The organism is Marinobacterium lutimaris (genome assembly GCF_900108065.1).
Classification (GTDB): domain Bacteria; phylum Pseudomonadota; class Gammaproteobacteria; order Pseudomonadales; family Balneatricaceae; genus Marinobacterium_D; species Marinobacterium_D lutimaris.
The window spans coordinates 1,081,923-1,197,265 of sequence record NZ_FNVQ01000001.1; the positions used below are offsets into that span (position 1 = coordinate 1,081,923).

Annotated in this window: 100 protein-coding genes and 1 riboswitch (1 of these 101 only partly in view); of the genes, 33 read left to right on the plus strand and 67 right to left on the minus strand. The window is 56.6% G+C overall.

The genetic code is table 11. From position 1 onward, the window contains the following. Positions 1 to 79: 79 nt before the first annotated feature. Entirely contained in the window at positions 80 to 1,240 is a 1,161-nt protein-coding gene (locus C4S72_RS04820) for an NAD(P)-dependent alcohol dehydrogenase (RefSeq protein WP_104001903.1), read from the minus strand. 498 nt (positions 1,241 to 1,738) lie between these two features. Here C4S72_RS04820 and argE point away from each other — a divergent pair, with 498 nt between their 5' ends. From argE to C4S72_RS04840, 4 genes are all read left to right on the plus strand, one after another. Beyond that, the gene (gene argE / locus C4S72_RS04825) at positions 1,739 to 2,896 is read left to right on the plus strand and encodes an acetylornithine deacetylase (RefSeq protein ID WP_104001904.1); all 1,158 of its coding nucleotides are present in this window, start codon (positions 1,739 to 1,741) and stop codon (positions 2,894 to 2,896) included. Between the two features lie 123 nt (positions 2,897 to 3,019). Then, positions 3,020 to 4,441 carry an APC family permease gene (locus C4S72_RS04830; RefSeq protein WP_104001905.1) on the plus strand — a complete coding sequence of 474 codons (1,422 nt, stop codon included), beginning with the start codon at positions 3,020 to 3,022 and terminating at the stop codon, positions 4,439 to 4,441. Between the two features lie 222 nt (positions 4,442 to 4,663). Next, the gene (locus tag C4S72_RS04835; protein ID WP_104001906.1) at positions 4,664 to 6,058 is read left to right on the plus strand and encodes an aminotransferase; all 1,395 of its coding nucleotides are present in this window, start codon (positions 4,664 to 4,666) and stop codon (positions 6,056 to 6,058) included. Between the two features lie 289 nt (positions 6,059 to 6,347). Beyond that, on the plus strand, positions 6,348 to 6,578 hold the full coding sequence (locus C4S72_RS04840) for a hypothetical protein (protein WP_104001907.1): 231 nt from the start codon (positions 6,348 to 6,350) through the stop codon (positions 6,576 to 6,578). Between the two features lie 54 nt (positions 6,579 to 6,632). Here the strand turns inward: C4S72_RS04840 and C4S72_RS04845 are convergent, their stop codons facing one another. The 7 genes from C4S72_RS04845 to C4S72_RS04870 form a co-directional block, all read right to left on the minus strand. Continuing rightward, the gene (locus C4S72_RS04845; RefSeq protein ID WP_104001908.1) at positions 6,633 to 7,115 is read right to left on the minus strand and encodes a hypothetical protein; all 483 of its coding nucleotides are present in this window, start codon (positions 7,113 to 7,115) and stop codon (positions 6,633 to 6,635) included. 538 nt (positions 7,116 to 7,653) lie between these two features. Beyond that, positions 7,654 to 7,938, minus strand: a complete 285-nt coding sequence (locus C4S72_RS04850) for a hypothetical protein (RefSeq protein WP_104001909.1) — start codon at positions 7,936 to 7,938, stop codon at positions 7,654 to 7,656. A gap of 109 nt (positions 7,939 to 8,047) precedes the next feature. Next, the gene (locus C4S72_RS04855; RefSeq protein ID WP_104001910.1) at positions 8,048 to 9,007 is read right to left on the minus strand and encodes a hypothetical protein; all 960 of its coding nucleotides are present in this window, start codon (positions 9,005 to 9,007) and stop codon (positions 8,048 to 8,050) included. A 263-nt stretch (positions 9,008 to 9,270) separates the two neighbouring features. Next, a complete protein-coding gene (locus C4S72_RS04860; RefSeq protein ID WP_104001911.1) occupies positions 9,271 to 9,537 on the minus strand; it encodes a hypothetical protein in 267 nt (88 codons plus the stop codon). A gap of 126 nt (positions 9,538 to 9,663) precedes the next feature. Further along, a complete protein-coding gene (locus C4S72_RS25595) occupies positions 9,664 to 10,008 on the minus strand; it encodes a hypothetical protein (RefSeq protein WP_146071860.1) in 345 nt (114 codons plus the stop codon). Positions 10,009 to 10,090: 82 nt separating this feature from the next. Beyond that, a complete protein-coding gene (locus C4S72_RS04865) occupies positions 10,091 to 11,404 on the minus strand; it encodes an ATP-dependent nuclease (protein ID WP_104001912.1) in 1,314 nt (437 codons plus the stop codon). Between the two features lie 75 nt (positions 11,405 to 11,479). Next, on the minus strand, positions 11,480 to 12,490 hold the full coding sequence (locus tag C4S72_RS04870; RefSeq protein WP_104001913.1) for a hypothetical protein: 1,011 nt from the start codon (positions 12,488 to 12,490) through the stop codon (positions 11,480 to 11,482). A 645-nt stretch (positions 12,491 to 13,135) separates the two neighbouring features. On the opposite strand from C4S72_RS04870, the gene C4S72_RS04875 reads away from it, so the two are divergent. After that, the gene (locus C4S72_RS04875; RefSeq protein ID WP_235009047.1) at positions 13,136 to 13,720 is read left to right on the plus strand and encodes a transglycosylase SLT domain-containing protein; all 585 of its coding nucleotides are present in this window, start codon (positions 13,136 to 13,138) and stop codon (positions 13,718 to 13,720) included. A gap of 408 nt (positions 13,721 to 14,128) precedes the next feature. Here the strand turns inward: C4S72_RS04875 and C4S72_RS04880 are convergent, their stop codons facing one another. Both C4S72_RS04880 and aspA read right to left on the minus strand, forming a co-directional pair. Further along, positions 14,129 to 15,613: an aldehyde dehydrogenase gene (locus C4S72_RS04880; RefSeq protein ID WP_104001915.1), complete on the minus strand. Its 1,485-nt coding sequence runs from the start codon at positions 15,611 to 15,613 to the stop codon at positions 14,129 to 14,131. Positions 15,614 to 15,647: 34 nt separating this feature from the next. Further along, positions 15,648 to 17,504 carry an aspartate ammonia-lyase gene (gene aspA, locus C4S72_RS04885; RefSeq protein ID WP_104001916.1) on the minus strand — a complete coding sequence of 619 codons (1,857 nt, stop codon included), beginning with the start codon at positions 17,502 to 17,504 and terminating at the stop codon, positions 15,648 to 15,650. A gap of 589 nt (positions 17,505 to 18,093) precedes the next feature. Here aspA and C4S72_RS04890 point away from each other — a divergent pair. The 4 genes from C4S72_RS04890 to C4S72_RS04905 all read left to right on the plus strand — a co-directional run bounded on the left by C4S72_RS04890 (position 18,094) and on the right by C4S72_RS04905 (position 21,502). Beyond that, positions 18,094 to 19,368, plus strand: coding sequence for a flavin-containing monooxygenase (locus C4S72_RS04890; RefSeq protein WP_104001917.1), 1,275 nt, complete (start codon positions 18,094 to 18,096; stop codon positions 19,366 to 19,368). A 91-nt stretch (positions 19,369 to 19,459) separates the two neighbouring features. Further along, a complete protein-coding gene (locus C4S72_RS04895; protein ID WP_104001918.1) occupies positions 19,460 to 19,876 on the plus strand; it encodes a RidA family protein in 417 nt (138 codons plus the stop codon). A 9-nt stretch (positions 19,877 to 19,885) separates the two neighbouring features. Then, positions 19,886 to 20,557, plus strand: coding sequence for a DUF1028 domain-containing protein (locus tag C4S72_RS04900; RefSeq protein ID WP_104001919.1), 672 nt, complete (start codon positions 19,886 to 19,888; stop codon positions 20,555 to 20,557). A 258-nt stretch (positions 20,558 to 20,815) separates the two neighbouring features. Further along, positions 20,816 to 21,502, plus strand: coding sequence for a TorF family putative porin (locus C4S72_RS04905; RefSeq protein ID WP_104001920.1), 687 nt, complete (start codon positions 20,816 to 20,818; stop codon positions 21,500 to 21,502). A 65-nt stretch (positions 21,503 to 21,567) separates the two neighbouring features. On the opposite strand, the gene C4S72_RS04910 is transcribed toward C4S72_RS04905, so the two are convergent. From C4S72_RS04910 to C4S72_RS04945, 9 genes are all read right to left on the minus strand, one after another. Next, positions 21,568 to 22,497 carry a LysR family transcriptional regulator gene (locus C4S72_RS04910; protein WP_104001921.1) on the minus strand — a complete coding sequence of 310 codons (930 nt, stop codon included), beginning with the start codon at positions 22,495 to 22,497 and terminating at the stop codon, positions 21,568 to 21,570. Between the two features lie 426 nt (positions 22,498 to 22,923). Beyond that, positions 22,924 to 23,070: a hypothetical protein gene (locus C4S72_RS25730; RefSeq protein ID WP_160115444.1), complete on the minus strand. Its 147-nt coding sequence runs from the start codon at positions 23,068 to 23,070 to the stop codon at positions 22,924 to 22,926. A 147-nt stretch (positions 23,071 to 23,217) separates the two neighbouring features. Beyond that, a complete protein-coding gene (locus tag C4S72_RS04915; protein ID WP_104001922.1) occupies positions 23,218 to 24,177 on the minus strand; it encodes an alpha/beta hydrolase in 960 nt (319 codons plus the stop codon). A gap of 225 nt (positions 24,178 to 24,402) precedes the next feature. Further along, positions 24,403 to 24,750 carry a copper resistance CopC family protein gene (locus C4S72_RS04920; RefSeq protein ID WP_104001923.1) on the minus strand — a complete coding sequence of 116 codons (348 nt, stop codon included), beginning with the start codon at positions 24,748 to 24,750 and terminating at the stop codon, positions 24,403 to 24,405. Positions 24,751 to 24,793: 43 nt separating this feature from the next. Continuing rightward, positions 24,794 to 27,976, minus strand: a complete 3,183-nt coding sequence (locus C4S72_RS04925; protein WP_104001924.1) for an efflux RND transporter permease subunit — start codon at positions 27,974 to 27,976, stop codon at positions 24,794 to 24,796. Positions 27,977 to 27,985: 9 nt separating this feature from the next. Next, positions 27,986 to 29,674 carry an efflux RND transporter periplasmic adaptor subunit gene (locus tag C4S72_RS04930; RefSeq protein ID WP_200826671.1) on the minus strand — a complete coding sequence of 563 codons (1,689 nt, stop codon included), beginning with the start codon at positions 29,672 to 29,674 and terminating at the stop codon, positions 27,986 to 27,988. Beyond that, positions 29,675 to 30,997, minus strand: a complete 1,323-nt coding sequence (locus tag C4S72_RS04935) for a TolC family protein (RefSeq protein ID WP_104001925.1) — start codon at positions 30,995 to 30,997, stop codon at positions 29,675 to 29,677. A 126-nt stretch (positions 30,998 to 31,123) separates the two neighbouring features. After that, positions 31,124 to 31,336, minus strand: coding sequence for a hypothetical protein (locus C4S72_RS25600; RefSeq protein ID WP_146071861.1), 213 nt, complete (start codon positions 31,334 to 31,336; stop codon positions 31,124 to 31,126). A 466-nt stretch (positions 31,337 to 31,802) separates the two neighbouring features. Continuing rightward, complete coding sequence (locus tag C4S72_RS04945) at positions 31,803 to 32,297, minus strand: sigma-70 family RNA polymerase sigma factor (RefSeq protein ID WP_104001927.1); 495 nt, start codon at positions 32,295 to 32,297, stop codon at positions 31,803 to 31,805. Between the two features lie 266 nt (positions 32,298 to 32,563). Here C4S72_RS04945 and C4S72_RS04950 point away from each other — a divergent pair, with 266 nt between their 5' ends. From C4S72_RS04950 to C4S72_RS04965, 4 genes are all read left to right on the plus strand, one after another. Continuing rightward, positions 32,564 to 33,583, plus strand: coding sequence for a FecR family protein (locus C4S72_RS04950; protein ID WP_104001928.1), 1,020 nt, complete (start codon positions 32,564 to 32,566; stop codon positions 33,581 to 33,583). Between the two features lie 97 nt (positions 33,584 to 33,680). Continuing rightward, positions 33,681 to 36,116, plus strand: a complete 2,436-nt coding sequence (locus tag C4S72_RS04955) for a TonB-dependent siderophore receptor (protein WP_104001929.1) — start codon at positions 33,681 to 33,683, stop codon at positions 36,114 to 36,116. A 416-nt stretch (positions 36,117 to 36,532) separates the two neighbouring features. Further along, positions 36,533 to 38,389 (plus strand): methanol/ethanol family PQQ-dependent dehydrogenase, encoded by a 1,857-nt coding sequence (locus tag C4S72_RS04960; RefSeq protein ID WP_104001930.1) that lies wholly within the window; start codon positions 36,533 to 36,535, stop codon positions 38,387 to 38,389. A gap of 93 nt (positions 38,390 to 38,482) precedes the next feature. Beyond that, positions 38,483 to 39,115, plus strand: coding sequence for a pentapeptide repeat-containing protein (locus C4S72_RS04965; RefSeq protein WP_104001931.1), 633 nt, complete (start codon positions 38,483 to 38,485; stop codon positions 39,113 to 39,115). A gap of 40 nt (positions 39,116 to 39,155) precedes the next feature. On the opposite strand, the gene C4S72_RS04970 is transcribed toward C4S72_RS04965, so the two are convergent. The 3 genes from C4S72_RS04970 to C4S72_RS04980 are packed head-to-tail and all read right to left on the minus strand — an operon-like array spanning position 39,156 to position 41,525. Beyond that, positions 39,156 to 39,791: a response regulator gene (locus C4S72_RS04970; RefSeq protein ID WP_104001932.1), complete on the minus strand. Its 636-nt coding sequence runs from the start codon at positions 39,789 to 39,791 to the stop codon at positions 39,156 to 39,158. Next, on the minus strand, positions 39,788 to 41,089 hold the full coding sequence (locus C4S72_RS04975) for a sensor histidine kinase (protein WP_104001933.1): 1,302 nt from the start codon (positions 41,087 to 41,089) through the stop codon (positions 39,788 to 39,790). The genes C4S72_RS04970 and C4S72_RS04975 overlap by 4 nt, the downstream gene beginning before the upstream one ends. Positions 41,090 to 41,093: 4 nt before the next feature. Next, positions 41,094 to 41,525 carry a cupredoxin domain-containing protein gene (locus C4S72_RS04980; RefSeq protein WP_104001934.1) on the minus strand — a complete coding sequence of 144 codons (432 nt, stop codon included), beginning with the start codon at positions 41,523 to 41,525 and terminating at the stop codon, positions 41,094 to 41,096. Between the two features lie 189 nt (positions 41,526 to 41,714). Here C4S72_RS04980 and C4S72_RS04985 point away from each other — a divergent pair, with 189 nt between their 5' ends. The 4 genes from C4S72_RS04985 to C4S72_RS05000 are packed head-to-tail and all read left to right on the plus strand — an operon-like array spanning position 41,715 to position 45,475. Next, positions 41,715 to 42,884 carry an ABC transporter substrate-binding protein gene (locus C4S72_RS04985; RefSeq protein WP_104001935.1) on the plus strand — a complete coding sequence of 390 codons (1,170 nt, stop codon included), beginning with the start codon at positions 41,715 to 41,717 and terminating at the stop codon, positions 42,882 to 42,884. 51 nt (positions 42,885 to 42,935) lie between these two features. Further along, positions 42,936 to 43,910, plus strand: coding sequence for a YVTN family beta-propeller repeat protein (locus tag C4S72_RS04990; RefSeq protein ID WP_104001936.1), 975 nt, complete (start codon positions 42,936 to 42,938; stop codon positions 43,908 to 43,910). Positions 43,911 to 43,934: 24 nt separating this feature from the next. Continuing rightward, complete coding sequence (locus C4S72_RS04995) at positions 43,935 to 44,675, plus strand: ABC transporter ATP-binding protein (RefSeq protein WP_104001937.1); 741 nt, start codon at positions 43,935 to 43,937, stop codon at positions 44,673 to 44,675. Beyond that, on the plus strand, positions 44,672 to 45,475 hold the full coding sequence (locus C4S72_RS05000; RefSeq protein ID WP_104001938.1) for an ABC transporter permease: 804 nt from the start codon (positions 44,672 to 44,674) through the stop codon (positions 45,473 to 45,475). The genes C4S72_RS04995 and C4S72_RS05000 overlap by 4 nt, the downstream gene beginning before the upstream one ends. A 22-nt stretch (positions 45,476 to 45,497) precedes the next feature. On the opposite strand, the gene C4S72_RS05005 is transcribed toward C4S72_RS05000, so the two are convergent. After that, positions 45,498 to 46,892, minus strand: coding sequence for an MFS transporter (locus C4S72_RS05005; RefSeq protein WP_104001939.1), 1,395 nt, complete (start codon positions 46,890 to 46,892; stop codon positions 45,498 to 45,500). Positions 46,893 to 47,088: 196 nt separating this feature from the next. On the opposite strand from C4S72_RS05005, the gene C4S72_RS05010 reads away from it, so the two are divergent. After that, on the plus strand, positions 47,089 to 48,405 hold the full coding sequence (locus C4S72_RS05010; RefSeq protein ID WP_104001940.1) for a sigma-54-dependent Fis family transcriptional regulator: 1,317 nt from the start codon (positions 47,089 to 47,091) through the stop codon (positions 48,403 to 48,405). A 13-nt stretch (positions 48,406 to 48,418) separates the two neighbouring features. Here the strand turns inward: C4S72_RS05010 and C4S72_RS05015 are convergent, their stop codons facing one another. The 3 genes from C4S72_RS05015 to C4S72_RS05025 form a co-directional block, all read right to left on the minus strand. Beyond that, positions 48,419 to 48,943 (minus strand): disulfide bond formation protein B, encoded by a 525-nt coding sequence (locus C4S72_RS05015; RefSeq protein WP_160115445.1) that lies wholly within the window; start codon positions 48,941 to 48,943, stop codon positions 48,419 to 48,421. Between the two features lie 310 nt (positions 48,944 to 49,253). Next, entirely contained in the window at positions 49,254 to 49,721 is a 468-nt protein-coding gene (locus C4S72_RS05020) for an aminoacyl-tRNA deacylase (RefSeq protein ID WP_104001942.1), read from the minus strand. 158 nt (positions 49,722 to 49,879) lie between these two features. After that, entirely contained in the window at positions 49,880 to 50,221 is a 342-nt protein-coding gene (locus C4S72_RS05025; RefSeq protein ID WP_104001943.1) for a PilZ domain-containing protein, read from the minus strand. Positions 50,222 to 50,459: 238 nt separating this feature from the next. Between C4S72_RS05025 and C4S72_RS05030 the strand changes: the two genes are divergently transcribed. After that, positions 50,460 to 51,128, plus strand: a complete 669-nt coding sequence (locus tag C4S72_RS05030) for a response regulator (RefSeq protein ID WP_104001944.1) — start codon at positions 50,460 to 50,462, stop codon at positions 51,126 to 51,128. A 76-nt stretch (positions 51,129 to 51,204) separates the two neighbouring features. On the opposite strand, the gene ribB is transcribed toward C4S72_RS05030, so the two are convergent. From ribB to ydiJ, 12 genes are all read right to left on the minus strand, one after another. Continuing rightward, on the minus strand, positions 51,205 to 51,876 hold the full coding sequence (gene ribB / locus C4S72_RS05035) for a 3,4-dihydroxy-2-butanone-4-phosphate synthase (RefSeq protein WP_104001945.1): 672 nt from the start codon (positions 51,874 to 51,876) through the stop codon (positions 51,205 to 51,207). A 108-nt stretch (positions 51,877 to 51,984) separates the two neighbouring features. Continuing rightward, positions 51,985 to 52,159: riboswitch (FMN riboswitch) on the minus strand. A 119-nt stretch (positions 52,160 to 52,278) separates the two neighbouring features. Next, a complete protein-coding gene (locus C4S72_RS05040) occupies positions 52,279 to 54,921 on the minus strand; it encodes a hybrid sensor histidine kinase/response regulator (protein ID WP_327332473.1) in 2,643 nt (880 codons plus the stop codon). 4 nt (positions 54,922 to 54,925) lie between these two features. Beyond that, positions 54,926 to 56,086 (minus strand): nitric oxide-sensing protein NosP, encoded by a 1,161-nt coding sequence (nosP, locus tag C4S72_RS05045; protein WP_104001947.1) that lies wholly within the window; start codon positions 56,084 to 56,086, stop codon positions 54,926 to 54,928. A gap of 173 nt (positions 56,087 to 56,259) precedes the next feature. After that, entirely contained in the window at positions 56,260 to 57,180 is a 921-nt protein-coding gene (locus tag C4S72_RS05050) for a CysB family HTH-type transcriptional regulator (RefSeq protein WP_104001948.1), read from the minus strand. Further along, the gene (locus tag C4S72_RS05055; protein WP_104001949.1) at positions 57,177 to 58,280 is read right to left on the minus strand and encodes a sulfate/molybdate ABC transporter ATP-binding protein; all 1,104 of its coding nucleotides are present in this window, start codon (positions 58,278 to 58,280) and stop codon (positions 57,177 to 57,179) included. Before C4S72_RS05055 ends, C4S72_RS05050 begins: the two co-directional genes overlap by 4 nt. 12 nt (positions 58,281 to 58,292) lie before the next feature. Beyond that, positions 58,293 to 59,186: a sulfate ABC transporter permease subunit CysW gene (gene cysW, locus C4S72_RS05060; protein ID WP_200826672.1), complete on the minus strand. Its 894-nt coding sequence runs from the start codon at positions 59,184 to 59,186 to the stop codon at positions 58,293 to 58,295. After that, the gene (cysT, locus tag C4S72_RS05065) at positions 59,186 to 60,025 is read right to left on the minus strand and encodes a sulfate ABC transporter permease subunit CysT (RefSeq protein WP_104001951.1); all 840 of its coding nucleotides are present in this window, start codon (positions 60,023 to 60,025) and stop codon (positions 59,186 to 59,188) included. Before cysT ends, cysW begins: the two co-directional genes overlap by 1 nt. Positions 60,026 to 60,240: 215 nt before the next feature. Continuing rightward, positions 60,241 to 61,341, minus strand: coding sequence for a hypothetical protein (locus C4S72_RS05070; RefSeq protein WP_146071862.1), 1,101 nt, complete (start codon positions 61,339 to 61,341; stop codon positions 60,241 to 60,243). Positions 61,342 to 61,382: 41 nt separating this feature from the next. Next, entirely contained in the window at positions 61,383 to 62,414 is a 1,032-nt protein-coding gene (locus tag C4S72_RS05075) for a sulfate ABC transporter substrate-binding protein (RefSeq protein ID WP_104001953.1), read from the minus strand. 333 nt (positions 62,415 to 62,747) lie between these two features. Then, a complete protein-coding gene (locus C4S72_RS05080; RefSeq protein ID WP_104001954.1) occupies positions 62,748 to 63,827 on the minus strand; it encodes a porin in 1,080 nt (359 codons plus the stop codon). Positions 63,828 to 64,199: 372 nt separating this feature from the next. Further along, entirely contained in the window at positions 64,200 to 64,685 is a 486-nt protein-coding gene (gene rraA / locus C4S72_RS05085) for a ribonuclease E activity regulator RraA (RefSeq protein WP_104001955.1), read from the minus strand. 139 nt (positions 64,686 to 64,824) lie between these two features. Beyond that, positions 64,825 to 67,878, minus strand: coding sequence for a D-2-hydroxyglutarate dehydrogenase YdiJ (gene ydiJ, locus C4S72_RS05090; RefSeq protein ID WP_104001956.1), 3,054 nt, complete (start codon positions 67,876 to 67,878; stop codon positions 64,825 to 64,827). Between the two features lie 98 nt (positions 67,879 to 67,976). Here ydiJ and C4S72_RS05095 point away from each other — a divergent pair, with 98 nt between their 5' ends. Continuing rightward, positions 67,977 to 68,918 carry a LysR family transcriptional regulator gene (locus C4S72_RS05095; protein WP_104001957.1) on the plus strand — a complete coding sequence of 314 codons (942 nt, stop codon included), beginning with the start codon at positions 67,977 to 67,979 and terminating at the stop codon, positions 68,916 to 68,918. 14 nt (positions 68,919 to 68,932) lie between these two features. On the opposite strand, the gene C4S72_RS05100 is transcribed toward C4S72_RS05095, so the two are convergent. Then, a complete protein-coding gene (locus tag C4S72_RS05100) occupies positions 68,933 to 69,439 on the minus strand; it encodes a GNAT family N-acetyltransferase (protein WP_104001958.1) in 507 nt (168 codons plus the stop codon). Positions 69,440 to 69,675: 236 nt separating this feature from the next. Between C4S72_RS05100 and C4S72_RS05105 the strand changes: the two genes are divergently transcribed. Then, entirely contained in the window at positions 69,676 to 70,689 is a 1,014-nt protein-coding gene (locus tag C4S72_RS05105) for a serine hydrolase domain-containing protein (protein WP_235009048.1), read from the plus strand. A 25-nt stretch (positions 70,690 to 70,714) separates the two neighbouring features. On the opposite strand, the gene C4S72_RS05110 is transcribed toward C4S72_RS05105, so the two are convergent. The 4 genes from C4S72_RS05110 to ppsA form a co-directional block, all read right to left on the minus strand. Next, positions 70,715 to 71,545, minus strand: a complete 831-nt coding sequence (locus C4S72_RS05110; protein WP_104001960.1) for a CvfB family protein — start codon at positions 71,543 to 71,545, stop codon at positions 70,715 to 70,717. A gap of 82 nt (positions 71,546 to 71,627) precedes the next feature. Then, entirely contained in the window at positions 71,628 to 72,854 is a 1,227-nt protein-coding gene (locus C4S72_RS05115) for an NAD(P)/FAD-dependent oxidoreductase (RefSeq protein ID WP_104001961.1), read from the minus strand. Then, a complete protein-coding gene (locus C4S72_RS05120; protein WP_104001962.1) occupies positions 72,851 to 73,174 on the minus strand; it encodes a 2Fe-2S iron-sulfur cluster-binding protein in 324 nt (107 codons plus the stop codon). The genes C4S72_RS05115 and C4S72_RS05120 overlap by 4 nt, the downstream gene beginning before the upstream one ends. Positions 73,175 to 73,298: 124 nt before the next feature. Further along, positions 73,299 to 75,635 (minus strand): phosphoenolpyruvate synthase, encoded by a 2,337-nt coding sequence (gene ppsA / locus C4S72_RS05125; RefSeq protein ID WP_407657697.1) that lies wholly within the window; start codon positions 75,633 to 75,635, stop codon positions 73,299 to 73,301. A 254-nt stretch (positions 75,636 to 75,889) separates the two neighbouring features. Between ppsA and ppsR the strand changes: the two genes are divergently transcribed. Further along, a complete protein-coding gene (gene ppsR / locus C4S72_RS05130; protein WP_104001964.1) occupies positions 75,890 to 76,708 on the plus strand; it encodes a posphoenolpyruvate synthetase regulatory kinase/phosphorylase PpsR in 819 nt (272 codons plus the stop codon). A 1-nt stretch (position 76,709) separates the two neighbouring features. Here the strand turns inward: ppsR and C4S72_RS05135 are convergent, their stop codons facing one another. Continuing rightward, positions 76,710 to 77,171 carry a GNAT family N-acetyltransferase gene (locus C4S72_RS05135; protein ID WP_104001965.1) on the minus strand — a complete coding sequence of 154 codons (462 nt, stop codon included), beginning with the start codon at positions 77,169 to 77,171 and terminating at the stop codon, positions 76,710 to 76,712. A gap of 96 nt (positions 77,172 to 77,267) precedes the next feature. On the opposite strand from C4S72_RS05135, the gene C4S72_RS05140 reads away from it, so the two are divergent. After that, positions 77,268 to 77,843: a DUF2889 domain-containing protein gene (locus C4S72_RS05140; protein WP_104001966.1), complete on the plus strand. Its 576-nt coding sequence runs from the start codon at positions 77,268 to 77,270 to the stop codon at positions 77,841 to 77,843. An 82-nt stretch (positions 77,844 to 77,925) separates the two neighbouring features. Next, positions 77,926 to 78,471, plus strand: a complete 546-nt coding sequence (locus C4S72_RS05145) for a hydrolase (protein WP_104001967.1) — start codon at positions 77,926 to 77,928, stop codon at positions 78,469 to 78,471. Between the two features lie 103 nt (positions 78,472 to 78,574). Here the strand turns inward: C4S72_RS05145 and dsbD are convergent, their stop codons facing one another. Then, positions 78,575 to 80,446, minus strand: coding sequence for a protein-disulfide reductase DsbD (gene dsbD, locus C4S72_RS05150; RefSeq protein WP_235009049.1), 1,872 nt, complete (start codon positions 80,444 to 80,446; stop codon positions 78,575 to 78,577). A 256-nt stretch (positions 80,447 to 80,702) separates the two neighbouring features. On the opposite strand from dsbD, the gene C4S72_RS05155 reads away from it, so the two are divergent. Both C4S72_RS05155 and C4S72_RS05160 read left to right on the plus strand, forming a co-directional pair. Continuing rightward, complete coding sequence (locus C4S72_RS05155; protein WP_104001968.1) at positions 80,703 to 81,770, plus strand: 3-deoxy-7-phosphoheptulonate synthase; 1,068 nt, start codon at positions 80,703 to 80,705, stop codon at positions 81,768 to 81,770. A gap of 73 nt (positions 81,771 to 81,843) precedes the next feature. After that, positions 81,844 to 82,734, plus strand: a complete 891-nt coding sequence (locus tag C4S72_RS05160; protein WP_235009050.1) for a DMT family transporter — start codon at positions 81,844 to 81,846, stop codon at positions 82,732 to 82,734. A 261-nt stretch (positions 82,735 to 82,995) separates the two neighbouring features. On the opposite strand, the gene C4S72_RS05165 is transcribed toward C4S72_RS05160, so the two are convergent. From C4S72_RS05165 to C4S72_RS05195, 7 genes are all read right to left on the minus strand, one after another. Then, the gene (locus C4S72_RS05165; protein WP_104001970.1) at positions 82,996 to 84,315 is read right to left on the minus strand and encodes a diguanylate cyclase domain-containing protein; all 1,320 of its coding nucleotides are present in this window, start codon (positions 84,313 to 84,315) and stop codon (positions 82,996 to 82,998) included. Positions 84,316 to 84,530: 215 nt separating this feature from the next. Beyond that, positions 84,531 to 85,709 (minus strand): 2-methylaconitate cis-trans isomerase PrpF, encoded by a 1,179-nt coding sequence (gene prpF, locus C4S72_RS05170; RefSeq protein ID WP_104001971.1) that lies wholly within the window; start codon positions 85,707 to 85,709, stop codon positions 84,531 to 84,533. A gap of 57 nt (positions 85,710 to 85,766) precedes the next feature. Next, positions 85,767 to 88,376, minus strand: a complete 2,610-nt coding sequence (gene acnD / locus C4S72_RS05175) for a Fe/S-dependent 2-methylisocitrate dehydratase AcnD (protein ID WP_104001972.1) — start codon at positions 88,374 to 88,376, stop codon at positions 85,767 to 85,769. A gap of 73 nt (positions 88,377 to 88,449) precedes the next feature. After that, positions 88,450 to 89,580, minus strand: a complete 1,131-nt coding sequence (prpC, locus tag C4S72_RS05180) for a bifunctional 2-methylcitrate synthase/citrate synthase (RefSeq protein ID WP_104001973.1) — start codon at positions 89,578 to 89,580, stop codon at positions 88,450 to 88,452. Positions 89,581 to 89,650: 70 nt separating this feature from the next. After that, on the minus strand, positions 89,651 to 90,544 hold the full coding sequence (gene prpB / locus C4S72_RS05185; RefSeq protein ID WP_104001974.1) for a methylisocitrate lyase: 894 nt from the start codon (positions 90,542 to 90,544) through the stop codon (positions 89,651 to 89,653). Then, a complete protein-coding gene (locus C4S72_RS05190) occupies positions 90,537 to 91,286 on the minus strand; it encodes a GntR family transcriptional regulator (protein ID WP_104001975.1) in 750 nt (249 codons plus the stop codon). Before C4S72_RS05190 ends, prpB begins: the two co-directional genes overlap by 8 nt. A gap of 125 nt (positions 91,287 to 91,411) precedes the next feature. Beyond that, entirely contained in the window at positions 91,412 to 92,278 is an 867-nt protein-coding gene (locus C4S72_RS05195; protein WP_104001976.1) for an alpha/beta fold hydrolase, read from the minus strand. A 121-nt stretch (positions 92,279 to 92,399) separates the two neighbouring features. On the opposite strand from C4S72_RS05195, the gene pabB reads away from it, so the two are divergent. Continuing rightward, the gene (gene pabB / locus C4S72_RS05200) at positions 92,400 to 93,788 is read left to right on the plus strand and encodes an aminodeoxychorismate synthase component I (RefSeq protein WP_327332481.1); all 1,389 of its coding nucleotides are present in this window, start codon (positions 92,400 to 92,402) and stop codon (positions 93,786 to 93,788) included. A 263-nt stretch (positions 93,789 to 94,051) separates the two neighbouring features. Here the strand turns inward: pabB and thrH are convergent, their stop codons facing one another. The 5 genes from thrH to rluC all read right to left on the minus strand — a co-directional run bounded on the left by thrH (position 94,052) and on the right by rluC (position 99,439). Further along, positions 94,052 to 94,669, minus strand: coding sequence for a bifunctional phosphoserine phosphatase/homoserine phosphotransferase ThrH (thrH, locus tag C4S72_RS05205; protein WP_104001978.1), 618 nt, complete (start codon positions 94,667 to 94,669; stop codon positions 94,052 to 94,054). Positions 94,670 to 94,742: 73 nt separating this feature from the next. Further along, the gene (locus C4S72_RS05210; RefSeq protein WP_104001979.1) at positions 94,743 to 96,026 is read right to left on the minus strand and encodes a DUF2252 domain-containing protein; all 1,284 of its coding nucleotides are present in this window, start codon (positions 96,024 to 96,026) and stop codon (positions 94,743 to 94,745) included. A 172-nt stretch (positions 96,027 to 96,198) separates the two neighbouring features. Further along, positions 96,199 to 97,173, minus strand: a complete 975-nt coding sequence (gene cysB / locus C4S72_RS05215) for an HTH-type transcriptional regulator CysB (protein ID WP_104001980.1) — start codon at positions 97,171 to 97,173, stop codon at positions 96,199 to 96,201. 177 nt (positions 97,174 to 97,350) lie between these two features. Then, positions 97,351 to 98,451, minus strand: coding sequence for a DNA-binding protein (locus C4S72_RS05220; protein WP_160115446.1), 1,101 nt, complete (start codon positions 98,449 to 98,451; stop codon positions 97,351 to 97,353). 10 nt (positions 98,452 to 98,461) lie between these two features. Then, a complete protein-coding gene (gene rluC / locus C4S72_RS05225; RefSeq protein WP_104001982.1) occupies positions 98,462 to 99,439 on the minus strand; it encodes a 23S rRNA pseudouridine(955/2504/2580) synthase RluC in 978 nt (325 codons plus the stop codon). Between the two features lie 536 nt (positions 99,440 to 99,975). Between rluC and rne the strand changes: the two genes are divergently transcribed. Next, a complete protein-coding gene (rne, locus tag C4S72_RS05230; protein WP_104001983.1) occupies positions 99,976 to 103,122 on the plus strand; it encodes a ribonuclease E in 3,147 nt (1,048 codons plus the stop codon). A 105-nt stretch (positions 103,123 to 103,227) separates the two neighbouring features. Here rne and murB read toward each other — a convergent pair whose 3' ends face one another. The 8 genes from murB to C4S72_RS05270 all read right to left on the minus strand — a co-directional run bounded on the left by murB (position 103,228) and on the right by C4S72_RS05270 (position 110,058). After that, a complete protein-coding gene (gene murB, locus C4S72_RS05235) occupies positions 103,228 to 104,241 on the minus strand; it encodes a UDP-N-acetylmuramate dehydrogenase (RefSeq protein ID WP_104001984.1) in 1,014 nt (337 codons plus the stop codon). Beyond that, positions 104,238 to 104,723, minus strand: coding sequence for a low molecular weight protein-tyrosine-phosphatase (locus C4S72_RS05240; protein WP_104001985.1), 486 nt, complete (start codon positions 104,721 to 104,723; stop codon positions 104,238 to 104,240). The genes murB and C4S72_RS05240 overlap by 4 nt, the downstream gene beginning before the upstream one ends. Continuing rightward, positions 104,723 to 105,490 (minus strand): 3-deoxy-manno-octulosonate cytidylyltransferase, encoded by a 768-nt coding sequence (gene kdsB, locus C4S72_RS05245; RefSeq protein WP_104001986.1) that lies wholly within the window; start codon positions 105,488 to 105,490, stop codon positions 104,723 to 104,725. Before kdsB ends, C4S72_RS05240 begins: the two co-directional genes overlap by 1 nt. 24 nt (positions 105,491 to 105,514) lie before the next feature. Next, positions 105,515 to 105,706 (minus strand): Trm112 family protein, encoded by a 192-nt coding sequence (locus tag C4S72_RS05250; RefSeq protein WP_104001987.1) that lies wholly within the window; start codon positions 105,704 to 105,706, stop codon positions 105,515 to 105,517. Beyond that, positions 105,706 to 106,704, minus strand: a complete 999-nt coding sequence (gene lpxK, locus C4S72_RS05255; RefSeq protein WP_104001988.1) for a tetraacyldisaccharide 4'-kinase — start codon at positions 106,702 to 106,704, stop codon at positions 105,706 to 105,708. Before lpxK ends, C4S72_RS05250 begins: the two co-directional genes overlap by 1 nt. Beyond that, positions 106,704 to 107,123 carry an ExbD/TolR family protein gene (locus C4S72_RS05260; RefSeq protein ID WP_104001989.1) on the minus strand — a complete coding sequence of 140 codons (420 nt, stop codon included), beginning with the start codon at positions 107,121 to 107,123 and terminating at the stop codon, positions 106,704 to 106,706. The genes lpxK and C4S72_RS05260 overlap by 1 nt, the downstream gene beginning before the upstream one ends. Before the next feature lie 12 nt (positions 107,124 to 107,135). Continuing rightward, entirely contained in the window at positions 107,136 to 107,756 is a 621-nt protein-coding gene (locus C4S72_RS05265; protein WP_104001990.1) for a MotA/TolQ/ExbB proton channel family protein, read from the minus strand. A gap of 64 nt (positions 107,757 to 107,820) precedes the next feature. Beyond that, entirely contained in the window at positions 107,821 to 110,058 is a 2,238-nt protein-coding gene (locus C4S72_RS05270; RefSeq protein ID WP_104001991.1) for a DNA internalization-related competence protein ComEC/Rec2, read from the minus strand. Positions 110,059 to 110,133: 75 nt separating this feature from the next. On the opposite strand from C4S72_RS05270, the gene C4S72_RS05275 reads away from it, so the two are divergent. Further along, positions 110,134 to 110,676 carry a DUF2062 domain-containing protein gene (locus C4S72_RS05275; RefSeq protein ID WP_104001992.1) on the plus strand — a complete coding sequence of 181 codons (543 nt, stop codon included), beginning with the start codon at positions 110,134 to 110,136 and terminating at the stop codon, positions 110,674 to 110,676. Positions 110,677 to 110,727: 51 nt separating this feature from the next. On the opposite strand, the gene C4S72_RS05280 is transcribed toward C4S72_RS05275, so the two are convergent. Then, complete coding sequence (locus C4S72_RS05280; protein WP_104001993.1) at positions 110,728 to 111,414, minus strand: ABC transporter ATP-binding protein; 687 nt, start codon at positions 111,412 to 111,414, stop codon at positions 110,728 to 110,730. Next, positions 111,407 to 112,654, minus strand: a complete 1,248-nt coding sequence (locus C4S72_RS05285; protein WP_104001994.1) for a lipoprotein-releasing ABC transporter permease subunit — start codon at positions 112,652 to 112,654, stop codon at positions 111,407 to 111,409. The genes C4S72_RS05280 and C4S72_RS05285 overlap by 8 nt, the downstream gene beginning before the upstream one ends. A gap of 92 nt (positions 112,655 to 112,746) precedes the next feature. Between C4S72_RS05285 and C4S72_RS05290 the strand changes: the two genes are divergently transcribed. From C4S72_RS05290 to C4S72_RS05305, 4 genes are all read left to right on the plus strand, one after another. Beyond that, complete coding sequence (locus C4S72_RS05290) at positions 112,747 to 113,307, plus strand: PilZ domain-containing protein (RefSeq protein ID WP_160115447.1); 561 nt, start codon at positions 112,747 to 112,749, stop codon at positions 113,305 to 113,307. Further along, positions 113,304 to 113,594 (plus strand): hypothetical protein, encoded by a 291-nt coding sequence (locus C4S72_RS05295; RefSeq protein ID WP_104001996.1) that lies wholly within the window; start codon positions 113,304 to 113,306, stop codon positions 113,592 to 113,594. The genes C4S72_RS05290 and C4S72_RS05295 overlap by 4 nt, the downstream gene beginning before the upstream one ends. A 105-nt stretch (positions 113,595 to 113,699) precedes the next feature. Continuing rightward, the gene (locus C4S72_RS05300) at positions 113,700 to 114,401 is read left to right on the plus strand and encodes a response regulator transcription factor (protein WP_104001997.1); all 702 of its coding nucleotides are present in this window, start codon (positions 113,700 to 113,702) and stop codon (positions 114,399 to 114,401) included. A 47-nt stretch (positions 114,402 to 114,448) separates the two neighbouring features. Beyond that, positions 114,449 to 115,343, plus strand: partial view of a sensor histidine kinase gene (locus tag C4S72_RS05305; protein WP_235009051.1) — the 5' portion only. 434 nt of this gene lie beyond the right edge of the window; the window shows 895 of its 1,329 coding nt (coding positions 1-895); the start codon lies at positions 114,449 to 114,451; the stop codon falls past the right edge of the window.

A 115,343-nucleotide genomic window follows, 5' to 3' on the forward strand; every position in this document is an offset into this window, starting at 1 on the left:
ACTCGGCCAGTAATAAAGGCTAAAGGGCGAATACTCGCCCTTTAGGTTGGTTAGTGTTCGGCGCTTAAAGCAAAAGGAATCAGAAGGTCGCCGCATCGATCACATAGCGGTAACGCGCCTGCTTGTTCACGACGTTTTCCCAGGCTTCGTTAATCTGTTCAGCGGTTATCAGCTCGATCTTCGGCAGCACATCATTGCTTGCGCAGTAATCCACCACCTCCTGAGTCTCCTTCATACCGCCGATCAGTGAGGTATTAAAATTGACCCGCGATGCAGCCAGGCTGATGGCGCTCAGGTTGATCTCGTAGTCGATCGGCATGCCTACCAGCGTGAAGGTGCCATAGGGCTTAACGGTGCTGGCGTATGCGCCCACGTTGAACTGGTAAGGAATGGTGGCGATCATGTAATCGAGCTGGCCGCGGTAGTTGTTCAGCGCCTTCAGCTCATCGTCCACCACGATCACCTCTTTGGCGCCGAAGCTCTTGATGTCATCCACCTTGGACGCCGACGTAGTAAAGGCGTAAACCTCGGCTCCCTTGGAAGCCGCAATTTTCACCGCCATATGCCCAAGGCCACCGATACCGGCCACACCTACCTTGGTGCCCGGTTTAAGGTCGGCGCGCATCAGTGGCGAATAGGTGGTGATGCCGGCACAGAGCAACGGTGCCGCCTGCTCAAAGCTGATGCTCTCCGGGACATGCACCGCAAAGTGCTCTTCAACCACGATATTGTTGGAGTAACCGCCTTGCGTAATACCGGTGGGCGAGCGCGGGTCAGGATTGCCATAGGTAAACAGCGTATCCGGCAGGTACTGCTCCTCATCGGTGCTGCACTCTTTGCAGCCGCCGACCATACAGCCGACGCCGGCCCGGTCCCCTACTTTGAAGTTGGTAACCTTGCTACCCACCGCAGCAACGATCCCGACCATCTCGTGCCCCGGCACCTGCGGATAGCTCTGCGGCCCCCAGTGGCCCTTCTCCTGGTGGATATCGGAATGGCAGATGCTGGCAAACTTGATATCGATAAGCACATCATTGTCGCCCACCGGACGCCGCTCGAACGTCCAGGGCTTCAGTACTCCCGATGTATCGAACGCCGCGTAACCGCGCGACATGATCTTGCCAGCACTGCCCTCCTGGCTGGCGAAAGCGGTCATGGGGCCAGAAAAAAGCATGCCCGCGCCAACTGCGCCCGCCGCCTTGATCACCTTTCTGCGTGATTGATTGGTATCTTCGCTCATGGTCTAACCTCCCTGGTCAGATTAGTCGGTTAAGCGTTAAATCCTTCCGATGTGCAGAAAATCCACACGCTCGGTTTATCGCTTTAACCAAGCTACCCCAGGAGCAGCCAGCAGCCATAGCACGTTACGGCCGCTTTGTTGCACGATCCTGCAAAGGTCCGCCGAGTAATGATCGGGCGCAAATAGCCAACGTGAGACAAAAGGAAAACGTTGATCCGGGAACCACCCGCCTCACCACCAGAGCTTTCCCGGCATTCAGAATTGCGAACTCTGCTCAGCGTCAGCGGCTATAAAGCCCCATAAATAGGGGCTGCACACCTGTCTCTTAAACACTTACAGCGAGTCGTAATCGGCGGTTTTCGACGCCTTTATAGACCTGTTAGCTAAAGGTCTAATATAAGTTTTTCAAATGCAGGAGAGAGATTAATAATATTTTAACAATGTTGCGCCCAACCCTATGCTGAGTTTCGACCTAACAGACTCAGTTCGGGAAGTTACATGGCGAATGCACTAACTTTTGAGGTTCTTCGGAACCTGATTGGCTTTGATACCACCAGCGCGAACTCCAATCTTGCGCTGATGGGCTACATCCAGACGTTTCTTAATGAGTACGGCGTCGAAAGCCAGTTGATCTACGATCAAGAGGAGAAAAAAGCCAACCTGTACGCCACTCTCGGCCCGAAAGACAAGCCGGGCGTGATGCTCTCCGGCCATACCGATACCGTTCCGGTCACCGGCCAGAACTGGCAGAAAGCCCCCTACGAACTGACTGAAGAAGAGGGTCGCTACTACGGCCGCGGCACCAGCGATATGAAAGGCTTTATCGCGGTGGTGCTGGCGGCGGTCCCCGAGATAGTTAAACAGGACCTGCATACGCCGATCCACCTTGCGTTCTCCTATGACGAAGAGATCGGCTGCGTGGGAGTGCGCCGTATGATCGATACACTGAAGCAACACCCTCTCAAACCCGGCATCTGCATTATCGGCGAACCCACGCTGATGCGGGTTGTCACCGCACACAAGGGCAAACTCGCCGCCCGGGTGACCGTGAAAGGTAAAGAGTGCCACTCGGGCATGGCGCCTTGGGGCGTTAACGCCGTTAACTATGCGGCGCGGCTGATCACCTGGCTGGAAAAACTGGCCCATAAAAAGCGCGATCAGGGCCCGTTCGAAAACGGCTACGACATCCCCTACAGCACCGTGCATACCGGCACCGTGCACGGCGGCACAGCACTGAACATCGTCCCCAACCAGTGCTCATTCCTGTTCGAGATCAGAAACATCGCCAGCGACGATCCCCGCGCCATGCTGGCCGAATTCCAGGCCTATGCCGACAGCCTTGTGACCGAGATGCGCCAGATCGACGCCGGCTGCGACATCGCTATCGATATCACCACCGAATATCCGGGGCTGAGCACCGCCGACGACGCAGAGGTTGTCTCCTTCGTGCAAAGCCTGACCGATGAAAAAACACGGGGCAGCATCAACTTTGGTACCGAAGGCGGCCTGTTCAGCCAGGTACTGGGCGTGCCCACCGTGGTGTGCGGCCCCGGCAGCATGGACCAGGGCCACAAACCCGATGAATTCATCCATAAGAGCCAACTGCAAAGCTGCGAGCTCTTTATGGATCGACTCATACGCCAGCTAAAGGCGTAGCAACCCGGAAGGTAAACGCTTCGGTCTTCGACCGGGATATAACTCGTCTTATATCCCCTCGCAGGTCAAAGCGTTTGTCATTCACCTGAAAGTTAAACTAGAACAACTAATCAGGAGACAACTATGTCTGAATCCCAAACGCTAACGGCGGACGCGTCCTGTACGGTGGAAAGCAAGAAAGGTTTTAGCAAAATACTCGGGCTAGGCTCATTGCTGGCGGTTGCCGTCGGCCTGGTCGTATCCCAGGGTGTCATGGTCCTTATGCTACAGGGTGCAGGTATCGCCGGGCTCGGCTTTATCATCCCCCTCGCCATAGGTTTCCTGCTCGCCCTTACCTACGTGTTCTCGTTCTCTGAACTGTCGCTGATGATCCCCCGGGCCGGCAGCCTCAGCAGCTACACCGAGGTGTCCATCGGTCACTTCCCCGCCATTCTCGCGGTATTCTCCGGCTACGTTGTAGTCGCCATGTTCGCGCTCTCCGCTGAACTGCTGCTGGTCGACTTCATCATCGAGAAGATCTACCCGGGCGTATTCCCGCCGATGACCCTTGGCTTTGGCCTGCTCGGCGTATTTACCGTGCTCAACCTGATGGGCATCGATATCTTCGCCAAGCTGCAGTCTGCGCTGGCGTTCATCATGGTGGTGGTTCTGCTGCTGCTTGGCCTGAGCGCCGTAGGCGGTTTTGCCAACCCGCATCCGGCCGGTATCGAACTGACCGCCGACTGGAACCCGCTCGGTGCCGGTGTGATTTCACTGGTTGCGCTGGCTATCTGGGGTTACGTGGGCGCCGAGTTCGTCTGCCCGCTGGTTGAAGACGCCAAGGACCCCGAGCGTAATATCCCGCGCTCCATGATCATCGGTGTCAGCATCATTTTCGTCACCATTGCGATCTACTGCCTGGGCGCACTGTTCTATATCCCGGCTGACGAGCTCGCCGCCTCCCCGCTGCCGCATTACGACTTTGCCAAAGCGGTGTTTGGCGATACTGGGCTGATCTTCCTGGCCGTGGCCGCGATCACCGCCACCTGCAGCACCGTGAACACCTCACTGGCCGCCATCCCCCGTATGCTTTACGGCATGGCGCAGAATGGCCAGGCGTTCCCGCAGCTGAAGAAGTGCCTGCCCGGCACCAACACTCCCTGGGTCGCGGTACTCTTTGTCGCCGCGATCACCGGCCTGCCGATGATCTTTATGGGCGACAACCCGGATGCTATCGGCCTGCTGCTGATCTCTGCCGCTATCGCCTGGCTGATCGCCTACATCATCACCCATATCAACGTGATGGTGCTGCGCAAGCGCTACCCGGACCTGAAGCGCCCGTACAAAACCCCTTTCTACCCGCTGCCGCAGATCTTCGGTATCGCCGGTATGGTTTACGCCATCTACTACGCCTCTCCGGCACCGGAACTGAGTGGCCAGATCTTTGGCGCCGCCGGTATCGTGCTGGCCGTGGTCTCCGTGATTGCAATCTTCTGGGTGAAAGTCGTTATGAAAAAGCCGCTGTTCAAGCCCGAGCCGATCGAAAAGGCCTTGAACGCCGAGTAACGCTTTAACCAGGCTCAGCACAACATAAAGCCCCCACAGCGTTAACCCTGCGGGGGCTTCTTTACGGGCGCTCTGCCTGCATCAGTTTTATTAATCTATATCAGTAAAAAATAATATTTTATCAATAACCCGCCACTGGATAAGGTTGTAGGGGTCAAATAACTAATATTAAAAATTCTGGATAAGAAGTTCTGGAATCGAAATTCAAGAGTACTCTCGAAAATGCCCAACAAGCAAACAACCGATATGCAGCAGGTGTGGCAGCAGGACAGAGACCACTACATCCATCCCTGGACTGATTTTTCAACCTTCAAAGAAGAAGGCTCGCTTGTCCTCGCCGACAGTGACAACGTGCACGTCAAAGATGGCGAAGGCCGCGAATACCTGGACGGCATCGGTGGGCTTTGGTGCGTTAACATCGGCTATGCCCGTGAAGAGATGGCACAGGCGATCGCAGACCAGATCCGTCAGATCCCCTACTACTCTTGCTTCGGTCACCACACCACCGTGCCTGCAGCGCAGCTTGCCGCCAAACTGGCCGAGCTGGCGCCGGGCAACCTGAACCACGTGTTCTACGGTTGCGGTGGCTCCGTGGCGAACGATACCGCCGTACGTATCATCCACTTCTACTTCAACCAGCTGGGTAAGAAGAGCAAGAAGAAGATCATTTCACGCATCGACGGCTACCACGGCAGCACCTACATGGCGATGTCGATCACCGGCGTGAAGTTCGATCACATCGGCTTTGATATCGAAGAGCAGCTGGTGTCCCACATCTCCTGCCCGAACCCCTACCGTCGTCCGGCCGGCCAGAGCCTGGAAGAGTTCTGCAACGAGAAAGTGCAGGAGCTGGAAGACAAGATCCTGGAACTGGGCCCGGATAACGTGGCCGCGTTCTTCGCCGAGCCGATCATGGGTGCCGGTGGCGTTATCGTGCCACCCGAGGGCTACCACAAGAAGACCCTGGAAGTGTGCCGCAAATACGGCGTGCTTTACGTCTCCGACGAGGTGGTCACCGCCTTCGGCCGTCTGGGCCACATGTTCGCCTCCGAAGCGGAGTTTGGCATAGTGCCGGACATCATCACCTGCGCCAAAGGCCTGACCTCAGGCTACCTGCCGCTGGGTGCGACCATCCTGTCTGACGAAATCTACGACGTCATCAGCAAGCCCCAGGCGGACGGCGCCCTGTTCACCCATGGCTTCACCTACTCCGGCCACCCGGTCAGCTGTGCAGCCGGCGTGAAGAACATCGAGATCATGGAACGCGAGAATCTCTGCGGTCATGTGAAGGATATGGGCCAGTACTTCGAAGACCAGGTGAAAACCCTGATCGACCTGCCTATCGTCGGTGATGTGCGCGGCCGCAAGTTCATGATGTGCATCGAGAACGTAGCGAACAAAGAGACCAAGGAACTGATCAACCCGGATGCCAAGGTCGGTAACCGCATCGCCGACCACTGTCAGGCTCGCGGCCTGATCGTACGTCCGCTGGCACACATGAACGTACTGTCTCCGCCACTGACCCTGACCAAAGAACACATCGACTTCCTGGTTGCCACCCTGCGCGAAAGCATCGAGGCCACCATGGAAGATCTGAAAGCCGAAGGCTTTATCTAATCACTCCCTGTCAGTGCCGCTTATCGAGGAGCCTTCGGGCTCCTCTTTTTTTCCCTGCGGAAAGTCTCCCAATCGTAGGAGCGGCGCCCCCGCCGCGATCACTCCCCGCACGCTCAAACGACTCCCGCGCCCTGCTCTGCAATTCGCCGCGTTGATGCAAAGCATGGAACCAACAGACAAGCCCAAACCCGCGGATTTTCAGCAGTGCACTTTCACGGCCAATGATCCATGCTAAAAACATCTAAGATACAACTCAGGCTCAACACAGGCTCTACACAGGGAAAATTTCATGAGCAAATCAATCAAGGTTCAAGTGAAGCATAAGAGCGACGCCCCCGAAGACCCGGCGGTGACAGCCAAGCACGACGAAGCACTGCACTTCGTCCAGGGGCTACGCAAGAAAGGCGATAATGTGAAGGTGATGGTAGACAAGCTGAACGAGCACGGTCATTTACGACCGGATGGCCAGCCTTGGGATTACGACAGCCTGAACAGCTTTATTCATGAAGAGAAGATTTGATGAGCTAACACAACAACACAGCGGCTACAATCAGCCGCGAACTGCTGCACCTTGTTAGAAATCTTGACCAAGCTTGGACCAATTCTGACTGAAATAGGTTTGAATCCCCTTGCCAGGAAGGTACCGGTGATAGAGCTTTTGAAACTCATCACGCGCAGAACTATATGAACTATCATCGATAACGGTAAGAGACCGGGCAAGGAACAACAAGGCCAGAGATGGAGCTCGAGACTCGCCTTGGTTGCAGTGAATGACCAGCGTTTTCCCGTCATCCCAGTGCTTCTTTGCGAAATCCAAAAAACTGGAGAATAGTGCTGGCAGAAACAACGGAACCGGTGGATCAATTATGTTTAGATACAGATCTGAGCCTTGCTCCAAGACCAAGTAGTTTGGATGAGAACTCGGCAGTGTACCCGTGTATCCAACAGCACGCTGGTGACATGGACTTTTGCATGCGTGAACAACCGCTACGTCATCAGAACCAAGCGAGCATGATGTCGCATCTGTTACGAAAAGCCTTTCATATACTTTCTGCATACAGACTCCTTGTATCCCGATAAGTGGCGACCCCACAGGGGCGTCCGGTGAAGGCTGCGGACCTGAACGTACTTAATGAGTAGTTTGTGGTTTGCCCCCGTTTGACTCGATCTCAGGTCAACCACAACGGGAGCACTCCATGGTACGAATCAGTTTTTGCAGCCGTTTTTGCCGCAAGTGATCCGTTCATGCGACGAAACCCAGTGGCTGGGGTTGTCACGGGTGTCGAAACCGCAACCGGTTTTACCACCTTTGTTACCTCTATGAACCTCACCTGTTGGTGTGTGCTTAACAGCCATCTTGATGCCTCCTCACGGGTGCTAGCATATCAGGGTTACCCTGACCGCTTGGTGTACAAAAATTGTACACACAATAACCCTACACTCTGGCAAAAAACTGTTCAAGCATACAGCCTGTATAAATACACATGACGCTTTACCAAGGGGCACCGAGCGCAGCTTGAGCAGTCCCGCAGAGCCTGCTTTAGCTGGCGCAGTGTTCTTGAGCATTTTTTATGTAGCGAATAGGGCTCTGACCCCTATTTTCCCTTTACGTGAAATATTTTGCCATCTTCGGTAGTGATCATAACTTCTCTACTGTGCCTGGCTTCGATCCAAGCAACTATCACCTTGGCGATTGCATTCCACGGCATGGCGTCAGAAACAGCACTAATCACTTCTTTAACCCCAGAGGCTTGCGGGGCTGTAGAAAATATCACAGTGCGACTATGAGCAATGTCAGCTTCGTCTAATGCACGCAGGAACGATGCTTCACTATGTTCAAATAGCGTGAGTTCCAGCACACTTACCCTTTCTGATCCCATGATTCTCCTACGATTTTCCCATAATGCATAATGGGGCTCTGACCCCTATTTTTCTAAATGGAGTATAAGCCGCAATGGGAAAGGTGTTGTCATGCTTGCGTTTGTTATGCTACTGATTAAAAAGGTCGTAATTTTCGCCTCCTCTGATTTCCTCTAGATGACGAAAAATCAACTTAGGCCTCCTTGCGTTAAACTGCCCTTTTTCATCTAAACGACTTACTCGCCCATATAGCCGACACTGAGAAAATATAAGGTGCTTATACTGAACAATGCTGCCAATTTCGGGATAGGAGGTTAGAATATGATCATTGTACTTAAAACCCATCGAGTTTGAGGTTTTGTTCTCCCTGGTTATCTCACCTTCAAGGACGACCTCAGCACCATGCTCTAGCTCAGCAAAAAGAATTTCATCTTCCTCCTCTTCTTCATCTTGACAAAATATGTGCTTTTCGCTGCTGTCTATCGTAACTTCATCCAGAACGTTATCTTCAATAGACCCAATAACTAAATTTCTACCATGGGTAATATTGGATGCAACGTTCTCCAGGATGTTCGCAGGGCACTGACAGTAAAGATCTAATACGTGTTTAGGAACGTAGAGAGTATCTCCCTGATCATTCACGATACCTATTAAGCCATTCGAACTATCAAACCGAACGTCAGAAAACTTACGGATCGAAACATCCCCCATGTGTTTTCCAATCCGAGCAAACCATTTGAGCCCATCAAGAGATGCTCGAAAAATATCTTTGAACCCAAAATCCGAGAAATCTTTTTCCGCCATCTTCTGTGCAGCTTTAGTCAAGTAGGCTGTTGCAACCACACCTAAGCCTGCCTGTGTCCAACCAGCTACCGTCTCCGGTATCAAGGCTTCCCATGAGCCTTTTCTTATACGGACTGGTATCTCGAAGTCCAATCTTTGTAGGTCAGGCGCCTGCTTACCGATAAAGTAGCGGATCGCAGAATCAAAACCCATTAATGCTTGGGCCTGCTTTCTCCCATCCATCAATCCATCTTCAACGAGAGGGCCATCATATTTTATGTACCCCAAATATTTTTCTTCTTCCATGATCCCCTCGTACTAGATTAAAAAATAAAGCTGAAAATAGGGCTCTGACCCTTATTTTTTATTTTTTCTCTTAACGCGGCCTTCGCTGTTTATTTATCTGCTATGGCAAAACGGAGAACGCCGATAAAAATGGGCCAACCGTAGATCAGCCCGACTATCGGCATACAAATCAGGTACTCCATTACTATTTTACGTCGAAAATAAGTGGCGTAAAGGAAGCGTCAACTAATATGTGTCCCAGTTAATTTACCTTGATGTATTTTTTACTCACGAAAACCCAATGCGGCAGCAGCTTTCACTTTTTCATTGTGTTTACTAACTGCCGCGAAACCAATAAAGATCGCCAGTACCCAGCAAATGATTGGACCTATTATTGACGCCACAGAAGCAATGGCAATTACGCAAAGGATTAGCGCCGCTACCCAACTACTGTAGAACAATCCCAACCGACCAAATAGAAAAGTGAGAACAAATCCCAGACCTTGGCTCTTTGAGTGTGTATCAATGTATCGCTGAACTGCCTCGTTCATAAGGTAAACTCCTTTTTCGTCGTGGGTAACTCGGAGAGCTAACGCCGCACACAGGGGCCGGCAAAAAGCGCAGTGTTTTGCCGGCCCCTGCGACCAACGGGAGCGACTGCTGTGCTTTGTTATATTTCATTTAAGCCAACCCATTAAAACCATACAGCTTGCAGCAACTTCAGTTACAGCCCCGTTATAGTTAACTCCATCTGTGGCGCCGCTTACACATTTCACTAATTCTTGAGCAAAGGGTTTAGCCGTGTTCATACTACCACTACTCTTTATTTTTTCTTTTATTGCTGGGCTTATAAACACCCAGTCTGCAGCTGTTGCCAACTTGTTTGAATGAGACGCTGATTTCCAAGAGGAAATATCTGCATTGTGTAAATTTCCATTTTCGTACCATTTTCCTTCTGCTAAAGCAGAAAACGATACGACCGATAACATGATTAGTGAATACTTATTTAATCCTTTAAGCATGATGTCTCCTTTCGAAATATAACGCCCGCATTTGCGGCTAGTTTGGAGCGCAGCGGAAAACCAGTCCGCCAACATGCGCTTGTTAGCTGACATACCCGTCAACTATGGCCATGAATTTCTCTGAAAATTCGCCATCTAAATGAGTATCTGCTGCGATAAGCTTGCACACTTTATCTGCCAGCTCAGCTTTTTTGTAGGTGATACCATTCCTAGCAATGTCATCTCCAGAAATTGACAACTCCCCACCTTCACCAAAAATCTTAGCCATTATTGATTCTGGGTATAAATATTCGATACCATTCTTGCTCCAAATTACAATATTTTCTGGCAACACACCCATAGCTTCCAGCGTCCCACGAAGCCCAGTTCCATGTACAGAATCAAGCACAACAACAATTCGATCTCTATATGGGCTTTTTTGAATATCTGTGAGCAGATTTTTTGCAGTATTAAGTACCTCTTTAATTCTACTGTCAGAATTTGCGCTTACCACACTAAATTGGACGTTTGGATATTTTTTTGTGAGTACCTCTCGAATAAAAGCATGATCTGACTTGCCTTCGACTAAAACAATTAGAGAGGGGAGGTATAGAGTTTCAAATCTATTTCCGAGGAGGAAGAAATGAATTTTGTTGAATTCTTGCTGTGTAGCCACCTTACTAACAGAAATCTCATCGCCCGTTTTTTCAATAGTGTAGTTATTACTTATACGGTTTCTATCAAGAAATACCGTCGAATGCGTGGCTAAGACTAATGTTTTTATATGCGGAAAGTATTTTCCCCTGTGCTCTTTATCAAACAGAAAATCAGCTAGCACTCCCTGTGCTTCAGGACTTATTCCTAGTTCAGGCTCATCGATCAAGTAGGTGTCGTAGTCATCGTCTAAAAGGCTAGTGACTAACGTAGTTATTAGTCGAAAACCAGAGCTTGTGTACGATATGTTATGCCCTCCAACTGATATAAACTTTTGGGACATGTCATTATCAGGAACGGTATACTTAATTTCTAATTTACTACCGAGAAGTAACTCTATAATTTCGGAAAGTGTTTCGCGCTTTTTGTCTGTTAGTTCAGCTATTGCTTGCTGAAGATTGATCGGTGAATTATCAATATTCTGCTGTTGTCTATTCCATTGATGAATGAAGTTCTGCCATTTTTCGTTCTTTTTATTCCTGTTGGGAGTGTAGTGGCCGAGCACATGGAAGTTTTGATAGCGCGCAGGCCCAAGATAGGAAGCATTGCTTCCCCATCTTTGGGTCAAAGTTTTGAGGAGGAAGGATTTTCCACAGTTATTACGCCCAACCAACACTGCATACTCGGATTCTCGAATAGACTTTAGTGTTTTTTCGGCATCATCACTAAAGTGTGTTGCTGGTTTTTGGTCGAATTCGTACATATCTATCCCTGTAAGCTAACGCCGCCAGCAGAGGCGCAGCTTCGCTGCGTCCTGCTGACTGGCCTTGTTAACTGGCTAGTCCTTTACCTTTGGAACAAGCTTGTTGATGCTGGCCATCAGCTGATTAACTTGATCCAGCCCCACATTTTTCTCATTGCTTTTTTCTATCTTTTCTTTAGACGGTGAAGTAAATATTACCTTGGAAGCTTCAGATAAAATCTGGTCTTTAACCTGATTATCAACAGCTAAATCACCATAGTTTGGCAACGATGTAGCTACAGCGGCTTTGTGTGCATATTCTTCTTCCAGGTTTCGCTCTTTCTTATATTGAGAGAAAGAAAATCCGAATAGTGCATAAACGGGAACCAAAAGACCTATTCGCAATAGAACGGATGACCAAAGCACCCCAGAACCATTTTCTGAATTTTTAATAAGTTCAATTACAGCATCGTTATCAAAAACCCCAATGATAGATGCGACCACAAAATAGGTGGTAACTAGCGAAGTTATAGCTGCGATTACCGACGCCCAAAACCATCGGTTTTGATTTGTATTTAAGTCCTTTTTCCTATTCTCGAAGGATTTAGAAAGAGAGCCTGCAACCGCTGGCTCAATAAGCTTGTTCACGTTTTGCTTGATTGACTCTACTTCGCGGTTATGCGCCAAAAATTTCTGAATTTCATCATCAAGTAACTGAGATTTATCTTCAAGCTCTTTCCCAAGCAAGTAAAGGTAATTTATACCCCATGTTTGAAGGTTAGTTCTGGCACTTTCAACTTGTGGAAAAGCCTGATGAAATTGCTGTTGATTTTTTGCGTTAATGAAATTCTTGCTATGGGTAAACGCATTATTCAGTTGCCCATGGAGAGAATGTAATATGTTCCATGGAATACCAGAAAGAAATCCATCCTGTTTAAACCCCTCTATGGACTTCTTTAAGTCGTCTACAGCTATTAAGTAGTCATTTAAATCCAAATTGTTCCAAGGAGGCAAATTTGGAGGATTTTCATTGAAACTTGAAAAATCCAGCGCCAATAAATTATCCACCACAGTGAGTATTTGTTGTTCTAATTGATTCGTTGGCACCTATCTCTCCTTGCCAGTTAACAGCCTGTTAATGGGGCCTTTGGCCCCATAATAATTATTAGAGGGTAAGCCCCTTAACTCCCTGACTTAACTTATTGGATATTTGTAACATACTGAGTTCAAGCAGGAATTTTCGATCACATCTTTATGACGAAACGCCATAGGGTATTCGAGAGTGTTACGAGCTGACTTAAGGGGTACTGGCGCTTCTGCGCAAAGTGATAGGCCTAACATAGGCCAAAGCTGTTCTCTATCGAAAAGCTTTCGAGTCGCTGAACCAGCTATCGGGGAGTTGTACGTATCCATCATCAGTCCCTTGGATCGTGTACGGCTGTGGTAATACGTCTACTGCCTGTCTGACGTTGGAGTCAGTTTGCTACGCTTGGGCCAAAGGCACAAGTTAAATAAGGCATTTCTTAATGTTAAGTCGCTAATGGAAGTTACTGACCAACTTCAGAAACTGCTCACTACGCCCGCATTAGCATCCTTTAAGCAGTTAAAACTCATGTGATCCATCGATCCGCCCAGGCGAATCCGCCGAAAGCGCTAAAAGTATGAGATGATTGGTTTTTATTTCCTAAGGCGAGCTCAATCCACCCTCTTAACCTGGCTTCCGATCTGCGTATGCGTAAACGTTTGTTACTCTTGGCCTCATCCGTTCTGCTCGCGTCCTGTGCGACGACTCCGCCTTCCAACGTGGAAAATGCCTGCAGGATCTTTCGTGAAAAGCCCGACTGGTTCGATGCATCCAAGGATGTTGAAGAGAAATGGGGTTTACCGATCCAGGTGCAGTTGGCGATTATGCGGCAGGAATCCAGCTTTAAGCATGATGCTGCCCCGCCAAGAGATACCTTCCTCGGCATCCCCATGTGGTGGCGTGTATCCAGCGCCTATGGCTATGCGCAGGTGAAAGACGGAACCTGGGATTGGTACAAGGATGCGACCGGTAACTGGGGCGCGGACCGTGACGACTACGATGACGCGGTGGACTTTATGGGCTGGTATGCCAACGTATCCCAGCGGACGCTGGGTATCTCCAAGTGGGACGCCTACAACCAGTATCTGGCGTATCACGAAGGTCACGGCGGCTGGAAGCGTAAAAGCTACAACAGCAAGGGATGGTTGGTCCGGGTCGCCAGAAAGGTTGACGGCAACGCCCGCACGTATGGCGAACAGCTACGCGGCTGCCGGGATAGCCTGGGAACCTCGCACTGGTGGTGGCCGTTTTAACCGGCAGGGCCAGTAAAAAGGCACGGGGTAGAGGAAATGGAAAATAGCTATGTCTTTCTCGTGCCTTATTAATAACAGGGCTCGATGTCTCCTGACTGCCTGAGCGCAGCACTCAATCCCCTTTGGCGAAGCCGAGCATCGCAGGCTGAAAGAGAGACAAGGGACAGGCTGTTTGAGCGCCGCAGGCGCGAGTTTCCTGTCCCGCTCTTTCAGACGAGAAGCACAGGGTAGTCGGCGTAGCCGACCAAGCCATCGGGGCGGCTTGGGATTGCAAAGGGGCTTACTTAATAACGTAAGCCGTACAAGCCCCTTTGCTCGGCAGCAGCCGAAACCGGCCACGAAAAGGAAGCGGATGAAGGTAATCCCAGCATTCGTTGCTGGTCTACCTCAGCTCCCTTGTAGGGAGCATCAACCCAGTTTGATCCAGGTAGTCTTAAGCTGGGTGAACTTGTCCAGCGCATGCAGCGACAGGTCACGGCCAAAGCCGGACTGCTTGTAGCCGCCGAACGGTGTGCTGAAGTCCAGCGCATCCATGGTATTCACCGACACGGTACCGGCCTTGAGTTTGCGCGCTACGCGGTGAGCGCGGTTCAGGCTCTCGGTCCAGACAGATGCCGCCAGGCCGTAGATCGAGTCGTTGGCGATCGCCACCGCTTCTTCATCACTATCGAAGGTAATCACCGCCACCACCGGGCCAAACACCTCATCACGGGCGATGGTCATATCCGGGGTAACGCCATCGACGATGGTGGGCGCCACGTAGTTGGTGGACTCATCGCCGACACCGCCGGTCAGCACCTTGCCGCCCTGCTCTTCGGCCTTTGTGATAAAGCTGCGTACGCGGCGGGCATGGTTGCTGTCGATCAGCGCACCCACCTGGGTATCGGGCTCCAGCGGATCGCCGACCTTCATCGAGCGCGCCTTGGTGATCAGCTTGTCGATAAACTGATCCTTGATGCTGCTTTCCACCAGGATACGGGAGTTGGCGGAGCAGACTTCGCCCTGGTTAAAGAAGATACCCATGGCGGCATGTTCCACTGCGGCATCCAGGTTGCAGTCGGCGAAGATCAGGTTGGGGCTCTTGCCGCCGGTTTCCGGCCACACCGGCTTCATGTTGGATTCGGCGGAGTAGCCCATCAGCAGCTTGGCGACGCCGGTAGAGCCGGTGAAGGTCAGGCAGTCGATATCGTTGTGCAGGCCCAGCGCCTTGCCGACCACTTCGCCGTAGCCGGTAACCACGTTGAGTACGCCATCCGGCAGACCCGCCTGTTTCGCCAGCTCAGCCAGACGCAGCGCGGTCAGCGGTGACTGTTCCGCCGGTTTCAGGATCACGGAGTTACCCGCGATCAGTGCCGGCGCCAGTTTCCAGGCGGCGATATCCAGCGGGAAGTTCCAGGGGATGATCGCGGCGACAACGCCGATCGGCTCGCGGGTGATGGTGGCGATGTTGTTGCCATCGGTAGGAGCGACTTCGCCGTAGAGCTTGTCGATCGCCTCGGCGTACCATTCGAAGCAGGCGGCGGAACCGGGAATATCCAGGTTCAGGGTATCCTGCACCGGCTTGCCTACGTTCAGGCTTTCCAGCAGCGCCAGCTCTTCCAGGTTTTCCATGATCAGCGCGGCCAGCTTCTTGATCACCGCCTTGCGGTGGGCCGGAGCCGCTTCGGACCATTCGCCGGAATTGAACGCACGGCGGGCAGATTCTACCGCGCTATCCACATCAGCACTGCTGCAGGCGGCGGTCTTGGCCAGCAGCTCACCGCTGGCCGGGTTGATGGTGTCGTAGGTATCGCCGTTGCTGGCGTTTACAAAGGCGCCGTCTATGAAAGCCTGAGTCTTCAGCTCGATCTGCTGTTGTTTAGAGAGCCAGTACTCTTTGGTCTGTACAGTCATCTTTATCCTCCATTGGCTACCGCGTTAGACGGCGTTACTTATTTGTGAGTAGTTCGGTTTGCGCCTGTTTGCGCATACGTCGGGGCGCGGTCATCGCATCGATACTGAGCACTTCGTTCAACTCTGCTTCGCTGAGCAGCCCCTCGGCCAGCACCAGGTCACGCACACTCTCACCGTTGGTCACCGCCTGTTTTGCGATACGACTGGCATTATCGTAGCCAATATAGGGGTTGAGTGCGGTAATAATGCCGATACTGTTGTTTACCAGGTCCAGGCAACGCTCCCGGTTGGCGGTGATACCGCGAATGCATTTGGCTGACAGCGTGTTGATGGCGCGAATCTGCAACCGCAGCGACTGCAACACGTTAAACGCCAGCACCGGCTCCATCACGTTCAGCTGCAATTGACCGGCCTCGGCGGCCAGTGTGACGGTGATATCGTTGCCTATAATCTGGAACGCCACCTGGTTCACCATCTCCGGGATCACGGGGTTGACCTTGCCGGGCATGATGGAGCTGCCGGGCTGCATCGGCGGCAGATTGATCTCCTGCAGCCCCGCCCGCGGCCCGCTGGAGAGCAGGCGCAGGTCATTACACATCTTGGACAGCTTCACCGCATTGCGCTTGAGCACGCTGGAGAAGGTGACGAACGCGCCCATATCAGAGGTGGCTTCGATCAGGTTGCGGGCACGTACCAGCTCCTTGCCGGAGATCTGGGAAAGCTCCTCAATGGCGAGGCTGGAGTATTCCGGGTCACTGTTGATACCGGTGCCGATGGCGGTGGCTCCCAGGTTGATCTCGCGGAAGTACTCCAGTACATCCTTGGCTTCCTCTATATCCTCTTTCTGCGTCACATACCAGGCGTCGAACTCCTGCCCCAGGGTGATCGGCACGGCGTCCTGCAACTGGGTGCGGCCCATTTTCACCACATCGGAAAACTCCACCGCTTTCTGTTTCAGCTCGTAGCAGAGCCCGGACAGCGCCTTCACGTATTCATCGTGACTCAGCAGGATGCCCAGGCGAATCGCCGTGGGGTATACATCGTTGGTGGACTGCGAAAGGTTCACGTGGTTATTGGGGTGCAGCTGGTGATAGTCGCCCTTGGCGTAGCCCATCAACTCGAGCGCCCGGTTCGCGATCACCTCGTTGGCGTTCATGTTGGTGGAGGTACCGGCGCCGCCCTGGATCACGTCCACCATAAAGTGATCGTGCCATTTACCGGCGATGATCTCGTCGCAGGCTTCGCTGATCGCATTGGCGCGACGATCATCAAGCAGGCCCAGCTTGCAGTTGGCCCGTGCCGCGGCCTTTTTCACCATGGCCAACGCGATCACCAGCTTGGGGAAATGGCGCAGCTGAATATCGGTGATGGCAAAGTTCTGCATCGCGCGCAGCGTCTGCACGCCGTAATACGCCTGCTGGGGTACATCCATCTCACCCAGCAGATCCTTTTCACGGCGCAGGTTATCCGGCCGTTTCGCCTCAGCCACCGCCTCACTGCGTGAGGTGGCCAGCTTCATCAACGGCAGCATCAGGGTGCCGTTCAGTTCAGCCTGTGCCAGCCAGGCGCGCAATCGCGCCAGCTCAATGGTCAGCAGCTGCACAGGGCCCTTGGCGATCAGCGTGCCCCTGGCTTCAACAGAGCCATAAAGCGATTCCAGTGCGCTGCAGGCCACCGGCGCCGTGAAGTCGACGGTCAGTCCCTCAAGGTCGTACTGGCATTCGCCATCCAGCAGCAGCACCAGTTGATCGGGATGAGCGGCCAGATCGAAGCGCCCGCCCTGTTGCAGCGTGGTCAGCCGGCAGAACATCAGCAGGCTGCTGAATTCGGTATCAGGCAGGGAGTCGCATTGCAGAACGGTCTTGATAGCTTTTTTGTTATTGGCGTTCATTTTTATTCCGGGACGATGAGGGATCGGATCGGACGGCTTCAAGCCGCGGACTCAGTCTCGGAACACGGCTTGATCGATACTGCGACCCAGCCTAAAAACTGCTCAATTATTTGTAAAATACTATAAATCTTCGAACTGCATAGGTTTTACTAAAGCCACGCTCAGACTTATGTTTGCACTTCATTGCATACTTAAAATTGCACCAACTCATAACCGGCCGCGTTTATAAGAAGCATCACCGCATATAAGACACTCGACCTGTACGTACCCAGGTTGAGCATCTAACAGCTTCGCTCAAGGCTGAACACTTCTAACCGAACATTCCCTATGCCTGATAACGCTCAGAACGCCGATTCTGTCCCAGGCCCACCCGCTGATTATCTCCCTGCCCTTTGCACTCTCGTTGCCCGCGCCCGCTGAATTCGTTTTTTTAATGCTGTTGTTAAATTAATAATATTTTAACAATCCAAAGCGATCTCCTAGGCTTGAACCCTACTCAGTAAGCAGCCTTGACCAACCTTTGGCGTCGGGCCCGCATCACTGAACCGCCCTTTCCTTGAAGGCCCGAATAGCAATACAGGATGCAGAGATGACAGCTACAAAAACAGAGATCGATACGCTGGTTGTAGGCGCTGGTCAGGCCGGCGTAGCCATGAGTGAACACCTGACCAAGCTGGGTGTACCTCACCTGGTGCTGGAGAGAAACCGCATTGCAGAGCGCTGGCGCACCGCCCGCTGGGACTCTCTTGTGGCCAACGGCCCCGCCTGGCACGACCGTTTTCCGGGTCTGGAATTCAACGGTTACGGTCCTGATGACTTCGTACCCAAGGAAAAGGTAGCGGACTACTTTGTTCAGTACGCTGAGAAGTTTGAAGCACCGATCCGCACCGGTGTTGAGGTGAAACAGGTTTTCCGCAATACCAACCGCCCCGGCTTTACCGTAGAGACCTCTGAAGGCGTGATCCAGGCGAACCGCATCGTTGCGGCCACCGGCCCGTTCCAGAAGCCCTCTATTCCGCCGATCGCGCCGCAGGATGAGCAGATCACACAGATGCACTCGGCTAACTACCGCAACCCGCAGGACCTGCCAGAAGGTGGCGTACTGGTAGTGGGTGCCGGTTCTTCCGGCGTGCAGATCGCCGATGAACTGAACCGTGCCGGCAAGAAGGTCTACCTCTCTGTGGGTGCTCACGACCGTCCGCCCCGCTCTTACCGCAACCGCGATTTCGTCTGGTGGCTGGGTGTACTGGGCGAGTGGGATGCCGAAGCGATGAAGCCGGGTACCGAGCACGTCACCATCGCCGTGACCGGCGCTCACGGTTCCAAAGGCACCGTTGATTTCCGTGCCCTGGCGGCCCAGGGCATCAACCTGGTCGGACTGACCGAAAACTTCAAAGAGGGTGTCGCCACCTTCGCGCCCAACCTGGTCGAGAATATCGCCCGCGGCGACGACAACTACTTCTCCCTGCTGGACGCGGCCGATGCATACATCGAGCGCAACGGCCTGGACCTGCCGGAAGAGCCGGAAGCGCGCCGCAAGCTGCCGGACCCTGAGTGCATGACCAACCCAATTCTGGAACTGGACCTGGCGGAAGCCGGCATCAGCACCATCATCTGGGCCACCGGCTTCAGCGTCGACTACAGCTGGCTGGATGTGAACGCCTTCGACAGCAACGGTAAGCCCCAGCATCAGCGCGGCGTATCCACCGAGCCTGGCGTTTACTTTATCGGTCTGCCCTGGCTGTCGCGCCGTGGTTCCACCTTTATCTGGGGCGTCTGGCACGATGCGAAGCATATCGCCGACCACATCGCGACCCAGCGCAAATACCTGGAATACCAGGACGCGGGCCAGCGTAACGCCTGATCGCGGCAAGTGTTGGCGGCGGGACTGACCCGCCGCCATTGCTCGTTTTTATCTTGTCCCATTTTTCGCTGTGCTACAGGAGCTGATGCCGATGCCTACACATACACGAATCCGCATGTTCAACACCAAGGAAACCTACCCCAACCAGACGCTGGACAACGACCTCTGCCAGGCGGTTAAAGCCGGCAACACGGTCTATGTCCGTGGTCAGGTCGGTACCGATTTCGAAGGTAACCTGGTGGGCCTTGGCGACCCCCGTGCTCAGGCCGAGCAGGCGATGAAGAACGTCAAGCAACTGCTTGAAGAGGCGGGTTCCGATATGTCCCATATCGTTAAGACCACCACCTACATCACCGATCCGCGATTTCGTGAGCCGGTTTACCGTGAAGTGGGCAAATGGCTGAAGGGTGTGTTCCCGATCTCTACCGGGCTCGTTGTCGCCGGCCTTGCGCAGGCGGAATGGCTGATGGAGATCGATGTCATCGCCGTTATCCCCGATCAGGAATAAGGAGCAAGCATGACTTTTTCCGTGGCCGGGTTTTGTCCCGATACAGGCATGCTGGGCTGTGCCATCACCTCCTCCAGCATCTGCGTCACCAGCCGCTGCGCTTTTGTCGGCAGTGGCACCGGTGTTGCGCTGACCCAGAACGTGACCAACCCCGATCTCGGCCCACTGGGTCTGAAGCTGCTGAGCGAAGGGCTCTCTCCCGAGCAGGTGCTTGAGGCACTAGGCGAGGCCGATAGCGATGTGCGCTGGCGTCAGTTGGGCGTCCTGAATAACAAGGGCGAAGGCGCCACCTTCAGCGGCGAGAAAGCGCTGGGCCTGCACGCAACGGCGGTAGGTCAGAACTGTATAGCCATGGGCAACCTGCTGCAGAACGAGCAGGTGCCAGCGGCCATGGTGAAAGCGTTTGAGAACAGCACTGGCCATCTGGCGGAACGCCTGCTGCGGGCGCTTGAGGCTGGCCTCGCCGCCGGTGGCGAAATGGGCCCCGTGCATTCGGCAGGCATTCTGATGTGCGCCGAACCCCAGTGGCCAGTAGTCGATCTGCGCGTCGACTGGCATATCGACCCCATCAACGAGCTGCGCATGGTCTGGCACAACTACCAGCCCCAGATGCAGGCCTATATCACTCGCGCCCAGGACCCTGATAACGCTGAAAGCTACGGCGTACCTGGTGACGAATAGTCCTGTTTGTGTCCGCCCCGACACGTCGGTTTAGCGAGCGCCGCACCCTGAGCTCAGCGGACAGGCGCCTGTAGGGCAGCAAAGGCAAGGATCATCCAATAACAACGAAGCACCCGGCCACTGAACTCGGTTTCAGCGGCCCCCGCGTACCCGAGGCGCACCCTGGCTGCCTCGGGACACGCGGTTTTAATCGCCCCCTGGTCATGCGAAACACCCAACAATCCTAAAAAAGAAATGCACTTCAGGAGTATGTAGTAAATGAAAAAAGTACTGTTTGGTCTGGTCAGCACTCTGGCAGTCACTCAGGTATACGCCGCGGAAACTTCTGGCACCATCAGTTTCACCAATGACTACCGCTTCAACGGTATCTCCCAGACGGCGGGTGATGCTGCGATCCAGGGAAGCCTGGATGTCGCGTTCGATAACGGTATCTACGCAGGCATCTGGGGCAGCAATGTGGATTTCGGGGACGACGCCAACCTGGAGATCGATTACTACGTCGGCTACGGCAACAGCATCACCGATGACCTGAGCTACGATGTGAACCTGGCCTGGTACACCTACCCGGGTTATGACGCTGCCGATGCCGATTATGGCCAGCTTAACTTCAGCCTTTACTACGGCAACGCTTACCTCACCTACGGCTACGCCGACGACTATTTCAACACCGGCGAATCCGGTCAGTACATCGCTATCGGCTACAGCCAGCCGCTGCCGATGGATCTCAGCCTGGACCTGCACGCAGGCCACAGCTTCGGTGATTACTGGGGCGAGGCCGATATCAACGACTACGAGGATTACTCCATCGGCTTGTCCGGCAGCTATGCCGGTGTCGATCTGTCGGTCGCTTACCTGTTTAACAGCATCGACAAGGCGGACGAATACAACAGCGGTCTGTTCCGTAACGATAACACCGTCGTGCTGACCGTTTCCCGCACCTTCTAATACCCCTTCCAGGGAGCCTGACTCGGGCTCCCTTTTTTCTTCGGGCTATCGGGTAGCAGCGCCGATCAGGAGGATTTCTTCTCTATATCGCCGCTGAGTAACTGGTCTGCATAGCTCTGCAGCATCTCTACAAACGCGTTACCCGCAGGGGTCAGACGCGACTGGGCAAGTCGGGCGATCCCCATCTGTAGCGGCATCAGCTCCTCTTCCAGTTCCAGCGACACAAATTCAGATCCATCCAAGGCCACGTTGCTGACCGCCGGAGTATTGAACAGCGAGTAGCCAAAGCCGTTGGCCACCATCCCCCTCACCATACCCAGTGAATGCGCCTTGTGCGCGCAGTGGGGTTTAAGGTTCTGACTCAGGAATAGCGAGCTGAAGTATTCGCGGCTCATGGGCCAGTCGAGCATCACCATGGGAAGGTCAGCCAATTCCTTGAGTGAGACCTTTTTCCGGTTTGCCAGCGGGTGGTCCTGGCTTACCACCGCATAGGGCGGCAGAGACAACAGCGGCAGAAACTCGACGGAGTCCGGTAACTCCATATCGTAGGTGATCGCCAGTTCATAATCGCTGTTAAGCAACCCCTGAATCAGATCGCGCTGGTGCATCTCGTCGCAATGAACATTTACCTCCGGGTAACGGGTAATAAACTGCTTGAGAATGCTCGGCATCATCAGTGCGGTAAAGGTCGGAAACCCCACCAGGTTCAGATTACCGGTGATGTCCTTACCAAGGCTGGTGGCGAACAGGGCCAGATCATCGGCCTGCTTGAGCAGGTTCTTGGACTTGCGATAAAACTGACGGCCCTGGGGCGTCAGCGTCAGACCCTGGGCATGGTGTCGGATAAACAGCTGCAGCCCGGTGACCATTTCCAGGTGGTGAATGGCCGACGAGATGGAGGGCTGAGAAACGTACATCTCCTCCGCGGCCTTGGTGACGCTGCTATGGTCACCGGCCAGTACAAAATATCTCAATTGCTTTAGCGTAAAGTTCATTGGGCTACCTTTAAGGGAGCTGCAGAAGTCTGGCCTTGCGCCGAGCAGTACCCTGTGAAATCTGATGTCTCTGGGTAGTGCTTTAAACAATAAAATCTATTCTATTTTATGTTAGCACCAGATTTTTTTATGCAGCATTTTTGCCATTCAGTCCCCGCGCGTATCAAAAGCAAAGAATGGTCTGAATCGATCGATTAAAAGGCGATAATCTTCTGGTTCATCAACATCAATGCGCTTTCAAAGCGTGGAAGGTGCGCCCTTGCAATGCACGCAACTCCCCAAAAAACAGCATAACCCTGGGCCAACTTTTTAACGGAAGTCGGCCAGCCGAAGCGCATGCCCATAAAAAAGCCCCGCTGGGATCAATGAGCAGGGCTTTTCGGGCGTTATTCGTGAGGTCTTAACGACAGGCAGGCAGTCCAATAATCAGGCGTGAACTTCCAGCTCGCAGGGTGCCTCGTTCTCTTCATAGGCCTCAGCCAGCTTCTCGCTGCGGGCCGCTTCCAGCTCCTCCTTGGTTGGGGGTGCAAGACGCTCAGCAAAGTCTTCGAGCTCATCCAGTCCATTAAACATCGTGGGGTTGCTCCTTCTCTTGGTTAAGCTCTATTGCAGTTTTATGCATATAAGTGAGCATACCAGCCCTGTCCGCCTTCGACTATGACCGTTCACGACGCTGCGCTTTGGCAGAACGCATCAGAGCCTATCCCGAAGAAAACAGCCTTAGAGAATATGACGCCGATCCCGGCTCACACCGACAAAAACTCGCCCTGTCTGCAGTGACTGAACGAGATGCTGGAACACAACGCCGGGATTTCCCTCGCCATCATCGATGAAATAGCTATGTCCCTTGGGCCGGTCATAACGGTTGTTGAAGTTGTCGCAGTCGATGGCGTACACGTTGGACTGGGTTTTATCCATATCCTCAGGGCCGGAGTGACCGAGCCGGCGCGAGGCGACCTTGTTCTTCAGGTTGGATACTTTGCTTGCCCGCAGTGCCAGATCGTCCGAGGCGTAATAGACCGATACATTACGCGATGACTGGCTGATGAGACGGCCTGAAAACTCCGGCTCCAGCGATTCATTAACGATATCCGCCGCCACCAGAAAGGTGTTTCTGAAGATCAACGGCACGCCATCCGCCAGGTCATATTTATCCCAGGCCGCCAGCGTCTGCCTCAGTACCCGGTTCCCCATGGAGTGCGCCAGCACATTAATCCGCTTGATACAGGGAAACTCTTCCGGCTCTTCATCGCGCCAGCGCATAAAGAACTGCAGCGCGCGGGCAAAGGAGAAGGCACTCATATCGGCGGATTTCTGGTCATCCCAGTAATCCTTCACGATGCCGGGGTCGTCATCGCAGGGCCATATCACCGGTATCACCTGCACCAGTTCGGGGTCGACCGCATCGAACTGCGCCTGCAGCGCCAGTGCGCGGGGGAAGATATCCGGCTCCGGTATATTGGAAAAACCATGGATAAAGAAGAGCAGCTGTTTGGATCGGCTCTGTTTCAGGCGACTTAACCAGAGCTTGGAACCCAGCTCGATATAGTCGTCCGGCCCCACTCTTTCGCAGCAGTAGATCGAGTTTGAAGGTGCGTTTTTCTTTAGGTCGAATGCAAACTTGCGGTTAACCCGTGTGCGGATCGAGCCCTTCGGCTCCCTGTTGGTAACAAAAAGCATGACTCCCTCCAGTCTTTTTATACTCTGATGCGCATGCTCCTCATGCTCAGGTCTGGTAAGGAGTGCCGCGCGTCCTTCAGCCAAAGGCTGTTCGAAGCATAGATCAGTTTTTAAAAGACCATGGGATCAATAAGACTTTTCGTGTGCTGCAAGGTCGAAACAAAACGGCCGGCGCTCTGAGGAGATCGCCGGCCGTTTTCGGTCAGACTTTATGCAGGTGTTTGATCAATGCTGCATAAACTGGAAGGAACCGGTCATCTTGTGGCCGTCTTCACCCATGGCGGTCCAATCCACCTTGTAGGTATCCGGCTTGAGCATCGGCATGGGTACGCTGAAGTTTTTCGCCGGCTCGGTCATCGGTGAGAAGCCGATGCTTACCGGCTTGTTGGATGAGTCGATCACACGAACGTTGACCAGGCGCACATCCATGCCGAAGGTCATCTCAACGTTCTTGACCGGCTCCATCATCATGGCGCCATCCATCGGATGGGATTCCATCATATCGGTATGGGCGATGGCTGGTGCAGACAGGGCAATAAGGCCGGCGGCGATGATCGATTTCAGAGTTTTCATGGTGTCTTTCCTCATTTCAGTTTTTCGGATTTTTAAATGCTTATCAGGCAACAGGGTTATTTCCCGGTGTCTGGGGTGGTTCGGCGTAAATTCCTTTAAGAGAGAGCTGTTTCAGGGAGTGCAGACGGCGCAGGTAGTACACCGCCGGCAGCACCAGCAGTGTCAGGATCACGGCGCTGACCATGCCACCGACCATGGGGGCGGCGATACGGCTCATCACCTCGGATCCGGTGCCTGTGCCGTAAAGGATCGGCAGCAGGCCGATAATGATCGACGCCGCGGTCATCATCACCGGACGCACGCGAAGACCCGCTCCGTGCAGCACGGCATGGCGCAGGGTTTCCTCGCGCGGCAGCACATGCTGGGCGGCGCAGCGCTCAAGCATTTCGCGCCAGGATTGGTTCAGGTACACCAGCATGATCACGCCTATCTCCACCGCCACACCGGCCAGGGCGATAAAGCCCACGCCCACCGCGATGGAGAAGTTGAAGTTCTCCCAGTACATCAGCCAGACGCTACCCACCATGGCCAGCGGGAGGGTGCCCATGATGATCGCCACCTCGGTGAAGTTGCGGAAGTTGATAAACAGCAGCACGACGATGATCGCCAGGGTCAGCGGAATCACGTAGGTGAGTTTTTCCTTCGCCCTTTGCATGTATTCGTACTGGCCGGACCAGGACACCGAATAACCGGCGGGAAGATCCAACTGCTCTTCCACCGTTGCGCGGGCCTGCTCCACGTAGGAACCCAGATCTACACCCTCGATATCGATAAAGGCCCAGCCGTTCAGCCGTGCGTTCTCGCTCTTGATCCCCGGCGGCCCCTCTTCGACGTAGATATCCGCCACATCACCCAGGGCGATACGCTGCCCCGCCGGGGTAACGATCGGCAGCAGTGCTAGCTGTTCCGGTGAGTCGCGGTAATCCTGCGGATAGCGCAGATTGATCGGGTAGCGTTCCAGCCCTTCAATGGTCTGGGCCACGTTCATTCCGCCGATGGCGCTGGCGACGATCTGCTGGATATCCGCGATATTCAGGCCATAACGCGCCGCATTCAGGCGATTGATATCCACCTTGATGTAACGCCCTCCGGCCACTCGCTCGGAGTACACCGATGCGGTGCCCGGCACATCCTTGAGAATGGTTTCGAGCTGCTGGCCGATCGCCTGGATCTGATTCAGATCGGGACCCGCGATCTTCACGCCTACCGGGGTTTTGATACCGGTGGCCAGCATGTCGATACGGGTCTTGATCGGCATCACCCAGGCGTTGGTCACGCCGGGATACTTCACCAGGGCATCCAACTCCTGACGCAAGCTGTCGGTGGTGACACCTTCGCGCCATTCGCCACGGGGTTTAAGCTGGATAAAGGTCTCGATCATGGTCATCGGTGCCGGGTCGGTGGCGGTTTCCGCGCGCCCTACCTTGCCGAATACCGTTTCCACCTCTGGGATAGTGCTGATCAGCTTGTCGGTCTGTTGCAGTACCTGGCGCGCCTGCCCCACGGAGATACCGGGATAGGTGGTCGGCATATACATCAGATCGCCCTCATCCAGTGAGGGGATGAACTCGCTGCCGATCTTGTCCAGCGGCCAGAAGCCCGCCGCCAACACCAGCACCGCGCCAACCAGAACGGTTTTCGGATACTGCAGCACCGCTTTCAGCGTCGGCATGTAGATGGCGGTCAGCAGTTTGTTGATCGGGTTTTTGTGTTCCGCCAGCACCTTGCCACGGATGAAGTAGCCCATCAGCACCGGCACCAGGGTAATCGCCAGCGCCGCCGCGGCCGCCATGGCGTAGGTCTTGGTGAACGCCAGCGGAGAGAACATCCGTCCCTCCTGGGATTCCAGCGTGAACACCGGCACAAAGCTGATGGTGATAATCAACAGGCTGAAGAACAGCGCCGGCCCCACTTCACAGGCGGACTCCGCCACCACCTTCCAGCGATTTTCCTTGGTCAGCGGTGTGCGTTCCATATGCTTGTGCATGTTCTCGATCATGACGATGGCGCCATCGATCATCGCGCCAATAGCGATGGCGATACCGCCCAGCGACATGATGTTGGCGTTGATCCCCTGCAGGTGCATGACGCCAAAGGCTGCGAGAATCCCCACCGGCAGACTGACGATCGCTACCAGCGAAGAGCGGATATGAAACAGGAACAGCACGCACACCAGGGCAACGACGATGAACTCCTCCAGCAGCTTGTGCCAGAGATTCTCCACCGCGCGGCCGATAAGGCCGGAACGATCATAGACGGTGACTACCTCAACCCCTTCCGGCAGGCCTGCTTTCAGCGTTTCCAGCTTGGCCTTCACGCCGTCGATGGTTTTCTGTGCGTTTTCACCGAAGCGCATCACCACAACGCCGCCAACCACTTCGCCCTCGCCATTAAGCTCGGCGACGCCACGGCGCATCTGCGGTCCTGTGCCGATCTCGGCCACATCCTTGAGTAGCAGCGGCGTGCCGTTTTGATTCACGCCCAGCGGGATATTTTCCAGGTCTTCCACGCCCTGGATATAGCCGGTAGCACGAACCATGTACTCCGCTTCAGCCATCTCGATAACCGAGGCGCCGACCTCCTGGTTACCGCGTCGAATGGCGTTCTGAACATTAGAGAGCGGCATACCCAACGCGCGCAGTTTTTCGGGATTAACGCGCACCTGGTACTGCTTCACCATACCGCCGATGGGCGCCACTTCAGACACACCGGGAACGGTCTGCAGTTCATATTTCAGGAACCAGTCCTGCAGTGAACGCAGCTCGCTAATGTCATGCTGGCCGGTTTTATCCTGCAGGGCGTAAAGGTATACCCAGCCAACGCCGGTAGCATCGGGGCCCAGCTGCGGACGGGCGTTCTCCGGCAACGAAGGCGCCACCTGGGAGAGGTATTCCAGCACCCGGCTGCGCGCCCAATAGATATCGGTATCCTCGTTGAAGATCACGTAAACGTAGGAATCACCGAAAAAGGAGTAGCCGCGCACCGTTTCCGCACCGGGCACCGACAGCATGGCCGTGGTCAGCGGATAGGTCACCTGATCCTCAACCACCTGGGGCGCCTGCCCCGCGTAGCTGGTTTTGATGATCACCTGCACATCGGACAGGTCCGGTATCGCATCCACGGGAGTGTTCTTCAGCGAGAACAAGCCCCAACCTATGATCACCAGTGTGGCCAACAACACAAAGAACCTGTTGCCGACAGACCAGCGAATTATCGATTCGATCATATCGCCTCCTTACTGCTGGCGGGCCGGGTTGGCGTTGTGATTGCTATGATCCATGGTTTGATCAGCGCCCTGGTCAGCCCCGGATTCCATCGCTGAATGATCCATAGAAGAGTGATCCATAGAAGAGTGATCCATACCGGACATATCATCCGAGCTGGAGCCACTCATCTCCCCGCCCTGCGCACCTGCCGCCGGTTCGGTGACATAAATATCGTTAACCTGGTAACCGCCCTCTTCGAGCTTGCGAATCTCGATCTGCGCCTTGTCGCCGGGGTTGAGCGAACTCAGGTCGACCCATTCGGATACGCTGAAGTCCATCTTCATCTCCGGCCAGTTCCACTCCGGGATCGCCGCGTGATCGACGTTGATCTTCAGATCGTCCGGCATCAGCTCGTTGATCTGGGCGTCTGCCCAGACACTGGTCGGCACTTCGGCGGGTTGCTGGGCTGTGTCGCTGGCATCCGGCTGATGCATCCGCTTGAAGTCGGAGGTTTTGCTCGATTCAGAGTCCAGCAGGAACTGCGCGGAGGTCACCACCTGCTCGCCAGCGCTGAGGCCATCGAGTATCTCGATACGCGAACCATCGCTGCGACCGGTATTCACCGCCACCGACTTGAAGCGCCCTTCTCCCAGGGCCAGCACAACTCGATTCTGCTGCCCGCTGCGGATCACCGCCTCACGCGGAACGCTGAGCACCGGTTCGCTGCTCTGGTTGAGGATCCTTACCTCCGCAAACATATTGGGTTTGAGTTCCCGGTCCGGATTGGCAAAGCGTAAACGCACTCTCAGGGTGCGGGTGTTCGGGTCCAGGGTCGGGTAGACATAATCCACCTCTCCGTCCCACTCCCGGCCCGGCAGGTAATCAAGCCGCATCACCACCGGCAGCCCCTCTTTGATAAGGCTCGACTGGCGCTCAAACACTTCGGCCTCAACCCAGACTTCATCCAGGGCACCCACCGACATCAGCGTCATGCCCGGCTTCACGTAGAAGCCTTCGCGCACGGCGAAGTCGTCGATAACGCCATCGGCGGGGGCGTAAAAGGTGACGGTCTGCAGCGTACGGCGATTACGTTTCAGTGTGGCGATCACGGAATCGGAAACGTTCAGTGAGCGCAGGCGCGCTTCGGCGGCGTTGGTCAAACGGGAATCGCCCCGGCCCAGTGCAAACAGCAGCTCCTCCTGGGCATTCACCAGCTCCGGTGAATAGAGGTCGTAAAGCGGCTCGCCTTTTTTAACCGGCTCTCCGGCCGCTTTGACGTAGAGCTTTTCGATCCAGCCCTCGACACGGGGGTGAATATGGACGATGCGATCTTCGCTGTACTGAATATATCCGACGGTGCGGACTTCAAAGTTGAGGCTCGATTCGGCGACTTCGCCGGTGCGAACACCCAGGTTGTTGACCACTTCCGGCGCGATACTGATGGTGCCGGCACCCTCGTCCGGGCCGCTGCTATGGTCCTCGGCATAGACCGGAATAAGGTCCATACCCATGGGGGATTTGCCGGGTTGGTCACGCCGGTAGTTCGGATCCATCGGTGCCACCCAGTAAAGCGGTTCCGGCTCGCCACTGGCGGACGCGCCCGTTTCACCACCGCCCGGTTGCATCAGATAAACAGCACCCGCACCCACCGCGATACCGGCCACCAGCAGCGCGAGCGACTTGATCGCGCCCTTGCCGTTATTTGCTCCATTACTCATTTATCGTCCCTCGCTGTCGACGCTGGTCAGCAGGTAGTTGATCTGCGCAAGCTGCTTCTGCTGCTGTGCTGAAAGCTCAATCAGAGCCAGGTGGTTATCCAGTTCGCTGATACGCGCGCGCACCACCTCGGCAAAGTCGCCATCATCAGAGGTGTAGGCATTCAGCGCCGCTTCGGCGGCCTCATGGCTCTGCGGTAACAGCTGCTGCTGATAAAGCGCGATGCGATCGCTGGCATTCATGTACGCCGCCTTGGCGTTTTCGTAGGCGGAGACCAATTGCCGCAGTTTCAGCAGGCGTTCGGTACGCACGGCTTCGACACGGGAGCTGGCCGCGTCCACCTCACTATCCTGTTTGCGGGTCGAAAACAGCGGCATCTCCACACTGACGCCAACGCTCATCAGATCGGCACGATCCGAGCCCATGGCATCGTCACCGCGATAGCCATAGCTGGCCGAGAGGCCCCACTGGGGTTTGTACTTCTGCTCTGCCAGATCCACGTCGGTGCGGGACAGTTCAATCTGGCGATCAAACAGCTGAATGGACGGGTGGCCGATAAAACGTCTTGCGCTGGTGACCTGCTCCAGAGCGGCGTCGCTGCTGGCGAGCTGGGGTGTGGCTGTCGGGAATTCGATGGCAGATGAGGCGGGAATCTCCGCATCGTCGGCCTCAAGATTGATCAGCCATTCGGAGAGTTTTGCGCTGGCCATATCGCGCTGCTGTTGCAGCCGTGAGAGTCGGTTATCGAGCTGGGTCAGTTCCAGTTGCGCCCGGATCAGATCCTGCTGACGGGTGCGTCCCAGAGCCGAGACGTAGCTGGACGTGGTGACATCGACGAGCTGCTCAAACAGCGCCCGGTTGTCATCGATCAGGTCGATGCTGCGCTGCGCCTGCCAGGCGTCCAGCCAAAGCTGGCTCACCTCCATACGCACCCGCGCCTTGCGCTCTTCACGCAGCAGCGGCTGCATATCGGCCTGCTGCTCAAACTTGCTGGAGTTCAGCTCAAGCGTATCGCCGCGGGGGATCATCTGGGAGACACCGAACACCAGTTGCGTCATCGGCTCCTGGTTAAAGTCCAGCGTATCGCTGGGCATATTGGCCAGCGCCAGGTTGAACTTCGGGTCCGGTAAGCGACCCGCAGCATCGCCCATGGAACGTTGCGATGACTCGTTAAACTGGCTGGTTTTGATCCAGGTATCCGACGCCAGTGCGCGGTTTACCGCATCTTCAAGGGTCAGTGGCGCCGCCTGTACGGCGGGTAGATAAGCCAGAGCACCGGTGCCGATCAGGCACAGCAAAGCTCCGGGAGATTTAAAGAGATACAAGATACTGTCCTCACGCCAGGGCGACCGGACATCGATAATGCGATGGCCGCCCTACGAAAATTCGTAAATCCAATTCAAAAAACGAAAAGGAGATCGGTGGGACTGCAGTTAGCTGCAGCCTGAGGATCAGGCGGTTTTCGGAGGTTGGCCCAGCGGAGGCAAAGGCAACAGAAGCGGACGCGGTGAGAGTCGCGGCCAGGACCGGTTAAGGTCCGGAGAGATTGAAGCGGGAAACACCTTGGCGATGGCGTGGGCGGCGCTGCAATGCTGCAGCTGGCAGTCATCCTGCCCGACACAGCTATTCCAGGCGTTCGAATCCTCGTCTGAACCGGAGCTCATCGAGGTACAGCCGTTTGTATGATCGCTATTGGCACCGGCCACTAGGTGCGCGCTGCCGGTAAGGGATTGATCAGTTGAAGCTTGTTCGGCTGAAAAGTGACCGGTTGAAACTTGTCCCGCTGAAAGGTGCTTTATCATCTCATGGGCTGAACCCGCGTGAGACATGCTGGCGGATGACATATTCCCAGCGGACATGCCCTTCGACGACATCAGCCCCATATGTGCGCTAGCGCCGGCAACAGTGAACATCTGGGTTATCAAAGTGATAACCAGAAGCCAGACTGATTTGGAAAAGCGCTTTGGGTGGTTCATGGACTGTAAACAGGTCGCTCGCTCGAAGAGAGGACTAAATCTAATACGATTTTACGCTTTTGACCAGTAGGCCTTTGTTCTTCCATGGAAAAAGCCCCGTGCTGGTCCGCGCGTAAACCTGTTCCGCCTACCGGCCAGAGCGTAAGCAGTGAACCTAACTTTGAGCCGCTTCCAGCTCCTGTACGCGGATACGGCAGTGTTTCATGGCGTTTACTATATGCTTCTGCACCATGCTGGTGGAGATCTGCATCCGCTCAGCGATCTGGGCGTGTGACAGTTTCTCCAGTTTTCGCAGCAGAAAAGCCTCGCGGCAGTTATCCGAGAGTTCATTCAGCGCTCGCTGCATCAACTGGGTTTTCTGCTCCTGGTAGAGCTGCGATACAGGATGTTCAGGCTCGTTAAGTGAACTTCTATCGACAGTGTCCACGATCTCCAGTGGCTCCAGCGGTAAGCGTTTCTCGCGTCGATACAGATCGATCGATAGATTGATGGCGGTGCGATAGAGAAAGGCGCGGGGATTATCCAACACCGCCAGGTTACCGCTTTCCAGTACACGCACGTAGGCATCGTGCGCCACATCCGCCGCCCGCTGCCGATCGCACAGCCGCGAGGTCAGGTATCCAACCAGTTCGTTATAATAGTGTTCCATCGTCCGCTGATACTCCGAACCCAAAACTCAAGGCCGAACTTCCGCTGTGCCGCATCCGTCGATCAGTCAGCACGAAAGGCTGTTACTGAGCGGGCACACTTTGTTCTAAATCTAACTTATAATAATTCGCATCTTTGTTAAAGATGCTCGCAGGATACTGGGTATACTCCATGGTTGAGCAGCTGACCAGGAGTTGAAATCCCAATAACGGGATGACAATCTTCGCAGCTACCCTTTCTTGAGATACGCAGATAAGACAGTTATCGATGAGTCATTCAGACACCAACACGCTCGATACAGAAGCCCGGGAACGGCTGGCTGAACAGGCCGCGTATTGGTGTATGCGTGTTGATGACGGCGACCTTACCGCCGACGAGCAGACAAGCTTTCAGCGCTGGATCAACAGCTCACCAGAGCATAAAGCCGAGTACGAAGCGATGCTTGAGATCTCGGCGCTGGGAGACCAACTGCCTCCGGACTTTGCTCCGTCAGCGGCTTCGTCAGCCGATCTTTCAAGAGTCAGCCCTCTTCCCAGAGCGCTCAAGCGCAACAAACCTTTTCGCTTTGCCCAGGCAGCGGTGGCGGCAGGCTTTATTGTACTGGCGGGTGGAATCTTTGGTTGGAATCAGGGCTACGTGCCCAACGCCTACACTCGCTATAGCACCGATAACGAGCTCCGGGTCGCTGATCTGCCTGATGGTTCCCAGGTCGAGATCAACCGCAACTCGGTAATCTCATTCGCCAATTTTCGTGATCGGCGCTCCGTAACACTGAGCCGCGGTGAAGCGTTTTTTACCGTTGAGCATGACGCCGAGCACCCGTTTATCGTCCACGCCGGTGACCGGGATATGATCGTCACCGGCACCCGGTTCAATGTCTGGAGCTATAATGGCGAGGTGCGCGTTACCCTGCAGGAAGGCGCAGTCAGGGTGCAGCCGCAAACCAACCCTGAATCAGGCAGCGTTAACCTTGAGCCGGGTATGCAACTGGTCTATACGGACGACAATCTGCGCTCCCGTGTCAGCCCTGTGGATGTGGAGGAAGCCCTCTCCTGGGTCGATGGCAAATTGGTGCTGGACGACCTCTCTCTGCGCGAAGCCCTGCCACTGATCAACCGCTACCTGGAGGAGCCGGTCGTCCTCGCGAGCCCGGAAGTGGCCGAGTTGCGTGTCGGCGGCATCTATAACACCGCCAATATTGAGCAGCTCGTCCGCACACTGCCACGGATATTGCCGGTGCGTATCAGCCAGCGCGGCAACGATCAGCTGGTTATCAGCCTGCGCTAAAAATATTTTTCACAATTCGATTCCCGAATTTCAGCTCGCCATCGTCTTACTGGTAACGATAACCATTTCCAGTTAACGATTGCATCCGGGAATCCCTATGCCAACGCAGCCAGCACTTAACCGCCTCACCCAGGCCATTCTTAAAACCCGTGCCTTCCACCTGACCCGCTACTCCGCCAGCGCCGCACTCCTCGCCGCGCTTAGCGCTCCCGTCGCCATGCAGGTGCAGGCTGCCGAGGCCAGGTTCAATATCCCAGCGCAGAACCTCAGTCAGGCGCTGAACACCTTTGCGCGGCAATCCGGCTACCAGGTGCTATACAGCCCTAACGATCTCGCCGGTCTTACCAGCTCTGCGGTTGAAGGACGGATGGAAGTGAACTCCGCCCTCTCTCGCTTACTGCAGGGAACATCGCTGAACTACAGCATCGAGGGTTCAAGTATCACGGTGTCGTCCGGTAACGGCGACAGCGCATCCCTGTCGACTATCAAGGTTGAGGGCGACTCTGATTTTGCTCGCGGCGTTACCGAGAACACCGGTTCCTACACCACTGGCGCCACATCAACAGCGACCAAAATGAACCTGTCTATTCGGGAGACGCCGCAGTCGGTCAGTGTGATTACCCAGCAGAAAATCGAGGACCAGAATTACCAGACAGTGGATGAAGCGCTCCAGGACACCACAGGTATCAACGTATCGCGGGTTGGAGCAACGCGCTGGGAGTATATTTCCCGCGGCGCGACCATCGACAATATTCAATACGACGGGGTCTCGAGCCACGTACATTACTATGCCCGTGACATCATCGGCGATGATGTGATGGCGATGTATGACCGGGTAGAGGTGGTCCGTGGTGCGACCGGCCTTACCCAGGGCGCTGGTGATCCTTCTGCCTCTATAAACCTGGTACGAAAAAGACCCACTGCTGAAAACCAAACCTCGGTCAGTGGCAGCGCTTCCGTTTTCGGTAATGGACGCCTGACCTTTGATACCTCCGGTGCGTTAAATGAAAGTGAAACCCTGCGTGGGCGCTTTGTCTCTTCAGTGCAGGGCGGCGATGACTTTGAAGAGGATAGCGAGCGTGAAAACTATCTTTATTATGCGGTACTGGATGCAGATCTGACCGAGAGCACACTGCTCAGCCTGGGCCTCAGTCATCAGAAAACCCACCATGACGGTTACTCCTGGGGTGGCTTTCCCACCAAAACCGACGGTTCTTTCTATGATTTACGCCCCGAAGATAACCTGGCGGCAGACTGGGAGTATCTCGACAGGGAAGAGAATGCGGCCTACCTCGATCTGGAGCAGGCACTGGCCAACGAGTGGAAATTAAAGGTTTCAGGGCGATACTCCAAGGCGCAATCGGAAATGCTGGCTTCTTACACCTGGCGCTACAGTGGCGATCTGGTGAAGGATGTACGTGCCTACGACTACGATCATAAGGCGCGCTCTCTCGATATTCATGCCAACGGTCCATTCGATCTGTTTGGCCGTGAACACAAACTGGTCATCGGCGCCAACTACGACCAGGAGATACTCTCCTATCTCGGTGGCTCCGGCACACGCCTTCCGATTGATCCGGAAAACTGGGACCCATCTTCAACGGAACGCCAGCATATCGACGTTGGCTCCATACTCGCCACCTACGACCAGAAACAGTACGGTCTTTACAGCGCACTGCAACTCAACCCGATGGACGATCTCAATCTGGTACTGGGTACCCGGGTGAGTTGGTTTGATTATGGATCGGAAACCACATTCGCCAGCTGGAGCGACTATCAGGAGGACGGCTATGTCTTGCCTTACTACGGCCTCACTTACGACCTCAGCGATACGCTGACCGCCTACACCAGCTATACCGAGATATTCCAGCCTCAGCAGAACTACGATATCAGCGGTTCACTGCTGCCCCCCGAAGAGGGCAACAACAAAGAAATTGGCCTGAAGTTTGAGTCTCTGGATGGCCGGTTTAATGGCTCCATTGCGCTGTTTGAAACCAATCGCGACAACCTCGCCACCCGTCTGGATAACGTCAACTACTGTAACCCGGCGTTCTCAAGCTGTTACGAGGCCGCAGAGCGTGTTCGCACCCGCGGATTTGAAATAGATGCTTCCGGCGAGATCACCGACCGCTGGAATCTATCGGCCGGCTATACCTACTCAGAATCGGAATATGTCGAGGGAGCTAACAAAGGTGAAACCTATTATTCCTACAATACGCCACGCCACTCTTTCAAACTCTCATCGGTTTACCAACTGGGTGGAGATCTGAATCGCTTCAGTATTGGCGGCAGCATGCGTGCGCAAAGCAAAATCTACAAAACCGGTACCGGCTATCGCATAGAGCAGCCGTCCTACGCGGTCTTCGATGCGATGACAAAGTATCAGATGAATCCGCAAACCCGCTTGCAACTGAACATCAACAATATCTTCGATAAAGAGTATTACTCGTCATTAGGCGGCTCGGGTACGAACTATGGGCCGTTCATGGGTGAGCCTCGCAACATCACACTATCCTTCAAACACGATTTTTGAGGCGCTTCACTCTCGGCCCAACGAGTATCGGCAAGTTACGCCGATACTCGTCTCTTCAAATTTGTTGTCCTGAAATATTACTGCTTAGATTTGAGTTACAAATATTCAGCGTCCACCGACCTGGCTTAAGTCTTCGAACCAAGCCAGGTGCCTCGCCTTTTCCTCAGACCGAATACTTATCAGTCAGTGGCCGTTATCGACCTGTCCTAGTACTTAAGACCCAGCCTTCTACGACCCGGGAACAGGAGGCTTTGGAATTAGGTGTTTTTCCCCCGCATCCCGAGCTCAGGTCCCGGGAAAACAGGGGCGACCTCCCTCGGCGTTCACCCGCGCGATAGCAAGAATGTATGGGACTTGTTGATCCCTACAGGAGCAGTTCACCGCTGCCCCCTACCCAACCAGAAAAGGCTATCGTAATGAGAACAAAAACAGCGAACCTGACACTGAAGCCTCTCACCGCCATGATGCGCGCCGCCGCACTCGGCGCAGCTCTGGGCCTGACCGCCCTGCCCGCCAGCGCCTCCACCCCGGTCACCTGGGATGATATTCAGCAGGATCAGGCCACGACCGACGATGTGTTGGGCTACGGTATAGGCCCCAAGGCACAGCGCTACAGCCCGATGGATGCGATCAATACCGATAACGTCAAACGCCTGGTGCCGGCGTGGACCTACTCCTTCGGCGATGAGAAGCAGCGTGGTCAGGAATCCCAGGCCCTGGTGCATGATGGCGTTATCTATGTGACCGGTTCTTACTCCCGTATCTTTGCCATCGATGCCAAAACCGGTAAGCAGATCTGGTCTTACACCGCACGTCTGCCAGACGGAATCCGCCCCTGCTGCGATGTTGTGAACCGTGGCGCCGCTATTTACGGCGATAAGGTGTTCTTCGGTACGCTGGACGCGAAGGTGGTCGCTCTGAACAAGGACACTGGCAAGGTGGTCTGGCGCGAAACCTTCGGCGATTACGAAGAGGGCTACACCATGACCGGTGCGCCCACCATCGTGAAGGATCAATCCACCGGGCGGGTGATGCTGATCCATGGCAGCTCCGGCGATGAATTCGGTGTGGTCGGCAAGCTGTTCGCCCGTGATCCGGATACCGGGGAAGAGATCTGGATGCGCCCATTTGTGGAGGGCCATATGGGCCGTCTGAACGGAGAAGAGAGCACCCCGACCGGCGATCCCGCCGCGCCGAGCTGGCCGGATGATCCCGCCCGCGAAACCGGCAAGGTGGAAGCCTGGAGTCACGGCGGCGGCGCGCCCTGGCAGAGTGCCAGCTACGATGCAGAAACCAACACCATTATCGTTGGCGCGGGTAACCCGGCCCCCTGGAACACCTGGGAACGCACCGCCGAAGGCGATGATCCGCGCAACTGGGATAACCTCTACACCTCCGGTCAGGTCGCGGTGGACCCCAGCACCGGCGAGGTAAAATGGTTCTACCAGCACACCCCGAACGACGCCTGGGACTTCTCCGGCAACAACGAGCTGGTGCTGTTCGAATACGATGAGGATGGCGAAACGGTCAAAGCCACCGCCCACGCTGACCGTAACGGCTTTTTCTATGTCGTTAACCGCGAAAACGGCGATTTTATCCGCGCCTTCCCGTTCGTCGATAACATCACCTGGGCCAGCCATATCGATCCGGATAGCGGCCGTCCGGTAGAAAATGAGAACCAGCGCCCGCCCAAGCCGGCTCCCGGTGAAGAGCGCGGCGAAAGCATCGAAGTATCCCCGCCCTTCCTCGGCGGCAAGAACTGGAACCCCATGGCGTATAGCCAGGATACGGGCCTGTTCTACGTACCGGGCAACCACTGGAAGGAGGAGTACTGGACCGAGAACGTCTCCTACAGCAAGGGCAACGCCTATCTCGGCCAGGGCTTCCGTATCCGCCGGATGTACGACGACCACGTGGGTATACTGCGCGCCATGGACCCGCTGACCGGTGACGTGGCCTGGGAACATAAAGAACCGCTGCCGCTCTGGGCCGGTGTACTCGCCACCAAGGGCGGGCTGGTATTTACCGGTACCGGTGATGGTTACCTGAAAGCCTTTGATGCCGAATCGGGTGAAGAGGTTTGGAGCTTCCAGACCGGGTCTGGGATTATCTCATCCCCGATCACCTGGGAGATGGATGGCGAGCAATACATCGGCATCGCCTCCGGCTACGGCGGTGCGGTACCGCTTTGGGGTGGTGACATGGCGGTGCTGACCAAGCCGGTACCCCAGGGCGGCTCCTTCTGGGCCTTCAAACTGGCGGATTTCGACTAACCGCCCGAGCACCGTTTAACGCACTGAAAGGGAGGCCGATCGCCTCCCCTTTCGTCCCCGCCTTTCCCATTGAATCAATACGAGGAGCTCGTCATGAAACGACTTGCTGCTGTGACTCTATCTATCGGTCTGACCCTACCCGCCCTGGCGTTCAGTTCATCAATCCAGGCCTGTGAGCCCGCCCCTCAAGCAGACTGCCGTGGCGCTGATCTGCACAACCGGGACCTTAGAGGCATGGATCTACGTGGTATCAAGCTCAGCGGCGCCAATCTTCAAAATGCCAACCTTACCCATGCCAACCTTAATGATGCAGACCTGAGCGGTGCCGATCTGAGTGGCGCCACTTTGGTCCGCGCAAGCCTTGAAAGCGCGAGCCTCAGAGGCGCCACAGCGGACGGAGCCAACCTCACCGCCATCAGCGGTTGGGCGATGTTTGCCCAGGGCGGCTCCTTTAGGAACGCGCGCTTGGATGGTGCGGACCTGGAGTTCAGCCGTTTCTCCGGCGCTAACCTCATGGGCGCCAGCCTTTACGCGGCCAACCTGGAAATGACCTGGTTACCCAAGGCGCGCCTCGACGGTTCCGACCTGCGTGAGGCCAATCTGCAGGAAGCGAAGCTCTACAACGCCTCGCTCATGGATGCTGATATGCGCGGTGCCTGGATCCGCTTTGGGATCTTTCAGAACACGGTGATGAATGGCTGCAAGGGGTGCCCGTTCGACTGGTAAAGGATGACGGGCAAACCCTATTAAGGGTAAAGAAAGGCGTTTAGATCGGGGCGCGAGGAACCAGCCCCGATTGAAACGCGAGATGGACAAGTTCGGCCGTGGATTTGATACCCAGCTTCTGCTTCAGCAGCGCCGTGTGGTTAGCCACGGTTTTCGCGCTGATATTCAGCTGAGCGGCGATCTCCCGGCTGTTAAGGCCCCGTGCCATCATGGTGAATACCTCTAGCTCGCGCTGGGTCATGCCTCGCAGGCGGCGATCTCCGCCCTCCTGACCGAACGCGATGCGCGTTGCTAACTCATGCTCCACATAGGGTTTGCCTTTCAGGGTCGCTCTGACTGCATCGATCAATACCTGAGGCGCGCTGCTTTTGGTGATATAACCGGTCACACCGATCTGCAGCACCTGATTCACCATGGCGGTGTCATCGTACATGGAGAATGCCAGTATCCTTGCCGAAGGCTGTCGCTCCAGGATCAGCCGCGCCACCTCTAATCCGCTGATATCGGGAAGATGGATATCAAGAATGGTGAGATCCGGCTCCTCCTGTTGCCAGTGTCGAAACGCCTCGCGACCCGACTCGGCCTGAATCATGTCGACGCCGGGCAGAACAGCCTCCAGCAGCGCTACATACCCGTGCCTCACTACGGCGTGATCATCACAGATGAGGATTTTCATGCGCTTAAGTTCTCCTGTCGTTGACTCTGAAGCTGGCTCTGAACCTGGCCATCGCAAGGTAGATCGATCACCAGACTCAACCCTTTATCCAGGGTCGACTCCAGGCTGACCGCTCCTCCGAGCGCACGCGCCCGTTGATGAATAGACCTCAGGCCGATGCCAAACCGGGTCCCTGGCGCCAGCCCGGAGCCATTATCGACAACCGCCAAACTTAGCCGTTTGCGCGATGCGTTCAGACTGACAGTGACTCTGTTGGCGCCGGAATGACGTGCGCAGTTGGTCAGCGCCTCTTGGGTCATCCGATAAATATGCGTTGCAGAATCGATACTTAGCGTAGGAAGTTCATCATCAACACTAAGCACGCAGAGGATTGAGGTGTTCTCCTGCCAGCGTTGTACCAGTGACTTGAGAGCGTCACTCAAGCCCAATTCGGTCAGCACCACCGGATGCAGGGAGTTGATCAGTTGTCTAAAGCCTGCGTGTATTTCACTGCAGTCCCGCTGAATTCGGCGCGCCGCTTCAAGCGTCTTCTGAGGGTCTGCGCAACAGACCTCGATAAGCGCGGCGGTGGCCTGAACGCCGGTGATGTACTGGCCAAGATTATCGTGCAGCTCACGGGCGAGTTCGGCACGCTCCTCCTCCTGCAACTGCATCAGCGCATCGGTCAAACGCTGATTATCTGCCTGTTCTGCTTCCAGCTCACTCCCGATCCGTTCAAAGTGATCAGCCAAACGTTTTACCTCCGGCTCATCATACTGAGCCAGCTTAAGGCCGATACCCTGCTTTGTTCCCCTCTCCACTGATCGGACCAGACTGCGCAGCTGTGACTGGGCTCGTTTAAGCGCAAGCATCAGGACCAGAAGCGTCACTGCACAGGCAATAGAGAAAAGAGCGACCAGTTGAACGATAGAATCCCAGACCTCGGCGATCTCATCGCGGCTGTTAGGCAGCAGACGCACCTCGCTACCATCGGCGGTACGCACGCGACGCTCCGGCAAAGGCTCGGCATGGAATCCGATCAGATCGATAAACCAGGCGGGCGTATCCGCTTGTGTGCTGCCAACCGGTGGCCGGCCGCCCTGTGGCAGGATATCTACGTGCCGAGGCGCCAGCCCACTCAAGTCAGCGATGCGCTTTTGAGTCAGTGGCAGTCCATCCAGCATCAATGCGGTTTGCGATAGCGCGGACTCCACCTCTCTGACCACATCGGTGCGGGCCTGATAAGAGATGGTGACGACAGAGAGCAGCGTCACGGCCAGATAGACCGCGACGACAATCAGAACCAGACGGAAACGCATGGGATTATTCGACGACGAACTCGCCCACCATGCCCTTGTTTTCCAGCCCTTCGGAGTAGAACTCGTAGGTGCCCGGTTTGATCGGTACGAAGAAGATCTCCGCTTCAGAGGCTTCCTCGAACTCAAGTTCGGTCAACGTAGTCGCCTTGATCTCCATATCACCCGCTTCAACCTTGCGCAGGAAGATCGAGGTAAAGAACTCCGGGGCCTGGATCGCGTATTCCTTATAGCCGCTGGAGATGATTTTTAGACTGTACGCCTTACCTGTTTCCATCTCGTAGCGTTTTTGGGACATCGAATAGTCGCTGACATCGTCACCGAGAATCAGATCAGGCAGTTCCTGAGGGCGGGTGGTGAGGTCTCCGGCAGCCTGAGCACCGACGGACACAAGAGAGGCAGCCATCAGCGGCAGTATGGCGCGCTTCAATGAGAACATATGAACTCCATGTTTATTATTTTCGGCTTGTCATTGATATCAGTTCCCCATGCTATCGCTGCGACGCCCACGCAAAATGCTACTTGAGTACTATTTGTTTGCGACCTTCAGCATATTTCTATGCCCCCGCAGCCCCCCTATTCTGGGGTCATCGATAACAACATCCATATAACAACAAGAACGACGTTTATGCTGAAGACACTGCTCGCCGGGGCCCTCTGCGCTCTGGTTTCCGGCGCCTCGCTGGCGGCCACGGACCCTCTCCAAGTCTCGATCGCCTATCTCGGCCAGCAGATCGATCCTGGCCCCGTTCTATCCAATATCATCCCCGAACCGGAGGATGCAGGCCTGCAGGGCGCGCGCCTGGCGATCACTGACAGCAATACCACCGGACGCTTCCTCAAGCAGCACTACAACCTGCATGAAATCGAGGGCGATGACCCGCAACAGCTGGTCGCCTCGGCATTCGATCTTTACAGTCGCGGCATACGCTTTTTTGTCGTCAACACCGACAGCGACACTCTCAGATCGCTGCGTGCGGCCCTGCCGGCAGACAGCCTGCTGATCAACGCCGGTAGTCGCGATGATGCCCTACGCTCCAACCAATGCGTTGACGGCCTGCTGCACACCATTCCTTCCCGCGCCATGCTCGCCGATGCCCTGGCCCAATGGTTGATCATGCGCCGTTGGAGCCGCTGGATGCTGGTTGAGGGTTCTACCGAAGATGACCAGGCCTTCGCTGCCGCGGTTAAGCGTTCGGCCCAGCGTTTTGGCGGCAAGATCGTCGCCGAGAAAGCCTGGAGTTTTGATACCGACCTGCGCCGCACCGCGCAGAAAGAGCTGCCTCCGTTCACCTCCGGCACTGAATATGACGTGGTCGTTGTGGCCGACGAGCGCGGCGATTTTGGCGAATACCTGCCCTACAACACTGGGCTGCCCCGCCCGGTTGTGGGCACCCAGGGGCTCATGCCGACAGGCTGGCACAAAATGATTGAAGCCTGGGGCGCTGCCCAGCTGCAAAGCCGCTTTGAGAAACAGTCCGAGCGCTGGATGAATGAAAAGGATTACGCCAGCTGGGCCGCCATCAGAAGCATCGCCGAAGCGGTCACCCGCACCGGCGATAACAGCTCCGAGGGGGTACGTGGCTACCTGCTGTCCGACAACTTCGAACTGGCCGCCTTTAAGGGTCGCAAACTCAGTTTCCGCAGCTGGAGCGGTCAGCTGCGCCAGCCGATCGCCCTGATCCATCCCCGTGCCCTGGTTTCCAGCTCACCTCAGGAGGGATTCCTGCACCAACGCTCCGAGCTCGACACCCTGGGCTTCGACGAGCCCGAAAGCCCGTGTCAGGTAGCTCGCTAGCCTCTTCGAGGCCCAAAGGACAGAACAAAGGACAGAACCAAGGAGATAAGCATGACTATTAAAACAAAACTGCTCCCACTGATGATCGCCGCCGCGCTGGCTACCCCTGCCGCTCATGCCGCCAAGGCGTATATCTCCAACGAAAAGGACGACACTCTGTCGGTGCTGGATCTGAACACCTGGGAAGTGGTTGAAACCATCGATGTGGGTGAGCGCCCGCGCGGTATCGCGCTGTCGAAGGATCATACCAAGCTGTATATCTGCGCCAGCGACTCGGACACCGTGCAGGTAATGGATCTGGCGACCCACAAGATCATCGAAAACCTGCCCTCCGGCGCCGACCCCGAGCAGTTCGCGCTGCACCCGGATAACCGCAAGCTGTATATCTCCAACGAGGACGACGCCATCGTCACCGTGGTGGATACCGAATCCCATGAGGTGCTGGCTCAGATCGAGGTCGGCGTAGAACCTGAAGGGATGGCGGTAAGCCCTGACGGCAAGTGGGCAGTAAATACCAGTGAAACCACCAATATGCTGCACTGGATCGATACCGAAACCCATGAGTTGGTGGACAACACCCTGGTCGATCAGCGCCCGCGCCACGTTGAATTCCGCGAGGATGGCAAACTGCTTTGGGCCTCTTCCGAGATCGGTGGCACCGTTTCCGTGATCGATGTGGAGAGCCGCCAGATCATCCAAAAGCTCAACTTCGAGATCAAGGGCATTCACCCGGACAAGATTCAGCCGGTGGGCGTGAAACTGACCGCTGACGGCAAGTACGCCTTTATCGCCCTGGGCCCGGCCAACCATGTGGCGGTGGTCGATGCGAACACCTACGAGGTCCTCGATTACCTGCTGGTGGGCCGCCGCGTCTGGCATATGGAGTTCACGCCCGATAAGAAATACCTGCTCACCACCAATGGCATCAGCGGCGACGTATCTGTGATCAACGTGGCGGATATGAAGGTAGAGCGCTCGATCAAGGTGGGCCGCTACCCCTGGGGCGTCGTGACGCTTGCGGATTAACGGCATCGGCTGGCAGAGGTTTTTATGACTATCGCACTGCAGATCGACAGCGTCAGCCACCAATACGGACAGAGGACCGCGCTGGATAACGTCAACATCGGTCTGGTGGAGGGACAGTTTAATGCCCTGCTCGGACCTAACGGCGCCGGCAAGTCCACGCTGTTCGCGTTGTTGACCCGGCTCTACCGGGTGCAGCAGGGAGAGATCCGCCTGGGCGATGATTCAATCAACCGCAATCCACGCGCGCTGCTCGCCCGCCTAGGCGTTGTGTTTCAGCAGAGCACCCTCGATCTCGATCTGACCGTGATGCAGAACCTGGAGTATCACGGCGCACTGCATGGGCTCTCCACGAGAGAGATCCGTCGACGCGCCGCTGCAGAGCTGGAATGGCTTGGGTTGGCGGATCGGACTAAAGACAAGGTGCGTTCGCTGAACGGCGGTCATCGCCGTCGCGTGGAGATCGCCCGCGCCCTGCTGCACCGCCCCGATATCCTGCTGCTGGATGAGGCCAGCGCCGGGCTCGATGTGGCGTCCCGTCAGGCGATCAACAAGGCGGTACGCCAGCTCTGCGAGGAACGGGGACTGACGGTGCTTTGGGCAACCCATCTGCTGGAGGAGATCTCACTGGATGATCCGGTGGTTATCCTCCACCGTGGCCGTGTACTGGCCCAGGGGATCGGTCGCGACGTCTGCCAACAGAGTGATGAAACCTCCCTCGATGCCCTGTTTGACCGGCTCACGTCAGCCAAGGAGGTCACCGCATGATTCTGAATATGTACCTGCATGCCTTCACCGGCGTGGTGAAACGGGAGTTCTGGCGCTTTATCCAGCAGCGCAGCCGTTTTCTCAGTGCGCTGGTGCGTCCGTTACTCTGGCTGGTGGTGTTTGCCGCCGGCTTTCGCGCAGCGCTGGGGGTGGCGATTATTCCGCCCTACGCGACCTACATCACCTATGAGACCTACATAGCACCGGGACTTTGCTGCATGATTCTGCTGTTTAACGGCATGCAGAGTTCGCTGTCGATGGTGTACGACCGGGAGATGGGGAGCATGAAAGTGCTGCTGATGAGCCCGGTACCACGTAGCTGGCTGCTGATCAGCAAGCTGCTCGCCATAGCCCTGATCTCGCTGGTGCAGGTCTACGCCTTTCTGGCGATTGCCTGGCTGGCCGGAGTCGAGCCTCCAGCGCTGGGTTTGATTACCGCCCTACCGGCGCTGATCCTGGTGGCGCTGCTACTGGGTTCAATCGGGCTGTTCCTGTCGGCAAGAATCCGCCAGCTGGAGAACTTCGCCGGGGTGATGAACTTCGTCATCTTCCCGATGTTTTTTCTCTCATCGGCGCTTTATCCGCTCTGGAAGATGCGCGAGTCCAGCGAATGGCTGTACTGGGTCTGCCAGTACAACCCGTTCACCCACGCAGTGGAACTGGTGCGCTTTGCGCTCTACCAGCAGCTTAACCTGCAGGCGCTGGCGATCACCCTGGGCACAACACTGGTGTTCGCCACCCTGGCGGTGATCAGCTTTAACCCGGAGCGCACCGTGCGGGCCGCTCCGGCCAAAGCCTGAACTGAGCTGAAGCCGGAAACCCTCAGGCGGGACGGACCGCGCCGCGACGCCAGGAGGTAAACGCCGCCAGTGCGGCGTAACCGGCGCAGATGATAAAGGCGATGCGCAGCACGCTCATCAACAGCGGATACTGATCCGGCTCTATCTGTGCATTGCCGATAATCAGGTTGAACAGCAGCACCACCACCGCCATGCCGAGCATATTGCCCATGGCGCGGGAGATATTCAGGATCGACGAACCCACGCCAAGCCGCTCTGGCTTCACTACGGAGAGCGCCGCATTGTTGTTCGGCGAGGTGAACAGCCCCATGCCCAGCCCCATCACCAGCAGCAGCACCGCAATAAAGCCCTGCGATGTGGTTTCATCCACGGTGGCCAGGGCCGCCAGCCCGAGCATGAAGAAAACACATCCCAGCGTCGCCGGTACACGCGGTTCAAGACGGTCGGACAGCCGCCCGGAAAGCGGTGCGACCACCGCCATCACCGCCGCCTGCAGCAGCATCAGCTGGCCCGCCTCTGACGGCGTCAGGCCCTGAATGTATTGCAGGTAAAGACTCATCATGAACTGTAGCGGGTAGTTCGCCGAGTACATCAGAAAGCTGGACTGAATAGAGCGGAAAAACACCTTGTTGCCGATCATATGCCGCAGGCGGATCAGCGGATAGGAGGAGCGCTCCTGCTGATAAACGAAGAGTGCCATCGCCGCGGCACCGAACAACGCCAGCAAGGCACCGGTCCAGGAAGGCAGCCAGGAGATACCGACAAACAGCGATGAGGTCGCGGTCATAAAGATCAGGCTGCCTATCCAGTCGAGTCGCTCATGGGGATTGCGCTCGGTTTCATGAACGAAGGTCCCCACCATGATCAGCGCCAGCGCCGCCAGCGGCAGTGGAATCAGGAACACCGAGCGCCAGCCCCAGACATCGGTCAGTATGCCGCCGATCCAGGGACCACAGGTTAGGCCCAGGTAGACCGCCGCCGAGGTGATCCCCAGCGCCATGCCACGGTTATGGTTGGCAAACACGTTACTGACAATCGCCATGCCGGTACCAAAGATCATGGCGCCGGAGATACCCTGAATCAGGCGAATCGCCAGCAACGGTCGGATATCGTTGATCAGCTCAACGCTGAGCGAACTCACCGCAAACAGCAGCGCACCGCCCATGAAGATCTTTTTGCGTCCGAGAATATCGCCGATACGCCCGGCCGGAAGCTGAAATGCCACGGCGCCAAGCAGGTTCATGGTCGGCACCCAGCTGACCAGCACCGCGTCCGCCTTAAGGTCGCTGGCGATCACCGGCAACGCCACATTCACGGACGAAAGACTCATCGGCATGAGGAAAGTGGCGACGCAGACACTGAGCAGCGTCAGCCAGCGTACCGATGCGCTCTCGTAAAGATCCCTGGGGTGACTCATGAATGGCGTTTTCCTTAAAACCGAAGGCGGGCACAAAGTGTAATGGGTATTACGTCAACTTTCAGCTCGAATACCGCCAGAGCCCGAAAACCGGCGACCAGCAGCTATACTCGAAAGTGACAGGTTAAAGGAATGAATTAACTCAGCAGCGGAATCCGGTCCTCCTCAGGAGCCCGTTCCGAGCAGGAGCGACAGCATGAACACCAAGCCCAGACAATCGGGCAAAAACAGAAGCAAGGGAGGGCGAATTCTGACGCTCACTGATCTTGAAGATCAGAACCGTATCTTCCGTGGCAGCGGCGGCGTCAGTGAAGAAAACCGCATTCTCGGCTTCCGGCCGGCCTTCTACGATATGGAAAGCGGTGTTGTGCTCCCCTCTCGTTTCGCTGACGGTCGCGAGGCGCCCATGCATCTGCTGGATGGACTCCCCGAGGAGTTGATCGCATCCCGCGATGACAACGGCCGCCCCTGCGCTGCCCGCGCCGGTATCGTCGCCGGCTTCTCTCGTAATCAGCAGTTCTATACCCGGGATCAGGCTGCTTCCGCCACACGGCAGATGAAGGAGCGCTCCCTGCTGTTAAGCAACCCCGAGCAGCACGAACAGCTACTGGATATCTGGGTCGCATTCATGGCCGACCATCAGCTGCCGCCCAACCTCGTTAGACCGGTGGTCGCCCAGTCATGGATCCGCTGCAAGGACTCGGGGCTTGACCCCACCCGCTCAGACGCCCCCGCCAGCGACCAGGACGAGCTCGCGTACCGCCAAGCCTCAAACACCGAGCTGCTTGATGCGGCCCAACCGATACTGCGTCATGCGCGCGATGCCCTGTTTCGCGCCGACAGCATTATGGTGCTCAGCGATGCCCAAGGACTCATCCTGGAAGCGGAAGCGGATAAGGCGGTCTACAGTGCCGCAGGCCGGGTGAACCTAATTGAGGGCGGGCAATGGGGAGAGTTCGCGGTTGGCACCAATGCCATAGGCACCGCCATTGCGGCAGAAGAACCGGTGCAGCTTTATGGCGCTGAGCATTTCTGTGCCGGCATCAAGCGCTGGACCTGCTCCGCCGATGTGATTCGTGACCCGCATGACGGCCAGATACTCGGCGCCGTGGACCTGTCTGGCCTGACCGATACCTATCAGCATGAGGCACTGGAATTTGTTATCACCGCCGCGCGGCTGATCGAGGGAAACCTTGCCGAACGCTATTTTGCCCAGCGCGAGGACGTTATCCGCTGCTGCAAAGCGGCGTTTAGCGATTGGCGCAGCGAGGGGCTACTGGCTTTTGACCGCCGCGGCCGCCTGGTACGCGCAAACCAGCAGTCACAGAAACTGCTGGCTGCGATAGATTCGTCGCTGCCGATGACGCCCCAAACCCGCCTGGCGCCTTTGGATCTGGCGATCAATCCGAACCTGAACAACCTGCCTGAATGGCTGTCGCCCCATCAGTTACAGACGATCCGCGACGGTAAGCGGATTATCGGTACGCTGGTGATTCTGTGCCAACCGCATTGACTGCAGCCCACCGTCAGTGGAACAGCGACTTATTCTGCTTCGGCCTGCGCAGGCTCGCCAGAAACAGCACCGCCGACACCAGTACCCAGATAGCAGAGATAGCCACCAGCGCTTCGGCCATGGAGATATTAAACGGCATCATTGGCGTATAACCGCAGGGCTCCCAGGGCTCGAACATGGCCGGAGACCATTCATGCAGCGGCAGCCAGCTTGGGAAATTGGGATCCATGGTGCAGCTCTCACCGGCGGTGCCCCGCTCGACGCCCAGGGTGATCCAGCTGGAATACAGCATGCCCGCCGATAAGCCCAGGGAAGCGAGTTGACCCAGCACCGCAAGCGGACCGCCCACAATCAGCATCAGCAGCGCAACAATACCCAATCCCATGATCCATGCCCTGATATGCACGCATAACACACAGGGGCCGTAATCGAGCACGTACTGGTAATAGAGCGCCGTGCCCTCGAGCAGCAGGCAGGCAATCAGAACAAGAAACCAGAAGACACGGCTGCGAGCTGTAGCGGAGAGAAAGTCGAGCATCATTTTCCTATAGATTCAAAGGACTGCGGGCCGAAAGATAATGATTATTACTCTACAGGGATAAACTTCAACCCTGTAGTCAAAACTGACGCCAATATCATGCGACATGTCATTTCGTCGCTAAGACAACAATAACAGCCGATAAAAAGGTGCCGATAAAGATCTACCGCCGCGAAACATTACACATTGACCGATGCGGCGCCAATGTCGATGCGTCGTTCTCTGACTGCTCAACACAGAGATTTTACAGAATTCAGAATTTAGAGTTCCGGCCCGGTCGGCAGCGGCGGTCTGCTGGCCGGGAAACTGACTAATGGCAACTGATCAGCCCATGGGGCTGATGTTCCATCAATTGGATGAAACTTTGGTGATCAAGTTCAAGAAGTTCGGTGTGATCGCCACTTTCGATAAAGCAGGCCTGCTCTTTCGCCAGGGAATCGTCCCAGATGATCTTCATGTTGTAGGCCTGACCGAGCGAAGGTACAGCGCCGGGATCACAGTCCCGAAACAGGATTCTCACATCCCTCTGCGCTGCCGGTTCCAACAGACGGTTCAGTGAACGATTCACCGCGTTCAGGTCCACCTGACGATCGGACGGCACCACGGCCATCACAAAGCCCTCTTCATCTTTCAATACCACGCCCTTGGCGACTCGGTGAGCCGGAACCCGCGCAGCAAAAGCCGAGCGCATGGCCGTTTCGGTATAGGGGTGGTGGCGCAGATGGTAGGGAACCTTCTGCCGATCCAGGTAGGATTGCAATGTGGATGAAATAGACATGGTTTGCTCCTCGCAGCCCAACTTCCCCCGCTTCGTGCGGAAGATAGATACTGCCTCCTTCGATGACTGATATCATCTTACAGATTAGCTGCTGAAGCCCTTTCCTGCCGTGCCCCAGGCGAAGAAAACCAGCCCTGTACGCACCGTGAGGGGAGCCGTCAAAGCCGGGATTGGACGTAGTCCGCAATCACGGAGCGAGCGTCCTCATCCATGCTGATAATTTTGAGGCCGAGCGCGGCACGATCTGCGGACATACGACGTTTATAGACGACTCGACACAGGCTCGAGAGCGTCTTACCTGCCAATTGAAAATCGAGACTCAGTTCGATACCTGCCTTACCGGCATCCGCCTTCAGCGCGGCCAGTTGGCCACCGCCCTCTATCTGGAATCCAGAGAGGCTGAGATTAACCAGCTGAACTGGAAACTGGTCACTGCCCTTATTCGCCTGCGCACTGAGATCGGCGAACACGCGGGGATAAAGGCGCCTGTCAGCGTCCATCAACTACTCCTCATATACGCGTTATTTCAACAGTTTAGGCTAGAAACCTTAGGCAGTAAATGGGTTTACGCCCACATCGCAGCCGGTGTATAAAACAGTACTTTAGTACTGGTTCGATTCCACGATGGTTTAATTCCCTAGTGGCCGGCTAACGGCTGTAATAGTCGTAACTAAAATAGTGAAAGCGCAATTGCGTGGCACCCAACTCCCTATACAAAAACGATAAGAGGGAAACAACGTGTACAAAATTCTGATTGCCGACGATCACCCTCTATTTCGTGAAGCGATTATCAATGTAATCCAGAGTGGTTTTCCCGGATCTGAGACAATCGAAACCGAAGATCTGGAAACCGCCCTGCAACTGGCTACCGAAGACGATGATCTTGATCTGGTGCTCCTCGACCTGAACATGCCCGGCATGCATGGGCTTAACGGCCTTATCTCCCTGCGTAATGAAGCCCCCACGGTCCCGGTCGTGATCGTTTCCGCCGAAGATGACAAGCAGATTGTCCTGCAGGCTATTACCTGCGGCGCGGTCGGTTTCATCTCCAAGTCCTCACCGCGCCCACAGATGACGGAGGCGCTGCAACAGATACTCAACGGCAACGTTTACCTGCCCTCGGATATCATCCGCTCCGCCTCCAGCGACAACCGCCGTCAGCGGCGCATGAGCGAACCGCAGATTCCGCCTGAAATGCTCAACTCCCTGACGCGCCGCCAGTTACTGGTGCTAGAGCGCATGGCCCAGGGCGAATCCAACAAGCAGATCGCCTACAACCTCAGCATCGCCGAAACCACCGTGAAGGCCCACGTATCGGCCATCCTGCGTAAGCTCGGCGTGCATAACCGGGTGCAGGCGATTCTCTCCGCCAGCGATATCGACTTCGCCCATTACCTGAGACGCTAACCCAGCGCGCTCAGTTAGCCGAAAAAGAAAGGGCCGCTTCATGCGGCCCTTAACGTTTCTATCACTTCCCGACGGATCAAACCGCTTCGCGGACCTGCTGCGTTTCGGTGATATAAGCGACGATATCCTCAATGCTCAACAACGGCATCTGATGCTTGCGTGCAAACAGGGCAAGCTCAGGCAGGCGCGCCATGGTGCCATCCTCGTTGGTCACTTCGCAGAGCACACCCGCCGGGTTCAAACCCGCCAAGCGCATCAGGTCGACCGTGCCTTCGGTATGACCACGGCGTGCGAGAACGCCTTCGGGTTGGGCGCGCAGCGGGAACACATGACCAGGACGCGCCAGGTCATCCGGCGTGCAATCCGCGGCAATCGCCGTCTTGATGGTCTGGACCCGGTCGGCAGCGGAGACACCGGTGGTCACTCCCTGCTTCGCTTCGATGGTCACCGTGAAGCCGGTACCGTGGCGGCTGGTGTTGTCCTGCACCATCATCGGCAGTTCCAGCTGCTTGATCTTCTCATCGGTGAGACAAAGGCAGACGATACCGCTGCATTCGCGGATCAGCAGCGCCATCTGCTGGTTGGTCAGATGCTCTGCGGAATAGATCAGGTCACCTTCGTTTTCGCGATCTTCGTCATCGACGAGCAGAACGCCCTGGCCGTTGCGCAGGGATTCCAGTGCCCGTTCAACGCGGCTGGTACTGTCACCAAAGGTGTCGAGGATATTAATGGGTTCGATCTGATTCATGGATAACTCCGTGTTGATTCCAGAATCAGGGCATGAAGGAATAGCCAGATATGGATACTGGCAAGCAGGCGTGCACAGGCGCCATACGGGGATGGCGCACGAAGCGAACCTAAATCTCTTCCATCCGGACTTTAACCGTCGGCTCCGGCATCTCACCGGATCTGCTGACCCTGCCATCGGCAGGCGCTCGCGGGCTCTTTCGTTGCGCTCTTGGTGCCAGGAAAACGGCTGCGCAGACAAAAATACCGCCGGTGGGGAATTTCGCCCCGCCCTGAGAATTTAAGCTGATATGTAATAAAAGCGCTCTTACCCTACCCTAAAGGGTCTGCGACGGAAAGCTGACAACACAATGCCGCGAGGAACTGAGTGTTCCTTGCAGCGTTGTGTTCTCAGAGAGTGGGCTCAGGCAGTTTGAGGATCGATCAGGTGGCTCAACATGGTCTTCAGCTTCAACGGCCTGATCGGCTTGTGCATCAGGTGATAGCCCAACGAGCGCATCTCCTGTTTGAGTTCATTACTGTAGTTGGCGGTGATCATCAGTACCGGCGGCTCGTCCGGCCTCTGCGGCATGATCTCTCGCACCAGGTCGACGCCGTTCACGCCATCGTCCAGATGGTAGTCAACGATCAACAGATCCAGCCGCGCGGAGCCGACGGCAACCTTCTCGCGCAACTGTTCCAGGCTCAGTGCGGTGACGATCTCACAACCCCAGCCTTCCAGTAGCGTGGACATACCATCGCAGATCGACTGATCGTTATCGATCATCCAAACACTGGCGCCCTGCAGCCGGTCACCAAAGTCGTTCACCTTCAACTGCGGCACCGTATGCTGAGGCGCCAGTTCGCCGTAGGGGATCAGTACCGAGAATATCGATCCACGGCCGGGGGTTGAGCGCACATCGATTCGATGACCGAGCATGCTGGCGATCTTGTCGACGATTGCCAGGCCCAGGCCGAGTCCCTTGTCCTGACCGGCGTTATTACCCCGTTTGAACTCCTGAAAGATGGTGGCCAGCTGGTCGGAGGGAATACCGCTGCCGGTATCACACACCTGGATCTCAAGCCCCTCGCGCCTGCGACGACAGCCTAGCAGTATGTTGCCGCCGGCGCCGGTATAGCGCACGGCGTTAGAAAGCAGGTTCCGCAGGATGCGCCCTAGCAGCGCCGGATCGCTGTGCACCACGGCCTTGGAGTTAACCGCGTGAAAGCTCAGCCCTTCGCTCTGGGCTATATGGGTGTACTCCGAGGCGATATTTTCCAACAGTTCGTTGATATGGAACGCGGATACGTCCGGCTTGATCACCCCTGCATCGAGCTTGGAGATATCGACCAGGGTGCTCAGCAACCGCTCCACATCCTCCAGTGAATTACTTACCGAGCCGATCAGGCCTGCAATACGCTCTGGCATCGGCTGTTCCAGCAAGGCGCCGGTAAACAGCCGGGCCGCATTCAACGGCTGCAGCAGGTCGTGACTGACCGCCGCCAGGAATTTGGTTTTCGACAGGTTCGCACGCTCCGCCTCCTGCTTGGCGTCACGCAGCCGCGATTCGATGGTTTTTCGTTCGCCGATCTCCAGCCGCAGCTGCTGGTTTACCTCGGTCAGCTCCGAGGTGCGTTCACGTACGCGCTGCTCCAGGTTTTCATAGGCCTGCTGCAGCGCCAGCGAGGTACGACGGCGCTCGGTGATATCGCGGATCATGACGAAGAAGCCCACCGGCTTGCCATCGGCACCCAGATTCGGCACGTAGGCTTTAAGCAGGTAACGGTTCTCGCCGAGCGCGTTGGCCTCTTCGATTTCGAAGGTAACGCTCTCTCCTTCCATCGCCCGTTTAACGTAGGGTTCCAGGCGCTCATACTGAACCTCACCATGCACGCGACTCATGGTCTCGCCGATCAGCGAGCCGCGCGGCCAGCCGTACCACTCGTCATACACCTTGTTGGTGAACTGATAGCGCATCCCTTCACCGATATAGGCGATCAGCGCCGGCACGTGGTCGGTAATCACGCGGATCCAGCGCTCGCTTTCACGCAGGGTTTCGGCGTAACGGGAGTGGTCGGTGATATCGGTGTAGGTGTTGACGTAGCCACCGGCGGAGAGCGGATGGGTGCGGATCTCTATCACCCGACCATCGCGGAGCTCCTGGGTCAGTTCTGTGAGCGGATTGTCGGCTTCATCCCGCGATCTTGGTGTCAGGAGGGTTACATCGGAGGCGCTCATCAGCTGTTCAAAGCGCGGACTGTCAGCCAACTGCTCGGCGTTGAGGAGAGTAAGCTCCAGGAACAGGTCGTTCCAGATCTCCACGCGGCCCTCGGCGTTGATCAGCGCCACGCCCTGAGACAGGTTATCCACGGTGCTCTGCAGCAGGCGGGATTTGACCGCCAGCGCCTGTTCGCGCTGGGCAGCTTCGGATGCCTTTAGCTCGGTAATATCGGTGTAGAGCGCGACCATACCGCCATCGCCGGTTTCACGGCTGCTCATCTGCAGCCAGCGCCCGTCACAGAGGCGGTAGATATTCGCATCCTCACCCTGCCAGACCTGGGTTTCGACGATCAGGTTACGCTCGAGCCCCAATTCCAGACAACGTTCGATGGTAATACCGCGCTGAATATTGACGCCGCACAGCGCCCAGATTTCACGGAAGCGGTTATTGAACAGGACCAGTTTCCGGTCCGCATCGAACAGCGCAAAAGCGTCGGAAATACTTTCAATTGCGTCGATAAGTCGTTGATGTGCAGTGGCTGCTTCTTCGTTGGCCTGCTTCAACGCCTGGTTGGAATACTTCAGATCATGCAGCGCCGCGTTAAGCGCTTCGGTGCGCTCTCGTACCTGCTCGGCCAGGGTGACTGAATGCTCGAACGCAGCGTAGGGCTCGGCACGTAAGCCACTACTGGCTTCGACCCTTTCGATCAGCGCATCGCGGATACGGCACAAGCGACCGTTTTCCGCCTCCAGCTCTTCGACCCGTGCGCGCAGCTGTTCTGGAGTCAGCTGCTCTTGATTATGCGGCTCTTCATTACACTGATCGGAAGTAAGCTGCTCTTTCACCGCCTTATCCATTGCGGTTGCGCTGGCCGATAACGACGCCGGTGAAGGTCTGGTTGATGTGCATGCCGTCATACTGTTCCCCGTAGGTGTTGAAACCGATCACACGGTGGGCCTGTAAAAAGCGGGACATGGTCTCTTCTTCGCCATTGAGCTCCAGTTCCATACGGCGCAGGAAGCAGTCACAGCCGATGGTAATCAGCGGCTGGCCGATCTCCGCCTCGATACGGTCAAAATGACCAGACAGGTCGTCAAGCAGTGAATCCGGCTTCATGGCGGTCAGCACTATGCCGTTCTCCACGGCGCAGTAAAACGTCAGACTGCCATCCGGATTGACCCGCTGAATCGAGCGCACGTAGTACTCCTGCCCAATACGTACCGCCAGTGGTCGCAGCGCAAAGGTGGAGACATCCAGATCCTCCACCCGCATGCCCACCAGCGCGGCATACTCCTCGGCTGCAGGGGCCGCATTGAGCTCAAAAACGGTTCGGGTGCGTGGATCTGACGCCGTGACCACCATCTTTTCGTTAAGCGGGCGCAGATGGTGGGTGGTGAATACCTCAAAATCCAGCGGTGTGCTGACCAGAATGACGATGGCGGCCTGGGTATGGAAGCGCCCCTGGTAGTAGACATGGGTATTGGTCAGGTGGATATCGTCGCCGGCGGAGCCGCCAAACAGGGGAATGCTGCCGAGGGCGGAGTTCAGCGTCATCAGCACCATCTCCTCCTGGCTCGACAGACCATCAAGCAGCGTCAGCGCAAAGCTGTGGCCCTTGATCGGTGCGACTCTCGCCTCGCGGCAGGAACCGACCAGGCGCGACACCAGTTCCTGAGCGTTGGAGAGAGAAAAACGATCCAGTGACTCGACCAGCTCGACATCGATGGCGAAGAGATTTCTATCGAACCCGATGGCGGTGATGCTGCCGCGGTCGTAGCCTTCGGGCGTGACTTCTCCGGCGGTGGTGCAACCGGCGACGCTGATATCGCCAAAGTGGGCATCCAGTGCAGAACTCAGTACTTCTAGATCATACTCAGCGGAACAGAAAAACAGCACGAATCCGATCTCGGGGTGACTGAGCTGCTGAAATATCTCCCCCGCTGCTGCGGCCGGATCTTTTAGATCGGAGACGGCGGTTCTCACCGGCTCTCTGATAATGGGGGCATTCATCGCGATTCTCTCAAGTCTGTCGCTGTTTACTCTGATTGTAGGCACACAAGCCTTGGGGGGTTAATGCTACTTGAGTACTGATATTGAGGATGCGAGAGATGTAGAAGCCTCCTTCAAGGCTTCTACCGACTTAACAACCCCCAGGTCGGCCGTACGGGATCAGATAACGCAGGCTAGGTTTCCACGACGCGCTGCAGATAGTCAGCGTCGAGATCCGAGCTACACAGCTGGATAAACTGGTAGACGTACTGGCGCAATAAACGGCCACGCTTCAATGCGATGGAGGTTTGGTTTTCAGCAAACAGCCTGTGTACGTTGATCACCTCCAGGCCCTCGTCCCTATCCATATCGAACGCCATGGGGGCGATAATCCCGATCCCCAAACCCAGTTCGACGTAGGACTTGATCACATCGGCATCCAGAGCCGACATGACGATGTCCGGCGTGATACCCGCGTGACTGAACGCCTTTTCCACCTTTGAACGGCCGGTAAAACCTTCGTGGTAGGTGATGATCGGGTATTTGCCGATCTCGGAGAGGTCCGGCGAATCGACCTCGGTGAGCGGATGTCCTTTAGGGACAATCACCACGTGATGCCAACTGTAGAAAGGAAAGGCGGCGAAGTCCGCGGCCTGATCCAGCGCCTCGGTGGCGATCGCTACATCCACCTCACCACTGCGCAGTAGCTGGGCGATCTCCGCAGGACCCGACTGGTGAAGTTTAAGCCTGACGCCGGGGTAAAGCTCACGAAATTTCGACAAGATCGCGGGCAGTGAATAACGCGCCTGGGTATGAGTCGTGGCAATCGATAGCTCGCCCACATTCTGTCGGACATACTGATCCGCCAATGTACGCATATTGGCCGCCTCCTCCAGGATGCGTTCGGCGCTGCGCGCAAGCTCCCTACCCGGCTCAGTCAGCCCGAGCAGGCGTTTGCCTTTACGGATGTAGATATCGACGCCCAGCTCCTCCTCGAGGTCTTTGATGTGCTTGGACACACCCGACTGCGAGGTAAACAGGTTATTGGCGACGTCGGTGAGGTTAAAATTTCGCCGCACGGTCTCCCTGAGAATCCTCAGTTGCTGAAAATTCATGCTCGGGTTCCTGCAGGCACTGATGGATGATCCCCGCTGCGCTCAAACAGGCGCAGTGTGGACGGCCTGATCCGCACCTGCTGTCCGGATCTGAGGCTGAGCTGCGCCGCGCGTTCATTGCTGATCTCCACCTCGAAGTGCTGGCCCAGTGCACCCTCAATCCCCTCCAGCTCGACGCGGGAGCTAAGCCCGAATGAGAGCACCCTGTTCACACGCGCACAGATACCCTCTTTTTCCGCAGGGTCCGGCAGTATCTCCAGCTCATGGGGCCGGGCGAATGCAAACACCTCGGTGTCGAGGCAAAAACCCGGTGCGGGATGGGCGAGCGTTTCGTCACCTACGCGCAGCACATTTTCGCCGACGCGACCGTGAAAAAGGTTCACCGAGCCGAGAAAGCCATAGACAAAGGGCGTTTCGGGCTGGCGGTAAACCTGCTCTGGCGAACCCACCTGTTCAACCTGGCCGCGATTCATCAGTACCACTTTATCGGCCACCTCCAGCGCCTCCTCCTGATCGTGGGTCACGAAAATCGAGGTGATATGCAGTTCATCGTGCAGCTGTCGCAGCCAGCGCCTGAGCTCTTTGCGCACTTTCGCATCCAAGGCGCCGAAGGGCTCATCAAGCAGCAGAACACGGGGCTCCACCGCCAGTGCGCGGGCCAGGGCGACGCGCTGACGCTGACCACCGGAGAGTTGGGCAGGAAAGCGCTCAGCCAGCCAGTCCAGCTGCACAAGATCGAGCAGCTGATGAACCTTGCGCCGTATCTGCTGTTCCGTTGGTCGCTGACGGCGCGGCTTCATGCGCATTCCAAAGGCGACGTTATCGAAAACCGTCATGTGCTTGAACAGAGCGTAGTGCTGGAACACAAAGCCGACCTGGCGCTCTCTGACATGGGTACTGGACGCATCTTCACCCTCTAGCCACACCTGGCCTGAATCCGCCTGTTCAAGTCCCGCTATAATTCGCAGCAACGTCGTCTTGCCACAGCCGGACGGCCCCAGCAGCGCGACGAGTTCGCCACTGGGAAACTCCAGACTGATGTTGTCCAGGGCCTGGTAGTCGCCAAAACGCTTCTGGATGTTTCTTACCTGAATACTCATGAGTTCCTATCCTTAATGAGCGCCAACCGCTGCCTGGGCCCTGTGCTCCACCCAGGATTTGATCGACAGCGTGACCAGCGCGAGCAGCGCCAGCAGCGACGCCACGGCGAAAGCGGCTGAAAAGTTATATTCGTTGTACAAAATCTCTACGTGCAGCGGCAGGGTGTTGGTGAGCCCGCGAATATGGCCCGATACCACGGACACGGCGCCAAACTCCCCCATGGCGCGGGCATTACACAGAATCACACCGTAGATCAGCCCCCATTTCACATTGGGCAGGGTCACGTGCCAGAACGCCTGCCAGCCGTTGGCGCCCAGCACGATGGCCGCCTCCTCTTCCTCCCTGCCCTGCGCCTGCATCAACGGGATCAACTCGCGGGCGATAAACGGGAAGGTCACAAAGACCGTGGCCAGCACGATCCCGGGGATCGCGAAGATGATCTTTAAATCCCAGCTCTGCAGCAGCCCGCCGAACCAGCCATTGACGCCGAAAACCAGCACATACATCAGGCCGACAATCACCGGCGACACCGAAAACGGTAAATCGATAAACGTGATCAGCAAGTGTTTGCCTCTGAAGTCGAACTTCGCGATCAGCCAGGCTGCCGCCACGCCAAATACCAGGTTCAGTGGCACGGCAATGACCGCCGCGATAAATGTCAGCCTCAAGGCGGCCAGAGCATCGGGATCAAGCAGCGCCTGCCAGTAGAGCCCGATCCCCTTGCGAAAGGCCTCCACAAATACCGCGATCAGCGGCATCAGCAGAAAGACACCAAAGAACAGCAGTGCGATGGCTACGACCATACGCCGGAGCCACACTGGCTCCCGCGTGGCATGATTGATCTCGAAGCTGGTCTGATGCCCGCGGGCGATGCCAGTAACCGGTAACAGAAGTGTGCTGCTCATCAGCCCGCCCTCCCTGTGCGTCTTGCGCTCCATGCCTGCAGGCCGTTTATCGACAGCAACATGATGAATGAAAAGATCAGCATGACGACGGCGATGGCGGTAGCACCGGTGTAGTCGTATTGCTCCAGCTTGGTGATGATCATCAGCGGCGTGATTTCTGACACCCTGGGGATATTCCCCGCGATAAATATCACCGAACCGTATTCGCCGACGGCCCTGGCGAACGCCAGCGCAAAGCCGGTTAGCAAAGCCGGCCATAACACCGGCACCACCACATACCTGAAGCTCTGCCAGCGATTGGCACCAAGACTCGCGGCCGCCTCCTCAAGCTCTGCATCAAGGTCCTGAAGCACCGGCTGCACCGTGCGCACCACGAATGGAAGTCCGATAAAGACAAGCGCGATCAACACACCGAGCGGGGCAAACGCCACGCGGATACCGAAATAACCCTCGATAATCTGTCCCAGCCAGCCATTGCGGGCGTAGAGCGCGGTCAGTGCGATCCCGGCCACAGCCGTCGGCAAGGCAAAAGGCAGATCGATCAGTGCATCGACCAGTTTTTTCCCCGGAAAGGAGTAGCGCACCAGCACCCAGGCCAGCATCAGGCCAAACGCCATATTGATGAGGCCTGCCAGAAGCGAAGAACCGAATGAGAGCCGGTAGGACGCTACAACCCGGTCAGCGGTCACCACCGTCCAGAACTCCGCCATGCTGAACTCGCTGGCCTTGATAAATACCGCCGATAAGGGAATCAGCACCAGGATTGAGAGATAGAGCAGTGTGTACCCAAGGGTAAGATTAAACCCTGGCAACACACTGAAAGATCTGGTCACTGCCATGATCCCGCGCCTCCTGACAGAGCAACGGGATCTGCCGCAGAGCACCTTCTCGCGATGCTCAGGTACCCACCCTTGGGAAACAGAGCACCGCGTGCACTTCGAGCTTGGGTTAAAGACATTTAGTTTCTCCATAAACGTTATGGAGTTGAGTCTATCGCCGCTTTTTATTCCTTAATAATATTAAAAATTGAATTACTTATTCCATATAGTGATTTTCACACTATCCAGCTCAAACCCTCGAGTGGGTTCAGGCCAAAGCCCAAAGCTCCCGCCTTTGAAGAGGCCTCCGACAGCTGTTCGCCGTCACCGAAAACCGGCCCCTCAACCCCATCGAAGCGATCATCCAGAGCGCGCTGCAAGGCGAGTCTATCGGTCAGACCGATGAGCAGGGTCGCAAATCCCTCCGCTCGCGCAATGCGGTTCAACTCCAGCATAGCCGCCGGGTAGTCGACCGCCCCCGATGCAGCACTGCGAAACTCCAGATACCCTATCCCCAGCGCCCGTATTCCCCGGAGGTTCTGCTCCCAGGTGTTCTGCGCATCAACGCAGAGCCCGGTTAAGTGCTCACAATGAAGCAACAGCCCGTAGCCCCGGTCGCGAAAATTTTCGATGGCCCCGGCCAGGCCTGAAAGCTCGGTCGTACAGGACAGATTCAGGCGCAGAATGATCTGGCAAGGTGAAAGCCCCAGGCTGTGCAGTAGACTTTCAAACACCAGGCCATGATCTTTAGGTACTGCCTCTATATGTCGCGTATGTATATCGAGAATCAGCGGCGGCTTCGGCGGGTTGCCAAGGTTGAGATAGATATAATGAAGGCACTGCAACGTCCTTATCAGCCTGTCGAGGAAAATAATATCGCTGCCGTTCCAAGCCTGCAGATAAACCCGCTGCCCGCTTAGCGCACCCGACGGGTCATTAAGCCTAAGCTCGCTGTTGTTCGCAAAATGGGCGAAGGTTGTCGTCGAAAAGACCGAGGAATGTACCGGCGTCAGCTTGATATTCTGGATCTGCGCACTCACCCCCTCGGGTTCAAGACCAATCCGCCCAACCTCCGCCAGTACAGAGTCTGGGTGGAGTTCGCGCAGGCGCCGGTTAAGATGTTTCACAATATAGGTCAGAGGCATAGGTATCTCCTTTGTCTGGCATTGTTGTTCTCGTCGTCTGATATGGCGTTGACTGTACGGTCGCCCGAACATCGGCAGGCAATGGAAACAAGCCCCCTGGAAACCAGAAGCTGCGTCATCGCATTTGACGGGCGGGAAACCGGTGCCGGTACCCGCAAAAAAGGCAGCCTGCTGGCTGCCTGCTATATGCATGGAAAGATTTTCAGACGAGGTAACTGGCCACCCTGATTGAGTCAGGGAGCGTAGATCTGGTCGAACACTCCTCCGTCATTAAAGTGAACCTGTTGTGCCTGCTGCCAGCTACCGAAGAGCTGATCGACAGTAAACGTCTTCAGGGTCGGGAACCGGGCGATATCCCGCGGATCAGCCAGGGCCGGCAGTACCGGGCGGTAGTAGTGCTTCGCCGCCAGTCGCTGCGCCTGTGGTGAATAGAGGTAGGCAAGATACGCCTCGGCAACGGCGCGGGTATCGTTTGCATCGGCCACCTTATCGACCAGGGTCACGGGCGGCTCAGCAAGGATAGAAACCGAGGGGACGACGATCTCAAACTGATCCGGACCCAGCTCATTGACCGCCAGAAAAGCCTCATTCTCCCAGGCAAGCAGCACGTCGCCGAGCCCCCGCTGTACAAAGGAGTTGGTGGCGCCACGGGCGCCTGAATCAAGCACCGGTACCTGCCGGTAGATGGCGGAGACAAACTCCCTGGCTTTTTCCTCATCGCCCTGATGCGTTTCCAGTGCGTAGCCGTATGCCGCAAGATAGTTCCAGCGCGCCCCGCCCGAGGTCTTCGGGTTCGGCGTGATCACCTCGACCTCCGGCTTGATCAGATCGTCCCAGTCATGGATCGCCTTAGGATTACCTTTGCGAACCAGGAAAACGATCGTCGAGTTATAGGGCGAACTGTTATTGGGGAGACGGCTTTGCCAGTCTGCGGGCAGCTTGCCCGTGTGCTCGCTGATTGCACTGATATCGTAGGCAAGAGCCAGTGTCACCACATCGGCCTCAAGCCCGTCGATGACCGAACGCGCCTGTTTCCCTGCCCCGCCATGCGACTGCCGAATATCGACATCATCGCCTGTGCGCTCATGCCAGTAGCGCTGAAATAGAGGATTGAACTCCTGATAGAACTCACGGGTAGGATCGTACGATACGTTCAGCAGCCGGATATCTTTGGCGCTGACCGCACCAGATACCGCACCAGACGCGGCCACCGCCAGGGTCAGAAGCGAGGCTTTAAATAGTTGGGAAGGTTTTTTCGGGAACATTTTACAATTCATCCTTTAACTAATTTCTGGGATGAATCGACTCTAACAATCGCGCTTTATTATAAAAATTAATAAAAACTAAAATGCTTATTACAAAAACGTCAAATAGGCGGGTACGGATGATTTCCCCGCATGAGGATCTACTTCGACCGGGAAACTTGCGCTTCTTTTGGGTTCGATAAGGCACTTGATACGGCAGGAGGCGCGAGCGGCAATCACTGGAGGTTGTTTATTTCGATAAGTGATTGATCAATATGGCCAAATAAAAGCCGCAAACCGGATGAAGGGGGGAGGTCCGGTTTGCGGCCAGCATCATGCTGAAAAGATGATGATTTACCAGGTGAGGACGGCACCTAACGCTAAAGTGTCTATATCTTCACCGCCCTCAGGTTCGTAGACACTGTATTCTCCGACAAGTTTCAAGTTGTCGGTAACATTGTAGAACACCGCTCCGGCAGAAAGTTCACTCTCACTGCCACCCGCATCTACATTGCCGTAAGAGAGAACTCCTCGAACGGCTTTGTAAGTGTAGGATGTCTGCACGAGATAGCCATCAGAATCTATCTCGGAATCGAGCACATGCGATGTGAAGGTGGTCGGGATACCCTCCTGATCAAACCCTGAAGCGGTTACTTTGAAGCCGCCGTAGCCAAGCTGGACGCCGTAAGCCACGCCCTGTGCATCGACCGAATCGGTGGCAGTGGTGGTTTCACCCATGGCGCCACTTAACCAGGCACCGATCTTCAGACCGTTGTAATCGGCGTTGTAGGTCAGCTCTGCCTCGAAGCGCGGCTCTTCGCTGTAGCGGCTCAGATCATTGGAATAGCTCGGATCCAGGATACCTACAGCGAGCTGGAAGCCATTGGCGGTCGGTGTGCGATAGGTGATCTGCGTATTCGGGTTGGCGTAGGGGTAACCGGTGGTGATGTTGCCGAAAGTGGTACGCACCGAATTCTGCGGCGCAAAACCAACACCCAGCAGCAGCTCATCGTTAAAAATGTTGCTGCGGGCGTAAAGACCGAAATCCTTACCGAACAGTACCTGACCCCAATCGCCATCGACGGTGCCGTAGAACTGACGCACATCGATACCGGTATCGGTTTCACTGTCGCCGTTCAGGTCGTCGTTGCTGACGTCGTTGATGGTTACCCAGAACGAGGAGCGCGCGCCGAGCGTCAGGTCGCCCTGCTCTTTGGCCACGTTGAAACCGATGTAGTTAGGCAGAAAGCCCATGCGGACACGGGAGACTTTGCTGTCGCCCTGTTCCTGGTGGGTATAGAAAGCATTCAGCAGACCGTCTGCGGAGAAGCTGGTGCCCTCCTTGTCGTAGAGAACGATCTCGGCTTGGGCCGATACGGACGCTGCAGTGACGGCCAAGGCCAGCAGTGAACGGGTCAGATTCTTGTTTTTCATGTGATCCCCTTATTATTTTTTGTCATGACGCTCAGGTCACAGGTTTGAAGCCGGAGCCTGATGGGGATCGATTATTAAAGGCACGGAGAACCGGGAGTATTCGACCTGAGCGCTGTTTCCAGTCGACTTTTCAGCCGAGATGAAAGAGGTGGAAACGAGGCAATGCCGATGACTGTCGTCGGTTTAATACGGTTGTACTGCAACGATTGACCGGTCCGGCCGGACGTATTACCTCTTTATGACACTGACCCAGGGATATAGACCGGCTCCCTACTTAAGCCTTGTGAGAGAGGTGTAAATCCTGCGACCTAAGAACGAAAAAAGCGCCTCGAAAGGCGCTTTGCAAAGCTTGGGCTTGGACTTAGGGACTGATCAGGCCAGTTCCAGCTTCTGTGCAGAGACCAGCACGCCATTGTTATCGGCGTAGACGTACTCACCGGGATTGAAGGTAACACCGCCAAAAGTCACCGGGATATTCAGCTCGCCGACACCCTTCTTATCGGTTTTCAGCGGGATAGTACCCAGCGCCTGCACACCGATATCGGTTTCGCCGATAGCGTTCACATCACGAATACAGCCGTAGATGATGATTCCTTCCCAACCGTTGCTGGCCGCCTTTTCGGCAAGCATGTCGCCGAGCATGGCGCGACGCATGGAAGCTCCGCCATCAACCACCAGTACCTTGCCCTCACCCGGCTGAGCAACCTGTTCGCGCACCAGGGAGTTATCTTCAAAGGCTTTGATGGTGACGATCTCACCACCGAAATTTTCCCGTCCGCCGAAGTTTGCAAACATCGGTTCAACAACACGGACCAGGTCGGGGAACTGGTCACACAGCTCGGGCAATAGATCTTCCACGGCAGACTCCTTGGTTTGACTCTTTAGTTGGCTGAATACTGGACCAGTTTTGTTGCAATTGCACTAGCACTTAAGTTCCAGTCCCTGGGGCTCTGCCGCGCCTTTTTGCCGCATCGGCTGTGCGGGCGCGGCAAAAGGCTTACTGGCGGATCAGGCTGAGCAGTACCTGAACCGGGTGCGGCAGACTCTGGTCATCGAGACGCTTCACCTGGGAACGGCAGGAGTAACCGGTAGCCATCAGCTGACCGCGGTTCTCCGGCTTGTTGACGATGTTGCGCCAGCTCAGGTCGTAGATATCCTTGGAACGCTGATAGTTGGCAGTCTCGTGACCGAAGGTGCCGGACATGCCGCAGCAACCGGAGGACTGGATCGTCAGCTTCTGGCCGAGTGCGTCAAAGATCTGCTGCCACTGTTTCAGCGACGGTGCTGCAGAGGTTTTCTCGGTACAGTGCGCCATTAGCTTGTATTCGGCACTCGGCAGGTCACGCTCCATACGGATATTGCCCAGTTCACCGGCCAACCACTCCTGTACCAGCGAGACTTTTGGCAGATCCCGGCCCACCGCATCGGCATATTCCTGACGGTAGGTCAGGGTCATGGAGGGATCGATACCGATCAGCGGCGCGCCGGTGGCTTCGAGAATTCGCAGCATCTCCACATTGCGCTTGGCCGCCTTGTTGAATGCCTTCATAAAGCCGTGCACGTGCAGCGGCTTACCGTTCGGCATAAACGGCGCCACCATCACGTAGTAGCCGAACTGCCCCAACAGGTCGATCAGGTCTAGCACCAGCTGGGTTTCGAAGTAGCTGGTGAAGGCGTCCTGCACGATCACCACAGCACGGTCACGCTGAGCCGGGCTCAGGGATTCGATCAGATCCGGCGTTGCCCATTCGATACCGCGCTCGCTCATCCCCTTGCGCAGATCGTTGGTGCAGATGACCGGGCTGTCGACCATACCGACCATGCGGCGCATGACGCTGCGCATCAGCGGGTTAGTCATCGCCCAGTTGTAAGGTGCCGGGAAGCGCGACAGCGTCGGCATCATAAATTCCAGGCTACCGACCAGGTAATCCTTCATCGGACGCAGGTAACGGCTGTAATAGAGCTCGAGGAAGCGGGAACGGAAGTCCGGCACGTTCACCTTGATCGGACACTGACCGACGCAGGACTTACACGCCAGGCAGCCCATCATCGCTTCGTGCACTTCATTGGAGAAGTCGTACTCGCCCTTGTTACGGCGAAGCGTATTGCGCAGCTTCACCGGCAGTGAGAGCAGCCCGGAGCCGCGGCGCGCCTCTTTGGCCTCAGCCACCGGATTAACGCCCTGCTTCGCCATCAGGCGCAGCCATTCGCGGATCAGCGAGGCGCGGCCTTTCGGTGAATGGATGCGCTCGCGCGTGCCCTTCCATGACGGACACATGGCATCGTTCGGGTCGTAGTTATAGCAGGCGCCGTTGCCGTTACAGTTCATGGCGGAATCGTACTGTTCGCGCACGATCACCGGAATCTCACGGTCGAGCTGCCCACGCGTCTGGACGCCATCGATACTCAACAGCTCGGCGCCATCGATCGCCGGCGTGGCGATCTTGCCGGGGTTAAGCTGGTTGCGGCCATCAAAGACGCCCTTGATCCTCTGCAGCTCGGCATAGAGCGGGCCGAAGAACTCCGGCGCGTATTCGGAACGCACGCCCTTACCGTGTTCGCCCCATAGCAGACCCTTGTACTTTTTGGTCAGCGCGGCGACGCCATCGGAGATCACACGGATCATCCCCTCCTGCGCCTCATCCTTCATATCGATGGCCGGGCGCACGTGCAATACGCCGCAGTCCACATGACCGAACATGCCGTACTTGAGGCCATGGCTGTCCAGCAGTGCGCGGAACTCCATAATGTAGTCGGCCAGGTTTTCCGGCGGTACCGCGGTATCTTCGACGAACGGAATCGGCCGCTTCTGCCCCTTGGCGTTACCCAGCAGACCCACGGAGCGCTTGCGCATCGCCCAGATCTTGCCGATCTCGCCGGCGCCGTAGGCCACGGTGTAGCCGAAGCTGACGCCAGGCTGACCCTTTACCTTATCCAGGTGGGCACAAAGCGCTTCCACATCTTTTTTCAGCGCTTCTTCGTCATCGCCGGTGTATTCCACCAGGTTGATGCCGCGAATTTCCGGTTCGCCTTCAACGGCGGGGAAATAATCACTGACCGCATCCCAGACGATATCTTCCATGGCCAGGTTCAGTACCTTGGAGTCCACCGTCTCGATAGAGGTCGGGCCCCACTGCATCAGCGCCTGGGCATCGCGCAGGGAGGATTCAAAGCTGTCGTACTTGAGGTTAACCAGCGCGGAGTACTTGGGGATCGCCAGCACGTTTAGCTTGGCTTCGGCGATAAACGCCAGCGAGCCTTCACCGCCACAGAGCACGGAGTTCAGGTTGAAACGCCCCTGCTCATCGCGGATATGCGCCAGGTCGTAACCGGTCAGGCAGCGGTTCAGTTTCGGGAAGGTGGCGTCGATCTGTTCCTTGCAGCGGCCGAAAATCTCATCGACGGTACGGTGCACCTCGCCGATGCGGTCTTCACGCGCCTTGATCTTGTCGAGCTCGGCCTCTTCAACGGGGCCGGAGGTCCAGAGATCGCCGCCGAGGAACACGCTCTTCAGTTCCAGCACATGGTCACGGGTCTTGCCGTACATCACCGAGCCCTGACCGCTGGCGTCGGTGTTGATCATGCCGCCAACAGTGGCGCGGTTACTGGTGGACAACTCCGGCGCGAAGAACAGGCCATAGGGCTTCAGCGCCGCATTGAGCTGATCCTTGACCACACCGGCCTGCACTCGCACCCAGCGCTCTTCCGGATTGATCTCCAGGATACGGTTCATATGCTTGGAAACATCAACCACCAGGCCATCGGTCAGCGACTGACCGTTGGTGCCGGTACCGCCGCCACGGGCACTCAGCACCACCTCTTTAAAGCGCGGGCTGTCCGCCAGCTGGGCGATACGCACCAAGTCATCCGTGTTACGCGGATAGAGCACCGCCTGGGGTAAAATCTGGTAGATGCTGTTATCGGTGGCAAGCACCACGCGGTTGGCGTAGTCGGGGTTCAGATCCCCCTCAAAGCCGCTCTCCTTCAGCGCCTCGACAAATGCGAGGTACAAATCCTGAATCGTATCGGTTTCGGCAATGCGTGGGATCATGGCTAATCCTGTGAGCTTTTAAAGACGTGGATTGAATGGGGCTAATGATGCAAAATCCGCATTTATCATTCAAACGATATATTTCTATTAATTAATCGATGAATACGAATAATATCTCGATTCGCCAGCTGCAGGCTTTCGTCGAGGTCGCCCTCAACGGTAGCTTCACCCGCGCCGCCGAGGGGTTGCACCTGACCCAGTCCACTCTGACCGCCCAGATTCAGCAGCTCGAGGACCAGGCGGGACTCAAGCTGTTCGACCGCACGACTCGCCGCGTACTGCTAACCGCCGAGGGAGAGCGCTTTCTACCGGTGGCCGAACGCCTGCTGTCAGATTTTAATACGGCGATGACCGATCTCCAGTCCCGCGCCGAGTTGAAAGAGGGCCACGTCAGCCTGGCGGGCTCGCCCTCGGTAGTCACCCGACTGCTGCCCACCGCCCTGCCGCTGTTTCGCCAGACCCATCCCGGTATCCGCGTCCATATCCGTGATGACAGCGCCGGCAGCCTGGAACAACGTGTGCTCAACAACGAGGTCGACTTCGCCATCGCCGGCAACCATTCCCAGCAACCGGACCTGGAATATGAGCCGATACTGCGTGACCGTTACGGTCTGGTCGTTACCCGGCATCACCGCTTGGCCAACGCAACCCAACTCAACTGGTCCCAGGTACCCAACGACGAACTGCTGCTGTTAAGCGGTGATACGGGGATTCGCGCCCAATTGGAACGTTTCAGCGCCAGCGGCCAGCTAAGTATCAAACTGGATGATGCCAAAATCGAGGCAACCAACCCCGCCGGGCTCGCCGCACTGATCGCGCAGAACCTGGGTGTCTCGGTATTGCCTGCGCTGGCCGCCGATACCCATTCCTTTGAGCAGCTACGCTTTATTCCACTACTCAAGCCCCAGCTTGAGCGGGAGATCTGTATTATCACCCGCCGCGGTCGAGCGCTAAGCCCGGCGGCTGCGGCGTTGCTGGCCAGCATCAGCGAGCAGCTTTCGCAGATGAAGCTCCCGGCAGGCGTGCAGGTGTGTCGCTGAACAGCCGATCAATCTCAGGGTTGAGTGAGGATTTTTTGATAAAACGCCAGGTCCAGCCAACGGCCAAATTTGAATCCCGCCTGACTGAGCGTACCCGCGTGGCTGAATCCAAACTTCTCATGCAATGCGATACTGCTTAGATTCTCAGCATCGATCACGCCCACCATCAGGTGATAACCCTGCTGTCCGGCATGTTTGATCAGCTCAATCAGCAATCTCGAAGCCACACCACGACCCCGAAAATCGCTATCGATGTAAACCGAATGCTCCAGGGTAAACCGGTTGGCGGCGTAGCCACGAAAACTGCCGTAAGTGGCGAACCCCATCAACCGCCCGCTTTCATCATCGAAGGCACCGATCACCGGGAAAGCGTTTTCCGCTTTACTCGCAAACCACTGTTTCATGTCATCCAGAGAGCGCGGCTCGTAGTCATAGAGCGCGGTTGAATTGATGATCGCATCGTTGAGGATAGCGAGAATCTGCTCGCCTTCAGCGTCGAAGCTGCAATAAGAGATGTTCATACCCTGCCCCTGAATCACATCGTCGCGGATATTAAGTCACAGTAGGGAAAAGCGGTAAATCCCGAAGAATCCGTCACAGCCATCACTGTGTAGATCAGCCGATCAAGAACTAACGCGATATTGGAGCTGTCACTAAAACTAAGCGTTTTAGATAACTGGAAGCTAACCTTCTCTCAACTGACAGGAGTCTTCATTTGTTAGTGGATAGACAGATAAAGAGCAGTAACAGGAAATCCTTGAGCCATCGTGTAGCAGGGATACTGGCAGGCGCGTTGCTATGTGCGCAGGCTTCCGCCGCCAGTGCCGCTCTGTCGGACGAGCAGCAACTGTTGCAACAGGCCGAACAGTTCCCGGCGATACGCACTATGCATATCGCTCACAAGGATCAACTGATCCTGGCTTCGGGTCTCCATGGCGGTAATCCGGATGCGGCGGCCAATATCAAATCGGCCTCCAAGCTGTTGATGTCTGCCATGGTTGGTGTGGCAATCGAGCAGGGATTGATTGAATCGGTGCACACACCGGTCGCGACGCTGTTACCCGACGAGCTGCCAACCAAACCCGACCCTCGACTGCAGCAACTGAATGTTGGCCACCTGCTGTCGATGCAGGCAGGACTGGAGCGCACCAGCGGGCAGAATTACGGCCGCTGGGTGAACTCCGCTAACTGGGTTCGCTATGCGCTGTCACGCCCGTTTGTGGATGAACCCGGCGGCGAAATGCTCTATTCCTCCGGCAACACCCATATGCTATCGGCGATCATCATGGATAGATCGGGCCACTCCACCTACCGCCAGTTCAACGAATGGTTTGCCGGGTCAGGCGCACGCGTCAGTAGCTGGATCACCGATCCCCAGGGCATTCCCATGGGCGGCAACCAGGTCAGTATGACGCCGGCATCATTGCTGGAGTTTGGCGAGGTCTATCGTCGCGGCGGCTTGACTGAAAGCGGGGAAAGAATTTTGTCAGAAGAGTGGATCGCCGAAAGTTGGCAACCGCGGACGCAGTCGATCTACACCGACGACGAACACGGCTACGCCTGGTTCCTGCGTGATCTGGGAGGCTACCAGGCGTATTACGGCTGGGGTTATGGTGGGCAGATGCTCTATGTGGTGCCTGAGCTGGAACTGACCGTAGTGATCACCTCAGACACCAGCAATCCTTCGGGTCGCTCGGGTTACGCGCGCTCCCTGCACCGGTTCGTCAGCGAAGAGATCATTCCCCGTATCGAAGTAGCGCAGGAAAGCTGACCAGCAAGTCTCACCCCGGGCCCTATCAAGCGATCAGATGGATCCCTTCCGGGTCCTGCTTGATACGGCCCGCCTTCATCAGCGAACCGATCGCCATCTTGTAGGCTTTCTTGCTGACACCGAAGGTTTCACGGATAGCATCCGGGTCACTCTTGTCACCCAGCGCACAATGACCGTTATTGGCTTCGAGGTAATCAAGGACTTTCTGTGCCAGCGGATCGACACGGGCGTAACCCGGTTTATCCAGCATTACGTCGATTTTGCCATCCGGCAGCAGCTGCTTGATAAAGCCGCTCATCCGCTGACCCGGTTTAATCTCACGGAACAGATCCTGGTGATGCAGCAGGCCTTCATAACGGTGATCGATAATCACCGGGTAACCAAGGTCGGTACGGCGGGCGATCAGCAACTCAACCAGCTGACCGACCTTGAGATCGGTCGGGTTCTTTTCGATAAAGCGGTCGGTCTTGGCCGAGGCGGCAATGCGTTCGCTGTTATCGATATAGATAAAGACCGTGCACCACTCTCCCACTGTCAGTGGACGCAGCTGCTCGGCGAACGGCAGAAACAGCTCTTTCGGCATCCCCCAGTCGAGAAAGGCACCAACCTTGTTCACGTCGGTGACGCGCAGGCGTGCAAACTGACCGACCATCGCACGAGGTTTGCGCGTTGATGCGACCATGTAATCGTCGGAGTCCAGGTAAACAAACACCTGCAGGCTATCGCCCAGGCGAGTATTTTCCGGCACCTCTTTTTTCGGCAACAGGATACCGCCGGCATCGCCGCCATCGAGATAGACACCGAAGTCCACTTCGCGAATAACCTTGAGCCTGTTAAGTTGTCCGAGTTCGATCACGATCTTGTCCTGAGGTCTTAGGCCCGCGGCCTAAAATGCCGGGAGCGTTGAAAAGCGATGCGCGGACGTTACCGGCAGCGGATCACGAAGGCAAGGCGCTACGCAGGTTAAATTCGGGATTGGCAGCATCATCCGGTGGCGGCGATGCGCCCGCCTTCAATAACTGGCGTGCCAACATATGCTCAGCCGGCGCATTGATCGACTCTACCGCAACCAGTCTGCGCTGGGCGTAACAAAACACTGAGAAGCGCTCTGCGTGTTCATCGCCACGGATCACCTCAAGATCATGGCCCTGCGCAATACCGGCGATCTGTAGTTTCGCCTCGTACTGATCACTCCAGAACCAGGGTACTGCATCGTAAGTACCCTCTTCGCCCATCAGGGTGGCGGCGACCCGTTTGCCCTGTTCAACCGCATTCTGGATCGATTCCAGATGGATCGCTTCGCCGTACAGCGGATGGTTAAAGCGGGTGCAATCTCCCGCCGCGAGGATATCCGGGTGCGAAGTTACGCCTTTTTGATCGACCAGCACGCCATCGGCGCATTCAAGCCCGATGCTTTCAGCAAGGCCAGTATCGGGTTTCACACCAATACCGATCAATACCAGCTCTGCCTCAAGAACCTCGCCGTTTGCCAGTCGCACGCCCCTGACGCGGTTATCAGCCGAGAGTATTTCAGCCAGCTGCTCACCCAACTTGAAAACGACTCCCTGCTTTTCATGCCGGCGCTGAATCCAGTGCGCAACCGGCAAACTAGCGGAACGAGCGAGCAGTTCGGATGAACGATTCACCAGGGTGACATCCAGACCGGCCAGTGCCAGCGCTGCAGCGCCTTCCAGGCCTATATAACCGCCTCCGATAACAACCGCACGCCTGGCGCTTCGCATCTCGCTTTTCAACGCATCGGCCTGCTCACGGTTTTGTAGGTAAACTACACCCTCAGCATCGGCGCCTGGAATCTCCAGCTTTTGTAGGCAGCTGCCGGTGGCCAGCACCAGTTTGTCCCAGGGGAGCGTTGCGCCGGATTTGAGTTCGAGGCGGTGAGCGGAGGGATCGATGGAGATAACTGAGTCGGACGCGATCAGGCGGATATCGTTGTTGCGGTAAAACTCGGCGTTTCGCTGCAACAGCCTGGCCTCGTCCCACTCGCCCTTAAGGTACTGCTTTGACAGTGGCGGACGTTGATAGGGTAAGCCCGCCTCGGCACCGATCAGGGTAATTGCACCCGGATACTTCTTGCGCCGCAGCTGCTCGGCAACGCTGACGCCGGCGTGTCCGTTACCCAGGATAACAACGCCGGCTTCGCTCATATCTGAGTATCCGGCGTCTGGATAACCATGCCTTCGAACTCGACCTTGATCTCTATCTGGCAGGAGAGCCGGCTGTTGTCACGACGCTCGGCAGCCGCACAATCGAGCATCTCATCCTCATTGCTGCCCATGGGCTCGAGACGATCGATAAATTTCTCATCGATATAGACGTGACAGGTGGCGCAGGTGCAGGACCCGCCGCACTCCGCTTCTATACCATCGACACCGTTCTGAAACGCCGCCTCCATCAGACTCCAGCCTTCCGGCGCAGCGACTTCACGCTCTGCTCCACTGGGTTCCACGAAGATCAGGTTGACCATTAATGACTCCATTCTCAAAAAATAAGGCGGTCACCCGTTAGAGTGACCGCCTTAACATATAGTTGGCTGCTTGGGCTTGTCCAGCTCGGACCCTGAGCCCTGGCAGCCTTTCAGGTTACGCTGATCAGGCCGGTGTTTCGTTGGCCAGGAAGAACCAGGTATCGAGCACGGAATCCGGGTTCAGCGATACGCTGGAGATTCCCTGCTCCATCAGCCAGCGGGCCAGATCCGGATGATCGGACGGTCCCTGACCACAGATACCCACGTACTTGCCCTGCTTGCGGCAGGCTTCGATCGCCATGGCGAGCAGTCGCTTGACCGCTTCGTTACGCTCATCGAACAGGTGCGCGATGATGCCGGAGTCGCGGTCGAGACCGAGCGTCAGCTGGGTCAGGTCGTTGGAGCCGATGGAGAAACCATCGAAGTGTTCCAGGAACTGATCCGCCAGCAGCGCGTTGGACGGAATCTCGCACATCATGATCAGGCGCAGACCGTTCTCGCCGCGCTTGAGGCCGTTGCTTTCCAGCAGATCGACCACCTGCTTGGCTTCGCCCGGCGTACGCACGAACGGCACCATGATCTCAACGTTGGTCAGGCGCATTTCGTCACGGACGCGCTTCAGTGCACGGCATTCAAGCTCGAAGCAGTCACGGAAGTCGTCAGAGATGTAACGCGCAGCACCGCGGAAGCCCAGCATCGGGTTCTCTTCACCCGGCTCGTAGCGGTCGCCGCCGATCAGGTGACCATACTCGTTGGACTTGAAGTCCGACATACGCAGGATCACCTTCTTCGGATAGAAGGCAGCAGCCAGGGTGGAGATACCCTCAACGAGCTTGTCGACGTAGAAGTCCACCGGACTTGCGTAACCGGCGATGCGGCGCTCGATGATCTGCTTAACATCACGCGGCTGATCATCAAAGTTGAGCAGCGCTTTCGGGTGCACGCCGATCATACGGTTGATGATGAACTCAAGGCGCGCAAGACCTACACCTGCGTTCGGCAACGCCTGAAAATCGAAGGCGCGGTCCGGGTTACCCACGTTCATCATGACGTGGAACGGCAGCGACGGCATCTGCTCTACGGAGTTGGTCTGGTGTTCAAACTCCAGCTGACCTTCGTAGGCGCGGCCGGTATCACCCTCAGCACAGGAAACAGTCACAACCTGACCGTTCTGCAGACGTTCGGTGGCATCACCACAACCAACGATCGCAGGAATACCCAGTTCACGGGCGATAATCGCCGCGTGGCAGGTACGACCGCCACGGTTGGTAACGATAGCGGCAGCGCGCTTCATGACCGGCTCCCAGTCCGGGTCGGTCATATCGGTGACCAGCACGTCACCCGGCTGCACTTCGTGCATCGCTTCCAGGCCGCTGACGATACGCACGGGGCCTGCGCCGATACGGTGACCGATGGAACGGCCTTCAACCAGGATCTTGCCCTTCTCTTTCAGCAGGTAGCGCTCGATAACGGTGGCGTTGCCCTGGCTGCGGACGGTTTCAGGACGTGCCTGAACCACGTAAAGCTCGCCGTCGTCACCATCTTTGGCCCATTCGATATCCATCGGACGGCCGTAGTGTTTCTCAATGATCACAGCGATGCGAGCCAGCTGCTCGACGTCGGCATCATTGATACAGAACTTCTGGCGATCAGCCATGGGTACATCGACAGTTTCTACCGCTTTACCGGCGCTGCCGTCATCGGTGTAAACCATCTTGATCGCCTTGGAACCCAGGGTACGGCGAAGAATCGCCGGAGTGCCCTGAGCCAGGGTCGGCTTGTAAACGTAGAATTCGTCCGGGTTCACTGCCCCCTGCACCACGGTTTCACCCAGACCATAGGCCGCGGTGATAAACACAACATGGTTGAAGCCGGATTCGGTATCCAGGGTGAACATAACGCCGGAAGCGCCGGTTTCACTGCGCACCATCTGCTGAATACCTGCAGAGAGGGCTACATCAGCGTGAACAAAGCCCTTGTGTACGCGGTAGGAAATTGCGCGGTCATTATAAAGGGAGGCAAACACTTCCTTGATAGCGTGCTTGATGTTGTCCAGCCCGCGGATGTTGAGGAAGGTTTCCTGCTGACCTGCGAAAGATGCATCGGGCAGGTCTTCTGCGGTAGCGGAAGAACGCACCGCTACGGAAATATTGGCGTTATCTCCGGACATCTCGGCGTAGGCGGTGTCGATAGCCTGCTCGAGTTCCGGCTGGAAATCCGCTTCCATGATCCAGCCACGGATCTGGCTGCCGGTTTCGATGAGGGCACGGGTATCGTCCGCATCCAGCACGTCCAGAGCCGCATTAATCTTTTCGGACAGTCCACCGTGATCGAGGAAATCACGATAAGCCTGGGCGGTAGTGGCAAACCCTCCGGGCACCTTGACGCCGGCATCAGCAAGGTTGCTGATCATCTCACCAAGGGAAGCATTCTTGCCGCCTACCTTGTCCACATCTCCCATGCCTGACTGGTCCAGGCGCAGTACATATTGCTGCAAAGCCGTTACTCCTGAAATTGAACGTCAACCTGAATAATTCTTGTTATTGTGTTTGAAGGGTTGGATGATACTGCACCTGAAAACAAAAATCGCCAGTTTGGCAAAATGTAATTTCACTACAAAACTTCGCCGAATCTGCACCCAAAATCTCCGTTATGTGCGAAAACGGGTAGTTTAAATTCGAACCAATTTCAGCACAAAACCAGTAAGAAACGAGCATGAAACGTACCGCTTTCTTTATCTCCGACGGCACCGGCATCACCGCCGAAACTCTGGGTCACAGCCTGCTTTCGCAGTTTGAAGCGATCCGCTTCCAGAAAATAACGCTGCCTTATATAGACACAGTCGAGAAGGCAAAACTCACGGTTGAGAAGATCAACGCCGCCTGCGAAGCGGATGGCGAACCGGCCATCGTACTCGACACCATTGTCGATGAAGACGTCTCCGCGGAGCTGGCCAAAAGCAACGGTTTCAAGATCGATGTGTTCTCCACCTTCCTGAAGCCGCTGGAGCGCGAACTGAAAACCCACTCGTCCTACACCGTGGGTAAGTCGCACGCCATTATCGAGATGAATCGTTACAAGGACCGTATCGATTCCGTGAACTTTGCACTGGATAATGATGATGGCGCGCGCACCCAGCAGTATGACCGGGCCGACATTATTCTGGTGGGGGTGTCCCGCTGCGGCAAAACGCCTACCTGCCTTTATATGGCGCTGCAGTTCGGTGTTCGAGCGGCTAACTATCCGCTGACCGAGGAAGACCTGGAAAACCCGAAGATGCCGGATGTGCTGCAGCAATACCGCCACAAGCTTTACGGCCTGACCATCGATCCGTTCCAGCTGGCGGCGATCCGGCACGAGCGCAGGCCTAACAGCCGCTATTCATCCCTGGATCAGTGTGACTTCGAGGTACGCACGGTGGAGCGCCTGTTCCAGCAGCAGGACTTGCCGTTCATCAATACCACCAACTTCTCCATTGAGGAGATCTCCACCCGCATCATCGCCGCTAAGGACCTTATCCGGCGCGTGAACTGAGTCACTTGAGGCGGTATTCCATATCGATATGGGGAATGCCGTCTTCATCGTACTGGTCGCTGATGGTCCGGAAGCCCAGGGAGTTATAGAAGTGTTCCAGGTGCGCCTGCGCAGAGATTTTTATCGGGCTCTCAGGCCAGCGCTCCAGGCAGGCATCTAATGCTTCTTGCATAAGTGTTTTGCCAAGACCGCTGCCGCGCTGTTCGACAGCAACGACGACCCGCCCAATTTGCGCATGCAACTGCTCTTCTCTGGGGGCAAACAGTCGCGCACCGGCAGCGAGCCTGTCACCGACAAAACCCAGCAAATGCAGAGCATCCGCGTCACGACCGTCGATATCCGGGTAGGCACAGCGTTGCTCTACAACAAATACTGTCTGCCGGAGCTGCAGCCAGGACTCCAGTATGGGCGCATCAAAACGAGAAAAAGTCAGTAGTTTCCATACAGTCTGGTTTGAAGTCATCGGTCTCTGTTTCCACCTTTCTTTCCACTTACGGCGTCTGAAAAAAGGGCATGTCTCTGGCATAATCCCCTTTTGCGTCGCACAACAGGAGTAGCCATGCCTTTATCAACGCCCACCGAACGGTCCCTGTCTCATACCCGAAGGGTAACCTGCTACGGCTATAAGCGTGCCGATGGGCTCTGGGATATTGAAGCTCATATGATAGACACCAAGACCCATGATCTGGAACTCTATGAGCATGAAAATGGCATTCTCCCTGCGGGCGAAGCTCTGCATGAAATGTCGATCCGGATCACCGTGGACCTGGACCTTAATATCCTCGATGCGGAAGCGGTGATGGACAACCATCCCCTGCGGATCTGCCCATCCATCGCCGAGCGCTACAAACTGCTTAAGGGTCTCAAGATAGCACCGGGCTTTACCCGCAAGACCAAGGAGCTGTTCGCCGGCACCTCTGGCTGTACTCACCTGCTCGAGTTGCTCGGCCCCCTGGCCACCACCGCGTTCCAGTCCACCCACAAGGAGCGCGAAAAGGTGATGGAAGCAGAGACAGGCCTGACGCAACCGCCTGTCCTTAATGGCTGCCACGCCCTGGCGGAGTTTTCCCCCGCAGTAAAAGAGCATTGGCCTCAGTACTACCAACCTAAAAGCGATCAAACCGGCAGCGAGTAACACCCAACGAGCAAGCAAAAAGCTGACCGGTACGACCACTAGCGCCCATACTAATAATCACTGACTAAGTCCGAGGCTCCCGATGTTGATTCAAGCCAATAACAGCTGCCTGCTGGTCGTCGATATCCAGGAAAAGCTAGCCCCGGCCATCGACGATCATAAAACCCTGCTGGAAAATGCCTGCTGGATCACCGATATCGCCAACCGGCTGCATATTCCGGTACTGGCCAGCGAGCAGTACCCGCAGGGACTTGGCGAAACACTGGAACCACTGAAACAGCGCATCCCCCGGGAACAGACCTTCGCCAAGCTTGCCTTTGCCTGCAGCGACGACAGTGCCTGTGACGAGGTGCTGCAGTCACTGCGCTGCGAGCAGGTGATCATTATCGGAATGGAGGCACATGTATGCGTGCTGCAGACCGCTTTGCGTTTGCAACAGCAGGGGCGTGAGGTATTTGTGGTCAGAGACTGCGTTGGCTCCCGCAAACCCGCTGACAAGGATGCCGCGCTGGAACGGCTGAGGGATAACGGGGTGACGCTGGTCACCCGCGAAATGGTGGCCTTTGAATGGCTGCGCAAGGCCGGCGATGAGCGCTTCCGCCAAATCAGCCGGGAGTTTCTGCGCTGATAAAGCGCAGGTAGAGCAACTCTCCCGGCGGCGCCTCAGCCTGGTGCGGCTTTGATTAATCAGCCTGGCGCGGTTTTGATTAATCAGCCTTGCGCGGTTTTGATTAAAGAGTAGCGATAGTTTTAAGGAAGTCTTCAGGTTCAATCACACCGACCATCGCCATGGCAGGACGCTCCTGACCGCTGCGATCATGGAACACCAGCACCGGCGGGCCAAATACCTGGTAGCGCTGATTAAGCGCCTTGGAATCCGCATCGTTGGCCGTCACATCCACCTTAATCAAATCAAACGCTGAGAGCCGCTGCTGCACCCCCGCATCGGCAAAGGTGACATACTCCAGCTCCACGCAGCTGACACACCAATCCGCGTAGAAGTCGAGCATCACCGGGCGGTTTTCGGCCGCTGCTTTCGCCAGCATAGGCTGCAGCTCTTCAAGGCTGGTCACCGTGGTGAAATTCAGCTGCGAGCGTATCTGCCCCTCAGCCTGAACCTGCCCCGCCCCCTGCTGAGCGACCAGCCCCTGCAGCGGGAACAGCAGGTTACGGCTACCGGACAGCACACCAACAATCAGCGCGATACCGTATACGGCGAGAATGATACCCGCCCCCTTCCATAGCCGATGCCAGCCATTGGAATGCTCGCCGAGACGCTCAAATACGTTCAGGTAAACCGCACTGATAATCAGGATCACGCCAACCAGCGCCATGGTGATCTGTACCGGCAGGATACGATCGAGCATCCATACCGCCATCAGCAGCAACAGCACACCGAATGCTGCCTTGACCCCTTCCATCCAGGCCCCTGCCCTTGGCAGCAGACGCCCGGCCGAGGCACCTACCAGCAGCAGCGGCAGCCCCATCCCCAGCGAGAGCACGAAAAGCGCCGCACCGCCAAGCACCGGATCACCACTCTGGCCAATGTAGATCAACGCACCGGCGAGTGGCGCCGCCATACAGGGACCAACAATCAGCGCCGACAGAAAGCCCATCACCGCGACACCGGTGACAGAGCCACTCTTCTGGTGCGAGCTGACCTCACTCACACGCGACTGCAGCGCCTTGGGCATCTGCAGCTCATAAAAACCAAACATCGATAGCGACAGCAACACAAAAAGCCCGGCGAACAGGGAGATCACCCAGGGGTTTTGCAATGCGACCTGTATATTGGCGCCGAACAGACCCACGATAACGCCGGCAACCGTGTAGGTCAGCGCCATCGCCAGCACGTATATAAACGAAAGAAACAGCGCTCGCCCGGTGGAGATCCTGTGACCGTGACCGACGATAATGCCGGAGAGGATTGGAATCATCGGGAATACACAGGGCGTCAGGGACAACGCCAGACCGGCGAGGAAAAATGCACCCAGAGTAACCAACAGTGAAGACCCGCCCAGAAGGCTGGCAAAGTGTGCCTGCTCACTGAGAGGTACGGCAGAATCAGCGCCCGCCGGCGAGGCAGCATCACCTGCACCGGGGGAGCCGTCTACCCAGCGCAGGCCAGAGGCAGGCACCAGGTCTGTGACATCAACCTGTTCGGTCACCGGCGGATAACAGATGCCACCTTCCCAGCAACCCTGGTAACTCACCTCAAGCGTGCCATCAGTGACGCCGTTAACACCTCCGAGCAGAAGGCTGACACGGGCTTCGTCGTAATACACCTCGACCCGCCCGAACAGCGGATCATCCTTGGTGACTGACTCTGCATTACGCCGATCGACCAGATCCACGCCTTCACCTGGCGTCACCGTCACCTTGTCGCGATAGAGGTAATAGTCCGGCGGCATCTGCCAGACCAGGTCGAAGTGCCCCGGGCTGACTGCCTCGACGCGCATCTGATACGCCTGCTCTACAGGTAGAGGTAGAGGCTGATCCTTACCACCGCCAATGCTGTCGAACAAGCCGGCGCTGGCGATCCCAGGCAGGGTCACGACAAGACAGAGCAGAAACTTAAGGCAGTTAATTAACGATATACGCAAAGCATTGATTCCCAGAGCCGCGAACGAAAGAGCCATCTTGAAGACTGTCACTACGACCACACAGAACCACCCGGGTTCATCCTATGATCAGCTGCGACAGTTTATCACTCTGGCGATCCGGGCCACACCCTGACAAAATGTCGCAGAGCGTGGAAAACACGTGGGTTTTCTGTCTCAAACTTATATTAAATATGATAAAAATAGGCTCTTGGCGTGATACGGACGCCACTCTTAGGAATGCCCTCAGGACAAGAAGATGACCGATAAACGCGTAGAAGACCTAAATGTAGAATCCACAACCGCCCTCGTCACCCCTGACGAGCTGAAGAAGAAGCTGGCAATCAGCGATGCCGCAGCACAGACGGTTATGGAAGGACGCCAGGTGATCCGCGACATTCTGGATCACAAGGACAAACGTCTGCTGGTTGTAGTTGGCCCCTGCTCCATTCACGATCCGGAAGCAGCACTGGAATATGGCCGCAAGCTCAAAGCCCTGGCCGATGAGCTTAAAGACAACCTCTATCTGGTCATGCGTGTTTATTTTGAAAAGCCCCGTACCACTGTGGGCTGGAAAGGCCTGATCAACGATCCGCACATGAACGACTCTTTCGATATCGAAGAGGGTCTGCATATTGCGCGTAAACTGCTGATCGACCTGTCCGAAATGGGCCTGCCGCTGGCCACCGAAGCGCTGGATCCGATCTCCCCACAGTACATCCAGGATCTGATCAGCTGGTCGGCTATCGGCGCGCGTACAACCGAGTCCCAGACTCACCGTGAAATGTCTTCAGGCCTTTCCTGCGCCGTTGGCTTCAAGAACGGCACCGATGGCAGCCTGGACGTGGCGGTTAACGCCATGAAGTCGGTCAGCCACTCCCACAACTTCCTTGGTCTGAACAACGAAGGCCAGGTAGCGATCATCCGCACCCGCGGCAATGCTTACGGCCACGTCGTGCTGCGTGGCGGCAACGGCAAGCCGAACTACGACTCTGTCAGCGTCAAGCTGTGTGAGCAGGCACTGGATAAAGCCGGCCAGAGCAAAAACATCATGATCGACTGCAGCCACGCCAACTCCAACAAGGATCCGGCAATTCAGCCGCTGGTTGCGGAAGATGCGGCCAGCCAGATTCTCGAAGGCAACCGCTCCATCATCGGCCTGATGATCGAGAGCAACCTTGGATGGGGCGCCCAGTCCATCCCGGAACGCCTGGAAGAGCTGAAATACGGTGTTTCCGTGACCGATGCCTGCATCGACTGGAAGACCACTGAAGCCTCTCTGCGTGACCTGTCCGCCAAACTGGCCGACGCGCTGAAGAAACGCTAAGCCGCTTCCAACCCGGGAGGAGTTTCTCACTCCTCCCTTATCTTTCGCTGTCTCCTTTCTCCCCGAGGCATCTATGCAAATGGATCCTGCTCGCAATCACGGGTTGGCGCTGGCCATCACCGGTGTATTTATTCTCAGTTTTGACGCCCTGCTTATCCGTCTTGCCAATGCCGGCGGTCTTGACGTCTCATTCTGGCGCGGAGCCTTCGTGCTGATCACCACCGGCATCATCTGCTGGTTCCGTCGCCGTCATATGAGCTGGCCGGATACGCGCAGGCTCTGGCTGATGGCCTTTGCCATATCGCTGCTTTACGGCGCCAATTCGGTACTCTTTGTGCTCTCGGTGACGCACACGCATGTGGCCAATACCGTGGTGATACTGGCCAGCGCGCCACTTTTCGCGGCCGCCATCTCCTGGCTGTTTTTCCGTGAGACCACGCCAAAACGCACCCTGATATCGATAGTCTGCGCGATCTTCGGCGTGCTCGTGGTGTTTTCAGCATCGATTGGACAGCCAGGTCAGCTTGGCGACTTCCTCGCTCTGATCCTCGCCGTGGGCATGGCAACGATGCTGACCCTGCTCAGACGTGCACCCAGCCTGCCCCGCCTGCCGCTGCTGGCATCGGCAGGTCTTGTCACCCTGCTGATCAGCGCGCCCTTTGCAGCGCCATTCGAACTCAGCTCCACAAGCCTGGGCTGGCTCGCACTGATGGGGCTGGTGCAGATCCCGATCGCGTCACTGCTTATTTTCAGTGCCAGCCGTCACCTGCCGTCACCGGAAGTAAGTCTTGTTTTACTCATCGAAACGGTAATGGGGCCAGTTTGGGTCTGGTGGGTTCTTAACGAACAGCTGCCATCGCGCACACTGCTCGGAGGCGCACTAATTCTGGGGGCTATCGCGGTGAATTCAATTTTGTCGCTGCGCAGCTACCGAGCGGGAAAGTCTCGCAGGAAAGGATGTTGAGCCCAAAAACAGTTGAGATAAATTCAACAAAAGTCAAATTAACCATCATTTGTCGAAAAGCAACTTAGACTTTAGCATTACAAGTGTTCGGAAGGGGGTGTGCATCCTGTCGTTGTTGTTGGGGTACACGCGCTGATGCAAGGATTCATACTCCACACACCCTTCCGGTTTTTTGCTTTTCCTTGCGTTATCTCTAGTTAGTTATCGTACGCCGCACCTTGTAGTGCGGCATTTTTTTGCCTGCCATTTAGGCCGACAGACTCAGCGTGACCGGCTCACTTTCTTCGCCGTGTACATGCGGTCATCCGCCACTCGAATCAGTTCATCGAGCCCCTGGGCATCGGCTGGAAAAACCGCATACCCTACCGCCGCCGATATATTGACCTCTACGCCTCTGTAAACCATCGGCTCCTGCAGCGCCTCCTGAAGCTTGCCAATCACGTTCTGGGCATCCGCCGGCTTACCAACCCCCGCTTGCAGCAGCATAAACTCGTCACCACCGGTCCGCGCCACTGTGTCCGATCCCCTGATCACAGCAGACAGGCGCTGACCCACCGTTTTAAGCAGTGCATCCCCCGCAAGATGCCCGTAACGGTCATTCACAGGCTTGAATTCATTCAGGTCTATAAAATAGAGCGTAAAATTGAGCCCTGTACGATCATGCAGCGCGATCAGCTGGTTTACACGCTCCAGCATCAGACGTCGGTTCGGCAAGCCGGTCAGCGCATCGTGCATCGCCTCTCCGTGGCTGTTGTGATACAGCCGCACCAGAGCGATCAACAGAGAGACAAGCACAGCGAGAATGCCGTAGGCCAGCACACGCACTAGTCCGGTATTCATCCAGACCGGGCTCGCATTTTCAGCAGGTACGGCACCAACCACCCAGTTACCATTGGGGAATTCAATGCTCATCTGAACCAGGGGGGCATCAAATACTGCAGGATCACCGTAGAAGACCTCACCCTCAGCTCCTTTGCCATCCTTACCCCTGATCGCAATCTGATAACCATTAATAACCCTGTCCAGACCCGCTGACTTAAACAGCGCATCTGAGTCGATCACCACCGAGGCAAGCCCCCAATATTGATCCGTACCGGTGACAATGGCATCGCTGTATATCGGAGTCCGGGCTATCAACCCGTTGCCACCCTGAATCAGAGTCAGAGGCCCGGCCAGGACCATTTTACGCGCATCGATCGCCGCACTGACAGCGGGCCACTGCTGCTCATTTTTTTCGTAATCGAGACCTATCGCAGCTTCATTACCTTCCAGGGGGTACATGAACAGCAGCACATTATCTGGGGCGAGCCCTATGTTGCGTACGTATTGGCTGTTACCCACGATCTCTCGGGCCAGCGCTTTCCATTGAGGCGGTTCGATTTCAGGATGGATTGTCACGTAACTGATCAGGCCGTGACTAAGGAAGAGGACGGAATTTATCTCGCTTTCAATACGCGCGCGGAGCTGGGCGATGGTACCCAGCGCTTCTATGCGCAGTACCTGGTAGGTTCTATCGGAGACCATCCGCTGCACGGACTCCGTGATCGCTACCCCGGCACCGACGACCGCGATGATGGCCATATATGGCAAGAAGCGTCGGAGGCGCGTTATTAACAAGCTAGACTACCCCTGCACGGTCGGCTGAAGATACATACAGTGTACAGGGTGCAACGTCAGTCTCAACAAAAAAACCCGCGCAAGCGCGGGTCTGAAAAAGGTGGCTGAGCTGACAGGTACCCGACCACCCTAATCCTGCCAGCCAGCTACTATTCCAACTGTCCGGCATAAAGCTGCGATCAAAAAGTATCGCCAGGCACCCTGACCCAACCTTCCATCAGCACGCGAGCACTGCGGCTCATGATCGCCTTGGTCACGACCCATTCGCCGTCGCGCTGCTCAGCCTCGGCACCTACCCTCAGGGTTCCGGAGGGATGACCGAAGCGCACAAAGTTGCGCTCGCCGCCACCGGCCGCCAGATTCACCAGGGTTCCTGGAACAACGGCCGCCGCACTGATCGCCACCGCCGCTGTTCCCATCATCGCGTGATGCAGTTTGCCCATGGACAAAGCGCGCACGACGAGATCGATATCTTCCGCCTTGACCTGCTTGCCGCTGGAGGAAAGGTAATCGGTGGCACCATTCACAAAGGCGATCTTCGGTGTGTGCTGACGGCTTTCGGCCTCTTTCAGCTCCTTGATCAGCCCCATGCGGATAGCGCCATGGGCACGGATGGTTTCAAACCGCGCCAGCGCCGCGGGATCGGAGTTGATCGCGTCCTGCAGCTCGGTGCCGGTGTATCCGATCTCTTCAGCATTAAGGAAAATCGTCGGAATACCGGCATTGATCATGGTCGCCTTGAAGGTACCGATACCAGGGACCTCCAGGTCATCCACCAGGTTCCCGGTGGGAAACATGGAACCCTCGCCATCGGCCGGGTCCATAAACTCGATCTGCACCTCGGCCGCCGGGAAAGTGACCCCGTCCAGTTCGAAGTCGCCGGTCTCCTGAACTTCACCGTTGGTGATCGGTACGCGGGCGATGATCGTCTTCTCGATATTCGCCTGCCAGATACGTACGGTGGCCATGCCGTTTTCAGGCACGATAGACGGATCAACCAGCCCCTTGCTGATGGCGAAGGCGCCAACCGCTGCGGTCAGGTTGCCGCAGTTTCCGCTCCAGTCCACAAACGGCTTGTCGATGGAGACCTGGCCGAACAGGTAGTTCACATCGTGATCGGGGCTGTCGCTTTTCGACAGAATTACACTTTTACTGGTGCTTGAAGTCGCACCGCCCATACCGTCAATCTGCTTGCCGTAGGGGTCGGGGCTGCCGATGACGCGCAGCAACAGTGCGTCGCGGGCCGGACCCGGCACCTGGCAGGCTTGTGGCAGCTCTTCAAGACTGAAGAACACGCCCTTGCTAGTACCGCCACGAATATAGGTGGCAGGAATCTTAATCTGGGGAACGTGGCTCATGAATTACTCCAGTTCACTGAACCCGCAGGGCCAGACAGCCCCACAGGTTCGTGTTACTCAGGCTACCGCTTCCGCTTCTAGGAACTCCTTGGCGAAGCGTTGCAGCACACCACCGGCGCGGTAAGTTTCAACCTCTGCCGCAGTATCCAGTCGACAGATCACTGGCACTTCGACGCTTTCGCCACTGACACGGTGGATCACCAGCGTCAGCGTGGCGCCCGGTGCGATATCACCCTGTACGTCGTAGGTCTCGGTACCATCGATGCTGTAAGTGTGACGGGTCTCGCCTTCGCAGAACTGCAGCGGCAGCACACCCATACCGACGAGGTTGGTACGGTGGATACGCTCGAAGCCCTCAGCGACAATCGCCTCAACGCCGGCCAGGCGCACGCCCTTGGCTGCCCAGTCACGCGAGGAGCCCTGACCGTAATCGGCGCCAGCCACGATGATCAGCGGCTGCTTGCGGTTCATGTAGGCTTCGATCACTTCCCACATGCGCATCTGAGTGCCTTCCGGCTCCAGCCGAGCCAGCGAGCCCTGGATCACCTCACCGTTCTCGTCGCGGCACATTTCGTTGAACAGTTTAGGGTTCGCCAGAGTTGCGCGCTGGGCGGTCAGGTGATCGCCACGGTGGGTAGCATAGGAGTTAAAGTCCTCCTCCGGCAGCCCCATTTTGTGCAGGTATTCACCGGCAGCCGAGTTCATCATGATCGCGTTGGACGGCGACAGATGGTCGGTGGTTATGTTGTCCGGCAGCACCGCCAGTGGACGCATGCCCTTGAGCGTGCGCTCGGCAGCCAGCGCGCCTTCCCAGTATGGCGGACGGCGGATATAGGTGGACTGCGGACGCCAGTCGTAGAGCGGGCTCTTCGCTTCTTCCACCTGTCCCAGATCGAACATCGGGATGTAGACCTGGTTGAACTGCTCAGGCTTAACGTGCTCTTTGACGATCGCATCGATCTCGTCATCAGAGGGCCAGATATCCTTTAGCGTGACCGGGTTGCCGTTGGCATCGGTGCCCAGTACGTCCTTCTCGATATCAAAGCGAACAGTACCAGCGATGGCGTAGGCCACCACCAGCGGTGGAGACGCCAGGAACGCCTGTTTGGCGTACGGATGGATACGGCCATCGAAGTTACGGTTACCGGAGAGCACCGCAGTGGAGTAAAGATCGCGGTCGATGATCTCCTGCTGAATCTTCGGATCCAGTGCACCGGACATGCCGTTACAGGTGGTGCAGGCGTAGGCGACGATACCGAAGCCCAGCTTTTCCAGTTCCGGTAGCAGGCCCGCTTCTTCCAGATACAGGCGAGCTACCTTGGAACCCGGAGCGAAGGAGGATTTCACCCAGGGCTTGCGGATCAGGCCCAGCTCGTTGGCTTTCTTCGCCAAAAGACCTGCAGCGACCACGTTACGCGGGTTGGAGGTGTTGGTGCAGGAGGTGATCGCCGCAATAATCACGGCGCCGTCCGGCATCTTGCCCTCTTTCTCTTCCGCCAGTGCCTTATCCAGGTCCACGGCGATACCGCGCTCATGCAGCGCAGAGGTCGGCAGACGACGGTGCGGGTTGGACGGTCCGGCCAGCGTACGATCGACACTGGAGAGATCGAATTTCAGCACGCGCTCGTACTCAGCCCCAGTCAGATCATCCGCCCAGAGACCGGTAGTTTTGGCGTAGTTCTCAACCAGCTCCACCTGCTCCGGCTCACGACCGGTGAGTTTCAGGTAGTCGGTGGTCTGCTCGTCGATGTAGAACATCGCCGCCGTGGCACCGTATTCCGGCGTCATGTTGGAGATGGTGGCACGGTCACCGATGGTCAGGCTGGCTGCACCCTCACCGAAGAACTCCAGGTACGCACCGACCACACGCTGCTGACGCAGGAACTCGGTCAGCGCCAGCACGATATCGGTCGCAGTGATACCCGGCTGACGCTTGCCCACCAGTTCTACACCTACGATATCCGGCAGGCGCATCATGGACGGATGGCCCAGCATCACGGTCTCGGCTTCGAGGCCGCCGACGCCGATGGCGATAACACCCAGTGCATCAACGTGGGGGGTGTGGGAATCAGTACCGACACAGGTATCCGGGTAAGCGACACCATCACGCGCCTGGATCACCGGAGACATCTTCTCCAGATTGATCTGATGCATGATGCCGTTGCCGGCCGGGATCACATCCACGTTTTTGAACGCGGTCTTGGTCCAGTCGATAAAGTGGAAACGGTCTTCATTGCGGCGATCTTCGATAGCGCGGTTCTTTTCAAACGCTTCCGGATCAAAACCCGGTGCTTCTACCGCCAGCGAGTGGTCGACGATCAGCTGGGTCGGCACCACCGGGTTAACCTTGGCGGGATCACCGCCCTTCTCGGCGATGGCATCGCGCAGACCCGCCAGGTCCACCAGCGCGGTCTGACCAAGGATGTCATGGCAGACCACACGGGCCGGGTACCAGGGGAAATCGAGATCACGCTTGCGCTCGATCAGCTGCTTCAGCGCATCGGTAAGCAGCGCAGGATCACAACGGCGCACCAGCTGTTCGGCCAGCACACGAGAGGTATAGGGAAGCTTGGCGTAAGCGCCAGGCTGGATCGCATCCACAGCCTCGCGGGTGTCGAAATAGTCCAGCGCAGTGCCCGGCAGGCTCTTGCGAAATTCATTATTCATGGTGACAGGTGTCCATCGGTTCGGTTAACGAGGTCAAAAAAGCGGCCATAAAAAGGCCGCTGTCGTTATCGCATCAGGAACGTTTTTCGATCGGGATCCACTCGGCGGTTTCCGGACCGGTGTAATCCGCAGACGGACGGATGATGCGGTTATTGGCACGCTGCTCCATCACGTGGGCGGTCCAGCCTGCTACACGGGAGCAGACAAAGATCGGCGTGAACAGCTCAGTCGGTATGCCCATAAAGTGGTAGGCGGACGCATGGAAGAAATCAGCGTTACAGAACAGCTTCTTCTCGCGCCACATCACCGCCTCGACACGCTCGGAGACCGGGTAGAGAACGCTGTCGCCCACCTGCTCAGAGAGCTGCTTGGACCATTTCTTGATGATGGCGTTACGCGGGTCGGACTCGCGGTAGATCGCGTGGCCGAAGCCCATGATCTTATCCTTGCGCGCCAGCATGCCCATGATCTGTTCTTCAGCCTCTTCCGGGCTTTTCCAGCTTTCGATCATTGCCATGGCGGCTTCGTTGGCGCCACCGTGCAGCGGCCCACGCAGGGACCCGATCGCACCGGTTACACAGCTATGAATATCGGACAGGGTTGACGCACAAACGCGCGCAGTAAAGGTCGACGCATTGAACTCATGCTCTGCGTAGAGAATCAGCGATGCGTGCATCACCGACACATGCAGCGGATCCGGCTTCTTGTCGTGCAGGGTCCAGAGGAAGTGCTCGCCGATGGAGTCCGCGTCGGTCTCGGTATTGATACGCTTGCCGTGCTGAACGAAGTTGTACCAGTAGTTGATGATCGACGGGAACACCGCCAGCATGCGGTCGATCTTGTCATGCTGCTCGCTGAAGTCCTGTTCGGTCTCCAGGTTACCCAGCATGGAACAACCAGTACGCATCACATCCATCGGATGAGCGTCCGCCGGAATCTGCTCCAGCACCGTTTTCAGCGCTTCCGGCAGGCCACGCAGGCTCTTCAGCTTAGCCTTGTAGGCATCGAGCTCGGCCTGGTTCGGCAGTTTTCCGTAGAGCAGCAGATAAGCCACTTCCTCGAACTGGGCGTTATCGGCCAGTTCCTGAATGTCGTAGCCACGATAGGTCAGGCCGGCACCGGTTTTACCAACGGTACAGAGTGCCGTTTCACCGGCCGACTGGCCACGAAGACCTGCACCGCCGAGCTTTTTCGCTTCTGCCATGGTTCTCTCCTCGGTTATCTGTCGGGCGTCTGCTGCGCCCGTTGATCGCTTGTGGGGGTACACGCGCGTTTTATTTGTTTTTGCCTTCCGCAAACAGGGCGTCGAGCTTCTGTTCGAAATCGTGGTAATTCAGGAAATCGTACAGTTCCATGCGAGTCTGCATGGTGTCGACAACCGCCTTCTGATCGCCATCTTTGAGGATATGCTCGTAGACGTTCAGGGCAGCCTTGTTCGCAGCACGGAATGCGGACAGCGGGTAAAGCACCATCGTCGCACCATGGGCTGCCAGCTCTTCGGTGTTAAACAGCGGAGTCGCACCGAATTCGGTGATGTTTGCCAGCAGATGAGCGCCGCCGATACCGTTGGAGAACGCGGTGTAATCTTCCAGTGTGTGCACCGCTTCGGCGAAGATGCCGTCGGCACCCGCTTCGAGACATGCCTGGGCGCGTTCAACCGCGGCATTCAGACCTTCCTGCTGGAAGGCATCGGTACGCGCCATGACGAAGAAGTCATCGTCGGTCTTGGCGTCGACCGCTGCTTTAACACGGTCGGTCATCTCCTGCAGGGAAACGATCTCTTTATTCGGACGATGACCACAGCGCTTCTGCGCTACCTGGTCTTCGATATGTACCGCTGCCGCGCCGCCCTTGATCATCTCTTTGATAGTGCGGGCGATGTTGAAGGCTCCACCCCAACCAGTATCGATATCGACCAGCAGCGGAGTATCAACGGCGCTGGTGATGCGGCATACATCTTCCAGCACGTCATTCATGGAGGTCATACCCAGATCGGGCAGGCCGTAAGAGGCGTTAGCGACGCCGCCACCGGACAGATAGATCGCCTGGTGACCAACGCGTGAAGCCATCATTGCGTGGTAAGCATTGACAGCGCCAACGATCTGCAGCGGCTGGTTCTCAGCCAGCGCTTTACGGAAGCGCGCACCCGCAGTCAGTTTCTCAGCCATTTTTATCCCCTTGAGGTTCTGTTCCTTGAGGTTTAGTTGCGGCATTCAGTTTCTCTTCGATGTTCTGGCGTGCCGCACTGATATGGCGGCGCATCAACATCTCGGCCAGTTCGGCGTCCCGTGCCTCGATCGCATCGACGATCTGGCGGTGCTCTTTCAGTGCACGCTTGGGGCGGGAGCTGGAGATACTGAATTGATAGCGGTACATACGTACCAGGTGGTAAAGATCAGCACCGAGCAGCTCTTCGAGCTTGGCGTTTTTGCTGCCTTTGACGATGCGGTAATGGAAGTCCAGGTCGCCCTCTTTCTGGAAGTAAGCGCGTCCTTCCTGGCGGGCGATGGAGAGTTCGTGGTTATCGAGCAGCACCTTGAGGCTCTGGATCTCCTCATCGGTCATGTGCTCTGCGGCGAGGCGACAGGCCATGCCTTCGAGCGCCTCACGCACCCGGTAGATTTCGATCAGTTCGCGGGCGGTAAGCTCAACGACCCGTGCGCCGACATGAGCCTTGCGCTCGATCAGACGCCAGCCCTCAAGGCGGCGGATCGCTTCGCGCAGCGGACCACGGCTGATGCCATAGGCTTTCGCCAGACCTGGCTCACTGATTTTTTGGCCCGGTAACAGTTCGCCGGTCACTATCGCCGTAACGATCTGCTTGCAGACCCGATCGGCGATGGTGCGGCTCTCCGGATCCGTCTCCGGAGCAGTCTCGGCTGCCTTCTGTTCGTTTACGTCGATAGCCATCCCAAATCCCAGATTGTCGACAATGTTGAATTGTCGACACCTTACTCGGGGTATTTTGGGTCGTCAACCGAAGGAACTGGAAAAATTGTCAACACCAGACCAAAGTCTAGCGATAAACAGGACGTTTAGCCGATACGGGAAAAGCGCTCCAGTTCTGCATTCATAACGCGGGCGATCTGGCGCGGTTTTTGGAAAGGCAGCGAATGATCCGTGCCGGCGACGTGGAAGTAGTGCCAGTTTGGCATCCGCTCCGCCAGAGTCAGATGCAGCTGATGCATCAACTCAACGCTGTTGCCGCCGATAAAGCTGGTGACATCGCCCTGGCTGGCAAGCAGAGATTCCCGGTCGACTTCACGGATCGCCTGGGTCACGGAGTCCAGCGCATAGGCAAAGCCCTCGGGACGCTGACCCAGACGGTCGATAGTCAGCCGTTCAGTCTGTGGGGTGATTTTACGGTTTGGAGAGATCGTATCGAGGAACTCACGGATCCCCGCCTCTTTCTCGGCACCACGCAGATGCACCGCCGCTGCGGAATACTTTTCCCGCAGGGTGACGGTGGATTCCCAATCGGGACGATCCAGGCATGCAGCCTCCAGCAGGTACTGCTTGCCCACCCGATCAGGATGCTGCTGCTTATATAGAAGACTGACCAAGCCGCCCAGGGAGTAACCGCTCAAATCGAAGTTCCACCATCCGAGGTAGTCCACCAGAGCACCCAGGTCCGCAACCAGCTCCTGTACACTGAACGGGTGCTCCTTACCGTCGGGGTAGACCGTATCGCCCATGCCTCGAAGATCCGGCACCAGTATCTCGCTCCAGTGTCCCAGGAAGGACTGCAGCATCTCCCAAGTATCCCGCCCAGCAACGCCGGCACCATGCACCAGCACCAAGCGGCGCTGACCTTCAACCTCCGGGTGGCGATAAATCCTGTAGGTCAGATGCTGGTCTTGCAGATGGAGAGTATGGACCTGCTCGGTGTAGCCCTTTTTCATTACTCGGGAATCCTTGTAGCTGTATCTGTTCAGTATCTATTTAGCGAATCATTATACCTGCGCCGGCTATAGACTCGCGCCCCCTGACGACAGAGGTTAAAATCTGCGCTTTTCGCCGGGAGTGCACGTCTTGCTGTCTATCCACCCTTTGCCCTATCCGCTGGACGCCCAGGCTGCTTTTACGCGAATCCGAGATCTGGGTGATCCGGTACTGCTAGATAGCGCCCAACCGGAGTCGGACCCCCGCTTTGGCCGCTACGATATTATTGCAGCCGCGCCCGACGTCCTGGTGCGCTACACCCGCGGCCGTACCGAGGTGCGCCGCAAAGGACTCTGGAACAGCGTCGAATCCGACCCGATCAATCTGCTTAAAAGCCTTAATAGCGAGATTGCACTTGGCGAGAATTCAGGCCTGCCGTTCTGCGGCGGCCTGATCGGGCACTTCAGCTACGACCTGGGTCGCGCGTTTGAAGCGCTACCGAGCCCCGCAGAAGATGACCTGGCACTACCGGAGATGCGGGTTGGACGCTACCTCTGGGCCGTGGTTATCGATCATCAGCAGAGTACCAGCCAACTGGTCGCTCACCCCCAGGCAGACGGCCTTCAGGTTGAGGCGGTGCATAGACTGCTGCTGGCTGAAGCCGACGACCATCTATCGAAAACGACACCTTTCCACCTGGTATCGGACTTTGAAAGCAACCTGCCCCGCCCGAAATACATGGACGCCTTCAACCGTGTTCAGGACTATATCCTTGCCGGCGACTGCTACCAGATCAACCTGACCCAGCGTTTCAGCGCCCGCTGTGAGGGCGACCCCTTTCACGCTTACCGTGCTCTGCGCAAGCGCGCTACCACACCTTTCAGCGCGTACATGGAAAGCGGCAGCGACGCGATCCTGTCACTTTCGCCGGAGCGTTTTCTAAAGGTATCCGACGACGGCGAAGTGGAAACCCGCCCGATCAAGGGCACGCGGCCGCGCGGTGGCAACGAGACTGAAGACCAGGCCTTTATCGACGAGCTGAAACAGTCGGAAAAAGACCGCTCGGAAAACCTGATGATCGTCGACCTGCTGCGTAACGATCTGGGCAAGGTCTGTGAAGCCGGCAGTATCAGTGTGCCAGAGCTCTTCGCCATCGAAACCTACCCCAATGTCCACCACCTGGTCAGTGCCGTAACCGGCAAGCTGGCAGAGGGTTACACCAGCCTGGATCTCCTCAAACACTGTTTCCCTGGCGGTTCGATCACCGGCGCACCGAAGATTCGTGCCATGCAGATCATCGACGAACTTGAGCCGCATCGGCGCGGCGTCTACTGCGGTTCCATCGGTTATTTCAGCGCCGCCGGCGGCATGGATACCAGCATCTGCATACGCACCCTGCTAGTAGAAAACGGCCGCGTTTATTGCTCCGCAGGCGGGGGGATCGTGGCGGATTCAGTGGGCGACGAGGAGTATCAGGAGTCGTTCGACAAGGTGAATAACCTGCTGGAAACCTTGCAGGAGTTGAGCTGATACAGTAACGGCGCTCGCAACGAGCGCCGTTCCGACCCAAAATCTGCAATACCAATGCAGGAGTTACGCCGCCGTGCCGATTCAACCTGCCAGGGTGATGTTTACACCAAGACAGGTGATCGGGACGAAGGCCTCGCTCGTACCAAAAATCGATCGCACCGATGCAGGAGGCGCATCCCCGCGCCGATTGATCCTGGCACTGCGGCAACTTAAACCACCCTGGCTGATCACGGCGAGGCGCCCCTCCTACGGGTACGCGATCATCAAAGGCTTAGCGGACGCTCGCTGGCCTTGATGAACTCCTGCTTGAGGTCTTCATAGCCGTGAACCGCCGGAAACTGCGGAAACTCGGCAATCACATTATCCGGTGCATGGAACAGAATCCCCGCCTCGGCCTGTTTCAGCATGGTGGTATCGTTGTAGGAATCACCGGCCGCTATCACACGGTAGTTAAGCAGCTGGAAAGCCCGCACCGACTGACGCTTGGGGTCACGCTGACGCAGGGTGTAATCAGTGATTCGGCCCTCGCCGTCAACCTCAAGCTTATGACAAAGCAGCGTCGGATAACCCAGCTGCTTCATCAAGGGCGCGGCAAATTCGTAGAACGTATCGGACAGGATTACCACCTGAAACCGTTCGCGTAACCAGTCCACAAAATCCCTCGCACCCTCCAACGGCGCCAGGCGACTGATTGTGTCCTGAATCTGCGGCAACGTGAGCCCGTGCTGATCCAGTATCGACAGCCGCTGCTTCATCAGCACGTCGTAATCCGGGATATCGCGGGTCGTCGCTTTCAGTTCTTTAATACCAGTTTCTTCAGCAAACGCAATCCAGATCTCAGGGATCAGAACGCCTTCCAGGTCGAGACATGCCAGTTCCACGCTGATTTCTCCAAATCTGTCGACAGTTTGGCAAAACTCTACCGGTTAGCACCAACCCTTTCAACGCGCCAGATCAGCTGTCTTCCAGGCAACCCAGCAGCACCTCGTAATCCCTGTGAGCGCAACGCGCATACCCCAGACAGGTTTCAACGAACAGACCCGTAAAACCGGCCAGATCTTCCGCCTTATCAAGCACAGCTGTTGCGAAAGATGCGCAGCCCAACGCCATGGCTCCACGCAGATGCGAGGCCGCGAGAATCGACGCCCAGTTAGCTGCCATCTCACGCCATTCTTTACCCTTGCTCAGGGTATCGAGCGGAAAATCCGCCTTGAAAGGTGAGCGTTCCCGCACCGAAAACACCTGACCATCGAAGCTGAGCCAACCCACGTAGGGGTCGGGATTATGCGCCAGCGCCTTAAATGCAAGACCGTGACGCTCGGCTTCATGACGATATAGACTGGCGTAACCAGCCTGCTCTCTATCACTCAGTACAGCGATGACTGCCGGTGCCTGCTGAACCTTGATATCGAGGATCACATCTTCACCATCTTCGCCGCTATCGATGAGTGCGTAATAGCGGTCATTGCCCAGCGACCCTATGCCTGCGCCGGTTCTGCGTGCAACATCTTTAACCTTGAAATGCTGATGACTATGACCAGGTACTTCGTCATCGAGGCTTTCCTGATACGCCACCAAAGCCTCGACCAAGCGCGACTTGACCTCTGCCGGTAACAGCTCGAGTTTTGGATGATCAGCACTAAAGTAACGACGTCCCTCATCATCAACGGAGGTCCACTTATCAAGCATTCTGGCGCGGCTTTTTTTATCGACCAGTTTGTGCAGAAAATCACCCAGCAAACCTTCGGCACTGTCCGGCGTCGCCACCCACCCACGCAACTCGTCATCACGACTCAGGGCATCCAGATAGCTTTTAGCCAGAGCCTCAAGCGCCTTCACGATGGAGTCACGGCTTTTACCCTCTTCCTCCATCGCCAGCACCAGGCTGATGCCCAGGCGCCAGAGGTCGTACTGATAGTCGCCTACGAAGGCGTCATCGAAATCATCCAGTCCGTAGCGCACCACTTCATCATGACTGCCGTAGGCGCCAAAGTTGAGCAGATGCGCATCACCCAGCAGCCAGGTTTGCGTCTGACAGCTGCCACCGTAAAGTGAAAAGTGCCAGTCACGATAAACGTCTCGCCAGTAAAGATGGTTGCTGCCGCGAAAAAAGCTGAAAGCCGAGTCGGCCATCTTGGCGTATTTTTCCTGCCGCAATGAGGGCTCCAGACCAGCATTAAACTTCTCCAGTGCTGTTATCACCTGGCTGGCGCGATCATGGGCAAATGCTGAACTCATCCCTTCCTCCTCGAATAACGTTCAGATCCTGTTGAAAGGGAGAGTAGGCATCCTTGGCGAAGAAGTCGATCAGATGGCGGCAACACTAAATCGCCAGGCGAGAACAAGGCAACGAAGAATCGCGAGAGGCATAAAAACGAAACGAAGAACAGGAAAGCTGAGCAGCCCGAGCTCAGTGCTCAGGCAGCTCCAGATTCTCAAACAGAGCGTCGACTTCAGCACGGCTGTTGCAGGCCTGAACCTCACGTACAACGTCTGGGGTCAGATGCGGCGCGAACAGGCGGATAAAGTCGTACATGTAACCGCGCAGGAAGGTGCCGCGACGAAAACCGATTTTAGTGGTACTGGCGTCGAACAGATGACTGGCGTCGAGCGCAACCAGGTCGTCATCCACGCCCTTTTCATGCGCCATCGAAGCCACGATACCAACGCCCAGCCCCAGACGGACATAGGTTTTTATGACATCGGAATCTACCGCGGTGAAGACCACTTTCGGATCCAGCCCATGGCGGCGGAAGGCATCATCCAGCTTGGAGCGACCGGTAAAGCCGAAAACATAGGTCACGATCGGCCAGGCAGCCACATCCTCCAGCGTCAGTTTGGAAACCTGCGTTAGTGGATGATCCTTGGGCACCATCACCGAACGGTTCCAGCGATAGCAGGGCATCATGATCAGATCACTGAAATGCTGCAGCGCCTCGGTGGCGATGGCGAAATCGACAGTGCCGTCAGCGGCGAGTTCGGAAATCTGCATCGGCGTACCCTGATGCATATGCAGGGAGACGTCCGGATAGGCCTTGATGAATTCGTTGATAGCACCCGGCAAGGCATAGCGAGCCTGGGTGTGAGTAGTAGCGATCGCAAGGCTGCCCTTCTTTTCGTCACTGAATTCCTGGGCGACCTGCTTGATGCTTTCGACTTTCTGCAGTATCTCGCCAGCGACGGAAAGAATAGCCTCACCAGCCGGCGTAATACGAGTAAGGTGTTTGCCGCTGCGTGCAAATACCTCGACGCCGAGCTCATCTTCCAGAAGACGGATCTGCTTACTGATCCCGGGCTGAGAGGTATACAAACTTTGAGCCGTTGCGGATACGTTCAGATCATGGCGAGCAACTTCACAGATGTATCGCAATTGCTGAAGTTTCATACACCGGACTCCCAGGGTTCGAAGTAATCAAAAGTTAGCGTCATTATAACGCGCAAGCATAACTTTAGCAGTCCCTGGAGTTACCCCTAAACGACACCGGGGCTCAGCGAGCCCCGGTGTATGCGTCTAACTTTACGTCCACTGCTTAGTTTCAAAGCTGCTTAGCTCAAAGCTGGATCAGAGCTTAGCACTGAGCCTGCGGACCTCATCGTCGCGGGTGACCAGACGTTTCTCAAGCGCGGTGACACGAGTCTGGGTCTGAGTCAGCTCGTCGTCTTTCTCTTTAAGCTGAGTCCGCATGGTCGCTTCGCGCCGAGATGCCTCGGCAGCGTTACTCGACACACGCTGATTTAGCCGTTCGATCTCCTCGCCAAGCTCCTTAACTTTTGCTTCTAAACGCTTAGTTTTATTAGTTTCTGCAAGAAGATCAGAGTTCGCTTTCGCCAGGCTGCGATTATTACCGCCCAGCTCCTGCTTGGTATTAGCCAGCTCCTGCTCAAGCGCCGCAATCTGGCTTTTCTGGGTGTCGAGTTTCGCATCCTTACGCGCAACCTGAGTGTGCAGATCGTTATTCTCGCGACTCAGCGCCGACTCTTTGCGACCGGTTTCGTCACGCAGCTTATCCAGCTGACCGCGATAGTGGCGCACCTCAACATCCATCTTCGCCTGGATCTCAACGCTCTTGTGCTGTTCTTCACTCAAACGCTGCTCAGTACTGCGACGGTGATCGTCATACTGCTTACGTAACTGAGTCAGCTCATGCTCGAGATTAACGTTGGCCTGCTCCGCTCTTTTACGTTCGTTAGCCTCATTTTCAAGGCTGTTACGCAGGATATTGATCTCAGCTTCCAGCGATTTCGCTATCTGACGCTGCTCCTCAAGACGCACCGCCTGCTCGCGATGCCGAGATTCCAACTCCTGATAGACATCCTGGGACTGGCGTAACGCCTCTTCGTTCAGACGTCGGCTCTCTTCCTCACCGACAACATCCTTCTGCCGCACCTGAGTCATGTTGGACTTTGCTTCCTGCACCGCCTGCTGCCAGATACGCATAAAGGACTGCGTAATAGCCTCGGGCACGTCCGGCATTTTCAGGGTACTGCGCCCATTGATCTCTACCCGACCCGGTAACGCCTGCCACCAGCGTTCCAGTGCAGCACCCGCCTCATCAACAGAGAGTTCCAACTGCGCCGCTATCGCCTCAGCCTCGGGCCTGGCCCCCGACAACAACTGGTGGTCAGCAACTGAAAATATGCGTTCGAGATTCCGCTCACTCACATCTAACATCCTAATCCTGAGTTTGTTCTGCGTTTTTCAGCAAAGCCTCGAGCGACCGCTCGATCTGGGCATCCAAGGGAGCCTCAACCCTCAGCGGGGTTCCATCAGCAAGCTTAAGCTCAAGCGCCGCCGCATGCAGCATTAAGCGCCGAAATCCGTAATCGCGGAATTCCTGATTCACTTCATCGATCCCATATTTGGTATCGCCGATGATCGGGTGTCCAGTGAACAGGGTGTGTACACGAATTTGATGGGTTCTTCCTGTCTTCGGCCGGGCTTCGATCAAAGTCGCGAGGCTACCGTAGCGGCGCAGAACCTTGAAGTCGGTCAGCGACGCCTTGCCTGCCTCATCAACCTTGACAATACGCTCGCCCGATTTGAGCTCGCCTCTAAGCAGAGGTACGTCGACACGCTTGTCACGACCATTCCACTTACCCTGTACCAGCGCGTGGTAGATCTTCTGCACACGGCGTTCACGCAACACCTCATGCAGGTACCTGAGCATGGAACGCTTCTTCGCGATCATGATGCAGCCTGAAGTATCACGGTCAAGGCGATGCACCAGTTCGAGAAAACGCTGCTCCGGGCGCAGTTGCCGCAACGCCTCGATCAAGCCGAGATTAACGCCACTGCCGCCGTGAACAGCCAGTCCGGAGGGCTTGTTAATGACCATCAGGGCATCGTCTTCGTAAAGCACGGCGCTCTCAAGATGCTCCAGAAGCTGCTCGCCAACCACCGGCGCATCGCCCTTTTCCGGCAGACGCACGGGCGGAACCCGGATCAGGTCGCCCGGCTGAAGCTTGTAATCCGGCTTGGTCCGCTTCTTGTTAACGCGCACCTCGCCTTTACGCAATACGCGGTAGATCAGACTCTTCGGCGCTCCCTTTAACGCGGTGCGCAGAAAGTTATCGATCCGCTGCCCACCCTGGTCCTCGTCAACGGTAATAAATTGAACACCTTTGCCGGTGCCTGCACTCTCATTTCCCATCGTTTATCGCTATGTCGGTTCGTTGAAGCACTAGGGGTTAGCTGTTATATTCTAGCGGTGCCGCGGGCGGTTGGCTTTAGGTTTTTATAAATCCATGTCGCCGGCCCCTCATTACATAGATCGAAGCGCGGCTGCGCACGTACCGACCTGCGGCAAAAAGTGTAAAACGCGAAAGTTTAACGGTTTCGCAAGAAATCAAACCTATTTATACGCAACGCTTTCACGACCTTCGTCGATGACCGAAGGTCCAGTTGAAGGTGGAGACGCACGCTGACCCGGAACCTGCCTCTCGATCGCCACGAGCGCTCCAGACTGCAGCCACAGCCAGCAACGATAATGACAGAGGTCCGCGTTTCCTCCACCGCAGATATGCAGACATTTAAAGCAGGCAGCCGCTGATGTATGGCTGCCTGCTGTTACCGTCCCGCCGCCGTAGACGCGGGACGGGCTGTAGTCAAAAAGACTGGGCTCCACCTTTCACATGCCGGTATCGACAACGGCGTGGGGCGTTGCGTTACATTGAGAACGCATAAAAAATGAAGAGAATGCTCATCAACGCAACTCAGCCAGAAGAGTTGCGGGTAGCCCTGGTCGATGGCCAGAGACTGTTCGATCTGGATATCGAATCCGACAGCCGGGAGCAGAAAAAGGCCAACATCTATAAAGGCCGCATCACCCGCGTAGAACCCAGCCTTGAAGCCGCATTCGTCGATTACGGCGCCGAGCGCCACGGCTTCCTCCCCCTTAAAGAGATCTCCCGCGAATACTTCAGCAAGCAGCCTGAGCGTGGCCAACGTCCGAGCATCAAGGACATGGTCAAGGAAGGCACTGAGGTTATCGTTCAGGTCGACAAAGAAGAACGCGGCAATAAAGGCGCTGCACTGACCACCTTTATCAGCCTCGCCGGCCGTTACTTGGTGCTGATGCCCAACAACCCACGGGCAGGCGGAATCTCGCGCCGTATCGAGGGCGACGAACGCACCCAGCTCAAAGAAGCACTTGCAGGCGTAAACATCCCTGACCAGATGGGCGCCATCGTGCGTACCGCGGGTATCGGCCGCAGCAGCGAAGAGCTGCAGTGGGACCTGGATTACCTGATCACCGTCTGGGAAGCGATCACCAAAGAGAGCAAACGTAACGCTCCCTTCCTGATCTACCGCGAAAGCAACGTGGTTATCCGTGCCATTCGCGACTACCTGCGCTCCGATATCGGTGAAGTACTGATCGACGACCCCGTCGTCTACGACCAGGCACTGATGTTCGTGCGCCAGGTAATGCCAAGCTACGAACAGCGCATCAAGCTTTATAAAGAGCAGACTCCGCTGTTCAACCGCTTCCAGATCGAAACGCAGATCGAGACAGCCTTCGAGCGTGAAGTAAAACTACCTTCTGGCGGTTCCATCGTTATCGATCCCACCGAGGCACTGGTATCGATCGATATCAACTCCGCCCGCGCAACCCGTGGCGGTGATATCGAAGAAACAGCGCTCAACACCAACCTTGAAGCTGCGGACGAAATCGCCCGCCAGCTGCGCCTGCGCGACATCGGCGGCCTGATCGTCATCGATTTCATCGACATGACCCCGATCAAGCACCAGCGCGAGGTTGAAAACCGCCTGCGTGACGCCCTGAAACTTGATCGCGCCCGTGTACAGATGGGTCGCATCTCCCGCTTTGGCCTGCTCGAGATGTCACGTCAGCGTCTGCGCCCCTCTCTGGCGGAGTCCCGTGGCCACGTCTGCCCCCGTTGTAACGGCCAGGGCACCATCCGCGACACAGAATCTCTGGCGCTGTCTATCCTGCGTCTGATCGAAGAGGAATCTGCCAAGGACCGCACCGCGGAAATACGCGCCATTCTGCCGGTCAGCGTCGCCACCTTCCTGCTCAACGAGAAGCGTCGCGAAGTCCATGCGGTCGAGCTGCGTCACGAGGTTCAGGTCGTTATCGTTCCTAACCCGAACATGGAAACTCCGCACTACGAGGTTGTCCGCCTGCGCGACGACCACAGCGTCTCCACCACCAACGACGCCAGCTACACCCTGCAGCCGGAACCGGTTGAAGAGGAGCTTGAAAAAGCGAGCGTCCCGGTGAAGCGTGAAAAGGCAGCGGTTCAGGCCGTCGTACCGACCTCCCGCGCACCCAGCACCCAGGCAGGGGAAGACACCGCAGAGGCACCCAAGGCTGCAGTTGCACCTGCAGCGCCGGCAGCACCGAGCACTCCGTCCTTCGGCGAGCGCGTCGTTGCAACTCTGGGCCGCCTGTTTGGCAAGCGCCCACAGGAAGAAGCACCCGCCAAATCCAAGGAAGCTGAAGCCAAGCCGGTAGAAGCCAAGCCAAGCCAGTCAGATGACAGCGGCAGCAGACAGTCCCGCGATAGCAGCCGCAGCAACCGTAGCGGCAGCAACAACCGCAACCGCAACAACGATCGCCGCCGTGGCAATGACCGCCGTCGCACCCGTGATAACGACGAAGTGATCACGATCGAGCAGGAACAGGCGCTGCCAACCATCGGTGATCAGAAGGAAAGCAACGACAGCAGAGACGACAAAGAGAAGTCCGACGGCAGTCGCTCACGTCGCCGTCGTCGCAGCCGTCGTCGCAGCGACAAAAACAGCAACGATACAGCTACAGACAACCGCGACATTGAGCAGCGGAACGACGCTGACGAAGCGGACGAGCAGCAGCCGAAAGAGCAGCCTGAAGTCAAAGATGCTTCTGAGCAGCAGAAACCGGCCAAAGCTGATCGTAGCGAAGCCAGGGATAAAGATGGCGAAGAGGAAACTCGCAGCCGTCGCCGCGGCCGTCGTCGTCGCAGCAACGAAGAGCGCAGTGCCGAGCGCACACCGCTTGCTGCAGTGGAAGTGAACGCAGAGCAGGACGAAAGCGCTACTGCACCGACAGAAGCACCGGAAGCTGCCACAGAAGCCGACGAAGCCAAAAACGTTAACGAGGCGACTGGAGCAAGCACCGAGAAAAGCGTTGAGGCCGATGCCGAGAAAGCTGCGGAAGCAACTGGCGAAGAAAGCAGCCTGAAGGAAGCTAGCGACGTTGCCGAGCAGTCTGAGCCCCAGACCGCCGTGGCTGAAAGCGCAGAGCCCGAGACCGAAGCCGCATCTGAAGAAACAGAGCAGACCCAGGTCGAAGAGGTAAAAGCTCCCTCTTCCGAGCAGCACCCTGCAGAGGAACCTGCTGCAGAAGAGCCCGCATCTGAGCCCAAAGGCGAAGCTGAAGAGCCAGCTCCGGCGGCAGAGCAGAAACCTGAAGCCAGCGAGGAAAAAGCGGTTCAGTGCGACAATGTCGAAGCCACTCCAGAAGCTGCAGTAGCAGTTGATCAGCACGAAGCAGGCGAGTCTGTCGCAGCGGCATCCGAGCCCAAGCAGGAGCCAGCCTCAACCGAGGAGGTCGAAGCCGAGGTCAAAACTGAAGCTGAACCTGAAGAGCCAGTCGAAGCAACACTTAGCGAAGAACCGGTATCCGAGCCTAAACAGGGTCAGGAAACCGTCGTTGAGCCGACCCAGGAAGAAGGCGCCAGCGTAGATAACGCAAGCGAGAAGGCTGCAGCTGAAGAAGAGCCGGAAAAACCCGCTCGCCGCCGTCGCACCCAACGCGCACCCAACGACCCTCGTGAAGTGAAACGCCGTCAGCAGCAGGCTGCAGACGAGTCCAGCCAGGGCGATAACTAATCGCCCTGCGTTGCAGCGATAAAAAAGCCCGCCTTTTCAGGCGGGCTTTTTGTTAGCGGTATCCAGGGAGCCGATCCATTCGGAAGCCCCTTCCCTCATCTTAGATCAGGGATAAAACCTCGGTTCCGGCTCCAAAACCACTCCGTAGGTTTCAAGAATATCGGCCTGGATAGCGGTTGCGAGCTTTTCCAGCTGGCTACGATCCCCATCGCCTAGATTGACCAGCACAAGCGCTTGCTGATCATGCACACCGACGGAAGCCATCTTCCGCCCCTTCCAGCCACAGCGGTCGATCAACCAGCCGGCAGCGAGCTTAAAGCCTGCTATATCAGGGTAAGCAACCAGGTCAGGATAAGCCGCCTTGATTCGCTCATAGGTTGCACCATCTACCACCGGATTCTTGAAGAAGCTGCCGGCATTTCCGAGCCGCTCGGGATCCGGCAGTTTTTCACGACGTATATCGCACACCGTACGAAACACCGCTCGCGGATCCTGCTGTTCTTCGGTCGATAGCCTGGCCTGCAGCGGCGCATAGGTAGTGACAGTCGCCGCTATGCGACTGAGCAGAAAACGCACACGCAGGATAAGGTAGCGACCGCTTTCACGCTTAAAGCGGCTATCTCGATAGGCGAATTCGCACTCACAGTTATCGAGCCAATAGATGCGCTCCTGCTGCCAGTCATACACCTGAACAGCATCGATTCTGTCTTTTACCTCAACCCCGTAAGCACCGATATTCTGCACCGGCGCCGCGCCGACGCTTCCTGGTATCAGCGCTAAATTTTCGAGACCGTAAATCCCCTGTTCCAGCAAGCTTGAAACGGCGCCATGCCAGTGTTCGCCACCGCCGAGAGTGACCCTGACGGAAGCTCCCTCAAGCTCTTCAACCTCGCAGCCCCTAAGATCCATCTGAGCAACGATCCCGGGTATCCGTGCGGAAAGTACCAGGTTACTTCCGCCGCCAAGCAGTAGCAGCGGATCACCGCTGCGCTTAAGTTCGGCGTGCAGCTCAGACACCTGTTCCTGGGTTTGGATGCGAACAAAACGCTCAGCAGTCACCTCGAAGCCGAGCGTGTTCATCCCTGTCAGCGAAAACTCGCGGTGAAACTCCAGACTCAACGGAACAACTCCGCCTGAAGATGCTTGATCAACCCTTCCGAGGCAGCCTCAACCAGGTCTAAAACCTCTTCAAAGCCGCGGTCACCATCGGTGTAATACGGGTCCGGCACTTCAGCGCCAGACTGACCGGCAAAATCGAGAAAGAGACCGAGATGCCCCTCGAATTCCGCCGGGCAAACCGCACGCAGATTGGAGAGGTTCTGACTATCCATCGCCAGCACGTAGTCGTATCTGGCAAAGTCCTCAGGCTCAACAGCACGGGCACGCAACAGGGTCAGATCATAGCCCCGACGCGCTGCGACAGCGGTGCTACGCCGGTCAGGCGCCTCACCGACGTGATAGGCTGCAGTTCCTGCCGAGTCGACCTCCAGCATTGCCTGCAGCCTGGGATGCTCTGCAAGCTTGCGGCGAAACACACCTTCAGCGGTTGGCGAACGACAGATGTTTCCGAGACAGACAAAAAGTACAGCAGCGTTGCGCATCAGGACTCCAGCATCGCTCTGAGACGTTCCAGGTCTTCCGGTGTATCGACACCCGTCGGTGGCGCTTCCACCGCCTCGTCCACATGAATACCGGCTCCGTTATAGAGCGCGCGCAGCTGCTCCAGAGATTCTGTCGCCTCAATCGGCGCAGGCGGCCAGGCAACGAAGTCATTCAGCAGCTTGACCCTGTAAGCATACATCCCGATATGACGCTGCCAGTTAAACCCTTCGGGCAAACTGTCCAGCTTGCCACCCTGGTTCAGCGCCGAATCGCGCGGCCAGGGAATCGGCGCACGGCTGAAGTAGATCGCCATACCGCGGTGATCGCGGATCACCTTAACGACATTAGGGTTCAGCAGAGAAGCAACATCGGTGATCGGCTCAGATAGCGTTGCAATACTGGCTTCCGGAACCGCAGCCAGGTTATGCGCGACCTGATTAATGACCCGAGGCGGTATCAGCGGCTCATCACCCTGGACGTTAACCACGATATCGTCGGCATAAAACTCGAGTTTTTTCACCACTTCCTGCAGGCGGTCGGTACCCGAAGGGTGATCCGACGACGTCATACAGACTTCAGCACCAAAACCCTTGGCACACTCGGCGATACGCTCATCATCCGTGGCAACAACAACCCGGGTCGCCTCGCTTTCACAGGCGCGCTCATAGACATGCTGAACCATCGGCTTGCCGGCGAGCTGCGCCAGCGGTTTACCGGGGAAACGGCTGGAGGCGTAGCGGGCGGGGATAATTATCGAAAAGCTCATAGTTTCACTTCTAAGCTAAGGGTTTCACTTCTTTTCGGGAAGGCGCTCATCGGCGCCGAGGGTACGCGCCTCACTTTCAAGCATCACCGGAATATCATCGCGGATAGGATAAGCCAGCCCGCTGGTACGGCAGATCAACTCGTTGGTTTCGCGGTTCCACTCAACCGGTGCTTTCGACACCGGACATACCAGGATATCTAGCAGTTTCTGGTCCATTACGGACTCCCGTATTTCTGTTGCAGTCTGACCAGCTGCCGATCCAGCCAGTCGTCAAATTCTTCATCGAGGCGGGCGTCAACTTTCAGCGCCCACACCCCGGGTTTCACCCAGTCGCCACATTTTACGGCGTCTTTTTCCGTGAGGATAACGGGCAGCTCATCATCAAAGCTGAGCGTTTCCGCGGTGATCGCAGCATGGTCCGGCAAAGGATGCGGCAGCGGCTTAAACCCCAGACTCTCGAGCGTGTCAAAGAAACGCTTGGGGTGACCGATACCAGCCACCGCGTGAACCTGCCGCGCCCCCTGCCACTGCTCTGCATCCAGGCTTTTCCCCGTGGCCAGCTCAACCAAGGCTCCGGGTTGCAGTTCCATGCTCGACGCGCCAGGAAAGGCAAAACGCCCCTGGCCGTTCAGTATAACGCGATCCACTTCGTTCAGCCGTTCCGGCGGCTCTCTCAAAGGCCCCGCAGGCAGACAGCGGGCATTGCCCAGCCCTCGGGCAGCATCAACCACGGCAAGTTCAAGATCACGACCGAGGCGGTAGTGCTGCAGGCCGTCATCGCTGATAACGATATCCACGTCAGCCGTGTCGAGTAGCGCCCTGACCGCTGCGGGACGATCCGGATCGATCACCAGCGGCACCCCACTGCGACGAACGATCAGACAGGGCTCATCCCCGCCCTGCTCCGGCGCGGTATCTGCGTTAACAAAGAAAGGATAATGCGGTGCCTTGGTGCCATAACCGCGACTGACCACGCCAGGCCGGTAACCCCGGGCTCTGAGCTTATCGATCAAGTTCAACGTCAGTGGTGTCTTGCCACTGCCGCCGACACTGATATTGCCGACAATGATCACCGGCACCGGCGCCAGCCATTGATTTTCCGGCTGCGTCAGCCGCTGACGGCGGCGCTCTGAAAGCCTGCGATAGGCCCACTCCAGCGGAGCCAGCAGACGTAGCCAGCCGGCACCGGAGTACCAGTCGGTTTCGAGTCCCATCAGTTGGTTTCCACTTCCCGCGTGGAAATACTCAGATGAATAAAACCAAGCTGGCCCGCCACATCCATGGCAGTCACCACGGACTGGTGCGGTGTCTGCGCGTCGGCGGTAATGATAAACGGCAGCGTGCGGTCTTCGCCCGCCTCCTCCGCGATGGCGCGTTTGAGTGTCTGTGCCTGGGTGTTGACCAGCGAACGCCCGTTGACGCTGTACTGCCCCTGGGCGTTTATGACCACATCGAGGGTTTCTGTCTTAGCGACGGCCCCACCATTAGCTGCCTGGGGCAGATCCACATCGAGATGGGTTTCCTTGGTGAAGGTCGTTGAGACCATAAAAAAGATCAACAACAGAAACACCACGTCAATCAGGGGTGTTAGATTGATGTTGACCTCTTCTCGGCGCTGACGCTGAAAATGCATGGGGATCTCCTGTTATTTGAAATCCACATCACGTTCGCCATGGACTATCTCGACCAGCTTGATCGATTCCTGCTCCATGGTAAGCACCAGTGTATCTACCTTGCGTTGAAAATAACGATGCAGCACCAGCGCGGGAATCGCTACGGACAAACCGGCCGCAGTCGTAATCAGCGCCTCGGATATGCCACCCGCCAGAACGCCGGCATTACCGGTCCCCTGAATCATGATCTCAGTGAAGACCTTGATCATACCGATGACCGTTCCGAGCAGGCCCAGCAGAGGGGCTATTGCGGCGATGGTCCCCAGGCTGTTTAGAAAGCGTTCCAGCTCGTGCACCACCACAGTGGCCGCCTCCTGGATACTCTCTTTCATCACCTCGCGACCGTGAGACGAGCTATTCAATCCCGCGACAACAATCACACCCAGAGGACTTTCCTGCTTAATCGCGCGCATCCGCTCCGGTGTCATTTCACCACTGCGGACCAACTCCCACACCTGGGCAAGCAGCCCCTGCGGAATGACTCTGGTTGTTCTCAGCGCCAGCAAACGCTCCACGACTATCGCCAACGCCACTATAGAGCAGGCGATGATCGGCACCATCAGCCAGCCACCCGCTTGAATCAAATCGAACACGACTTCGTCTCCTGTACAGCCGGGGTCTTACTCTACCATAGCCTCAAGCGGCCTGAGTAGATACTTAACCCGCTGTCCAGTAACGTCTTTTTGCACTTCGCCAAACGCTTGTTTCGCATTGCTCACCGCCATGAAGCAATACAGCGCCATCAACAGCCGTATCGAGTATTTCCGCCCCACTTATCCGGACGCGCTCTACGACCTCAGCCGCCGGGTGACCGAAAGAGTTGAACGCGCCCCTGCTGAAAACCACAACCTCAGGCGCCATGCGGGTTAAAAATAACTGCGAGCTCGAGGTATCGCTGCCGTGGTGCCCTGCCACCAGCCAGGTGACGGGCCCAAGATCAGTCCTGGACACCAATGACCGCTCCCCCTGCTTACCCAGATCACCGGGAATCAACAGCGAGCAGTGTCCGTTACTGATCCTGACGACGCATGAGAGATCGTTACTTCCCGCCCCCGTCACCTGCGCCTGAAAAGCAGCTATTTCAACGCCGCCCCAGCGCCAGTTGATCGCGGCACTGCCACATGGGCGTTGAGCAGCAATGCCGGGTACTGGTTCACCCGAGACAGTCTCCTCCACTCTCAGGTACTCAAACAGCGCCCCTGCACCGCCACTGTGGTCGTTGTCGCCATGACTCAGCACCAAAAGCTCCAGGTCGGTTAACGCCCTGGACTTTAAATCCGGCACGATGGCATAGGCGAAAGCACTTCCTCCATCGAGGTATCCCGGACCGGTATCGTAGAGCAGCCTCGCCTCACTGGTTTCCACAAGCACTGCGAGCCCCTGCCCCACATCGTAGATAGTTACATCAAACTCACCGGGGCCGGGGCGCGCTGGCTTGGATAGAAGCAAAGGAAACAGCAGCATGAGCGCAGGCCAGCGCCAACGCAGTGGAACGGGCTGAAGCCACCAGAGCGCTGCAACGGTTGCCAGCACCACCGCAATAGATGCAGGCGCAGGCAGTGCCATGTACAGCCCCAGCAGATCCCGCCCCGCAGCAAGCCCCCACCAGAATTGATCGATCAGAAAACTCATCAACAGGGTCAGCGTCTCGCTGCCTGTTGTCAGCGCAAGCGGCAGTAGTAGCGGCAACGCCATCACCAGCAACGATATCAACGGCACCGCCAGCAGATTGGCAACGGGAGCCAGAAAACCCAATTGGTAAAAAAGCGCAGCGGTAACTGGCAGCATGCCAATAAAAAGCGTCCCCTGAAGCCGCCACCAGGCGAAGACGAAGCCGTTCCTGGCTCGCCTCTGAGCCAGTATCCAGAGCAACAGGGCGACAGCACCAAAAGAGAGCCAGGCACCCGGCTCTGTAACCGCAAGAGGCTGAACAACGGTGACCAGAATCAACGCGAAACGCCAGCGCACCCAACCGCTGACCGGCGTCAACGTCCACTCCCCGGCAAGGAATATCAGCACCATGATCAGCGAGCGCTGCACCGGGATCGCCATGCCAGATAGAAGCGCGTAGCCGAACGCGAAAGCCGCCGCCAGTATCAACCCTGCACGGCGCACCTGTAGCGATGACACGCCAGCCCCCAACAAGAGGTATCCCACAAGACGGGAGAGCAGCATCCCCACGCCAGCAATAACCGCGATATGCAACCCGCTGACCACCATCAGGTGGGCGGTCCCGGTCTCACTGATCAGGCGCCACTGATCATCTCTCAACCCTGACCTGTCGCCCAGCACGAGCGCATGCAGGGTTGCAGAGGTAACCGGCGAAAAAGCTTCATCCATCTGGTGACTGAGGTACTGCCGGAAAGAAAGCAAGCCGGGAGGCGCGTCGGCGTGCCCACGAAGATCGCGTATGTATCCACGCGCATCGACAGCCTGCACCAGATTACGCTTCTCTGTATCGAATGCCCTGGGGTTGCTGAGCCCGCGCGGAGGGAAGAGGCGCACAACAGCCTCGATACGGTCCCCGGCCTGTAACACAGGAGCCACATCATAGTAGGATAGTTTCAGCCGCCGCAGCTGGGTTAGCGCAACTTCCTGGCTATCGATGCTGTCTATTTTTAGAACGAAACTCTGTCTTCTGCTCGACGTAGCGGGAATGGATATCAGAGTTCCGCTTAGGAATACGTCGCTACGGGCGTGCTGATCAGGCAACCGATGACTAAGCTGCCAGGCACCCCAGATAGACGCCAACAATACGCCGGCAATAAACAGGAAAGCCTGACGGCGAGCGGCTTTGAAGAGAGAAGCCGATGCACCCGCAAGCAGTAACAGCCAGACTTTTCCCAGGCCGGGTAACATGGCCACGGAGAGCAGACCAGCAAGATAAGCGATCATCCTTGATCTCAAATTGTTGGCTTAAGAGGTCACACTCGGCATAATGCCCGCACAGATGTGAGTTAACACGTTAATATGCCGCGCAAAATCTTCAAGAAGTACATGCCGGACCAGCACAAGCTGCGTGCCCACCCCTCCCTGCGCTGGCTAGGGGAACACCTGCATGATCCAAACCTATGGCACCTGACCCGCAAATCGGTTTCTCGGGCTTTCCTGGTCGGCGTGTTTTGTGCGTTTCTGCCAATCCCTGGGCAGATGCTGGTGGCTGCGGTACTGGCACTCTTCATGGCCAGCAACCTGGCTATATCAATCGGCCTTGTCTGGCTGACCAACCCGATTACCATACCGCCGATCTTCTATTTCACTTACCGGATCGGCGCCTGGCTGCTGGACAGCCATATCCGCAAGGACATCAGCTTCCATTGGGACCTGGCCACCATTCAGTCTGAGATAGCCGCCATCTGGTGGCCTCTTCTACTGGGCTCACTGCTGACAGGCATACTGCTGTCGCTACTCAGTTATGTGGCCGTGCACTGGTTCTGGATCTGGCACGTCAACCGCAGCTGGCGCAAACGCAAGCAGATTCGCGCCACCCGCAGCGCTGATCAGAACGATTGATCAGCAGTCCTGATTAACCACTCTGATCAACACGTCTATTCAAGGCAGGTGCTAATCAAATAACCAGGGCTGCAGCCGGCCATCCACAATCTCGACCGCCCGATCCATCCGGCGTGCCAGTGCAAGATCATGGGTCACGGTAACAAAGGCGGTGCCGGATTCACGGTTCAACTGATCCAGGCAGTTTTCCACCTCCTGCGCGGTATGGCGATCCAGGTTGCCGGTGGGCTCATCCATCAAGACACAGGCCGGCTTGCAGACCAGCGCCCTGGCGATCGCCACACGCTGACGCTCACCACCACTGAGCTTACCGGGCTTATGCTTCAACCTGTGCCCCATACCCACCTGCTCGAGAAGCTCCTCAGCTGCTTTACGCGCCTCTGCGACGGAGTGACGCCCTAACACCAGCGGCATCGCCACATTTTCCAGCGCCGAGAACTCATTCAGCAGGTGATGAAACTGGTAGACGAAACCCAGGTGACGGTTACGTATCGCCGAACGCCTGACCTCACTGACCTGATAGAGTGCCTCGCCGGCCACGGAGACATCACCGCTATCCGGTTTATCAAGCCCGCCGAGAATATTCAGCAGTGTACTTTTACCACTACCGGAAGCGCCGATAATCGCCACTCTCTCGCCGCTGTTCACGCTGAAACTGACATCGTCGATAACGATCATCTCGTTGCCGGCTTCGTTGTAGCTGCGCCGAACGCCGGACGCCTTAAGAACCTCACTCATAACGCAGAGCCTCCGCCGGTTGAGTACGTGATGCCCGCCAGGCGGGATAAATAGTCGCCAGGAAGCTGATACCCAGCGCGGTGCTGGTGATCAGACTAACATCAGCCCACTGCAGCTGAGATGGCAGATAACTGATGAAATAGACATCGGCAGAGAGGAACTGAATACCGAAGGTTTGCTCAATCCAGGCCACCAGATCGGTGACGCTCAACGCCAATACTATCCCGAGCAAGGTACCGAGCAGGGTTCCTATGACTCCAATCACCACGCCTTGGACAATAAAAATCCGCAGGATGACCGAAGGCGTCGCACCCATGGTGCGCAGGATGGCGATATCGGCACGTTTATCGGTAACCACCATCACCAGCGTGGAAACGATGTTAAATGCTGCCACAAAGACAATCAGGAACAGCAGCAGGCCGATCATCCGCTTTTCGAGCTGGATCGCCTGAAACAGGTTACCGTGGGTGCGGGTCCAGTCACTGTAACTGAGCATACGGTCCTGGTTGCGGGCCATTTCACGCACCAGAGCCGGCGCCTGGAACAGATCTTCAAAGTGGAGCTGAACACCATCCACCGCTCCCTGGGACATCCGCTTCAGGCGCGCCGCATCGTCGATATTGATATAAGCGAGATTGGCGTCGAGCTGGGCTCCCACCGAGAAGATACCGCTGACGGTAAAACGCTTCAGTCGTGGCGTAATTCCGGCCACGCTGACAGATGCCTCCGGCAGCACCAGCGTCACCTTATCGCCAACACTGGCACCGATGTAGCGTGCCAGCAGCTCACCCAACACGATGCGGTACTCGCCGGCTTCCAGATCGTTCAGCGTACCGTGCTCCATATGCTGGCCGATAATGGAAACCTGGTCCTCAAAGGCGGGATCGACACCATTGACCATCACGCCCTGCACTCTTCCGGCGTGGGTCAGCATACCCTGCGCCTGAATATAGGGAGCCACACCCTGTAGCCCCGAGGTACCCTCGATCTCACCGGCCAGGGAGCGCCAGTCTTTAAGCTCGTCGCCGTAGGCGCTCAGGGTCGCATGTGGAACCATCCCGAGAATACGTTGCTTGAGCTCACGGTCGAAACCGTTCATGACCGAGAGCACCAGAATCAGAGCAGCCACACCCAGCATCAGGCCGAGCATCGACACCAGTGAAATGAAGGAGATGAAGTGATTGCCGCGTTTTGCCGCGGTGTAACGTAGACCCACAAAGAGCGAGAGGGGTTTAAACATCGCGTAATCTTGTCCCTGTTAACGGCTAACAGCCGCACTACATATTTGTTTATACTCGCAGGAGACGTATCCGACACTTAAAGGAGCCAGACGTGGACCAGGAACGCCGCCAGTTTTATCGCATTGACCAACCGGTCGTGATTGACTTCAAGGTCGTCTCTCGCGAAGAGGTCGCTGACTCTTCCCGGCCCTATCAATTCAATGTGTCGCCCTACTTCCTGCTGCAGAGCCAGCTGGCGGAGATCGATTCCGAGTCTCAGCACCTGATCTACAAGATCGGAGAGTCTACCCCACATCTAGCCACGTATCTGCAACAACTGAACAAAAAGCTCGACCTGATCGCCAGCACCATCGCCGGCAGCGACCTTAACCTTGAGGCCAGTCAACCCCAGACCATTAACCTCAGTGAGGGCGGCCTGTCGTTCGCCACCCATGAGCCGATCCCACTTGAAAGTTACCTGGCCCTGAAGCTGGTGTTTCCTGACAACGGACTGGGACTGCTGCTTTATGCAGAGGTTCAACGCTGCAGCGCAATAGACGAGGGCTACGAACTTGGCGTCTCCTTTATGAAGATGCCGGAAAGCTGCCGTACCCTGCTGGCAAGGCTGATTCTTGAAGCCCAGGCCAAAGAGCGACAGAGACATTCAGAATGAGTCACCCGGAAAAGCGTCAGAAGTTTCTGCACCACCTCGGTGTCGGTGCCGGTTTTGTCGGACTGGTCGCCTGGTTTTTCGCAGGCAGACAGCTCGGTATTCTCGACTGGGCAGGATCGCTGGCCCCTGAGGGATACGGCGGCGCGGCCTTGATGCTCGGCATCATGATCATGATGACTCCGGCCTTCGCCTTATGGACAGTGTTCAACCGCTGGCTCGAACGCAAACTGTCGATCACCGGTCGCTATATGGAAGACGACGTCTACCTGCCACCTAAAGAGCGCTGATCGACCTCACTCCTGCAGCCAACCAAGACCATAAACCTTTGCTATAGACCGCCTATGAGTTAGCATTAACGATATTTATTATCATTCGTATTACTAATAATAATCATGCACTCAGAAAACCCGGCAGGCGCTCATGTCTTCGTTGTCGAAGACGACCCCACCCTCAGCAGCCAGATAACCGAGCTGCTGCAGGCCAAGGGCTTTACCACGCAACAGTCCCAGGATGGCGAGGAAGCCCTGCTTGTCGCCCTCAAGACGCGCTTCGACCTTATCCTCCTTGATGTATTACTCCCCTCCTGCGACGGCTTCTCACTCCTCCAGCGTTTGCGGGAAAAGTGCCAGACACCAGTGATGATGCTTACTGCCTGCGGCGCCGAGGAGGAACGCATTCGCGGTTTCAACAAGGGTGCCGACGACTACCTGCCCAAGCCTTTCAACTCCACCGAGCTGCTGTTACGCATCAACGCTCTGCTACGCCGCTCAATGGGGAAAGCCTCGCAGCAGGAACAGTTCCAGTTGAGCCTCAACGGCCTGACGATGCAGCGCCAGCAGCAACTCGTGCACTATGAAGGCCAGCCGATACAACTGACCCCGATTCAGTTCAAGCTGCTCTGGATACTGGCCCGCCATCCTGGCGAGACACTGAGTAAGCCCTATCTGTATCAGGTCGTTCTGGAGCGTGAATACAGCAGGCACGATCGCAGTCTTGATATGCACCTCAGCCGTGTCAGGCGCCGGCTGGTCGAGGCGGGTATGACCGCAGACCGGCTGCAAACCATGCATGGCACCGGGTATTCACTGACATGAGGCGGCGACTGTTCTGGAAACTCTGCGCCACCGTCGCGGCAGGGACGGTGCTACTTTTTTGGGCCATCAACCACCTGGCTTCACACACCGAGCAGCGTATGAGTTTTATCGCTGACGAGCACCAGCGCAGCCTGGTCGCTTACGGACGCAAAGCGGAATCGCTTTATCTCAGTGGCGATGAAGTGGCGCTGGCCGACTGGCTCAGAGAGCTGCAGACGCAGGAGGATACCTGGGCAGCGGTGGTGCAATCGCAGCTCACGCCCATCGCCGGCAGCCGCCTGTCGCAACAGTTCCTGGAAGGCTTTCGGCTGGGTCGCCACGTGGAATGGAAAATACACCTCTACTTCACCGAAAACCCTATCATGGATGTCACCTTCGCCGACGGCCATACCCACTTCCTGATCCGGCTACCGCAGCGGATGAGACCCGGGTCTATGCAACCCTACATCGGCCCGCTGCTGAAAGTGCTCCTGCCGCTTTCGCTGCTTATACTGCTGAGCGTCGTTTTATACCGTCATGTCATGGGACCATTGCGCCGACTGGAACGCGCCACACGCCAGTTCAGCGAAGGGCTATACGATGTGCGTGTTGCCAACGATCTGGGAAACCGGCGCGACGAGCTGACAGGGCTTGCCGAATCTTTTGATCACATGGCCGAGCGTACAGGCAGCCTGATCCGCAGCCAGCGCCACCTTATCGCCGATCTATCCCACGAACTGCGCACTCCCCTGACCCGCATCGACATGGCGCTCAGTCTGAGCAACCACTCAAACCAGCAGGAAATTCTCGACCGCATCAAAAGAGACAGTGCACAAATGCGCGCACTGGTGGAAGACAGCCTCACCCTGGCCTGGCTGGAAAACGAACGTCCCCAGCTAGACCCGGAAGACCTTGACCTGACGGATCTGATCGACAGCATTCTGGATGATGCCCGGTTCGAGT

Coding starts and splice junctions, on each gene's coding strand:
- C4S72_RS04820 (WP_104001903.1), bottom strand. CDS start 1,240: ATGAGCGAAGATACCAATCAATCACGCAGAAAGGTGATCAAGGCGGCG.
- argE (WP_104001904.1), top strand. CDS start 1,739: ATGGCGAATGCACTAACTTTTGAGGTTCTTCGGAACCTGATTGGCTTT.
- C4S72_RS04830 (WP_104001905.1), top strand. CDS start 3,020: ATGTCTGAATCCCAAACGCTAACGGCGGACGCGTCCTGTACGGTGGAA.
- C4S72_RS04835 (WP_104001906.1), top strand. CDS start 4,664: ATGCCCAACAAGCAAACAACCGATATGCAGCAGGTGTGGCAGCAGGAC.
- C4S72_RS04840 (WP_104001907.1), top strand. CDS start 6,348: ATGAGCAAATCAATCAAGGTTCAAGTGAAGCATAAGAGCGACGCCCCC.
- C4S72_RS04845 (WP_104001908.1), bottom strand. CDS start 7,115: ATGCAGAAAGTATATGAAAGGCTTTTCGTAACAGATGCGACATCATGC.
- C4S72_RS04850 (WP_104001909.1), bottom strand. CDS start 7,938: ATGGGATCAGAAAGGGTAAGTGTGCTGGAACTCACGCTATTTGAACAT.
- C4S72_RS04855 (WP_104001910.1), bottom strand. CDS start 9,007: ATGGAAGAAGAAAAATATTTGGGGTACATAAAATATGATGGCCCTCTC.
- C4S72_RS04860 (WP_104001911.1), bottom strand. CDS start 9,537: ATGAACGAGGCAGTTCAGCGATACATTGATACACACTCAAAGAGCCAA.
- C4S72_RS25595 (WP_146071860.1), bottom strand. CDS start 10,008: ATGCTTAAAGGATTAAATAAGTATTCACTAATCATGTTATCGGTCGTA.
- C4S72_RS04865 (WP_104001912.1), bottom strand. CDS start 11,404: ATGTACGAATTCGACCAAAAACCAGCAACACACTTTAGTGATGATGCC.
- C4S72_RS04880 (WP_104001915.1), bottom strand. CDS start 15,613: ATGACTGTACAGACCAAAGAGTACTGGCTCTCTAAACAACAGCAGATC.
- aspA (WP_104001916.1), bottom strand. CDS start 17,504: ATGAACGCCAATAACAAAAAAGCTATCAAGACCGTTCTGCAATGCGAC.
- C4S72_RS04890 (WP_104001917.1), top strand. CDS start 18,094: ATGACAGCTACAAAAACAGAGATCGATACGCTGGTTGTAGGCGCTGGT.
- C4S72_RS04895 (WP_104001918.1), top strand. CDS start 19,460: ATGCCTACACATACACGAATCCGCATGTTCAACACCAAGGAAACCTAC.
- C4S72_RS04900 (WP_104001919.1), top strand. CDS start 19,886: ATGACTTTTTCCGTGGCCGGGTTTTGTCCCGATACAGGCATGCTGGGC.
- C4S72_RS04905 (WP_104001920.1), top strand. CDS start 20,816: ATGAAAAAAGTACTGTTTGGTCTGGTCAGCACTCTGGCAGTCACTCAG.
- C4S72_RS04910 (WP_104001921.1), bottom strand. CDS start 22,497: ATGAACTTTACGCTAAAGCAATTGAGATATTTTGTACTGGCCGGTGAC.
- C4S72_RS25730 (WP_160115444.1), bottom strand. CDS start 23,070: ATGTTTAATGGACTGGATGAGCTCGAAGACTTTGCTGAGCGTCTTGCA.
- C4S72_RS04915 (WP_104001922.1), bottom strand. CDS start 24,177: ATGCTTTTTGTTACCAACAGGGAGCCGAAGGGCTCGATCCGCACACGG.
- C4S72_RS04920 (WP_104001923.1), bottom strand. CDS start 24,750: ATGAAAACTCTGAAATCGATCATCGCCGCCGGCCTTATTGCCCTGTCT.
- C4S72_RS04925 (WP_104001924.1), bottom strand. CDS start 27,976: ATGATCGAATCGATAATTCGCTGGTCTGTCGGCAACAGGTTCTTTGTG.
- C4S72_RS04930 (WP_200826671.1), bottom strand. CDS start 29,674: ATGAGTAATGGAGCAAATAACGGCAAGGGCGCGATCAAGTCGCTCGCG.
- C4S72_RS25600 (WP_146071861.1), bottom strand. CDS start 31,336: ATGAGCTCCGGTTCAGACGAGGATTCGAACGCCTGGAATAGCTGTGTC.
- C4S72_RS04945 (WP_104001927.1), bottom strand. CDS start 32,297: ATGGAACACTATTATAACGAACTGGTTGGATACCTGACCTCGCGGCTG.
- C4S72_RS04950 (WP_104001928.1), top strand. CDS start 32,564: ATGAGTCATTCAGACACCAACACGCTCGATACAGAAGCCCGGGAACGG.
- C4S72_RS04955 (WP_104001929.1), top strand. CDS start 33,681: ATGCCAACGCAGCCAGCACTTAACCGCCTCACCCAGGCCATTCTTAAA.
- C4S72_RS04960 (WP_104001930.1), top strand. CDS start 36,533: ATGAGAACAAAAACAGCGAACCTGACACTGAAGCCTCTCACCGCCATG.
- C4S72_RS04965 (WP_104001931.1), top strand. CDS start 38,483: ATGAAACGACTTGCTGCTGTGACTCTATCTATCGGTCTGACCCTACCC.
- C4S72_RS04970 (WP_104001932.1), bottom strand. CDS start 39,791: ATGAAAATCCTCATCTGTGATGATCACGCCGTAGTGAGGCACGGGTAT.
- C4S72_RS04975 (WP_104001933.1), bottom strand. CDS start 41,089: ATGCGTTTCCGTCTGGTTCTGATTGTCGTCGCGGTCTATCTGGCCGTG.
- C4S72_RS04980 (WP_104001934.1), bottom strand. CDS start 41,525: ATGTTCTCATTGAAGCGCGCCATACTGCCGCTGATGGCTGCCTCTCTT.
- C4S72_RS04985 (WP_104001935.1), top strand. CDS start 41,715: ATGCTGAAGACACTGCTCGCCGGGGCCCTCTGCGCTCTGGTTTCCGGC.
- C4S72_RS04990 (WP_104001936.1), top strand. CDS start 42,936: ATGACTATTAAAACAAAACTGCTCCCACTGATGATCGCCGCCGCGCTG.
- C4S72_RS04995 (WP_104001937.1), top strand. CDS start 43,935: ATGACTATCGCACTGCAGATCGACAGCGTCAGCCACCAATACGGACAG.
- C4S72_RS05000 (WP_104001938.1), top strand. CDS start 44,672: ATGATTCTGAATATGTACCTGCATGCCTTCACCGGCGTGGTGAAACGG.
- C4S72_RS05005 (WP_104001939.1), bottom strand. CDS start 46,892: ATGAGTCACCCCAGGGATCTTTACGAGAGCGCATCGGTACGCTGGCTG.
- C4S72_RS05010 (WP_104001940.1), top strand. CDS start 47,089: ATGAACACCAAGCCCAGACAATCGGGCAAAAACAGAAGCAAGGGAGGG.
- C4S72_RS05015 (WP_160115445.1), bottom strand. CDS start 48,943: ATGCTCGACTTTCTCTCCGCTACAGCTCGCAGCCGTGTCTTCTGGTTT.
- C4S72_RS05020 (WP_104001942.1), bottom strand. CDS start 49,721: ATGTCTATTTCATCCACATTGCAATCCTACCTGGATCGGCAGAAGGTT.
- C4S72_RS05025 (WP_104001943.1), bottom strand. CDS start 50,221: ATGGACGCTGACAGGCGCCTTTATCCCCGCGTGTTCGCCGATCTCAGT.
- ribB (WP_104001945.1), bottom strand. CDS start 51,876: ATGAATCAGATCGAACCCATTAATATCCTCGACACCTTTGGTGACAGT.
- nosP (WP_104001947.1), bottom strand. CDS start 56,086: ATGAATGCCCCCATTATCAGAGAGCCGGTGAGAACCGCCGTCTCCGAT.
- C4S72_RS05050 (WP_104001948.1), bottom strand. CDS start 57,180: ATGAATTTTCAGCAACTGAGGATTCTCAGGGAGACCGTGCGGCGAAAT.
- C4S72_RS05055 (WP_104001949.1), bottom strand. CDS start 58,280: ATGAGTATTCAGGTAAGAAACATCCAGAAGCGTTTTGGCGACTACCAG.
- cysW (WP_200826672.1), bottom strand. CDS start 59,186: ATGAGCAGCACACTTCTGTTACCGGTTACTGGCATCGCCCGCGGGCAT.
- cysT (WP_104001951.1), bottom strand. CDS start 60,025: ATGGCAGTGACCAGATCTTTCAGTGTGTTGCCAGGGTTTAATCTTACC.
- C4S72_RS05070 (WP_146071862.1), bottom strand. CDS start 61,341: ATGCATATAGCAGGCAGCCAGCAGGCTGCCTTTTTTGCGGGTACCGGC.
- C4S72_RS05075 (WP_104001953.1), bottom strand. CDS start 62,414: ATGTTCCCGAAAAAACCTTCCCAACTATTTAAAGCCTCGCTTCTGACC.
- C4S72_RS05080 (WP_104001954.1), bottom strand. CDS start 63,827: ATGAAAAACAAGAATCTGACCCGTTCACTGCTGGCCTTGGCCGTCACT.
- ydiJ (WP_104001956.1), bottom strand. CDS start 67,878: ATGATCCCACGCATTGCCGAAACCGATACGATTCAGGATTTGTACCTC.
- C4S72_RS05095 (WP_104001957.1), top strand. CDS start 67,977: ATGAATACGAATAATATCTCGATTCGCCAGCTGCAGGCTTTCGTCGAG.
- C4S72_RS05100 (WP_104001958.1), bottom strand. CDS start 69,439: ATGAACATCTCTTATTGCAGCTTCGACGCTGAAGGCGAGCAGATTCTC.
- C4S72_RS05115 (WP_104001961.1), bottom strand. CDS start 72,854: ATGAGCGAAGCCGGCGTTGTTATCCTGGGTAACGGACACGCCGGCGTC.
- C4S72_RS05120 (WP_104001962.1), bottom strand. CDS start 73,174: ATGGTCAACCTGATCTTCGTGGAACCCAGTGGAGCAGAGCGTGAAGTC.
- ppsA (WP_407657697.1), bottom strand. CDS start 75,635: ATGGGAGATGTGGACAAGGTAGGCGGCAAGAATGCTTCCCTTGGTGAG.
- ppsR (WP_104001964.1), top strand. CDS start 75,890: ATGAAACGTACCGCTTTCTTTATCTCCGACGGCACCGGCATCACCGCC.
- C4S72_RS05135 (WP_104001965.1), bottom strand. CDS start 77,171: ATGACTTCAAACCAGACTGTATGGAAACTACTGACTTTTTCTCGTTTT.
- C4S72_RS05140 (WP_104001966.1), top strand. CDS start 77,268: ATGCCTTTATCAACGCCCACCGAACGGTCCCTGTCTCATACCCGAAGG.
- C4S72_RS05145 (WP_104001967.1), top strand. CDS start 77,926: ATGTTGATTCAAGCCAATAACAGCTGCCTGCTGGTCGTCGATATCCAG.
- C4S72_RS05155 (WP_104001968.1), top strand. CDS start 80,703: ATGACCGATAAACGCGTAGAAGACCTAAATGTAGAATCCACAACCGCC.
- C4S72_RS05160 (WP_235009050.1), top strand. CDS start 81,844: ATGCAAATGGATCCTGCTCGCAATCACGGGTTGGCGCTGGCCATCACC.
- C4S72_RS05165 (WP_104001970.1), bottom strand. CDS start 84,315: ATGGCCATCATCGCGGTCGTCGGTGCCGGGGTAGCGATCACGGAGTCC.
- prpF (WP_104001971.1), bottom strand. CDS start 85,709: ATGAGCCACGTTCCCCAGATTAAGATTCCTGCCACCTATATTCGTGGC.
- acnD (WP_104001972.1), bottom strand. CDS start 88,376: ATGAATAATGAATTTCGCAAGAGCCTGCCGGGCACTGCGCTGGACTAT.
- prpC (WP_104001973.1), bottom strand. CDS start 89,580: ATGGCAGAAGCGAAAAAGCTCGGCGGTGCAGGTCTTCGTGGCCAGTCG.
- prpB (WP_104001974.1), bottom strand. CDS start 90,544: ATGGCTGAGAAACTGACTGCGGGTGCGCGCTTCCGTAAAGCGCTGGCT.
- C4S72_RS05190 (WP_104001975.1), bottom strand. CDS start 91,286: ATGGCTATCGACGTAAACGAACAGAAGGCAGCCGAGACTGCTCCGGAG.
- C4S72_RS05195 (WP_104001976.1), bottom strand. CDS start 92,278: ATGAAAAAGGGCTACACCGAGCAGGTCCATACTCTCCATCTGCAAGAC.
- C4S72_RS05210 (WP_104001979.1), bottom strand. CDS start 96,026: ATGAGTTCAGCATTTGCCCATGATCGCGCCAGCCAGGTGATAACAGCA.
- cysB (WP_104001980.1), bottom strand. CDS start 97,173: ATGAAACTTCAGCAATTGCGATACATCTGTGAAGTTGCTCGCCATGAT.
- rluC (WP_104001982.1), bottom strand. CDS start 99,439: ATGGGAAATGAGAGTGCAGGCACCGGCAAAGGTGTTCAATTTATTACC.
- rne (WP_104001983.1), top strand. CDS start 99,976: ATGAAGAGAATGCTCATCAACGCAACTCAGCCAGAAGAGTTGCGGGTA.
- C4S72_RS05240 (WP_104001985.1), bottom strand. CDS start 104,723: ATGCGCAACGCTGCTGTACTTTTTGTCTGTCTCGGAAACATCTGTCGT.
- kdsB (WP_104001986.1), bottom strand. CDS start 105,490: ATGAGCTTTTCGATAATTATCCCCGCCCGCTACGCCTCCAGCCGTTTC.
- C4S72_RS05250 (WP_104001987.1), bottom strand. CDS start 105,706: ATGGACCAGAAACTGCTAGATATCCTGGTATGTCCGGTGTCGAAAGCA.
- lpxK (WP_104001988.1), bottom strand. CDS start 106,704: ATGGGACTCGAAACCGACTGGTACTCCGGTGCCGGCTGGCTACGTCTG.
- C4S72_RS05260 (WP_104001989.1), bottom strand. CDS start 107,123: ATGCATTTTCAGCGTCAGCGCCGAGAAGAGGTCAACATCAATCTAACA.
- C4S72_RS05270 (WP_104001991.1), bottom strand. CDS start 110,058: ATGATCGCTTATCTTGCTGGTCTGCTCTCCGTGGCCATGTTACCCGGC.
- C4S72_RS05275 (WP_104001992.1), top strand. CDS start 110,134: ATGCCGCGCAAAATCTTCAAGAAGTACATGCCGGACCAGCACAAGCTG.
- C4S72_RS05280 (WP_104001993.1), bottom strand. CDS start 111,414: ATGAGTGAGGTTCTTAAGGCGTCCGGCGTTCGGCGCAGCTACAACGAA.
- C4S72_RS05285 (WP_104001994.1), bottom strand. CDS start 112,654: ATGTTTAAACCCCTCTCGCTCTTTGTGGGTCTACGTTACACCGCGGCA.
- C4S72_RS05295 (WP_104001996.1), top strand. CDS start 113,304: ATGAGTCACCCGGAAAAGCGTCAGAAGTTTCTGCACCACCTCGGTGTC.
- C4S72_RS05300 (WP_104001997.1), top strand. CDS start 113,700: ATGCACTCAGAAAACCCGGCAGGCGCTCATGTCTTCGTTGTCGAAGAC.